Origin of the sequence: Pseudomonas sp. Pseu.R1, assembly GCF_045764065.1 — a bacterium.
GTDB lineage: Bacteria > Pseudomonadota > Gammaproteobacteria > Pseudomonadales > Pseudomonadaceae > Aquipseudomonas.
In genome coordinates this window covers 5,481,948-5,597,290 of record NZ_JBJGEE020000001.1, presented here as the reverse complement: position 1 = coordinate 5,597,290, position 115,343 = coordinate 5,481,948, and the positions used below count along the sequence as shown (strand labels likewise).

Below are 115,343 nucleotides of genomic sequence, written 5' to 3'. Positions count from 1 at the left end.
GTTTGGCGATCGACGAATGAATACCCGAATATCATTTCTGGTCATTATTGCAACGCTGGCTAGTTGCCAGACTTTATTTGCTGCTAGATTCAGAACCATTCCAATAAACAAGAACGACCATGCCCGCCCAACTCAAACGCCGCCTGTTCATCTTTCTTTTGGTGGTCCTGCTGATCGCCCTCGCCTTCTTCGCCCAGTGGTACCTGAAAGGACGCTTTTACGAAACCACCGACAATGCCTACGTTCAGGGTGAAATTACCCGGGTGTCCAGCCAGCTCGGCGCGCGGATCAGTGAGGTGCTGGTGCAGGACAACCAGCACGTCGAGAAAGGCCAATTGCTGGTAAAGCTGGAACCCGATGACTTCCGCCTGGCCATCGATCGCGCCCAGGCCACGCTGGCAACGCGGGAGGCCGAGCGGACGCAGGCACAAAGCAAGCTGACGCAACAGTCGAGCCTGATCGCCGCCAGCGATGCACAGGTGCAGGCCAATCAGGCCACCCTCGGTCGTACGCAACTGGACCTGGCGCGCCTGCAAAAACTGCGCAAACCGGGCTTCGTCTCAGAAGAACAGGTCACCACCATGACCGCCGACAGCCATGTGGCACGTTCTCAAGTGGCCAAGGCACAGGCTGATGCGCAAGGCCAGCGCCAGCAAGTGAATGCCCTGACCGCCGACATCAAGCGTCTCGACGCACAGATCGCCACTGCCCGCGCCGATCTGGCCCAGGCCGAGTTGAATATGCAGCGCACCGAAATCCACGCGCCGATCAGCGGACTGATCGGCCAGCGCGCCGCGCGCAATGGCCAGTTCGTGCAGGCCGGAGCGTACCTGCTGTCAGTGGTACCCGACGAAGACATCTGGGTGCAAGCCAACTTCAAGGAAACCCAGATAGAGCACATGGAGATCGGCCAATCCGCCGAGCTGACGTTCGACAGCTTCCCCAGCACGCCGATTCAAGGCCGCGTCAACAGCCTGTTCGCCGCGTCCGGCGCGCAGTTCAGCTTGCTGCCTCCGGACAATGCCACGGGTAACTTCACCAAAGTCGTACAGCGTATTCCGGTGAAACTGACGTTCGCGCCGGACAACCCCTTGCAGGGCAAGATTCGTCCAGGGATGTCGGTCACCGTGTCAGTCAACGTCAAACCTGCGAACGACGCCGCAAGTGGCCGGTGATGAACTGATCCGCCCGGTCGGCGAGCCGACCCGGCGTGACTGGATTGCGGTGATGAGTGTGATGCTCGGCGCCTTCATGGCAGTGCTCGACATTCAGATCACCAACTCCTCGCTCAAGGACATTCAGGGCGCGTTGTCAGCCACGCTGGAGGAAGGCTCGTGGATTTCCACGTCCTACCTGGTGGCGGAAATCATCATGATCCCGCTCACCGCCTGGCTGGTGCAATTGCTCTCGGCGCGGCGACTGGCGGTGTGGGTATCACTGGGTTTTCTGGTCTCATCTCTGCTCTGTTCCATGGCCTGGAGCCTGGAAAGCATGATCGTATTCCGCGCCATGCAGGGTTTTACCGGCGGCGCGCTGATCCCCTTGGCGTTCACCCTGACGTTGATCAAGCTGCCCGAACACCACCGCGCCAAGGGCATGGCGCTGTTTGCCATGACCGCGACCTTCGCGCCGTCCATCGGACCGACCTTGGGCGGCTGGCTGACGGAAAATTTCGGCTGGGAATACATTTTCTACATCAACGTCCCGCCGGGGCTGCTGATGATCGCCGGGCTGATGTACGGCCTGGAGAAGAAGGCGCCGCACTGGGAATTGCTGAAAAGTACTGACTATGCAGGCATCGTCACCCTCGGCGTGGGCTTGGGGTGCCTCCAGGTGTTTCTGGAAGAAGGCCACCGCAAAGACTGGCTGGAATCGAGCCTGATCGTCACGCTGGGCAGTATCGCCTTGTTCAGCCTGATCACCTTCGTGATCATTCAGTTCTCCAAACCCAAGCCGCTGATCAATCTGGGCATCCTCGGCAACCGTAACTTTGGCCTATCGAGCATCTCCAGCGTGGGCATGGGCGTGGGGCTGTATGGCTCGGTGTATTTGCTGCCGCTGTATCTGGCGCAAATTCAGGGTTACAACGCCCAGCAGATCGGCGAGGTGATCATGTGGATGGGGATTCCGCAGCTGTTCCTGATTCCGCTGGTGCCGCAACTGATGAAAATCATCTCGCCCAAAGTACTGTGCGCCCTGGGTTTTGGCTTGTTTGGACTGGCCAGCTTTTTGTCAGGGGTGCTGAATCCGGATTTCGCGGGGCCGCAGTTCAACCACATCCAGATTGTGCGGGCGCTGGGCCAGCCGTTGATCATGGTGACCATCTCGCTGATCGCCACCGCTTATATACAGCCGCAGGACGCGGGCTCGGCGTCGAGCCTCTTCAACATTCTGCGCAACCTCGGCGGCGCCATCGGCATCGCCCTGCTTGCGACCTTGCTGGATGCGCGGACCAAGACCTATTTCGACTACCTGCGCGAATCCATCTCCCCGGCCAACCCGCAAGTCGCCGAGCGCATGGCACAACTGACAGAGCGTTTGGGCAACGAGACCGCCGCGCTGGGCAAGCTCAGTGAGATCGCCCATCAACAGGCGGCGATCATGGCCTATAACGACGCGTTCCATTTCGTCGGACTGGCGTTGGGGATCAGCATGCTGGCGGTGGTGCTGACCAAGAAACTGCCGAGCGGAATCAAGGGCGGCGCGGCTCACTGACAGCTCTTTTTATCAGGCCTTTCCTTGGCATCAGTAGGAGTGTTTGCGGCATTGTCGTAGTCCTTTTCTGAAAATCCCGTCCCTCCTGCTTTTTGTGTTTCAGCGCTCAGACAGGCGCGTTTCAAGCCCTTACATTCCGCGCCTTTCTCAGCGCGGATCAGGGAATGTCTGACGCCCAAGGGGCCGCTCGCCAAGGCGATGCCCTCACTCACAACTCGCTACTGGCCGACATCTTTGGCGGCGTTCTGGAAATCGCTGTCGGCGTTGCCATTGGCGCGGCCGTGGGCGCAGCAGTGGTCGGTGCGACCAGCCTGACCGTCGCCACCGGAGGGCTGGCAGCCTGCCTCATTGGTGCTGCGGTTAACGTCGCCGTCGGCGTGGGCATGAACGCCCTGGGTGCTGACGAGGGCATCAGTACCTTCTGCGACAATCTCACCAAAGACCTCTTCCCGCCCAGCGTCTGTGCCTACATCAGCAGCGGTTCGCCGAACGTTTTCATCAACGGCAAACCTGCGGCGCGGGCGGCAGGCTGCACCTCCTACGATACCGTGGACTTGCCCGACGATCAGGCCCCTGAAGGCACCTTTCTCGATATCGCCAAGGGCTTTTTCTCCGAGCTGTGGCAACCCACCCTCGCCTCCCCCGCGCCCGGCGCATCACCACGAGCGCAGGATCAGATCACTTGCGAACGCCATCTGCCAATGCCGGTTCAGTACCTCGCCGAAGGCTCAAGCACTGTCTTCATCAACGGCCAACCGGCGGTGCGCAGCGGGGACCGCAGCACCTGCGGCGCGACGGTGTCCTCGGCGCACGTATCGCCCAACGTGCGCATCGGCGGGGGCAATCTGGTGGTGCGCAGCATTCGCAGTGGCAAGACGCCGGATGTAGGGCTGGCGGTCAATGCACTGATGATGTTGAGGGGCGGGCCGCGCAGGTTCGTCAGCAACCTGCCGTGCATGCTGCTGGGGGGCGTGAATGCCTATGCCGTGAGTCAGGTTTCAGGGGCACTCGGGCGGGCGATTTCAGGCTCGCCGCACCCTGTACATGCGGCCACTGGGGCCAAGGTGCTGGGCAGCGTCGAAGACCTGGACTTTTCCCTGCCCGGTGTCATGCCACTGGCCTGGCAGCGCTTTTACAACAGCCGGGATGAGCGACGGGACGGCCTGTTTGGCGCGGGCTGGAGTGTGACGTTCGAAGTCTGTGTTCACGTTGAAGAAGAGCGGCTGATCTACGTCGACGAACAGGCCCGTCGTATCGACATGGGTCAGATCGGCGTGGGCGAAGCGGTGTTCAGTGCCGGTGAAGGGTTGGTGGTGCGACGGCATGACGATGGCCGGGTACTGATCGAGAGCGAGGACGGGCTGTATCGGTATTTTGAACCTGCTTCCGTCAGTCATTCGATGCTGCGTCTGGTGCAGCTCGGTGATCGCAACGACAACCGCATCGATCTGGCCTATGACGCGCAGGGTCGGTTGAGTGAGCTGCGCGATTCGCTGAATGTTCAGCACTTGCGATTGGGGTACTCGGCGCAGTGGCCGCGGCGGGTTGCGTCCATCGAACGGCTCTACGACGACACGCAGTACCGACCTGAAGCGCTGGTTTATTACAGCTATGACGCGTCCGGGGATCTGATTGAAGTTCGCAATGCGTCGAACAACCTCTTGCGCCGTTTCGCCTACGACAGCGGCCAGCGAATGGTCGAGCATCAGTTACCGACCGGGCTGCGCTGTTTTTATGACTGGGATGTGATCAAGGATCGGGAATGGCGAGTGGTGCGCCATTACACCGATGACGGTGCCGAGTACCGGTTCGAGTACGACCTTGAGGCCGGTCGCACAGTAGTCACCGACGGGCTGGGGCGGCGCAGCGTTCGGCACTGGAATGTGCAGCACCAGATCACCTCGATTACCGATGCGCTGGGGCTGAGCTGGCAATTCGACTGGAACGATGAGCGTCAGTTGCTCGGGGCGACCGACCCGCAAGGCGGCCAGTGGCGCTACACCTACGATGCCGCAGGTAATCTTGCCTCCACTGAAGACCCGCTAGGCCGCCATGAACTAACCCAATGGCTGGAACACTGGGCCCTGCCTCGCGTGGAAACCGACGCGGCAGGCAACAACTGGCACTACCGCTATGACGCTCGCGGGAATTGCACTCATGTGCGCGATCCTTTGGGGCATGTGACGCAGTATCGCTACAACGCCTTGGGCCAGGTTGTCGAAATCCTCGACTCCAGCGGCAAGACCCGTAAGAACACCTGGAACGCCTTCGGCCAGTTGAGCGGGCACATCGACTGCTCGGGCCATCGGACCGAAATTTGCCACGATCCGCGTGGCCACCTGGTGAGCACCACCGATGCCCTGAGCAACGAGACCCGATACATACATGATCTGTATGGCCGTCTGGAAACGCTCAAGACGCCGGATGAGCGCTTGTTTGAGTACCGGTACGATGCCAGCGGACGGCTGATCAGCCAGACCGATCCGACCGGGGCCACCACACGGCTTGAATACGATGCCCGTGGTCAGCTTCGCCAGCGCACCGATGAACTTCGCCGCACGGTGCAATATCGCTACGACGCTTACGGGCGGCTAGACACCCTGACCAACGAGAACGGCGAACACTACCGGTTTGCCTGGGACGCCGGAGATCGGCTGATCGTGCAGCAGGATCTGGACGGCAGCCAGCGACACTTCCGTTATGACGGCCTGGGCAATCCGCTGCGGGTCGAGCAGCGTCCGGCAGCCGTGGGAAATAACGATCCAGTCGACGAGCCGATCATTCACGATCTGAAGCGTGATGCTGTGGGGAGGCTGATCGCCAAGACCACGACCGATGGTCGTACCGAATACACCTACGACCTGCTGGATCAACTGACCGGCATCGCCTTCGCTCCACTTGAAGGCGAACAGCAGCACATTGCGTTTCGTTATGACGCCTTGGGCCAGTTACTCAGCGAACAGAACGCCTACGGCCTTTTGCAACACACCTACGACGAGCTGGGCAACCGGACCCAGACCCGTCTGCCCGATGGCCGCACCCTCAACCGGCTGTACTACGGCAGTGGCCACCTGCACCAGATCAACCTTGACGGCCAGGTCATCAGTGACTTCGAGCGTGATCCCCTGCACCGCGAAGTGCTGCGGGTTCAGGGTCAGATCAGAACCTGCACCCGTTATGACGCCGCAGGCCGCTTGCATCTGCGTATCCCACGCGTCGAAGGGGTACACCCCGACGCCTGGGCCGTTTACGACAAACAGTACGACTACGACCCTGCCGACAACCTCATCTGCCGCTGGACCAGCAAGCAGTCACACGACCGGCGCACTGATTTGCACTACGACGCCACTGCGCGCCTGATCGTCAGCGACGACGACGCCCTGAAGACGCCCGAGGTCTTCGCCTACGACGCCGCTGCCAACCTGATCGACGGCCGTCAGCAAAACGCCGAACAGGTCCGACACAACCGGATCCAGCGCTATCAGGACAAACGCTATCGCTACGACGGCTTTGGTCGGCTGATCGAAAAACAGAGCATTCGACACGGCACCCAGCGTTTTGAATATGACGCCGAAAGCCGCCTGATCGCCGTGCATCAATACGGTGGCATCACTATTCGAATGGTTTACGACCCACTGGGCCGACGCATCGGCAAAACCGAACATAACGCTCACGGTCTCAAGCGCAACGAAACCCGCTTTGCCTGGGAAGGCCTGCGGCTGCTCAGCGAAGAACGCCACGGCACTCAATGCCTGTACATCTACGCCGACGACAGCCACGAACCCCACGCCCGTATCGACAGCAGAGGCGAGCACCAGGAAGTCCTCTACTTTCACAACCAGCCCAACGGCCTGCCCGAAGAACTGACCACCGCCAGCGGTCATTTCGTCTGGATGACCCACTATCGGACCTGGGGCAACACCCATCAGGAAGAACGCAGCCCCTACTACGCCGAACAGAACCTGCGCTTTCAAGGCCAATACCTTGATCGCGAAACCGGACTGCACTACAACACCTTCAGGTTCTACGACCCGGATGTCGGCAGGTTCACCACGCCTGATCCGATCGGGTTGGCGGGTGGTCTGAACCTGTATGCCTACGCGCCGAATCCGGTGGGGTGGGTGGATCCGTGGGGCTTGACGGCCTGCGGAAAAAAAGTAGATGCGCTGCGGAACGGGCCACAAAAAGTGACAGTAAGTGTTAAATCCAAAGCCGAAGCACACGAACTGGTTATGGAAGCTTTTCCAGATGCGCAGAAGGTAAGAGGTATCGGTTCTCAGGACGCAGCGGGCATCCGAAAGAAGCACAAAATGGAGCAATTCAAGAAAAGAGATGGAAAAGTGCGGTACCGCAAAGACTATCCTATAGACCAAAGAACCGGGCGAGTCTATGGTCACGACGACCCAAAAGGTACTGGCCATGGTGAGCTTCCACACATAAATATCAAACGTTCAGATGGGACGATGGTTCGTATTGATATCACCGACTAAGACCGATTATGAATAACATCAAAGTATCAATTGAGTCCGGAAAGCGCAGGGGCTATCAAGAGGTTCGCACCACTGGATCGACGTCATATCTTTTCCAATACGCAATAAAGAAAGAGAGACATCTTTATCAAACGTATACGTTAAAAATAGACGAAACAAAATTTGATGTATTTGAGGACTACGCAGAAGAAGAGGTACAAACATTTCAAACGCTTGAAAAGGCTTTCGAGCACCTGATTACCAAAGGCGCAGATATAGCGAAGCTGGCGGCAATAAAAAACACATTGCCATTTTGATCAAGCCGCCTTGCTTAATAAGCGGGTTGCAAAATCAATCCCACCCACCATTTGAAATAGCTAACCCTTATAGAAAACTTGAAAACCAAAATGCCACCTAGAAAAGAAAAGAACAAATTAAGAAAAACAAATAGAAAAATAATCATCACAGGCAAACAAGCGATCAAAGCATTGCAGGAAATAGGATTCATGTTTATCTCGTTGAGACAAATGGAAGACTATTACTTTTACAAAGAAATCGAGGCACCAGGTCAAGATCCGGGCACTCGCGCTCGAGAAATCTCTCGTTTCGTAACCCAAAACAACTTCATTAACAGGCTTGCGGTGGTACGAAAGACAATTTCAGAAAGATTCGATAATTCGTTGGGCAACGATGATATGAGCGACAGCGAGCGTGCGATGGAGCACCTTACATTCTGGGAGAAGCTTGGAGACTAATATTTCCAGGCACGTCTCTAACGGGTTATTTTTCGAGCGGAAACTCCGTTATTAACCGTTTTCAGACAGTTACTCACGATGCAGGCCATCAACCTGACCCACATCGCCTCGCCTAAACTCACCCCACCTTCGGCTCCCACCCCTCCGGCACCACCGCAATCACATCAATCTCCATCAACCACTGTGGCTGGCCCAGCCCCGAAATCACCAGTCCGGTCGAAATCGGAAATACCCCTTTCAGCCACTTGCCCACTTCCTGATACACCGGCTCGCGGTAGCGCGGGTCGATGATGTAGGTGGTGGTTTTGACGATGTGGGACAGGTCCGACCCCGCTTCTTCCAGCAGTTGTTTGACGTTTTTCATGGCTTGTTCGGCCTGGGCACGGGGGTCGCCGAGGCCGACGAGGTTGCCGTCGAAGTCGGTGCCGATCTGCCCGCGGACGTAGACGGTATTGCCCGCGCGGACGGCCTGGCAAAGGTCGTTGTCCAGCGACTGGTTCGGGTAGGTGTCCTTGGTGTTGAACATGCGGATGCGGGTGTGGGTCGGTTGTGCCATGTGGGGCGTCTCCAAAAAGGTGAAAAGGATCAGGCGCTGACGGTTCTGACCGGGCTTGGCGCGATAACGGGCGCGCGCTGTTCGGCGTCACGTTGAGCGGCATCGCGGTAGGTCAGGTATTGGCGTTGAATGGCGATGTGGTCGGCGACGTATTTGGCGTCGTGCCAGACGCCCCAGATGAACGACGACCCGCGGCGTGACTGCCACGGCAGGCCCAGGAAGTAGATCCCCGCCTCGGTCGACACACCACGTTGGTGCACCGGTTTGCCTTTGGCGTCGAACGCATCGATCTTGAGCCAACTGTAGTCAGTGGCAAATCCGGTGGCCCAGATGATGGTCGTGATGCCAGCTTTGGCCAGGTCCAGTTCCAGAATGGGCCGGGTGATGCAGTCGGAATCGGGAAAAATCCGACGCGCTTCGGGTTCCAGCGGCAAGTCCAGGCCGTTGCGCGCGATGTAGGCATCGGCGGCGTCGAGGACGGCCAGGTAGTTGTCGTCGCCGCGCTTGAGGTTGTCGATCAGGTCGGGCTGAAAACGCGCGACACCGTTGTCGAACGAACGGGTCACGCCCACCAGTTTCATGCCGCGCTGGGCCAGTTCGCGGAAATTCACGGTGCGCCCGCCATGGGCGCCGCTGACCGCAATCGTCACGTGTTCTCGACCCGGTTTCATGGCCGCCTGGTCCCACTCGCCCAAGACGCCCAGCCACCAGCAGAAATCCCGGTTGCGGTAGGCGCGTGGGGGACGGTCATGCTGGCCCACGGAGAGATACACCTCACGTCCGGCCCGTTGCAATTCATCGGCGATCTGCGTGCCAGACGAGCCAGCGCCTACCACCAGCACGGCGCCTTCGGGCAACTGTTGAGGATTACGGTACTGCGCAGAGTGAATCTGGTGGAGGCGTGCATCGTCAGGGGCGATGGCCGGAATCACCGGGCGCTGAAACGGCCCCGTGGCCACGACCACGCGACGGGCATCGATCACACCGTCAGAGGTTTCGACGGTAAAGCCCGGCCGCCCTACGTTGCGCTCGACCTTGCGCACCTCGACCCCTGTGCGGATCGGCGCTTTGAATTTACGGGCGTAGGCCTCGAAATAATCCGCAACCCGCTCTTTCGGTGCGAAGCCGTCCGGGCTCAGGTCGTCGAACTCAAGGCCCGGAAAGCGATCGTGCCAGGCGGGACCGTTGGCCACCAGCGAGTCCCAGCGCCCAGTACGCCACGCTTCGGCAATGCGGTTGCGCTCCAGCACCAGGTGAGGGATGCCCAATGCACTCAAGTGCTCGCTCATGGCCACGCCAGCCTGACCGGCGCCGACCACGAGGGTATCGATTTCTAAGTTTGCAGCTGTCATACCTGTGTCCTTCACGAAGGCGGGTGTGGGCGCATTCTGTGCAGGATCAGGGGATAGCGAAATTATGATTTTTGTCGTCGCAGAGCAGGAAAAAGCTAGGGGTTGCGTTAGGTATGAACGCCCTTCCGGGCGATGAGGTGCACTCAACCTCTTCAAAGGGCCGCCGATAGTTATACAGAAAACCGATTTTGCATAAGTTTCGGGCCATACTCTGCCGCCGTCAGCGCGCCCTTTCTTTTTCCCGGTGTTCCCATGCAGTTAATCCAAGATTCCGATGTCATGTACCGCTTAAGGACATAACGGAACGGCGCCAGAACGAAGTGCAGGTGCTGGAAGCCAAAGAGCTGGCCGAAAAACGCAGCGCCGAGCTGTCGGGCTTCCTCGATTCGGTGATCGCCAACATTCCCGCCAGCGTCGTGGTACAGGACGTGCGATCACACAAGATTCTGCTGGCGAATCAGCAGGCCGAGCGGCTATTCGCGTCGACGAAAATGGTCGGACGCTTCGCCAGTGAATGCCTGCGGCCGGAAGTGGCTGACTACCTCAATCAGCAAATGAGTCAGGGACTTGTGCAGGGTGAGGTCCGAATTTCGGAAATGCCCGTCGAAACCGCCGAAGGCCTGCGCACGTTGCGCAGCCGTACCGTGTTGAATCAGGACACCTACAACCATTCGGATTACGTGCTGTACGTGGCTGAGGACGTGACCGATGAACTGGCAGCCCAACGCCTGATTCAAGTGATTCGCCCGCCCTTTCTGATCGATGGGCACAGTTGCTCGGTGGGTGTCAGCGTCGGGATCGCGCTGTCGCCAGAGGACCACGACCGCCCCGAGCAATTGATGGGCTACGCCGACATGGCGCTCTATGAAGCCAAGCGCAATGGCCGCAACCGCTTCGAACGCTTCCGCCCGGCCCTCGATGAGACCGCTCGTCAGCGTCGCTCGATGGAGGCTGACCTGCGAACCGCCCTGCATCTGGGCCATCTGAAGCCGCATTACCAACCCATTGTCAGCCGCGACGGCAACGAGATTTCTGGCTATGAGGCGCTGATTCGCTGGATGCACCCGACCAAAGGCCTGATTGCGCCCATGGACTTCATCCCGATGGCCGAAGAAACCGGCCTGATCCACGAAGCCGGCAGTCGCGTGCTGAATCTGGCGTGTCAGGATGCAGCCACTTGGGGCACACAACAAAAAGTCTCGGTCAACCTGTCACCGGTCCAGTTCAAGAACCCCGGCCTGCTGGCCAGCGTGGAGCTGGCGCTGGCCGACTCGGGCCTGGCACCGCGGCGACTGGAGCTGGAAATCACGGAATCCGTACTGCTCGGCGACAGCGACGAAAACGTCGCGATTCTGCGGGCGCTGAAAGGGCTGGGCGTCGCCATCTCGCTGGACGATTTCGGCACCGGATATTCGTCGCTGGGTTATCTGCGTTCGTTTCCGTTCGACCGGATCAAGATCGACCGTTCGTTCGTGCGGGACATGGCGGAAAACAAAGAGGCTTTGGCGATCATCCGGGCCGTCACCGGCATGGGCAACAGCCTGATGATCGAGACGACGGCCGAAGGCGTGGAAACGGTCGAACAGATGGAGCAGTTGAGGGCCGAAGGTTGCTCACACTTCCAGGGCTTTCTCTTCGGGCGCCCGGTGCCGTCGGACGAACGCCTCACCGAGCTTGACGAGGCCCTTTCGTCAAAGGATCAAGACACGTCGCTCAACATCCCGTGACACATCAACTCTAAAACGCTGCGCATGTGCGCAGCATGAGCCTCGCGGTCTGGCACGGGTTCAGTGGCCAATCGGATAAAGGCGAGGTTCGCGTACTGATTGAACAGGGTCGCCGCCACCTCGATGTCAACGGATTCACGCACCTTACCCAACTCGCGAAAATGCAACAGCAACCCCTTGGCCGCTTCCACGACTGCCGCATTCCAGGGCTGAAACGTCTGGGACAGCTCACCCGTGAACAGGAACGGCGCCAACTCTCGCCACAATGAAGCGGGCATCGCTTGCAACTGGTAATGCGTCATCAGCCCTTCAAGCTCGCACAAGGCGTCGAGGGGATCGGAGTTTTCGTCCAGATTCGCCCTCGCCTCGCGCATGGCCTGTTCATCGGGGGCCTTCAACAGCGCCAGCAGGATTTCCTGTTTGCCGCCGAAGTAATTGACCACCGTGGGTGCGGAGACCCCCGCCTGAATGGCGATTTGTTCCAACGTTGTCGCGCCAAAACCGTTGGCCTTGAACAGAATCAACGCAGCTTCCGCGATGTCCTGTCTACGCTGTTCCTTCTGTCGCTCTCTGAGCCCTGTCATGTCGTTCTGCGCTGGCAATACGGGCTGTGGAGCGTACGAAATTTACTTGGCATTGAAAAATATTTTATTTACAAAAATATTTTTATCTGACAAAAATTGCGACACATCCACCCCGGCACGCCCTCGCCGCCTCACAAAAACGCCATGAACCCAGGCAAAGGGCGACCACACTCTGGAGAAGCGCAATGTCCCTTGAACTCGACCCTACCCGCACCACACGCGACTATCAGGCGTCCGATGCCGCCCACCACATTCACGCGTTCGTCGATCAGAAAGCGCTGAATGAAGAAGGCCCGCGGGTAATGGTCAGAGGCGATCGGCTGTCGCTGTGGGACAACGACGGCAAGCGTTATCTGGATGGCATGTCGGGGCTGTGGTGCACCAACCTCGGCTACGGGCGCAAAGACCTGGCCGCCGCCGCCAGCGCGCAACTGGAGCAACTGCCCTACTACAACATGTTCTTCCACACCACCCACCCGGCGGTGATCGAACTCTCTGAACTGCTGTTCAGCCTGCTGCCTGATCACTACAGCCACGCGATCTACACCAACTCCGGGTCCGAGGCCAACGAGGTGCTGATTCGCACCGTGCGCAAGTTCTGGCAAGTCATGGGCAAACCCGAGAAGAAGGTCATGATCGGCCGCTGGAACGGCTATCACGGGTCGACCCTGGCCGCGACCGCACTGGGTGGCATGAAATTCATGCATGAAATGGGCGGCACCATTCCCGACGTCGCGCACATCGATGAACCGTACTGGTTTGCCCATGAAGGCAAGCTGAGCCCGAAAGAGTTCGGCCTGCGTGCGGCCCGCCAATTGGAGGACAAAATTCTTGAGCTGGGCGCTGACAAAGTCGCCGCGTTTGTCGCCGAACCATTTCAAGGCGCAGGCGGGATGATCATTCCGCCAGCGACCTACTGGCCGGAAATCCAACGCATCTGCCGTCAATACGACGTGCTGCTGTGCGCCGACGAAGTGATCGGCGGCTTCGGGCGCACTGGCGAATGGTTCGCCCATCAGGCGCTCGGGTTCGAGCCTGACACCCTGTCCATCGCCAAGGGCCTGACCTCGGGCTACATCCCCATGGGCGGGCTGATCCTGTCGCGCCGCATGGCCGAAGCGCTGGTGGAAAAGGGCGGCGTATTTGCCCACGGCCTGACCTACTCCGGCCACCCGGTGGCGGCCGCCGTGGCCATCGCCAACCTCAAGGCGTTGCGCGACGAGGGCGTGGTCGCCAGAGTCAAGGCCGAAACCGGGCCGTACCTGCAAAACTGCCTGCGCGAGGTGTTCGGTAATCACCCACTGGTTGGCGAGGTTCAGGGCGTTGGGCTGGTAGCCGCGTTGCAGTTCGCTGAAGACAAAGCGACTCGCAAGCGCTTCGCCAACGAGAACGACATCGCCTGGCGCTGCCGCACCATCGGTTTCGAAGAAGGCGTGATCATTCGCTCGACCTTGGGCCGCATGATCATGGCCCCGGCGCTGGTGGCCACTCGCGCGGAACTGGACGAGTTGGTGGACAAGACCCGCATCGCCGTCGACCGCACGGCGCGGGAGTATGGACGCCTGTAACGCGCTCAGAGGCTGATAAGGTTTTACCTAACCAGCCTCCACAAAAATCCTCGTTTCGTCAGGGCCAGCGTCTCGACAGAATGCAGCCATGTCCCATCCTCGCCCAAGCCGTGCCCTACGCATGGCGCGGGCGATGGATGGCGGGTCTGGACGAATCAGGATACTCACACCATGACGTTTTCAATCGTCGGCCGCTGCGCCGAAACCGGGCAACTGGGCATCGCCATCAGTTCTTCCAGCATCGCCGTGGGCGCTCGCTGCCCTTGGCTGCGGCCAGGCGTGGGCGCTGTTTCCACGCAGAACATCACCCTCCCCGCACTGGGCCCACAGGTGCTCGACCAACTGGAAAATGGCCTGTCGCCCGCCGACGCGCTGGACAAGGCGCTAACCAGCAATGGCTACAGCCAGTTTCGTCAGGTGACGGCCATCGATCATCTGGGCCGTGCCGCGCATTTCAGCGGCAGCGAAACCCTGGGCACGCACAACGCCGTGGTGGGCGAGCAATGCGTCGGCGCAGGCAACATGCTGGCGGACCGCGCAGTGATCGAGGTGCTGGTGCAGACGTTCGAAAACAGCGGTGGGCAACTGGCTGACCGCTTGATCGCAGCGATGCAAGCCGCTGTCGCTGCCGGTGGTGAGGCCGGCCCCGTGCACTCGGCAGCCATGGTCGTGGTGAGCGAACTGACCTGGCCGATCATCGACCTGCGGGTCGACTGGGCCGATGAAGACCCCATCGGCAAACTGGCCCAACTGTGGACCGACTACCGCCCGCAGATGCAGGATTACATTACCCGTGCCCTCGACCCGACCAAGGCCCCGAGCTATGGCGTGCCGGGCGACGAATGACAGAGAGCGCCATCCATGAGTGATCGCATGAACGACAGCCGGAATCTGCTGGCCGCGCTGGTAGGGTTCGACACCACCAGCCGCGAGTCGAATCTGCAATTGATCGAGTTCGTGCGCGACTACCTCGCACAACACGATGTGCCTTGCGAGCTGATCTACAACGAGCAGCGCAGCAAGGCCAATCTGTTCGCCACCCTTGGCCCTGCGGAGTTGCCCGGCATCGTGCTGTCTGGCCATACGGACGTGGTGCCGGTGGACGGCCAGCCCTGGACAGTGCCGCCGTTCGAATTGACTGAGCGAGACGGCAAGCTGTTCGGGCGCGGCACGGCGGACATGAAAGGCTACATCGCCTGCGTGCTGGCGGCGGTGCCTGAATTGTTGGCCAAACCACTGCGCATGCCCGTGCACATTGCGCTGTCCTGCGACGAAGAAGTGGGCTGTCTGGGCGTGCGCTCCCTGCTGAGCGAACTGGAAAAGCGCCCGGTGAAACCGCTGCTGTGCATCATCGGCGAACCCACCGAACTCAAGCCCGTTCTGGGCCACAAAGGCAAACTGGCGATGCGCTGCGACGTGCACGGCGCAGCCTGCCATTCGGCCTATGCGCCACAGGGCGTGAACGCCATCGAATACGCCGCCGAGCTGATCGGTGAACTGGGTCGCATCGGCACAACGCTGCGTGCGCCCGAATTGCACGACACGCGTTTCGACCCACCCTTCACGACCGTGCAGACGGGCGTGATCAGTGGCGGCAAGGCGCTGAACATCGTACCCGCCGATTGCCGCTTCGATTTCGAGGTGCGCGCCCTGCCCGCCCACGACCCGCTCGATGTTGCGCAGCAGTTGCAACAGTATGCTCGGGAACAGGTATTGCCGCGTATGCAGGCGGTCAATCCCGGCAGCGACATTCGCTTCTGCGAGTTGTCGGCGTATCCGGGGCTGGCGACGGATGCCCGAAGTCAGGCGGCACAGTTGATCGCGCAGTTCTGTGGCTCGGAGGATTTCACGACCGTGGCGTTTGGCACCGAGGGCGGGCTGTTTGACGCCATCGGCATTCCAACGGTGGTTTGCGGCCCTGGGAGCATGGATCAAGGGCACAAGCCGGATGAGTTTGTCAGCGTTGAGCAACTGGATGCGTGCGATGCGATGTTGTGGCGGATGATTGAGACGTTGAGATAAATCTCACCTGCGAACAGCCATACCCTGTGGGAGTGAGCTTGCTCACGAAAGCATCCTGTCAGCCACCTTGGATGTGACGGTCCAAATGCATTCGTGAGCTAGCTCACTCCAACAGGTATGCACCACAGCCCGAATCCCTCTACTTTGGCGCCAGCTCTTCCCGGCAGTGATCGACAAACAACTGCGCCGGTTTGGTCAACTGCGAACGGCGTAGCCAGGCAGCAGACAAACCCGAACCGGTGACCTGTTCAGCCAGTGGCACGCACACCACTTTATGCCCGTCGTAGGTGTATTCGGAGTGAGGCCGTGTGACCAGAATCGAGAAACCAAAACCGGCCCCTACCATCCCGCGCACCATCTCGATCGACGGCGAGCTGAACTGGATGTGCGGCGTCAATCCGCGCTCTTCGAAGATACTCACGAAGTAGGTCCGGCTCGGCTGTACGTCCAGCAACACCATCGGCTCCAGAACCAGATCGTTGAGCGAGACCTTGGCCTGATGCGCGAAGCGATGCCCCTCTGGCAACAACGCATAGGGTTGCTGCGGCGCCATCAAGGGAACGGTGTCGATGGTGCTGTCCAGGTCGTGCTCGTAGAGAATCGCCAGGTCAATGCTGCCTGAGGTCAGCCCCTGCACCAGATCCTGTTGCTCGCCGTCACGCATGCGGATTTCAACCCCCGGCCAGCGCTCGCGAAATCCTGCAATCAATCGCGGCAGGTACAGCGGTGCCACGGTCTCGAAACAGCCGATGTCAATCTGCCCCGCCACCACGTCGTTGTCGGCCAGCGCGTTCTGCTCGAACTCATGGGCCACCCGCAACAACTCCTGCGCCTTGCGATAGAAGCGCGCGCCGCTCGGGGTCAGCGAAACGCCCTGCGCGTGATGCCGAATGAATAGCTGCACGGCAAAGCTTTCTTCCAGATGCTTGATCGCGGTCGACACCGAAGGCTGCGCAATGTACAGCTTGCGCGAGGCCTCGGCCACGCTGCCGCATTCCACCGTGGTGACGAAATACTTGAGTTGTCGCAGGTTGTAGGCTGCCATTGAAACCTCGAAAGGGTGAACCGGATTGCAGATCCTTGCGCGTCATTCTGCGGTGTTCGCACGCGGCAGGAAACAAGCAAAATGCTGCCCATTGACGCTAAAAAAACTGACCTCAAAACAGTGCACGCAGGCACCGGAAAGGTGCGGTTTTACAGAGTTTTTTTATCGATAACGACCACATTTTTACTAATTTCCTACCCCCGTCACATCGCCCACTATCGACACCACTGATCGTGAACATGGCCCGCAGAGGCCATCGAAGGAGTGTGCAGTGACGGACTTCAAAAGCTGGCAACAGCGTGCAAAAAAACAGCGGGTGATCGATACCGCCTTGATCGCGGGCCTGCCGCACAACGCCCTGAGTGGCGAAACCTTCCCGGTGGTCAATCCGGCCACGAATCAATTGCTCGCCCACGTCGCCGCGTGCTCGGACGCCGATGTTGACGCCGCCGTGCACGTGGCCCGCCGTAGCTTCGAAAACGGCCCCTGGGCGCGCCTGCACCCAAGGGAGCGCAAGGCTGTTCTACTGCGCCTGTCCGCATTGATCCTGGAGCATCGTGAAGAGCTGGCGCTGCTGGATTCCCTGAGCATGGGCAAGCCGGTGATGGACGCCTACACCCTTGACGTGCCGGGCGCTGCCGGTGTGTTCGCCTGGTACGCCGAAAGCCTCGACAAACGGTACGACGAAGTCGCCCCCACCGGCCTCGGCACTCTGGCGACGATCACCCGCGTACCGCTGGGCGTGGTGGCCGCCGTGGTGCCGTGGAACTTCCCGCTGGACATGGCCGCCTGGAAACTCGCCCCTGCCCTCGCCGCAGGCAACAGCGTGATCCTCAAACCAGCGGAGCAATCGCCGTTCTCGGCGCTGCGTCTGGCCGAACTGGCGCTGGAAGCGGGCGTACCGGAAGGCGTGTTCAACGTCGTGACCGGGCTGGGTGAACAGGCCGGTCGTGCGTTGGGGCTGCACCCGGACGTGGACGCACTGGCGTTCACCGGCTCGACGCAAGTCGGCAAATACTTCATGCAGTACGCCGCTCAATCGAACCTCAAGCAAGTGTGGCTGGAGTGCGGCGGCAAGAGCCCGAATCTGGTGTTCGCCGACTGTCAGGACCTGGACCTGGCTGCCGAAAAGGCCGCGTTCGGGATTTTCTTCAATCAGGGCGAGGTCTGCTCGGCCAACTCGCGGCTGCTGGTGCAGCGTTCGATTCATGACGAGTTCGTCGAGCGTCTGATCGAGAAGGCGCGTCACTGGCAACCGGGCGATCCGCTGAATCCGGCGAGCAAAATGGGCGCCATCGTCGATGCGGGTCAGGCGGCTCGGATCATGGGCTACATCCAGAGCGCTCAGAACGACGGCGCACGGCTGGTGGCGGGCGGGGATCGCGTGGTGATCAACGGTTCGAACAATTTCGTTCAGCCCACGCTGTTTACCGGGGTCACCCCGGACATGGCGCTGTCTCGCGAAGAGGTGTTTGGCCCGGTGCTGGCGATCACACCGTTCGACGACGAAGACCAGGCCGTGCAGATGGCCAACGATCACATCTATGGCTTGGCCGCTTCGGTCTGGAGCGACGACCTCAACCGCGCCCATCGCGTGGCCAGCCGCCTGAATGCCGGGACCGTATCGGTCAATACCGTGGACGCGCTGGACGTCAGCGTCCCGTTCGGTGGCGGTAAGCAATCCGGGTTTGGCCGCGATCTGTCGCTGCATTCCTTCGACAAGTACACCCAACTGAAGACCACCTGGTTTCAGTTGCGCTAAGCACTTCACCCGATCGTGAGAACACCCTTCATGCACAACAATGACTCCCGAGCCGCCACGCTCGAACTGAGTACCATCCAACCCATCGCCGCCGACCAGCGCCATGGCCGCGCGCGCGATCTGTTCACCATCTGGTTCGGCTCCAACATCATGCTGCTGACCGTGGTCACCGGCGCCTTGGCTGTCACCGTGTTCAAGCTGCCTTTCATGGCGGCGATGATCGCGCTGGTCCTCGGTAACCTGATCGGCGGGATCTTCATGGCCCTGCACTCGGCACAAGGCCCGCAACTGGGCGTGCCGCAAATGGTGCAGACCCGTGGCCAGTTCGGCTCTTACGGTTCGCTGTTGGTGGTTGCCCTGGTAGTGATCATGTACCTCGGTTTCTTCGCCTCCAACCTGGTGCTCGGCGGGCAATCGCTGCACAGCCGCTACCCGCTGTTCAGCACCATCAAGGCATCGTGCTGGTGGGGCTGATCAGCGTCGTGGCCACCGTATTCGGCTACCGCCTGATTCACGCCTACACACGCGTCATGTCGTACCTCTCGGGGGCGATTCTGCTGCTGTGTTTCGTCTGGATCGTCGCCGTTCACGGTCTGCCTGCAGACTTTCTGCAACGCAACGAAATGAGCGTCGCGGGCTTCCTCGGCACGCTGTCCGTCGCGGCGCTGTGGCAACTGGCGTACGCACCGTATGTCTCGGATTACTCGCGCTACATGCCCGCCGACACGGGCAGCAAGTCCGCGTTCTGGTCGAGCTACTGGGGCTGCTGCCTGGGGTCGATTCTGCCGATGGCGCTGGGGGTGATCGTCGGCCTGTGCGTGGAAGGCGACATCATCGCCGGGTTGATCGAAATGACCGGCAGCATCGCGACACTGGTGGTTGCGGTGTTCTCCATCGGCATCGCCGCCACCAACGCCATGAACCTGTACTGCGGCACCCTGTCGGCGATCACCGTCGGCCAGACGCTGGTGCCGAAATGGTCGGCAGGCGCGCTCTCCCGGGCGATCACCGCGCTGGTGTTGTTCTCGATTTCCCTGACGCTGGCGTTGCTGGGTCAGGACGACTTCATGGCCAACTACACCAACTTCATTCTGCTGCTGTTGTACGTGCTGGTGCCATGGACCGCGATCAACCTGGTGGACTACTACCTGGTCGCCCACGGCAGCTACGACGTGGCCTCGTTCTTCCGTCGCGACGGCGGCATCTACGGCTACTTCAACTGGACGGCGGTGGGTTGCTACGTACTGGGCATTCTGGTGCAAGTGCCGTTCATGGCCACCGAGCTGTACACCGGCGTCATCGCCAAGGCCATGGGCGGCGCGGACGTGTCGTGGATCGTCGGCCTGGCGGTGATTTCGCCGGTTTATTACCTGGCCAGTCAGCGCCGCAGCCGCAAGCAATCGATGAGCGCTCTGGGGAGAAACGCATGAAAACCGATTACGACTACATCATCGTCGGCGCGGGTTCGTCGGGCTGCGTACTGGCGAACCGGTTGAGCGCGGACCCGACCGTCAGCGTCTGCCTGATCGAAGCCGGTAGCCATGACAACAATCTGCGCATCCAGACACCTGCGGGCACCATCACGCTGTACAAGAGCAAAAAGTACAGCTGGAATTTCATATCGGCACCGCAAAAGCACCTCAACGGCCGTTCGCTGCACACCCCGCGTGGCAAGGCGCTGGGCGGCTCCAGTTCGATGAACAGCATGATCTACATTCGTGGCCACGCCAGCGATTACGACCGCTGGGCGCAGGCCGGTTGCCCCGGCTGGGACTGGAACGGTGTGCTGCCCTACTTCAAGCAATCCGAGAACAACCGGCTCGGCCAGGACCCGCGCCTGCACGGCACCGGCGGCGAGTTGAACGTTGAAGCAGCTCGCGATCCCAACCCCGTGTCTCGCCTGTTCGTCAAGGCTGCACAACGGGTGGGCATTCGTCAGAACGATGACTTCAACGGCGAGACGCTGGAGGGCTGTGGCATCTACAACCTGACGCAAAAGGACGCCAAGCGCCTGTCGAGCTATCGGGCGTTTGTCGCCCCGGTGCTGGACCGTCCCAACCTGACGGTGATCACCGATTGTTCGGTGCAATCGCTGATCCTCGAACAGCGCGTCGCCAAGGGCGTGAACGTGGTGTCGGACGGTCAGACGCTCGCACTGAATGCGCGGCGTGAAGTGATTCTGTCGGCGGGCTCGCTCGGCAGCCCGAGCCTTTTGCTGGCGTCGGGCATCGGCCCTGCGGATGAGCTGAAAAATGCGGGCATCAAGGTCGAGCATGACCTGCCTGGAGTCGGCAAGAACCTGCAAGACCACATCGACGGGCTGGTCACCGTGCGCTCGAAAAGCCCCCTTACACTGGGCTTCTCGCTGGGGGCGCTGCCGAGCATTTTGCTGTCGCCGCTGCGCTATGTGTTGCGCAAGAAGGGCTGGTTGACGACCAACTACGTCGAGGCTGGGGGCTTTGCCCGCACGCCACTGACTGACGACTTGCCGGACGTGCAATTTCACTTCGTGCCGGGTTATCGCAGCCATCGCGGGCGGCTGTTCGAATGGGGTCATGGCTATGCCGTGCACACCTGTGTGCTGCGGCCCAAGAGCATTGGCGAGATCCGTCTGGACCGCAACGCGCAGCCGGTGATCGACTTCAACTTTCTCTCGGATCCGCAAGACGCTCGCGTGCTGATCGAGGGCCTGAAACTGGCGCGCAAGGTGTTGGCTGATCAAGCCTTCGACGGGATTCGTGGCAAGGAGATGCTGCCCGGTGCCGAGGTGCAGACCGATGAGCAATTGATGGCTTACGTGCAGGAATACGCCGCGACGGTGTTTCACCCGGTGGGCACCTGCAAGATGGGTGTCGACGCGATGAGCGTGGTCAGCCCGGAATTGAAGGTCCACGGAATCGAGGGGCTGCGGGTGGTCGACGCGTCAATCATGCCGACGCTGATCAGCGGCAATACCAATGCACCGTGCATCATGATCGGCGAGAAGGCGGCGGGGATGATTTTGGGTCGTGCTCCCAAGAGCGCTGCGGCTGCGATGGCTGAACACGCTGCTTATTGACCTGCGTACACCCGCTTCTGCCCGCCGGGCGGAAGCGGCATGGGTGGCGCTCATGAATGCGCCGCTCCCCACCCCAGTTTTTTCCTCGTCAGGGACCACATATTTACTAATTTTCGTCGCCCCCGACATCGGCCAACATCGACCTCGCCCCACAGAGGCAAAAGGTCCGTCAGAGGCCATGAGCGTTGTCTGTTTTTGGCGTCTTGCCCCACTGCCCCGTGAAATAACGAACTCAAAACCACCATTGCGGGAGTGCTCCATGTTCAAGTCTTTCGTATCGCGCTGCGTGCGTCCGCTGACCCTGACTGCCGTCGCCGCCTGCATGGCCAGCGGCGCACAGGCCGGCACGCTGTCCATCGGACATACCACCTGGGTCGGCTACGGCACCCTGTATCTGGCCAAGGATCTGGGCTACTTCAAGGAGCAGGGCCTGACCGTCGAATTGCCGACCATCGAAGAAGCCTCGATGTACATGGCCGCACAAGCGTCGGGCAAGCTGTCCGGTTCGGCCTCGACCCTGGATGAAATCCTCAAGTACCGCCCACAGTTCTGCTTCAAAGCCGTGGCCGCGCTGGACGACAGCCATGGTGGCGACGGCGTGCTGGTGGGCAAGGACGTCAACAGCCTACAAGACCTCAAGGGCAAGGCCGTGGCCGTCAACGAAGGCTCGGTGTCGCAGTTCTGGCTCAACTACCTGCTGAAAAACGCCGGTATGAAAATGAGCGACCTGACCATCCAGAACATGACCGCAGACGACGCCGCCACCGCGTTCATCGCCGGTCGTGTGCCCGCCGCCGTGACGTGGGAGCCGCACCTGACCACCGTGCGCAACAAGCAGCAAGGTAAAGTGCTGGTGGACAGCAGCACCACGCCGGGCGTGATCGTCGACGTCGTGGCCCTGAGTTGCGACGTGATCGACAAGCAGGAGGCCGACGTCAAGGCGCTGGTCTCGGGGCTCTACAAAGCCGTGCAGTACACCAAGGACCACCCTAAAGAAGCCTACGCGATCATGGCCAAGGGCGTTGGCGGCTACCTCGCCGACCCGGCTGAACTGGAAGCGGCCGCCAAGGGCGTGCGTTTCTACGATCAGGCCATGAGCGAAAAACTGCTGGGCAGCAACGGCTCCACGGGTGACGCCGCCGCTGTGATCAAACTGGCCAACGAGACCGCCACCGAGCTGCAAGGCAAGCCGTACAACGTCACCTACAGCGACCTGGTCGACAACCGTTTCATCAGCCCGAAATAAGGCAGGAGCACGTCATGTCCAAGCGTAATTCGTGGCTCAACCGCTGCCTGACACCCAAGACCAGCCTGCCGGTGCAGGTGATCTGGAGCGCCAGCGGCCTGGCCTGGGCCTTGTTGATCGGCCTGTGGGCTTTCCTCTCCTACGGCGGCGTGGTGCCCGCGATGTTTCTGCCGACACCGGGCGCGGTGTTCGACGCCGCGATGCGCCTGGCCCATGACGGCACCCTTGGCCCGCATGTGTGGGCCAGTGTGGAAGTGGTGATGGTCGGCTTCATCGTCTCGTCGGTGGTCGCGGTGCCCATCGGCCTGATGATGGGCAGCTTCCGGCTGGTGCAGGCGTTCCTTGAACCGCTGGTGAATTTCATCCGCTACCTGCCCGTCACCTCGTTCGTGCCGCTGTTCATCCTGTGGATCGGCATCGGCCTGGAACAACGGGTTTCGATCATCATTTTTGGTGTGTTTTTCCAGCAACTGGTGATGATCGCTGACGTGTCCAAAGGCATCTCCAAAGACCTGATCAACGCCTCCTACACCCTGGGCTCCAGCCGCACCGACGCGGTGTTGCACGTCATCGCACCGGCTTCGCTGCCCGGCGTGCTCGACACTTTGCGCGTGACCATGGGCTGGGCCTGGACCTATCTGGTGGTGGCCGAACTGGTCGCTGCGTCCAGTGGACTGGGCTACCTGAGCCTCAAGGCCATGCGTGGTTTTCAGGTGGATGTGATTTTCTTGGCGATCGCGGTCATCGGCCTGTTGGGCCTGATCACCGATCAACTTTTCCGACTGCTTCGCTTGAAGGTGGCCGCATGGGCTCAGTAACTGCAACTTCCCCGATTCCGCTGCGCCCCACGGCCGTGACCGCTACCGCCGAGCCGCGTCTGCGAGTCGATAACGTCACCTTGCAATACAAGACGCCGTCGGGCGGTACGTTCACAGCGCTGGACAAAGTGTCGTTCGACGTACCCGATCAGCAGTTCGCAGTGCTGGTCGGTCCGTCCGGCTGTGGCAAATCGAGTTTGCTCTACCTCACCGCGGGTCTGGCCGAACCCACCTCGGGCGACATCTACGTCGGTGGCCAACAAGTGGATGGCCCCGGCGCCGACCGTGGCATGGTGTTTCAGGGCTACACCCTGTTCCCGTGGCTGACCGTGCGCAAGAACATCGAATTCGGCCTCAAGCGCCGTGGCATGCCTGCGGCTGAACGCAAGGAGATCGTCGATTTCTACCTGAACGAAGTCGGCCTGCTGCGATTCGCGGACAACTACGCCAAGCAACTGTCCGGCGGCATGATGCAACGGGTGGCGATTGCCCGGGCATTGGCGAACGATCCGCAGATCCTGCTGATGGACGAACCCTTCGGCGCGCTGGACAGCCAGACCCGTTTGCAGATGCAACAACTGCTGCTCAAGGTCTGGGAACACAGCAAGAAAACCGTGTTATTCGTGACCCACGACATCGACGAAGCGATCCTGCTGGGCGATCGCATCTTCGTCATGGGCGCCCGTCCGGGCCGGATCAAGGAAGTGCTCGACGTGCCCATAGGCCGCCCGCGCAACCTGGACATGGTCATGGACCCGGAATTCATTCGCATGAAGCGCAATATCTTCCATCAACTGCATGATGGGCCAGAGGAGCATTGATCGGGCATCCCGCGCAATACCTGTAGGAGAACGCCCGTCGTCTATACGACACACTGTCGCGCAGCAAACACGAGACCCTGTAGGAGCGAATTTATTCGCGATTGGCCAGTAAATCTGATGCATCTCTGTTGGATGTACCGACGCCTCGCGAATAAATTCGCTCCCACAGGGGTTGGTGGTGCTTGTTAAATCAGTGACTTACTTGATGTTTGATGAGCACCGCCGGAGTGGGGATCGTGGGCTGCTGCCCTTTACCCCGCCAGATCATCCCAATACGGCGGCGAGCCGATCGCCTCAATGAAGTAATTCCACACCGCGCGGGTCTTCTGTGAGCGCAGGCGATTCTCTGGCGAGAGCAGGTAAATCTGGCTCTGCACCTCCTCCACCGAACCACCCCATTCAGGCATCAGCCGCACCAGCTTGCCATTGGCAAAGTGGCTCTTGCTGAACAGCCAGGACGGGAAAAACACGATCCCTCTGCCCGCCAACGCTGCCTCCACCAACACTTGCGCGTTGTTGCTGCGCAGCGGACCGGTGACGTCAATGACCTCCTGAGCACCGGTTTCCGGGTGCCGAAAATGCCAGCGCTGCAGACCGCCCGAGCCTTTGTAGTTCAGGCAGCAATGCTGGCGCAGGTCTTCGGGTGTCTTCGGAATGCCGTACTTCTCCAGATAAGCAGGACTGGCGCAGAGCACATGGTGCTGATCACAAATCTTGCGTCCGATCAGACCGGAGTCTTCCATGTGGCCGACCCGAAAGGTGATGTCGGCCCCCTCCTGCACCGGATCGATGAACGCATCGGTGACGGTCAGCTCAACCGTCAACTCCGGGTAACGCTCATACAGCCCGTCGAGCAACTGAACGATGTGCAAATGGCCCAGCGCAACCGGTGCGTTGATCCGCACCTGGCCACGAATTTCCGCGCCTTTGCCCGTGACTTCTTCATCCGCCGCGTCCAGCAGTTCCAGCACCTCACGGATCTGTACGTAGTAACGCTCCCCTGCCTCCGTCAGTTTGACGGCACGCGTGTTGCGAAACAGCAATTGCTGGCCGACCTCCCGCTCAAGCGCCGCGATGAAGCGCGATACCGACGACGCAGGCACCTGAAAATGCCGGGCCGTCGCGGAGAAACTGCCGGTCACCGCGACCATGGCGAAGAACCGATGGGCCTTGAGATGCATGAATAACGCTCCGTTCGTATTGCGATAATCGCAATAGTCTTTTGCCAACGCGCCGCATTGTGGCTGTTTGGGCAAGCTTCTACCATCGATTCATCCTTTCACGCAGGCCGGGCTGACCGCAGTCGCCAGTGCCTCCCGTTTTCGAGACTGCATTCGATGATCAACCTGTTTGAACCCTACGACCTGAACGGCCTGACCCTGAACAACCGTTTCGTCATGGCACCGATGACCCGTTCCCGCGCGCCGGTCGACGTCGCCACCGAGCAGATCGCCCTGCATTACACCCAGCGCGGCACTGCCGGGTTGATTGTGTCCGAAGGCACACCCATTTCCCGCGAAGGTCAGGGTTACCTGTTTAACCCCGGCATTTTCACGCCCGAGCAAATCAAGGGCTGGAAGCTGGTGACCGACTCGGTGCACAGCGTCGGCGGCAAGATGTTCGCTCAGTTATGGCATGTGGGCCGCGTGTCCCATACCTCGATCCAGATTGACGGTCAGGCCCCTGTCAGTTCCACCGGCAAAGCCGCCCAGGGCGCCATCGCGTTCGGTTACGACGACAATGGCGAGCCAGGCTTCGTGCCGACCTCCACCCCACGTCCGCTGAGCACCGAGGAAGTGGGTCGTGTCGTTCAGGATTTCGCTCAAGCGGCTGCAAACGCGGTTGAAGCGGGCTTCGATGGCGTGGAAATCCACGGCGCCAACGGTTACCTGATCGAGCAGTTCCTCAATCCGCTGGTCAACGACCGCACTGATCGCTACTCGGCCCAGACGCTGGAAGGTCGCCTGCGCTTCGTCTTCGAAGTGGTCGACGCCGTGGTTGCGCGCATCGGCGCTGACAAAGTGGGCATCCGTATTTCCCCTTACGGCCAATTGTTCGACATGCCGATTTATCCAGAAATCGACGAAACCTATTCGGCGCTCTGCGCAGGCATGAACCAGCGCGGCATCGCCTATGTTCACGTCATGGATCAGACGCATTTCTTCCTCGCTGCCGAAGGCTCGGATGCGCAAGAGGCCGCCCTGCGCTCACTGCTCAAGCACTGCAAAACGGAACTGTCCGACACCACGCTGATTCTCGCAGGCGACATGACCCTGGAACGGGCGCAGGACCTGGTGGACGCAGGCCTGATCGACCTCGCCGGTTTCGGCCAGCCCTTCATCGCCAACCCCGACCTGGTCGCCCGCCTGAAAAACGGCTGGCCATTGACCACACCGGATCGCGACACCTACTACGGTGGCGATGGCAAAGGGTATGTGGATTACGCGCCGTATGAACCGGCGTAACCTCAAGGCGCCCAGCGGCTGAACACCAGGTCATGGTCCTTGACCCGTGACTGGTGGCAAGCCAGGCAGGTTTCGTGTTGTTTGACGTCCACCGGTTGACCGTTGACGAAGCGCCCGAAGCCCCAGCCACCGGAATCCTTGTACTTCACCGAATCCTTGACCATGACCTGCACCGTGGTGGCGGCGCCCGGCACTGCGGCGGATTCCAGTTCCGTGGACTGCACGTGCTTCCACGCCAGTTTGGTCAGCACAGTGCCATCGGGAAAGGGCAGCGTGCCTTCCTTGTAGGCCTTGATGGCAATGTCGTTGCCCACGACGGCGCGGATTTCGTTGAGCGGTGCGCCTTCCGTCGCAGGGGCGACCAGTTGCCACTGGCGATACCCTTCGGGCAACGTCACGCCGTAGATAGGCGAGGCCTTGCTCGCGCTGTCCGCTGAGGCCGCGCTGCTGTCTGGGGTCTTGGTGGCCTCGGCAAACACCAGCGGTGCAGCAATGGCCGAGGCGATGGCCGCCGCGAAAAGTCCGATACGTGCGCGCTTCATGGCGGCCTCCTTTCTCAGGTCCAGTGACGGGAGACGCCACCGTACCGGCCCGGTGTATCGCAAATGTATCGACGCCGCGCCCATTTGCATGGCCATGTATGCGATCAGGGTGCAGATACGTTGCGATACAAAAACGCGGGCAAAAGTCGTTATTCCCGGCTTAGAAACGCCCGGGGCGACTCCCCCATCACCCGCCGGAACATCGCGCTGAACGCGCTCGGGCTGGCGTAACCCAGTTCGCGGGCAACAGCACCCAACGCTTGCCCCTGCTCCAGCCGGTCCAGCGCGGTCGCCAGCCGCACCTGCTGCACCCAGTGGCGAAAGGTCAGCCCGGTTTCCTTGAGAAACAGACGAATCAGCGTGCGCGGACTGGCGCCTACCCTATCGGCCCAATACTCCACGGAGTGAGGCTGTTCCGGGTGATCGAGAATGCCGTTACAGACCATCAGCAGGCGTCGGTCGGTGGGCCAGGGAATCTGCAGCGGCAGGCTGCGAGCGGTTTCGATCTCATGCAGGATCAGCCCGACAATGTGGGTATTGCGCCCCTCCTGGGCGTATTCGATGGGTTGATCGGCCAGCGCCAGAATCAGCTCACGCAGCATTACCGACACTTCGACGACCTTGCAGCGCTGACCGAAACCCTGGGCCACTTCAGGTTCGATGTACAGCGAGCGCAAGTTGACCGGGCTGAGCATCAACTGGTCATGCACCATCCCTGGCGGAATCCATAGCGCGCGTCGGGGCGGAAGAAACCACAGGCCATCTTCGGTCATCGCCCGCATGGTGCCACTGGAGGCATACAGAATCTGCCCGTGACGATGGGCATGAGGCGCGTTGTACTCGCCGGTCTGCTGATCGCGCACCAGCACCGTCATGAGCCGTGGCACATTCAGATAGTCGGCATAGTCCTCGCTGCGGGAGGCGCGTGGCGGGATTGCACTGACGACACGGACGTCTCGTTTCATCGGTCAGGCTTCTGCTTGCGGGAGATGACGTCGCTCATCTCGCCCGCCTGCGCATTGACCGTCAAGCGGTTTTGTCACTTTCTCGACGAAATCTGGCATTTGCTCTTTTCTGACCGTCGATAGCATCGCTGGCATTCCACCCACTTTCATCGAGGGTTTGCCCATGATCAACGCCCGTATTGCACCCGGCAGCCAGCACAGCGTGGCAGCCATCCTTGGTCTGCTGGTGCTGTCCATCGCACTGAGACCGGCCATCGTGTCCATCGGCCCGATCCTGCTGCTGATTCAGCAACACTTCCAATTGAGCTACACCCAGGCTGCGCTGCTGACCTCAATCCCCGACCTGTGCATGAGCCTGTTTGCATTGATGGCGCCCAATCTGGCCCGCCGTTTTGGCGCCGACCGCTGCGTGATCGCGGCGCTGGCCTTGCTGGGTGTTGCCACGCTATTGCGGGCTGTTGCGCCGAGCCCTCTGTTGTTGCTCGGTGCAACGTTCTTTGCCAGCGTCGGCATTGCCATTGCCGGTGCGCTGATTGGCGGTTGGATCAAGGCGCATTTCCCGCACCGCGCGGCGCTGTTCATGGGTGTGTACGCTGCCGGACTCAGCCTTGGCGCGACAGTGGCTGCGGTGTTCACCGCACCGCTCACCGAGCTGGCGCAGAACTGGCGATTCGGAGCGGGCATCTGGAGCCTGTTGTGCCTGACGGCAATCATCAGTTGGGTGTGGCTGGCCAGACGCTTCGCCAGCTCCGCCCCCGCCTCGGCGATCAGGCCCGGTAACGCGCAGACCGTGCGCCTGCCATGGGCCAACCCGCAGGCCTGGCTGGTGGCAATCAATTTCGGCGCCAGTCAGTTCGTGGTGTACGGGCTGTTCGCCTGGCTCGCGCCTTCGGCGGCCGAAACAGGGGTTACGACCTTGGCACCCGGCGTCGTGCTCGGCCTGTTCACGGCGGTGTTTGCCATCGCCAGCGTCGGTGCGGGAATGCTCCCCGGCAAAGCCCACGACCGGCGGGTGATGATCGGTGCGTCCACAGCCTTGGCAACACTGGGCATCGCCGGGATCGCGTTCGCACCGAACTGGGCGCCAGTGCTGTACGTGGTCCTCGCTGCCGTCGGTTTGGGCATGGGATTCACCGTCGGCATGACCCTGCCACTGGACAACGCCACCACCCCTGCACAGGCTGGGGCCTGGACTGTGTTCATGCTGTTCATCGGCTACCTGATCGCGGCGGCAGGCCCGTTGTGCTTCGGTGCTTTGCGTGACGTCACCGGCAGTTACGCCGCAGCCTACGACATGCTCTTTGCGGTGTTGCTGTTCACGCTGTGCGTGACCCCGCTGCTCAAACCTGCGCGCGAGGATCTTCCGCAAGGCGCCATCGCCTGACCGGGTAACTCAGACCTGCTGACGCGCCTGAACCCATCGGCGGTACTGCCTGGCGCGCAGTACCGTCGACATCTGTTGCGCGATCAACGCCCTGATCGGCGAAACAGCAGGCTTGGGCGTTTGTCCCTTGCTCAGCCTGCGCAATTGAAACTTGACCACCGCCATATTGGCCACCGAGGCCAGCGCCTTGTTTTTCCAGGTGATGGGCGGCAATTCGGGGATGACGTTTCGCGCCTGCTGCCATTGCCGAGGCAGGTCCGGTTCGATGGCCAATGCCGTGCCGATACCCACCATGTCCACGCCATGGGCGACGACCGTTTCGGCGACTTCAAGACGCCGGATGCCCCCGGTGACCATCACCGGCATCCTCGCCACAGCGCGAATGTCGCGGGCGAATTCGAGGAAGTACGCTTCCCGCGCCAGCGTCCGCCCATCCCGCGCCACACCCTGCATGGCCGGAGCTTCATAGCTGCCGCCGGACATTTCCACCAGGTCCACCGGCAATGTATTGAGCATTTCGACCACCTGCCGGGCATCGTCGGCCGAGAACCCGCCGCGCTGAAAATCCGCCGAATTGAGCTTGACTGCCACCACGAACCGGGGCGAGACCTCCGCTCGCACAGCCTTGATCACTTCCAGCAGAAGACGGGCGCGATTCTCCAGCGAACCACCCCATTGATCGTCACGCTGGTTGGTCAGCGGCGAGAGAAACTGACTGATGAGGTAGCCATGGGCCGCGTGAATCTGCACACCGGTAAACCCCGCTTGCTCGGCCAGTTGCGCGGCGCGGGCAAAACGCTGGATCACCTCTTCAATACGCGACTCGGTCATTGCCAGCGGCGGATTGAAGTGCCGAGACATCTTGCCCAGATCCATCGCCACCGCCGAGGGCGCCCAGGTCGATTGCCCAAGACTGGCGGGCATCTGGCGACCGGGATGATTGAGTTGCAGCCAGAATTGCGCGTGCTTCGCGCGCCCCACCTGTGCCCAGCGTTTGAAGCGGTCCAGATGCCGGTCGTCTTCCAGCACGACGCCCCCCGGCCCCGTCATGGCGCGGCCGTCGATCATCACGTTGCCGGAAATCAGCAACCCCGCCTCGCCCTCGGCCCACGCCTGATACAGACGGATCAGCGCCTCGGACGGCGCCTGATCAACGTCCGCCATGTTCTCTTCCATCGCCGCCTTGGCGATGCGGTTCTTGATCACCGAACCGCCCGGAAGCTGCAACCTGTCGAAAATTCCCATCTCGTCACCTCGATTGACCGAGGCTCAACCCTAAGATTAAAGTCAGCTTTAAGGTCAACCCCCTCCCTCCGAAATAATCGATCAGGTGCTGCGATGAGAATTGGTGAACTGGCCAAACGTACGGGCCTTGCGGCCTCGCGTATTCGCTTTTACGAATCTGCCGGGCTGATCAACGCCGTCAAACGCACGGCCAATGGTTATCGCGAGTACGCGCCGGACGCCGAGTTGTTGCTGACGATCATTGTCCGCGCGCAGAAGGCCGGTTTCTCGCTGGAAGAAATTCAACACCTGCTGCCTGCCAATCTGGACGACTGGGCGTACGATCATTTGCTCGACGCGCTCAAGCGCAAGGTCAGTGAGATCGAAGCCCTGCAACAGCGTCTGGAGCAGAACAAGGTGCAACTGCTGGCGACCATCGCCGGGATCGAGGGCAAACCGGAAGGCGTGGGGTGTGCGGACAACGCGCGGCGGATGCTCAATGGCATGACAGTTTCGTAGGAACAGATTCTCCGGCGCCTACAGGACCGCGTTCTGCCTGGCCATGTGCAGCCGGTGCAAAGTGATTTTGCGCACTTCGTTTTTACTGATTTCGATGTGGTTTTTCAGCAAGTGCTGCGCGTGTTCGGTACGACGCTGGAGAATGGCGTCGAGGATCTGGCCGTGCTCGGCGTAGGTGGCCTCGATGCGCGGCGCCTGGGTGAAGTCCAGGCGCCGGATGATGCGGATTTTTTCGGTGATCTCGTAATGCATGCGCGCCATTTCGGCATTGCCTGCTGCCTCCAACAACGCGCAATGAAAACGCTCATCCAGCGCCGAGACCCTCGCCGCATCCTGCTCACGCGCGACCTCAGGCACCTGCCAGGTGTTTCGCAGCTCGACGATGGCCGGGTTGGCGGTCAGATCCAGTGATGCCAGCCGTGCCACCGCAGCGTTTTCCAGCACGATGCGCACATCGTAGAGTTCTTCGAAGTAATTGAAATCAAAAGCCCTCACCTGCCAGCCGCTGCGAAAATACACTTCCAGATACCCTTCCCGCTCCAGGCGGTAAAGGGCCTGACGTACCGGGGTGCGACTGGCCTCGACACGCTCGGCCACTTCGTTCTCGCTGAAGCGGTCACCCGGCAGCAAGCGGAATTCGAAGATATCGCCCTTGAGCTGCTGATAGATGCGCTCGACCATGTTGTCCGGGCGATCCTTAGTCTTTTTCGGCTGAGCGATTTGCATGATTGATCTCACGTGTTGGATACGGTGGCGCCTGTTCAAACGCCACCGCCGGCAAGCCGTGCTGCTACAGAATCGGCGCGTATCGAACGCCTCCAGATAAACGCAATTCTTGTGGGAGATTTTATGTTGTCTGCCGACCTCATTCGCCACCAAGGCGGCTTCTACAAAATCACGTCGCGCGGTTGACACTGAAACTGTGGGAGCCGGCTTGCTGGCGAAAGCGATGGCGCCGTTAAAGAGGCATTGGCCGACAAGCCGCATTCGCCAGCAAGCCCGCTTCCACAGAAAAGCCCCATCAGCCCTTTTTCAGGCTGGCGATGTAGGCGCGCCAACCACCGAAGGCCGTGATGTCCAGCGCACCGGCCAGCGCCCACGGTTCGCAGATGAAACCTTTGACGCTGCGTCCGTCGATCAGTTTGAGGTTGCCGATGCCCAGCGGCGTCGGGATCTCGGCAACGAACTCACCGAAGCGCGCCACGGGAATGTCCCACAACTCGACGATGATCGACTGGCCACCTTCGGCCTTGGCCAGACCCGGTTTGGGCGGCACTGTACCGGGTAGTGCGTAGAGGCGGTAGCCGCCTTCGGTCAGGGTCTGCTCGACGAACACTGCATCGCGGGTGGTCAGTTGGAAATTCAGCGGCATGCCGGTCAGGTGCGCGCCCACCACGGCCACTCGCACACAGCCCTTGGCAGGTGTCGCCACCGGCTTGGCCTCTGGCAACGGGCGCCCGGTGGCACCCAACGTCAGGCCCAGATGCGCCTGCCACTGTTTGCCGAAACGCGCCAGCGCCGTGTCATGCCAGGCCGGAGCGATCAGGGTGATGCCCGCAGGCAGGCCATCGGCGCGCCAGCCGGCGGGCAATGCCAACGCCGACAGGTCAGCAAGGTTGGTGAAGTTGGTGTAGTAACCGAACTGCGAGTTATAGAGCACTGGCTCTTCCGCCATCTCGGCAAGGGAGCGAATCGTTGCGGAGGTCGGCACCACCAACGCATCGAATCCGACCAACGCGTCGTTGATCTTGCGGCTCAGCGTTGCGCGCAAATACTCGGCCTTGTAGGCATCGCAGGCGCTGTAGCCCAAGCCGTTTTCGACGATGCCGCGCACCACCGGATTGATTGCGTCCGGGTTCAACTCGAACATCGATTCCATCGCCACCGTGCGTTCGGCGACCCACGAGCCGTAATACAGTTGATCCGCCAGCGCCTTGAACGGCGAAAAGTCGATGCGCGTGATCTCGGCGCCCAACTTGCTCAGGGTCAACAGCGCCTGTTCGTAGACCGCCTGATTCTGCGCATCGCCGAAGAACTCCAGTGTGTCGGGCACCGCGAGTTTGACTGCCTGAGCGAAACCGACCGGTGCGGTCTGCGGGTTGGCACGTGAGTAAGCATCGCTGGCATCAAAGCCTTCAGCGATACCGGCCACCTGTTCAGCGTCTTCAACGGTCAGGGCGAAAATCGAGATGCAATCCACCGTGCGACAGGCTGGAACCAGCCCGGTGTTCGACAGACGGCCCTTGGTCGGTTTCAGCCCGACGATGTTGTTGAAACCCGCAGGCACACGACCAGATCCTGCCGTGTCGGTGCCCAGCGAGAACGCCACCAGCCCACGGGCGACCACGGAAGCGGAACCGGAACTCGATCCGCCACTAACGTAATCAGGATTGATGCTGTTCGGCACCGCGCCGTAAGGCGAGCGTGTACCGACCAGACCGGTGGCGAACTGATCGAGGTTGGTCTTGCCCATCAGGATCGCCCCAGCGGCGCGCAATCGGGCCAGTACCGACGCATCGGCGCTGGCGGTGTAGCCGAACTCTGGACAGGCGGCCGTGGTCTGCCAGCCCGCTGCGTCAATGTTGTCCTTGATCGCGAATGGCACGCCGTACAGCGGCAACTGGCTGATGTCCCCTTTCACTGCGTCGAGGCGCTGGCTCAGGTCGGCCAATTGGGTATCGAGCTGGCTGTGGCTGACAAGTGTGATCCAGGCCGTGTCCTGCTCAGGGTAGGCGTCGCGCAATTGCAGCAGTGCGGCCGGGGTCAGTTCACCGGTTTGATAGGCGGCGATCCATTGATTGACGGTCCAGCCGAACAGCGGGTTTGGGAGGCTTTGCATGGTAGGTATTCCATCTTGTATCCAAGTTTGAATACTGGGAAAGCAAAAGCTGGGCCATGGGATCAGAAGGCCTGTTTTCGGGGCTCTGTGCAGCGACTCAAGTCTTTGCAGCCCTGAAAAATGCGCACTATTGAGGCAGCGTTGAGTGATTTTGGTGCCAGGGAGCGCGCACTGCCTCTGCCGAAGGCGTCGGAGCGTGTCTTGCCCAGAATCAAAAACTACTTCAAGAGTCCCTCCACCACCTCCGGCGTCACATAATGCGGCCCATCGAACAGGTACAGCGAATACCCCCGATACGCCGCCAGTTGCGGCCTCAACTCGTCGACGGTGGCTGGACGAAACCCGCCGCCCACCTGTGGCCGAAACGCCTCGACGATGATCTTCACCCGCTGCGCACCGAGCCTTTCGCGCAAGGCATCGGCATAGGTACGGGCCACAGGCGCAGTGCGGGCATAAACACCCACGCCATCCTGAAAAAACACGCCGATGTCGTCCGGCAGCCAGCTTTTCAGCCAGTCTGCCGTGGCCTCGGGGCCAATGTTGGCGCCGTCGTAGACGCTGATCCACAGCGGCCTGGGCAAGCGCGCCAACAATGTGGGCAGTTCTTTGGCGCGGGTCCAACTGGGGTCGACTTCCGCCGGAAAATACCAGCCGGTCACATTCAACGGCGTCTTCACCTGTGCCATGCGCTCGGACAGCGTGGCCAGTTCTTCGATGTTGTCCCGCGAGCGATTTTCACTGAAGAAACCCGCCAGCCCGACGATCGTATCCTGCGCCCACGGCTCCTTGGCGATGCGCGCCCAATCCGGTAGCACCGGCACTTCCGGCAGCCCGGATCCGGCGACGAACGACTGCCCGTCCACCGCCGTCCATTGCACTAACAGCTCCCGAACACCAAGCTTCTGCCACTCGCCCTGAATACCCACCGTGGCATTGTCCGGCTGCCAGACCACGCCGACGATGTCCGGACGCAGCCCCTGCCCCAGTTCGTACAGCGCATCGACCGCCACCCCCACCGCGCCGATCAACAGCGCCGCCAGCGACGTTCTCAGCAGTCGTGACATCTCACTCGCCTCACCAGGAATACGTCATGCGCGCGAACACGCCCTGCGCGCTGTCATCACCAAAAATCTTCTCGCGGTATTGCACCGAGAAGTCGATGTATGACTGTGGCGCCTTGTGCTTCGTTTCACGAAACCAGTAACGCACGCCAATCCCCACACCCGCCCCGCCCGCGTTATCGGATGAGGTGCGCGTGCGACCGTTGGTATCGACTTCACTGTGCATCTTCGAGTCGTAATCCGCCGCCAGCACGGCGTGCGGGAAGATGACCAGACGCGGGCTGATGCGGTCCAGACGGATGCTGCGGCCCAGTTGCCATTCGCTGTTGAAGTAGTTGCGCTTGTCGCGCAGGTAGCGCCCGCCTTCGGCGTAGAACTGTGACGTCCACCAGCTCGGCACGTCGACACGCAGGTCGGTGCCAACGCTCGATCCATAGCCCAGACGCACCAGCCAGTCGCCGCTGACATTGCTGCCTGCCAGCGGGAACGTGCGCTCGAACGCGGCCATCACGTTGTACTCAGTGAACGGCTTGACGCGAATACCCACCGCTCCTTGCAAGGCATCCAGCCCTTTGTCGTTGCCGCTTTCCTTGTTCCACAGCGTGTCGGTGACGCGCCCGTAGAGTTCGACGAATCGGGCATCGCGATAGCCTTCAGGGCGCCAGAAGATTTCCGTGCTGTTTTGCAGGCTGTCGTTGCTGCTGCTCGGCGCACCACTCAAACCGTTATTGGTGCTCGCGCCGCGATACGTCGTGGTGTTGGTCACACCCCAGACCCGTGACAGGTCGGATACCGCACGTCGGGTGTCGAACACCTGTTGATCGGGCATCTGCAAATCGCCGGTTTTTTGGTAGTCCAGCACACGCTTGAAATAAGCAATGGCCTGCCCGTCGTTCGGAGCACGCATGGCCGTGTAGGCCGCATCTTGAGTCTCTTTGGGGGTCAACCCCTTGGAACGATCGACGCGCTGGAATTCGTCCAGCGCGCCCCGATCATCCCCTGCCTGCATCAAAAAGTAGGCGATCTGCACTTCATCACCGGGCTTCAACTGGCCCTTGGCGCGAGCCTGCTGCATGCACGCCAGCGCCTCTTTGGGTTGCCCCAACGCAGCGTAAAGCGAAGCCTGATCACGCAGCGGCAAGGTGCCAACCGCCAATGCCTGGCTGAAATCCTGTTGCGCGCCGTTCTTGTCGCCCAGGCGCATGCGCATCTGCCCACGTTGGGCCAACAGCGGCGCATCGTTGCCGTTCAAGGCCAGCGCTTCGGTGGCCGCCGACCGGGCCGCGGCGTATTGCTCTTGAGCGATCAACGCGCTGACCAACAAACGGCGATAAGCGATCTGATTCGGAAAGCGACGCACCACATCACGGGCATAACTGACCGCCGCGTCGCTGTCGCCACGGGCAAGCGACGCATAGCCTGCTGCGGCGATGTTAACCGCTCGTTGTTCGTTGATCGCCTCGCGGCGTCGCGTCAGTTGCGGCGACTCACCGAGCACCGCCACCGCTTCGTTGATTGCTGCCTCGGCCTCATCCAGACGCTGCTGACGTTGCAGCGCCTCGATCAGCATCATCCGGTAATCAGGATTCTTTGGAGACTCGACGATGGCGCGACGGGCATAGTCGACGGCGTGGTCGTAATCGCCATTGGCGTAGGCACGCAGCGAACGGTCACCGTTCTGAAAGCCCTTCTTGTTGCCAGGATAGCGCTCGGGATGATCGCGGCGGTCCTTGTCGCGCTCGGCCAACTGGATCAACTTGCGCAGGCGATCGACGTCACTGCGTTGGCGCAAGGCTTCCTGAGCCTTGGCAATCGCCAGGTCGTAGTTCTTGTCGTTGTAGGCGGCGTACGCCTCGTTGGCGATTTCGAACGCCGGGCCGGTCAGTGCCAGCGGCAGGATTTGCGGCGCTGCGGTCGAGGTGGTATCGGCGTAACACAGCGCAGGCAGGACGCTCAGGCCCAGAAAAATCGGAAGTCTCATGAGGGCTGCTCCGAGGATGCGTCCGGTGAGGAATGGCGGTAATCACGATGCTGACGAGCCACGGCCTGCTCGATGGCCTCGCGTGACAGCACGCCAAGGTCCACCAGGTAGTCGCCGATACGGCCGTGCATGTGCGGGCGATAGCCAAGCATCGCCTTTTCGAAAGTGACGCGGTCGAGCAAGCCCTGATCGATCAGCAACTCGCCCAGCAGCGGCGTAGCGGCTGGCAGGGGCTGACCGGCGACGACATCCAGACGCCGCAGTTGCTCGATGATCTCGCTCTCTCGGGCGATCAACTGCACAGGTTCCACGCCCATCTGCTCGGTGAGTTGCTGCAAACCCTCTTCGGACAGCGGGCTGGCCACAGCAATTTCCGGGCGCCCTTCGATGTCCAGCGCCAGCGGCACCACACGCCAGCGCAGGCAGAATTCATCGGCCAACGAGGATTGCGGCTGCACTTTGGCGGCGATGTCGAAGACCCGCGGCAGGTCATTCTGAAACGCGATGGCTTCGGCCAGGGTCTCGTCATCGAGCCAGCCGCGGCTGAGCAAAATGCGCCCCAACGGCATCTGCCGGGTCTGCTGTTCATCCAGCGCGCTTTGCAGTTTTTCGTCGTTGATCGCCTGCCACGACAGCAGCACGCCGCCCAGTTTGCGCGGCGCCCGGGCGACCAGATCGGTGGACGGGAAGTCGTGCATGGTCTTGTCCCAGACCAGCTTGCGGTTGAGCAGCTTGCCCACCAGAAACAGGCGCCAGGCCCGGGCGGCGGCCATGAAGTTGACGAAGTTGCCCACCACCATGCGCGGCATCGACAACAGGCCGTGCTGCCAGCCGTAAATGATCGTGGTGAAGTAACAACGATGAGCCATGCGCCACAGCAGCGCGACGCCGTTGGCCGCCAGCAGAAAACCCACCCAGCCGTTGGTGTCGAATGGGGTCGGGAAACTGGTGTTCCACAGGCCGCTGGCCCGCAGCACGATCAGCGCCAGCAACTGGGCGAGGATCACGTAGGCGATGATGCTGACGAACGAGGTGACCACGCCCTTGCGGTCGCGAAACAGCAAGTAACGGTTGGCGAGCGACCCACTCCAGCCCATCTGCTCCCAGCCTTGCAGGCCGATGCCGAGGGTCCAGCGCGCCTTTTGCCGAAACGCCGTACGGAAGGTGTCGGGAAAGAACTCACGCACGCACAACGGCATTTCCAGCGTCGACTCGTACGGCTCGCGGAACCACGACTTGCGCAGCACACGGTACTGCACAGGGAAGCGCACAAAGATCGCACTCATGCCATAACGGGCCAGGCGTGCGCCGACATCGTAGTCTTCGGTCAGGCTGTCGGTGTTGAACGGCTGGTTGTGGGTTTCGTCGGCCAGCACCTGCAACGCGCGGCGCGAGAAGCAGGTGCCGACACCCGCCGACGGCACGCTGTCGCTCAGACTCTCGCGTACCACCAGGTCCTTGCCGTGCCATTCGGCGAACTCGTCCATGTAAGTCCCGGCAACCCACTCGTACCAGTTGCGCTCCAGCGACACTACCGGCAACTGGATCATGTCCTTGCGCGGCAGCAGGTAGTTGAACAAGCGCATTTCCAGCGGGTGGAGCACGTCTTCACTGTCGTGCAGCACCACCCCGGCGAAGGTCACGCCGTGGGTTTTCTCGTAGAGAAAAATCGCCTGAATCACCCAGTTCAGGCAGTCAGCCTTGCAGGTCGGCCCGGCGTGGGGCACTTCGACGCGATGCAACTGTTTGTAGCGCCGACGCATGCGCTCCACTTCGTCGATGGTGCGCTGATCATTGACGTAGGTGCCGACGAACACCACGTAGTTCTGGTAGTCCAGCGTCGACACCATGTTCTCGATCATCGGCGCGATGACGTCGTATTCCAGCCACGCCGGCACCATGATCGCCAGCGGCTGTTCGTCACGGGCCATCAACTGCTCGGCAGTCAGCGGGCGATAGCGTCGCTCGGCGGTGAACTTGCGATAAATGCGCCGCGCCCAGTACCACAGGTCGATGAACAGATCATCCAGGCTGGAGACCAGGATGATGGTCGCGACCACAATGGTCGCGACCTCCAGCGCGCTGTAGTAATGGGCCAGCCAGTACGGCCAATAAAGCGAGGTCATCGCGGCTCCCGTTACTGGCGCTTGCGACGGGCACGACGGCCAGCCAGCAGCAGGACGATGAAACCGATCACGGCGGCCGGAATCAGCCACAGCGCCGACGGTTTGCGCCACGCGTCGAAGCCTTTCGGTTCGTCATCGTCGATCATCTGGCTGCCGGTCGGGTCCTTGGCATCGAAGGTGGTCAGCGGGCCGTTGTCGCCCAGCACCGTGACGTTGCCGCGTTCCAGCAACACCGGCCGCTCGAAGTTAGGCCCCTGCCCGCCCAAGATGCGATAGACCATGCCGTGCTGGCTGCCAGACTCGACCACTTGCAGCGCCGCCAGATGATTCAGCGATTTTAGGTCCAGCAGGGTTTGCTCTTTGTGGTGAATCAGCAGATGGCCCTGGGCGTCCACTTGCAGGGATTCGTCGCTGCCCTTGACTGGCACTTCAAACGCGAGGAACGCCTTGTCTGGCGAAATGGCGGACTGCGCGTCAGTGGTTACGTTGAGGTCAGCACGCAACGGCGACACACCGCTGGCGCTGGCGATGCGGATGACGTGCGGCAGGCTGCTCGCCGGACGATCAAGATAGCCCTGCGGCACCACCACTTGCGTGCCCGCTGCATAACGCGCGGCCATGCCGGAGAAGTCGCCGTCCAGACCGATCTTGTCCAGCGTCACGTGGCTGCTGGGCAGAATCGAGACCGGGAACGCTTGCGGGGTTTCACGGCACAGATCGCTCACCGGCTGACGCTGGAACGACACACGCACGGTGTTCTGCGCCGCCAGCGCGTAGCGTGGAATACGCGCTTCGATGCGCTGTTTCTGGCCGTCGGCGGTCAGTTGCGCAGCGCCGATCAGGTAGTCGTTGAGGAACAGGCTGGCCACCGGCGGCGTGCCCGAGGCACCCGGGGCTGCCGAGACATCCACCGCCGCACTCACCGGCACGCGCCCGTCATAGGCGACAGTGCCCAGCGGAAAGCTTGCGCTCCAGTCGGCTTTGGCCAGCACATCGACACTGCCCGGTTTGCCGCCCAGGCGCGTCAACGCCACGCGGCCATCGTCGCTCAACGGCATGTTGGCTTCTTCACCGACGGTCAACTGGCGGGTGCGGGCCAGCTTGTTCCACGCCGTGCTGAACAGGCCAATCGCCTTGGTGGCTGCGCCCTGATTGATCATCAGTAGCGGGTGCGCACCCAGCATCGCCAAGCGTACGTTGTCGCTGCCCGAAGCGTTCAGCGCGCCATTGACATGACGTTCGCGCCATTGATTGAACGCGCCGTTTGCGCCCGCATCCAGGCTTTGAATCTGTCGTTGCAGTGCGTCCAGTGACTCGTTGACCGCCTTGAGCAGCGCCGGATCACTGACCGCCAGATCGGCGTTGAACGCCGGGGTCTGCCCCAGCATCAGCAGCGCACCGATCTGCGCCGGATCATCCAGGGTGTGCAGGCCCTTGCCATCGAGGGCAGCGAAGGCCGGAATCTGTTTCAGCTCGGCGGGGATGCTCACACCGCTCAAGTCAATGCTGTCCTTGACCGACGGAAACGGCACGATACGCGCCTGTTTGCCGATGCGTTCAAGGGCCACGCCCAGACGCCACGCGGCGTCATAGCTGGCGCTGGACAGTGAACCGGGTGCCACCAGAATCCCCGGTTTGCCCGGCAGCGCATTCCATGCTGCGCCGAGGTCATGCAACTGACTGGCGTCGAAGCTGTAACTCAGCCGGGTGTCCGGTGCGATACGCAGGACGTTGCCGATGGCGCGTTCGTCTTCGCACTGAATCCGCGAAATGATCGACGACCAGGCAATGCCCAGTCGTACCGAACCGGTTTCACGGGCCGACTTGTCGACTCCCAACGTCACACTGGCATCGCCCTCCCCTGCATTCAGACCCATCGCCCGCACCGGGTAACCGTCCAGCGACAGCAGCAGCGTATTGCGACCCTCTTCGCCGTTGAGGTAGCTCGCGTCGAACTGCAGCGTGGCGTCAGTCAGCGGCACGTCGGCGGGCACCGGCAGGTACAACTCGCGGCGGGCATCGGAGGCATTGAGGATGATCGGGCGGTCAATACCCAAATCCTTCAGCTCGACGACCCGTTGTTGCCGGGTGTCCGCGCTGAGGCGGCTGATGGCCTGACTCAGTGGACTCAGCCCGGTCGGCACCGCCGCTGTCGAGGTGGCAGCGAACGCAGGTGCAAAGGCTAACAGGCTCATGCCGCAGACAAGGGCATGCAGCGCCCCCGTAGACACAGTGACGGAAGATTTCATTCAGGCAGATCTCGGTCAAGGCAAACAAGGCGTGGGAGACCGGCGAACGGAAGCTTCGGCTGGCATGACCAACCGGCTCATTCGCGGATGAATCCGCTCCCACGTGGATTTTTCAGCGGGCGCTGCCGCCAGGACGGCAGGCCGGGGTAAGATGTCGTCGCTAATGCAGACTGGACACCGAACGCATAGACGGCGCCGGGCGTTGCGCCTCGGTCGGTTCCGGTCGCAGCACGGGCGTTTCCACCACGAACTCGTCCACAGGCCGCCCCATCAGGGCGTCGACAATGCGCGCGCACGCCTTGCCATCGCCATAGGGGTTGGCCGAGCGCGAGGCCATGCGCCACAACTGTTCGTCGTCGAACAGCGCGCAGACGCCGCGCACGATGGTGTCAGGATCGGTGCCTACCAAACGCACGGTGCCAGCGGCCACGGCTTCAGGGCGCTCAGTCACGTCACGCATGACCAGCACCGGCTTGCCCAGGGACGGCGCTTCTTCCTGCACGCCGCCGGAGTCGGTCAGCACCACGTGGGCCAACTGCATCAGACGCACGAACGACAGGTAGTCCAGCGGCTTGATCAGGTGGACGTTGGGCAGCCCGCCCAAACGCTCGGTCACCGGCCCCAATACGTTGGGGTTCAGGTGCACCGGGTAGACGATCTGAATGTCATCGCGGCTGGACAGCGTGCGCAGCGCCAGGCAGATGTCCAGAAAACCCTCGCCGAAGTTTTCCCGACGATGGCCGGTGACCAGTAACAGCTTGCGTTGCGGGTCGAGAAAGCTGAACTGACGGTCCAGTGCCACGCGCAACTGACGATTCTTGTCGATGCGCTCGGCGGTCATTTTCAACGCATCGATCACCGTGTTGCCGGTCACGAACGAAGTGCCTTGCAGGCGTTCGCCCAGCACATTTCGACGGGACTCGGCGGTCGGCGTGAACAGGTGATCGGCAATGAGATCGATGCTGCGGCGGTTCATCTCTTCCGGCCACGGCTGGTGAATGTCTCCGGTGCGCAGACCCGCTTCAACGTGCGCCACCGGAATGCGCCGATGAAACGCTGACATGGCCGCGACCATCGCCGAGGTGGTGTCGCCGTGTACCAGCACTTTGTCGGGTTGCACCTCGTCGAGCACCGGATCGATCGCGGCGTAGAGGGCCGCCGTCAGGGTGTTCAGCGTTTGGCCGGGGGTCATCACGTCGAGTGTGTAATCGGCTTTGAGCTCGAACATGTCCAGCACCTGCTGCAGCATGCTTTGGTGCTGACCGGTAATGCAGATCTTTGAATCGATGCCCTGTTCGGCTTCCAGCGCCTTGACCAGGGGGGCCATCTTGATGGCTTCAGGGCGTGTGCCGAAGATCGACAGTACCTTGAGTTGGGGATGAGCTCGAGCCATTCATATTCCTCCCGCGCATCTGCATGCGCCGCACGGCAGCGTACTTCGACCGCAGGGGCGGAAGTCGCTCGAAAGTTGTAGTAATGAACGGACGGAGACGATCGGAGAAACGATTCGATGTTCACTTCACTGTGAAAACGCAGCAATCCTTAGTGCCCGAAACAGGGAAGATTATTAGCAGATAAAAAACGCTTTGCAAAAGATTTTATAACGATTTTAACAACTTGAAATTTTCCTAAACTTTCACAAAGCTGGCGAGTCAATGAAGGGTTTCACCTTGACACAACGGCCCTGCGCCGGTGCTTTCAGGAACACTCAAAGTGTGCGTTCACCCCCACCCTCATGTAAAACATTGAACTTTCCAGCCGCTTTTACTGTCAGGCCACGCGTCACGCAATGGACATGTCGGTTAAACATAACAGTAGCAGCCTTTAGGACAAGACGGATCCAAAGTTGGATGACCGGCGGAAATACTTCACTTTTCTGGCGTCACTTTTGTGACCCTCTTATTGTATACATGCCAGACGAATGTACGGTGCCAAACGCACTGGCATGTCGACAACACACCGCATAATCAAACGAGGTATTTATTGAACCAGGCGATCGTGCGGTCCCACGCCAGCTTCGCCGCGGCTTCGTCATAGCGCGGCGTCGAGTCATTATGAAACCCGTGGTTGGCCCCCTTGTAGATGTGCGCTTCGTAGGTTTTGCCTGCCGCTTTCAGCGCGGCCTCGTAGGCGGGCCAACCGTCAGTGATGGGTTTGTCGAGTTCGGCGTAATGCAACAGCAACGGTGCCTTGATGCGTGCTACGTCCTCGGCTTTTGGCTGCCTGCCGTAGAAAGGAACGGCAGCCGCCAGTTCCGGATAGGCGACCGCAGCAGCGTTGGCCACGCCCCCGCCATAGCAGAACCCGGTGATGCCGACCTTGCCCGTCGATGCGTGATGCGCCATCAACCATTCGATTGCGGCGAAGAAATCGTTCATCAGCTTCTCCGGATCGACCTTCTGCTGTAATTCACGCCCCTTGTCGTCATTGCCCGGATAACCGCCCAACGAAGACAGGCCATCCGGCGCCAGCGCGACGAACCCGGCTTTGGCCACGCGCCGCGCCACGTCTTCGATGTAGGGGTTCAAACCACGGTTCTCGTGCACCACCAATACCGCGGGCACCTTGGCCGAGGCTTTGGCGGGACGCACCAGATACCCCCGAACCTGACCGTTGCCTTTGGGCGAGGGGTAGGTGATGTATTCGGCGACGATATCGGGGTCGGTGAACTCGACCTGCTCGGCCAGCGCGTAATTGGGGCTCAGGGACGCCAGGATCGCGGTGGCGGTCAACCCGCCCAGGGCGAACACGGCAGCACGGTCGAGGAATTCCCGACGGTTGATTTTGCCGTGCACGTAGAAGTCGTACAGTTCGAGCAATTCCGGGGCGAAATCCTTTGCGGTGAGACGGGTCATCAGGGCACTTCCTCATTGATGGTCGGCTGGCCACCGCCCGCACGGGACGGCGAGAACCAATCATTAAAGCAGTGTTTTGTGTCTCTGACTGCGCTGGACAATTAATGACAAGACCACTCGGTCATAATTCTGCCGGTATTTTTCTCAACTAACGCAAGGTGCTGACAATAGCTCGCTCCGTGTGCCTGCACACAACCGCTACATCGTTACTTCAGCGCCGCCTCAATAAAACCGCTTAAACAAACGCACTGTTTTCTTCACACTCCGTGACGGGCGACGAATGCTCAGCCTTCTATCTACATTCCATAGATTTCGTATCAGCAATTAATCTGCCAAACTCAAACACCATGAACTCACGACAAAAAACACTCTTTTAAAAACAGCTGGTTAAGGCTTAACCGCGGCCATTTCATACTGCAACGCGTCCCCCAAATGCGGGGAAAATCTCACCCAATACATCGTGCTTCGCGCACACTTTCCCCACTTTTAAACCGTTAATCACTTTACGAAAAAATAATTCAAAATGTATCTTCCATTTTTTAATGGCCGCGCTACATTCACCTCCAGCGGCACTTCGTCCGTAAAGACAACGGTGCACGACTGACACATTTATTTCTGTTCCGTCTGCGTTTAATTCACGCAGAACGCTGTTCTTTTGCGCCTGAGTTTTACCCATAACAACAACCGCTCATTGATAGAGTGTCGATATCATGAATGACCTGATCAGCTTTCGGTCCCTGCGTCTGACAACGGCCCTGACGGGCAGTCTGATCGGCGCACTCATGAGCCTCGCCCACGCCGCCACCCCTGTGGAAGTGGTCGATCCCGCACCGGATATCCCGACCCTGCAATCCATGCGCGGACTGACTCCACCCGATCCGTCCGGCACCGAAGGCGGGCGCAAGGTGGACCTGATGGGCGACTTCGTCCTCAATCGCGACGCCGCCATTCGCCTCGGCAAAGCGATGTTCTGGGATCAGGACTTCGGCAGCGACGGCTTCACCGCCTGCGCGTCGTGCCACTATCACGCGGGGGTCGATCACCGCAGCGTCAACCAGCTCAATCCGGGCCAGGCGCACATCAACCTCAACGTGGCATCGCTGTTCAACAAGCCGTTCATTGCGCCGAACATTCCAGGCGACGTGCCCTCCTACGGCACCCTGTCCGGCGGCAAGGGCGGCCCCAACTACGCGCTGAAAAAAACCGACTTCCCCACCCACGTTTTGGCCGATCCGCTGGACCGCAACTCGGCGATCCTCTATTCGACCGACGATGTGGTGGGTTCTCAGGGCGTGTTCGAAGCCAACTACGTACGCCCGCGTCAGCCCCGGTTCGACCGCTGCACCCAGCAGACTGACGCGCTGTTCGCGGTCAATAAAGTCAGCGTCCGACGCAGCACCGGGCGCAACGCACCGACGGTGATCAACGCGGCGTTCAACGTGCGCAATTTCTGGGATGGCCGGGCCAATAACGTGTTCAACGGCTTCTCGCCCTTTGGCAACCGCGATCCGGACGCGGCGATTTTCGTCACCACCGAGCGCAGCGCCGGTGTGGCGAGCAAGGTTCGCCTGGCGCTCAATGACGCCTCCGCTGCGTCGCAGGCCGTCGGCCCTCCTGGCAGCCCGGTGGAAATGTCGTGCGGCGGACGTACTTTCGCCGACATCGGTCGTCGCATGCTGGACTCGCTGGTCCTCAGTCATCAGCGCATCGCGACCAACGATTCGGTGCTGTCGTCGATTGCCGTGCGGCGTCCGTCCTATCGCGACATGATCAAGGCTGCATTCCATCCCCGGCTGTGGAACGCCACACAGCCGGTGTCACTGGGCGGGGTGGACTACGCCCAGATCGAGGCCAACTTTCCGCTGTTCTTCGGCCTGGCGATTCAGCTCTACGAATCGACGCTGGTGTCCGATCAGACGCCGCTGGACGCCTACCTGCAAGGCAACACCCAGGCGATGGACGCTCAGGCCGTGGAAGGCATGAACCTGTTCACCGGCAAAGGCAAATGCGTGGCCTGCCATGCCGGACCTGAACTGACCAACGCGGCGACACGCCTGCGTCTGGAGCCTCGGGAACGTATCGAACGCATGGTCATGGCGGATGGCCTGATCACCCTGTACGACAACGGTTTCTACAACACGGGCGTGCGCCCCACCGAAGAAGACCTGGCGTTGGGTGGCAGCGACGCCTGGGGCAATCCGCTGTCGTTCACCCGTCAGTACAACACGCTGTTGCAGGGCTTGAGCGTGCCCGATCCGTTCGAGGTCGATGTGTGTAAATTCGAGGCGCCGTTGAGTCCTGCCGTGCCATGCGATGCCACGCTCAAACCCAACGTCGGGTTTCGCGACTCGGTGGACGGCGCCTTCAAAACACCGACGCTGCGCAACATTGCGCTCACTGGCCCGTATTTCCACAACGGCAGTCGCTCGACGCTCAAACAGGTGGTGGAATTCTACAATCGTGGGGGTGATCGTCGGGGTCAGGACGCCAGCAACACCAGCGGCTTCGATCATCCGAGTGTCAATCAGCACAACGCGTCGAATCTGGACCCGGACATGACGGCGCTGAACCTCACGCCGGGTGAAATCGATGCGTTGGTGCGTTTCATGGAAGTGGGCCTGACCGACCCTCGCGTGGCGTGGGAACAGGCACCGTTCGATCATCCGTCGTTGACCATTGCTCAAGGCGAGGTGGGTGACGGCAATTCGGTGGTGGTGCGGCCGGTCGATGCCAACTCCAGCACGCCACGGGCCAAGGATCAGGAGGTGATGCTCAACGCTGTCGGCGCCACTGGCCGCCGCCCCAGCGACGGGCCGTTGATGCCGTTTGTGAATGACTTGCAGTGACCGGCAGAGCGGTGCCGTTGATCTTTTTACGCCACAGCCCAGACACCGCGTTTGAAGATCAAGATCAACGGCAACGGCCTGGCGGCGCAGATGAGGGTGGCCCCGGCTTCGTGAATGCATTCGCGTCCACTCGATGCAAAAAGGGCCAGGATTTCTCCTGGCCCTTTTAGTCAGCCACAGCGCTGCTCTGACGATCAGATCTGAGCCTGACCACCGTCGACGAACAATTCGATGCCGTTGACGAAACTGGCATCTTCAGAGGCCAGGAACACTGCCGCATTGGCGATTTCCACCGGCTCACCGACACGACCCATCGGGATTTGCGAGGCCAGGTAATCGAGCAGACCTTGTTGCTGAGCCGCATCAGGGCCGGCCAGGTCCACCAGGCCCGGGGTTTTGGTCGCGCCAGGGCTGAGGGTGTTGATGCGCACGTTGCGGTCTTTCAGGTCCAGAATCCAGCTGCGAGCGAAGGCCCGGACGGCGGCCTTCGAGGCCGAGTACACGCTGAACGCCGGGGTGCCGGAGCTGGCGGCAGTAGAACCGGTCAGGATCACCGAAGCATTCCTGGCCAGCAGTGGCAGCGCCTTTTGAACGGTGAACAGCACGCCTTTCACATTGCGATCGAAAGTGTCGTCGTAGTGGGATTCGGTGATGTCGCCCAGCGGCAGCATCGAACCGCCCCCGGCGTTGGCGAAGAGCACGTCAAGACGGCCTTTTTCGCTGCCGATTTTCTCGTACAGCGCATCCAGTTGTTCCAGTTGGGTCGAGTCGACCTGAACACCCGTGGCGTTGCCGACGGCGGCGACGGCGGCGTCGAGTTCTGCCTGACGGCGGCCGGTGATGTAAACGTGAGCGCCTTCTTCAGCGAAACGTTTGGCGGTGGCCAGGCCGATGCCAGTGGTGCCGCCAGTGACCAGTGCGATTTTGCCTGCCAGTTTGCCTTCGTTTGTGCGAGTCATGATGTATCTCCTGAACCTTGATTGGGTAAGTTGTTGCGGTGTGGGAGAACTGTATCGAGGACTCGAAAATTTCAAAATAGAATCATCAGAAAGCTATCGTTTCAAAATTGAAATGAAGCGAGTCGCGATCAGCGCGACAGGATTTTTTTCTCACGTTGCAACTTGCCCCCAAAACCACAGTCCTATCCGCGCCCTGAATCGGGCGCTTTCATTTCGTTCGTCCTGTCGAGCTGTTCGTCCCATGCGTCCATTCGTTCGCCCGTCCCGCGTTGCCCTGCTCTGCCTCGCTTCTTCCCTGTACGCCCTCACCCCGACCGCCCATGCCGATGGCGAACGCCAGTTGGTCCAGGCGATCAACAGCTACCGCGCACATCCCCAGCGGTGTGACGGGCGTGTTTCTCCTGCCATGGCCCCCTTGTCGATGAAAGCGACGGTGGCGCTGCCGGTCGGTTATTCAGGCAGCCTGCGTGAGGGGCTGAAGGAATCCGGTTATCAAGCGGCCAGCGTGCAGAGTGTTCAACTGGTCGGCGCCAGAGATGCCAACGCTGCGTTCGTCATGCTGCAACGGGAATATTGCGACACGCTGCTCGACGACCAGGCCGCCGACATCGGCGTCAGCCGTTACGGCGGGCAATGGCAAGTGGTACTCGCCAAACCGCTGCTCGACTCACATTTGGCCGATGTCCGCTCCGCCGATAAAAGCCTGCTGGCTCAAGTCAACGCCGCGCGCGCCAAGCCCCGTATGTGCGGATATCGGCGTTTTGCTACCGCTCGCCCGCTGAGCTGGAGCAACGCTCTGGGCTCTGCCGCGCAAGGCCATAGCCGGGCGATGGCCAACGAAAATTACTTCGCTCATCAGGACCCGGACGGCGATACCCCTTACGACCGCGCCCGCGTGGCGGGTTATCGAGGTCGTCAGGTCGGCGAAAATATTGCTGCTGGCCAAGGCTCACCGAGCCAGGCCATGCAAAGCTGGCTGGCCAGCCCTGGCCATTGCGCCAACCTGATGAACCCGATGTTTACCCAGGTGGGCGCTGCGTACGCCACCAACACCCGCAGCGATCTGGGCATTTACTGGACGATGGTGTTTGGGGCGCCTTGAACGTTGTTGAACAGAGCTGAACACAGTTGAACGTGCTTTTCTGTGCAATCATATTTAATAGCAACGTGCCACTAACCGTTTCAAAATTGAGAACAGCGTCACAACTATTGGATCCATTCGTTATTGCGATGCCCGTCCAATCGCCCTATCGTCTCTGCCTCGACGCCTGCCGGAACATCAGATCCTGTCGATGCCGACTCAAAAATTTATAACGAGACGTTGATATTTCCCGTGCGCCCGCGCGGGAACTTACTTTGGGATGGAGATGGAAAATGACTACATGGAAATTGCGCGCCCTGGCCATTGCAGGGGTGAGCGTGTTGCTGTCCGCGTGTGGCTCGGCGCAGGTCAACATGACCGAAATGCAGACCACCACCGCCAAGACGCTGGGCCTGGCATCCTCTGACGAAATCACCGTCACCAACGTGCAATACGCGCAACAGAACGCGCTGGGTGGTCAGAAGCTGAGCTACGACGCCACCACCGCCCGTGGTCGCAAGTTCGCCTGCACCGCCTTCGTGATCCCGGGCCTGACCCCTCTGGACAAGGCGACCTGGAGCGACGGCGAGTGCCATCCGAAATAAGTAGCCCCCGCTGAACCGTAGCGGGGGCCAGTCCTTGGCTCCCGCCGTTACTTGATTCCCGCCGTTACAACGCCTCAAGCCCCCACAACACCTCCAGCACATGCCCGGTCGAGCGCTCGACCTCCCCGGCTCGGTGTGCAATCCCCAACTCGCGCCACAGCGAAGGCTGCACCGGACGCATCACTATCCGGCTTTCCGGTAACGGCGTGGACGCTTCGTGGGGCAACAGCGTCGCCCCGTATCCGGCCGCCACCAGACTCTTGATCGCATCGTTGTAATTGAGCTGAATGCGTGGCGTCGGCTGCGGCCCCTCGCTGGCGAACCATTCTGCGACCTGACGCGAAAGACGGGTCGTGGCGTCATTCAGAATCAGCGGCTGCCCCGCCAGCCAGGCAGGGGTGATCACGTCAGGGCTGCTCCAGCGCGCCGGGAGAAACGCCATGACCGGATCCCTTCGCCACGGCTTGATCTGCAACCCCTTGACCGGCGCTTGCGGCAGGGCAATCACGCCAATGTCCAGGCTGCCGTCGGCCAGTTTCTGCAACGTCTGTTGCGAGGTCAGCACCGCCACTTGAACGTCGATGCCGCCATGTGCCTGACTCAAGGTCTCCAGCGCCTGAGGGATCAATTGCGCGATGACGCCCGTGGATGCGCCGAGCCGCACTCGCCCCTCCAGCCCCTGCACCTGGCGTTCGACGTCTTCCAGCGCCTGTTCGGCATCAGCCAGTAACCGCCGCGCTCGTTCGACGAGGGTTTCGCCGATGGCCGTCGGTTGCACGCTGCCTCGGGTGCGCGACAACAACATGCCACCGACTCGCGCTTCCAGATCGGCAATGTGCAGGCTCACCGTGGGCGGCGCCAGATTCAACACCCTCGCGGCCTCGGCAAACGACCCTTGATCAGCGATCGCCACCAGCGTGCGAAGGCGGTCCAGACTGATTTCACGCATGGCTCATTCTCATTCAGAAAACCTGATCCTAATCGTTATTAAATTCAACTTTTACTATCTTACCCATGGTTCGATGATGGTCGCCATCGAACCTTTCAACCCGACTTTAAAAAGAGCAACGACCATGACCCTTCCAGTGGTTTTCATCGACGGCGACCAAGGCACCACCGGCCTGCAAATCCACCAACGGCTGCAAGGCCGGACCGACCTGACACTGGTGACACTGCCTGCCGAGCAACGCAAGAACGCCAAGAGCCGCGCGGCCGCGATCAACGCCTGCGATATCGCCATTCTCTGCCTGCCCGACGACGCTGCCCGCGAAGCTGCCGCCAGTATCGAAAACCCTGCGGTACGGGTGATCGACGCCAGCTCGGCCCACCGCACCGATCCAGAATGGGTATACGGCTTCGCACAGATCAGCGCGCAACAGAAACACGCCATCGCCACCGCCAAGCGGGTGACCAACCCTGGCTGCTACCCAACGGGTGCCATTGGTCTGTTGCGGCCGTTGCTGGATGCGGGTCTGGTGCCTCGGGATTATCCGATCAGCATCAACGCGATCTCGGGTTACTCAGGCAAAGGCCGTGCAGGCGTCGATGAATTCGAAGGACCGGATGCTGCGCAGGCGACGCCGTTCCAGATCTACGGTCTGGGCCTGGCGCATAAGCATGTGCCGGAAATTCAGCAATACAGCGGCCTGTCGGAGCGGCCTGTGTTCATTCCCGCCTACGGCTCGTTCCGTCAGGGCATCGTGTTGACCACCGCGTTGCAGCAGCGGCTGTTGCCTGCCGGGGTCACGGGCGCTTCGTTGCACGCCTGTCTGGAGCAGCATTACGCGGACAGCGGGTTCGTCGAAGTCCTGTCCATGGACGCCGCCAAAGCGCTGAGCGGCCTGGACCCACGGGTGATGAACGACACTGACACGCTGCGCCTGATGGTCTTCGAAAACGCCGGACACGTGATGCTGGCGGCGGTCTTCGACAACCTGGGCAAAGGCGCAGCCGGTGCGGCGGTGCAGAACCTGGATCTGATGATCGGCGCCTGATTCGCCGGTTACAGTAACTCGGCCTTCAACCACTCGACCAACAGGCGCGCCTCTTCCCGGCGCGCCTGGCCATGGCGGCGATAGACCGACAAGGCTTCTGCCAGATGCACGCTCTGGCTGAACGGCGCAACCAACGCGCCGCTGTCGAGCATGCGTTGTGAGGTGCGTCGCCAGCCCATCGCCAGGCCATGCCCTTCGACCGCCGCATGCAGCATCACGGAATAGCTGTCGAAGGCCAGCCTGCGGCGCTGCGGCGGCATCTCATGGCCAAAGGTCGCGAGCCAGGTGTCCCATTCCAGTTGGTAAACCGGCTGTGCGTCATGGTGCAACAGGGTATGACGGTGCAGGTCGCGCAGTGAAATGGGCGTTGGCTGCCCTTTCAAATAAGCCGGGCTGCACACCGGGAACACCTCATCAGCCGCAGAGAACAACAGCGGGTGCAGGCCGTGATCGCGGTTGCTGCTTTGCATCGCCACGTCGAAATACCCCTGATAGTCGGTTAACGGGTGGGCCCAGGTGACCATCTTCAGTTCGATTTCCGGGTACTGCTGATGAAAGTTCGACAGCCGGGGCATCAGCCAGTGAAACGCCTCGCAGGGCTGACACAGCAACACCACCTCATTCTTGCCCGCCACGCCGCGCAGGCGATCCGCCGTTCCGGCCACGTCTCGCAATGCATTACCCAGCGTAACGTTTAGCTCCCGTCCGGCGTCGGTCAGAAACACCGCGCGATTACGGCGTTGAAACAGCGCGATGCCCAAATCCTCTTCCAGCGCGCGAATCTGCCGACTGACGGCGGCCTGAGTGAGGTTAAGCTCCTCGGCTGCCCGGGAAAAACTCAGCAGCCGAGCCGCCGCTTCGAACGGCAGCAGACTGGCCAGTGGCGGGAGGGATTTGCCGAGCTTATTCATAATCTTCAGTAATGCATCGTGACGAAGAGATCATTTGTAGCACAGGTGGGAGGATCGGCAAGATGACGCTGTACGGGGGCTAGCCACATACCCCCTGCGGGAGCGAATTCATTCCGGGCGGCATCACGACGATAGGCCGGGACATTCGACGCCGGTGTGTGAGGTTCACCACCGCATCGCGAATGAATTAGCTCCCACAGGTAATCCGCCAACCGCCAGATCACTGCAACAGGACACCCCATGAACTCACCCCGTTCAACCCTCCTGCAAGGCGTGGGATTCGCAACGCTGGCGACCTTGAGCTGGGCCTGCAATTTCATCTCGCCCTACGTGCTCGGGGAGTACAGCATTCAGGATTTCATGCTGGTGCGTTTCATGATGGCCGGGCTGATGGGGCTTTTGCTGCTGCCGTTGTATCGCGCCCAACTGCGCGGCCTGCGCCCCCGACAATGGCTGACCGGCATGGGCCTCGGCGTGTTGGGGTATCTGGCCTACAGCGCTTGCATTGCCGGAGGCGTGATCTTCGGCGGGCCGTTGCTGATTGCTGCCTTCATCGGCGCCGTGCCAGTGTTGCAGGCCTTGTTGGGCAACGCTCAACACCGCTCGCTGCGCTGGGGGCAACTGGCCCTGCCCATCGGCGCACTGTGCCTGGGGCTGGTGATGATCAACCTGCACGTGCTGCGCGCCCCCTCCGGTGCAACGTCCCTTGGCATCGGCCTGGCCTTTTCCTTCGGCGCGGTGGTGTTGTGGCTGTCCTTCAGCGTGATCAACCAGGCCGCCATGGAACACCTGCACACCGGAGCGACCAGTGCCTGGACCTGCCTGATGATGATCGGCGCCGGACTGTGCGCCCTGCTGCTCGCCCCGCTGGCGTGGGCGGCTGACTGGCTACGGCTGCCGACGCTGGGCATCGCCAATCCCGGCGCGCTGCGTCTTTATGGCTGGGCGTTGCTGATCGCGCTGATGTCGTCCGTGATCGGCGCCTGGGCCTGGAACCTCGCCTCGCGCCGTCTACCCATGGTCCTCTCCGGACAGTTGATCGCGCTGGAAGCCTTCTTCGCCACGGTCCTGGGCCTGGCCTTTCATGGTCGCTTGCCGAGCCTGGCTGAAGCCCTCGGTTTAACCCTGATTCTGTTCGGCACCGCCTGCGCCGTAAGGGTCATTCTGGCGCCGCGTCGCTCCTGTGCCGAGGCCTGTCCCGTTACGTCACAGAAGCATTGCCGCTGAACGCCAGATCCGGTCGGACGCGAAACCTGCGTCGTGATTTAACTGCCAATCAGGAAATTCCCTGGCCGGGCTTCTTCCCCCGCCTCCAGCACCGGAACGTGGGCCTCATCCTTCAGGTTCACCCCGGATAACTGCCGACGACACGCCTCGCGCATGAGATACAGCAACTTGTGCGAAGCCATGGCATAACTCATGCCTTCAAGGCGCACGTTGGAAATGCAGTTGCGCGCCGCATCGTTCAACCCCACGCGCGGCGCGTAGGTGAAGTACAGCCCCAGGCTGTCAGGCGAGCTGAGGCCGGGTCGCTCACCAATGAGGATCACCACCATCCGCGCCTTGAGCAGTTCAGCCACTTCATCGGCCACCGCCACGCGGCCCTGCTGCACCAGCACCACGGGCGACACACTCCATCCCTCAGCGGCAGCCAATTGGTCAATCCGTTCCAGCATCGCCGGGCTGTGGCGCGTCACGGCCAACGACGACAAGCCGTCCGCGACCACCACGGCCAGGTCGAAACCCTCGGAATGGGTCGCAGAATAGTCGCGCAGTTGCTCGACGGATTCCGCCGACAACCGCCGCCCCAGATCAGGCCGTTGCAGGTAGATGTTGCGATCCGGCGCCGAGCTGTGAACGGTCAGGCTTTCCCGCTGGCGCGCCTGCAATTGCTCACTCAACGCAGCGTGATCGAACGGCAAATGCACGGCATCACGGGCCTGAGCGTGGGCGAACTGGAAGTCCAGTTGCGCGGCGGTCGGCAGGCTGGTGCCCGCGTGGCCCAACGCGATGCGCGCCGAGGTCAGCGAGCGCAGTTGACGCCAGGCATCGGCCTGGGCCGGTGAGTTGTTGTGGTCATCACTCATGGCCAGTCTCTTCTTCTCTACAGCTAGTTCAATTGCGCCAAGGCTTTGCGGAACAGCGGGGGCACGCCCTGCCCCAGCCGCACGCCGCCGTCGTCCTGACGCAGGATGTCCATGCGCGTCAGCCACGCCTCGAACTCCGGCGCGGGGCGCAAACCGATGGTTTTGCGCGCATACAAGGCATCGTGGAACGAGGTGGTCTGGTAGTTGAGCATCACGTCGTCGGAGCCGGGAATGCCCATGATGAAATTGATGCCCGCGACCCCGAGCAGGGTCAGCAGCATGTCCATGTCGTCCTGATCGGCTTCGGCGTGGTTGGTGTAGCAGATATCGCAGCCCATGGGCACGCCCAGCAGCTTGCCGCAGAAGTGATCTTCCAACCCGGCGCGGATGATCTGCTTGCCGTTGTACAGGTATTCCGGGCCGATGAAACCGACCACGGTGTTGACCAGAAACGGATTGAAATGCCGCGCCACGGCGTAGGCGCGGACTTCGCAGGTCTGCTGGTCGACGCCATGGTTGGCGTTGGCCGACAGCGCACTGCCTTGCCCGGTCTCGAAGTACATCAGGTTATTGCCGAGGGTCCCGCGCTTGAGGCTCAAGCCCGCTTCGTAACCCTCGCGCAGAATCTCCAGGCTGATGCCGAAGCTGCTGTTGGCCGCTTCGGTGCCTGCGATGGATTGAAACACCAGGTCCAGCGGTACGCCCTTCTCGATGGCCGCCACCGACGAAGTGACGTGGGTCAGCACGCAGGACTGGGTGGGAATCTCGTAGTGACGGATCACGCCGTCGAGCATTTTCAGCAGTTCGCTGATGGCGCTGATGCTGTCGGTGGCCGGGTTGATGCCGATCATGGCATCGCCGTTGCCGTACAGCAGGCCATCGAGGACGCTGGCGGCAATGCCCGCCGGATCGTCGGTCGGATGGTTGGGCTGCAAGCGGGTCGACATCCGCCCGCGCAGGCCCACGGTATTGCGAAAGCGCGTGACCACGCGAATCTTCTGCGACACCAGCACCAGATCCTGCACGCGCATGATCTTCGACACCGCTGCCGCCATTTCCGGGGTCAGCCCCGGCGCCAGCGCCTTGAGGCTGGCCTCGGTGGCGTCGTCGCCCAACAGCCAGTCGCGAAACCCGCCGACGGTCAGGTGACTGACCGGGGCAAAGGCCGCCTGGTCGTGGCTGTCCACGATCAAGCGGGTGACTTCGTCCTGCTCGTAAGGAATCAGCGCTTCATTGAGAAAACGCTTGAGCGGCACCTCGGCCAAGGCCATCTGCGCTGCCGCACGTTCGGCGTCGCTGGTGGCTGCGACTTCGGCGAGGAAGTCGCCGGAGCGCGCAGGACTGGCCTTGGCCATGAGTTCCCGCAGGCTGTCGAAGCGCCAGACCATGCCACCGATGCTGTGGGAAAAACTCATCGCCCTCTCCTCTCTCTGAATCCAGATACTTAACCTGCGACTGCAACAACCGGACCGCGACTGCGAACCACTTTACAGAACAGCGCACCCAGCGCCATCAGGCAAATGAAGATGCCGCAGATGACCAGGTTGAACCAGACCATCGCCACCAGACAGACCACCGCCAGCACCAGCGCGATGCCCGGCACGATCGGGTAACCCGGTGCACGAAAGCTGCGGTCCAGGTTCGGCTCGCTGCGACGCAGTTTGAACAGGCTCAGCATGCTGATGATGTACATGACGATAGCGCCAAACACCGACATGGTGATCATTGCGGCGGTCAGGGTCATGCCTTGCAGGTTGACTACGCCGTCGCTGAGGATCGCGATGATGCCGATCACGCCACCGGCGATGATCGCGCGGTGCGGGGTCTGGAAGCGCGACAGTTTGGCCAGGCTTGGCGGCAGGAAGCCGGCGCGGGCCAGGGCGAAGAACTGACGGGAGTAGCCCAGGATGATGCCGTGGAAACTGGCCACCAGACCGAACAGGCCGATCCACACCAGCATGTGCATCCAGTTGGAATTGTTGCCGACCACCGCTTTCATCGCCTGTGGCAGCGGGTCGTTGATGTTCGACAGCGCGCGCCAGTCGCCCACACCACCGGCAAAGATCATCACGCCAATGGCCAGCGCAACGAGGGTCAGAATGCCTGCCACGTAAGCACGCGGGATGGTGCGTTTTGGGTCTTTGGCCTCTTCTGCCGCCATGGCGGCGCCTTCGATGGCGAGGAAGAACCAGATGGCAAACGGAATCGCCGCGAAGATGCCGCTGATCGCAGGCAGGCTGAAGGTGTCGGAACCGGCCCAGCCGCCCAGCACGAAATTGCTGAAGCTGAAGCCTGGCGCCACGACGCCCATGAACACCAGCAGTTCAGCCACGGCCAGTACGGTCACGACCAGTTCGAAGGTGGCGGCGATGCTGACCCCCAGAATATTCAGGGTCATGAACACGAAGTAGGCACCGATGGCCGCGACTTTCGGGTCCAGCGACGGGTATTGCACGTTCAGGTACGCGCCGATGGCCATGGCGATGGCCGGTGGCGCGAAGACGAATTCGATCAGCGTGGCCAGGCCCGCGATCATCCCGCCAGCAGGGCCGAAGGCACGCAGGCTGTAAGCGAACGGGCCACCCGCGTTAGGGATGGCAGTGGTCAGCTCGGTGAAGCTGAAAATGAAGCAGGTGTACATCACAGCGACCATCAGCGTGGTCACCAGAAAGCCCAAAGTCCCTGCGGTGCCCCAGCCGTAACTCCAGCCGAAGTATTCGCCGGAAATCACCAGCCCCACGGCCAGCCCCCACAAATGCAGGGTTCCCAATGTTGGTTTCAGTGTTGAAGCAGTCATGAGTGTGCACCCCGGTAGCCAAGCGACGGTATTTGCCTGACAGCGAGAATAGCCACAGCGTTGCGGCCAAGGCTTGACCGTAAAAAGCGCGGGTTGTCGTGTGCGGTCAAGTTTTCCGGGTATTTTTCCGGGGTGCGCCATGGCGGCGCATGACAAGGGTGCGGTGCTTTATTGCGGGTCATATTTGACACCTGACTACACAGCGAGGTGAGTTGACGGGTAGCAATTCAAGGCGCCGCACAAAACCTGTAGGAGCGTGGCTTGCCCGCGATCGGCTGCGAAGCAGTCGTAAACTCGGTACATGCGTTCCTTCAGACCCACCGCGCCAGTCGGGTTTACGACGACTGCGTCGCCGATCGCGGGACAAGCCACGCTCCTACAATGAACCCCGTTCGGCCTGAAAATCCGTAACAAGGTATGACATTTGCTTGAAAAAAATTCATACGCACGCTGAAGACCGTTCAATCCAATGTTCCAGACCCTCATCCCCACCGCCGCGCCCAACACCCCCGCCGCCAGCAATCGCGGCGTGTTGTCGGCTGCTGCCAACGGTCTGGACGGGTTCATCGTGCAACACGGTGGCGACCTGGATCGGGTCTTCGGCCGCTCGGGCATCGATCCTGAACAACTGCTCCACCCCACCCTCAGCCTGCCGCTGACCAACTACTGCAAGGTATTGGAAGAAGCCGCGCGGCAAACCGGCTGCGACAATTTCGGCCTGCGCTATGGCCAGCAATTCCAGCCAAAAGCGTTGGGCCTGTTGGGCTACATCGGCCTGTGTTCGCCTACGCTGGAAGACGCGCTGATCAACTTTTCCGAAGCCTTTCCCTTCCACCAGCACAGCACGCTGATCGAGCTGGTGGATCAAGGTGAGTGTTACCGCTTCGATTATCAGGTGCGTCATGGCGCGATCAACGAACGTCGACAGGACGCCGAACTGACCATGGGCATGGCGATGAACCTGGTGCGTCACGTGCTGGGGGCAGACTGGGCGCCTCGGCAAGTCGCGTTCGAACACGCCAGACCGCTGGACTGGCACGAACACCGCGATGCGTTTCAGGCCGACGTGCAATTCGCTCAAGGCTGCAATTCGCTGTTGATCCCCAAGCGCGAGGTGGTCGGCAAGGTCATGCCCGGCAGCGACCCGATTCTGCTGATGCTGATCAAGGACGCCATTCGCCAGCTCGGCGACAACAGCGGCCTTGAAACCAGCCTGCTGGACCGCGCCCGCCAGACCATCCTTGCGACCTTGCACTTGGGCGAACCTGCCCTCGACGAGATTGCCCACAACCTGGGCCTTTCCGAATGGGCGTTGCAACGCAAACTGCGTGATCAGGGCCTGAGCTTTACGCAGTTGGTGGATCAGATCCGCCAGGAAACCGCCCTCGCTCATCTCAAGCAACAGAACCTCAGTGTTACCCAGCTCGCCTCCATGCTCGGGTATTCCGAAACCAGCGCCTTCTCCCGTGCGTTCAAGCGCTGGTTTGGTATCAGCCCGAAGCAGTGGCGCAGCGCGGCGATCACGTCGTAGCGAATACATTTGTCTCGACGCCTTACTGTGTGGGAGCCGCCCGCAGCAAGCCGGCTCCCACAGAAAATGCGCTCGTCAGGCGACCTTACGCTGCAACTCCAAACGTTTGAGGCTGCCCATGCTCAAAAACGCCAACGCCCCCACTAACGCATGCGCTGCCACCACATACATCGCCCCGGAGAACGAGCCGGTGGACTGCACGATGTAGCCGATCACGATCGGGGTGAAGATGCCCGACAGGTTGCCGAACATGTTGAACAGCCCGCCCGCCATGCCGGTGATTTCCTTGGGCGAGGTGTCCGACACCAGTGTCCAGTCCACCGCCACCACACCTTTGCCGAAGATCGCCAGCGACATCAGAATCGTCACGATCCACATCGACTCGGTGAAGTTGCAGAACACCAGTGTGGCGCCCATGGTCATGCCGCACACCAGCGGAATCTTGCGCGCCACCGACAGCGAGAAGCCCTTGCGAATCAGGTAATCGCACACCGCGCCGCCACACAGCGCGCCGAGCAAGCCGCAGATACCGGGAATCGCAGCGATGGCCCCCGCTTCCATGATGTTCAAACCACGGCCTTTGACCAGGTACACCGGAAACCACGTCAGGAAGAAATACTGCAATGAGGTGTCGCAGTATTTGCCCAGATAAATCGACCACATCATCGGGCTTTTCAGCAGCACCTTCAGGTCCGAGAAACGTGGCACGAATCCGCCCTTTTCCTTGGGCTTGTCCATGTCCACCTGAGCGCCGCCTTCACGCAGATGCTCAAGCTCGGCACGGTTGACCAGCGGGTGTTCGGTCGGCGTTTTCACGTACTTGAACCAGACCAGACTGACCACAATCCCCAGCCCACCCATGAACCAGTACACGTGTTCCCAGCCGTAGCGATGGGCGATGAAGCCCATGGCAGGCGCCAACAGCACCACCGACATGTACATCGACGAGTTGAAAATGACCGTCGCCAGCCCCCGCTCCTGCAACGGAAACCATGCGGCGACGATGCGGCTGTTGGCCGGGTACACCGGCGCCTCGATCAGCCCCAACAAAAAGCGCAGCACGAACAAGGTGCCAATGGCCACCGGCACCGAGAAGAAACCGATCATGCCCTGCGCCACGGTGATCGTGGACCAGAGAAACAGCGACAGGCCATAAACGCGCACAGAGCCGAACTTGTCCAGCAGCCAGCCACCGGGCAACTGACCCAGCACGTACGCCCAGGCGAACGCGGAAAACATATAGCCCAGCGTGACGGAGTTGATGCCCAGCACTTCGGTCAGTGCAGAGCCTGTGATGGACAACGTGGCACGGTCGCCGACGTTGATCGCGGTGACGATGAACAGCATCGCCAGAATGCCGTAACGCACTTTGCTGCGCACGGCGGTTGCAGCAGCGGCAGCCGGATCGGCGGCACTGGCGGTGTTGGAATGTTCCACATGAAAGCCCTCATTTTGTTTTTATAGATCGGCCAGCAAGAGCGCTTCACACGAAGCGCTCCCGGTCATGTACAGACGTTGTTTGACGGGTAAATCAGGGGCGTGAACCGACCTCGACGGTCTGCGCGGTCCAGGCGCGGGTCTGCTCACTCAGGGACAAACCGAGGCCTGGACGGGTCGGCACCAGCATGCGGCCGTCGCGGGTTTCCAGACGCTCGTTGAACAGCGGCTCCATCCACTCGAAATGCTCGACCCACGGCTCGGTCGGGAACGCCGCCGCCAAGTGAACGTGCAGCTCCATGGCGAAGTGCGGTGCGAGCATCAAACCAGCCTGCTCGGCCATGCCCGCCACTTTCAGGTACGGGGTAATGCCGCCCACGCGAGGGGCGTCCGGCATCAGGAAATCCGCACCACGCAGTTTGATGAACTCCGCGTGCTCGGCCACGCTGGTGAGCATTTCCCCGGTGGCAATGGGCGTGTCGAATTGCTGCGCCAGTGCCGCATGGCCTTCAGCGTCGTAGCAGTCCAGCGGCTCTTCGATCCAGATCAGGTTGAACTCCTCGAAGCGGCGGCACATGCGCTGGGCGGTCGGGCGGTCCCATTGCTGGTTGGCGTCGACCATCAGCGGGAAGTCGTCGCCCAAGTGCTTGCGCACCGTGGCCACGCGGTGCAGGTCGATGGCGCAATCCGGCTGGCCGACCTTGAGTTTGATCCCGCCAATTCCCTTTTCCCGCGACATGTCAGTGTTGTGCAGCAGTTGCTCCAGCGGCGTGTGCAAGAAGCCACCCGAGGTGTTGTAGCAACGCACCGAATCACGATGCGCGCCCAACAGGCGAGCCAGTGACAGGTTGGCGCGCTTGGCTTTGAGGTCCCACAGCGCGACGTCGAAGGCGCCGATGGCCTGGGTCGACAAACCGCTGCGTCCCACAGACGCCCCGGCCCAGCAAAGCTTGGTCCACAGCTTGGCGATGTCGCTGGGGTTCTCACCGATCAGCGCCGGGGCGATTTCCTTGGCGTGGGCGAACTGACCGGGGCCACCGGCGCGTTTCGAGTAGCTGAAACCGAGGCCACGATGGCCCTCGGTGGTTTCGATCTCAGCCACCAAAATGGCGATTTCGGTCATGGGTTTCTGGCGACCGGTCAGCACCTTGGCGTCGCTGATCGGGTTGGCCAGCGGCAGAAACACCGAGGACACCTTGACCCAGGCAATACGGTCATCGTCGGCGGATTTAACGTGGGCTTGAACAGACATGGGACTCTCCTTTCGAATTTTTGTAGGGCGAATGCTTATAGGGGGTTGAACAATCAGGCGCGTTGCCCGGACAGATCGCTATTGGCCTTGCTGGATGCCGTATCGGGCGCAGGGCTGTCTTCCAGGTCATCGATTTCAAGGCGGTTCAGGGGACCGACGATCACCAGATAGGCGAAGGCGCCGAGCAGGCCCATGGCGGCCACGTACATCAGTGCGGAGTCGAACGATCCGAGTTGATTGACCAGTACACCGATGGCAATCGGCGTCACGATGCTGGCGATGTTGCCGCAGAAGTTGAACATCGCCCCGCTGATGCCCATCGCGCGTTTGGGCGACACATCACCGACGATGCACCAACCCAGGTTGCCGATGCCTTTGGCGAAGAACGCCAGGGACATCACGCCGATCACCACGGGGATCGACTGGGTGTAGTTGGCGATGACGATGGTGCTGGAGAGCAGCAGGCCGCAGATGATCGGGGTCTTGCGCGACGCGGTGAGGCTGTAGCCTTTCTTCAGCATCCAGTCGGACCACACACCACCGATCATCCCGCCCAGGCAGCCGGCAATCGGTGGAATGGCCGCCACCAGGCCGACCTTGAGCATGGTCATGCCCTTGGCTTCGATCAGGTAGGTCGGGAACCAGGTCAGGAAAAACCAGGTGATGGAGGTCAGGCAGAACTGCCCCAGATAAACGCCCAGCATCATGCGATTGCCGCCAATGGCTTTGACGCGCGTCCAACTGAACGGGGTCTTCACATCCCCCATGTTCGGCAGACCGCCGCCCGCTTCGATGTAGTCGATTTCGGCCTGATTGGCGCGTTTGTCTTTGCGCGGTTCATGAACCAGCTTGAACCACAGCAGGCCGATCAGAATGCCTGCCCCGCCGGTCCAGAAGAACACGTGTTGCCAACCAAAGCTGTTGAGCAACAGCACCATCAACGGGGTGAAGGCGGCCAACGCGAAGTACTGCGCCGACTGGAAAATCGCCGTGGCCAACCCGCGTTCATGACGGGGAAACCACATCACGGTCAGGCGGTTGTTGGCCGGAAAGGCTGGTGATTCGGCTACGCCCATCAGGAAGCGCAATACGAACAGCACGACGAACGCCGAGCTGAACAGGTCGACATAGCCCTGCAGGTAGGTCAATGCCGACCAGATGATCAGGCTCATGCCCAGCACCAGCCGCGAACCGAAGCGGTCGAGCACGATGCCACCCGGAATCTGCATGCTGGTGTAGGCCCAGCCAAAGGCAGAAAAGGCGATGCCCGTGGTGATCGCATCGAAGCCCAGGTCATGACGCATCGCCGGTGCGGCAATCGACAGCGTGGCGCGGTCGACGTAGTTGAACACGGTCACGATGAAGATCATCGCGAGGATGAGATAGCGAACGTGGGTCTTCGCCGGGACCTGTGGTGTGGGGATCACTGTTATTTTCCTTGTTGTGATGTAGCACGGACGGCTGTGTTGTCTTGGCCCTGATTTGAGCACTGGAATTGCAATGATTGCGCAATCATTGAAACTCAATAAAAAAGGCACTGCGCTGGTTGAACGTCTGCCTTTGGCGAAAATACTACACTGATTGCGCAATCATTCAATACCGCGTTTGTCGGTTTGTGCGGCAAACGCCTCTCCTCTGTGGGAGCGGCGCTAGGTTGGGAGGGAGGGGCCACATAGAGCGGTCGCAGAGGGTCAGGTACTGGCGCGGTCGATCAGGGTGAAGCCGGTGTCGAGGCGTACGGGTTGGGCGCTGGAGCTGTGTTCCTGAAAGCGATCCAGCAAAGCCTGAGCGACCTGCAAACCAATGCGATTACCGTCCACGCGCACCGTGGACAGCGCCGGATGCACCTGCGCGGCACTGCTCAGATCACCAAAGCCCATGACCGCCAGATCTTCCGGCACCCGCAGGCCACGACTCGCCGCTTCGGCCAGCACGCCTTGGGCCACGGTGTCCGAACTGCAGACCACCACATCGGTGGCAACACCGCGGTCCAGCAAACCCGCCAGCCCTTCCCGCCCGACCTGCAGGGTGGCGGGCGGCGCGAGGACTTCCATCGGCACGTCGTCGATGCCGTGCCGCTTCAATTCAGCGATCAGGCTGTGGCAACGACGCAAGCCCCGAGGGTCGCTGATGGTCACTACGGAAAAACGCTTATAGCCTTTGTTCAACAGATGCCGCGCGGTTTCTTCTCCGACCTTTTCGTGGGAGAACCCCACCAGCATGTCGATGGGGTCTTCACTCAAGTCCCACGCTTCGACCACTGGAATCCCGGCCTGAGCCAGACGTGTGCGGCTGGATTCAGTGTGCAACGTACCGGTCAAGACGATGCCGTCAGGACGACGTCCCAGCACGGCCTCCAGCAGCTTTTCTTCCTGCTCGGCGTCGTAACCGGTCAAGCCCAGCAACGTCTGATAACCCGCCTGGGTCAGGCGGTCCATCAGCGCCTGCACCGTGTCGGCGAAGATCGAGTTGGCGATCGTTGGCAGAAAGATCGCCACCAATCGGCTCTTGTTGCTCGCCAGACTGCCCGCCAGCATGTTCGGCACATAGCCGGTCTTGCGCACCGCTTCACGGACTTTTTCGCGGGTGTTCTCGCTCACCAAATCCGGGCGACTCAAGGCCCGCGACACCGTCATCGGCGACACACCGGCGACTTTGGCGACATCGATCAGGGTCAGACTGGCAGCTTTTTTCGGCTCGGACGACGACACAGGGTCAGCCGACCGGCCCGGTTTTTTGGGCATGGAGAGTTCCGAGGTCAACGCAGGGGGTCGGGCACGTCCCAAGAGCAGGATGGGCCGGGAGGGAATTTAACAAAGCTGGGGCGTGGGCGCACGGGGTTGGGACGTTCAGGGCTTGCGGGAGGCTCCATGGTGGCTGGCTCCCACGGTGATTGCGCCGAATCCAGATTTTTCGTTCCACGCCGAATCTGTGGGAGCCGCCTTGGTGGCGAAAAAGACTGTTCAACCACCACTATCCCAACGTCGCCGAGCCAATATCCAGCTTGTCCGCATCGGCAAATTCATCCAGCCCCAGATCCGCCAGGTCCAGCTCTCCCGGATCGGTCTCTTCGTCAGCGTCGGAGTCATTGAGCGGCGACTGATCACCGCCGAAATGCCGGTCTTGCTCATCTTCAATCAAAAACAGCGGTGCAAAAAAATGTTGAGTCACTGCGTGTGGCACTACCTGCATGGCTTCAATCTCCCAACGATTTAATTCCACTTCAAGGCTACTCCAGAATCCGTGGCTGTCACACCCAACTGAAAAACGCGCCGCCATTGTCGCGCAGCATTTGCGCCATGGCGTGGGCGGCGGGTGAGAGGTATCCCTCGCGACGGAGGATGACGCAAAGGGTTCGCGTCATGGTGGTATTGTCCAGCGGCACTTCCCGCAGATATTGCATGTTCTTGCCATATTCCAGCGTTTCCCGGGCGATGAAGCTGAGCAGGCTGGTCTGGGCGATCAACCTGGGCAGCAGGGAAATGGAGTTGGCCTCGATCTGCACCACCGGCAGCGGCAAATTGTGGCGGGCGAAGGCTTCGTCGACCCAGATGCGCGACGACACCCCTGGCGGCGGCAACACCCAGCGATAGTTGCACAGGTCGCTCATCTGAAATGGCGCGTTGAAAATCGGGTGATTGCGGCTGGCGATCACCACCGCTTCGTCGGTGAGGATCGGGTGCGCGTTGAATTCGTCTTCAACGCCCCGCTGCGCACAGATGATCATGTCCAAGTGCCCGGAACGCAGTTGTTCACGAAGCATGTCGTCCTGGCCAATCACCAGTTTCAAGGTGATGTCGGGCGCCCGTTTGAGCAGCGCATTGGTCAGTTCCGGCAGCAGGTACTCGGCCATGGTCGAAGCGCATCCCAGACGAATTTCCCCCACTGCACCGCTGGCAAAATCCCTGACCTCACGCTGAGTCTGGGCGATGCTCTGCTGCAGCATCCTGCCCCGCGCCTGCAACAACTCTCCCACCGGGGTGAGCTTGATCCGGCGCCCGTCGCGCTGAAACAGTTTGGTGCCGAACGACTCTTCCAGGCGCTGAATGCTCTTGGTCAGCGCAGGCTGGCTGCGATTGAGCTTTTCAGCGGCACGGCCCAGATGACCCAGTTCGGCGATGGTGTCGAAATAGGTCAGGTCACGCAGGTCCATATATCAACCAAAGTTATCAATTCATGATTATTAGAAAATAGACTTGATCGATTCAGCTGTCGATAATTTCCGCCATTGGACCGCACTCCATCAGGAAACCGCCCATGCTCTGGAGATCCTCCTTGTCTCGCAACACCTCGGCACACCCCGCTTCGTTTTCCCTCGACAGCCTTCACCCGCTGCTGCAATGGTGTCTGTTAATCCTGCTGGCCGGTAGCGCCGGTCAGCTGTTCAAATTCTTTCACGTCCCCGCTGCGCTGTTTCTCGGGCCGATGCTGGTGGCGATCGCCTTTGGCGTGTCCGGTGCCTCGATCCGTCTCAACAAGCATGTGTTTCGCCTGGGTCAAGGCGCGGTTGGTGTGCTGGTGGCCCACTCGATGACGATGGGTGTGCTGCTCACGGCGATGCAGTCCTGGCATGTGATGGTGTTCGCGACCTTACTGACCGTCGTGCTGAGTGCGGTGGTCGGGATCGGCCTGGCGCGCTGGGGCGGGATTCAAAGCAGCACGGCTGCCTGGGGCACCTCACCCGGCGCAGCATCGGCGATGGTGGCCATGTCCGAGGATTACGGTGCGGATTCCCGCGTGGTGGCGACCATGCAGTACGTGCGCGTGGTGTGCGTGGTGATGGTCGGAGCACTGGTCAGCCGCCTGATCGGCGCTGACGCCGGAGGCACCGACGCTCACAGCACCGATGCGCTGCTGCAAGGCGTGAACCTGCTGCATCTGGGGCTGAGCCTGCTGGTGATCGTGGTCGGTGTGACCCTTGGTAATAAAGTGCCTGCGGGTGCATTGCTGGTACCACTGATTCTGGGCGGCGCATTGCAGCTCAGTGGCGTGTTGCAGATCGTCATGCCGACCTGGTTGCTGGCGATTGCCTATGGCGCCATCGGCAGCTACATCGGCCTGCGCTTCGACCGGGCAACGATCAACTACGTGTGGCGGCGCCTGCCCGCGATGATTTGCAGCGCGCTGATCCTGATCGTGCTCTGCGCCCTCTCTGCCTGGGTCATCGCCGAAATGATGGGCAAGGATTTCCTCTCGGTGTACCTGGCCACCAGCCCCGGTGGTCTGGACGCCATGGCGATCATCGCCATCGACACCCACTCCGATGTCGGCTTCGTCCTGGCCATGCAGACCCTGCGTCTGTTCGGCGTGATCGTGACCGGCGCGTACATTGCGCGGCAGGTGATTCGGGTGACGCGGCGGTTGGCGTGATGCTTCAGATGCGGCGATACGCATCCCCTGCGAGAGATTCTGGTTGACTGGTCAACTGCATTCGCCACCCAGGCGGCTCCCACAGAAATAGGGCCGGATCCGGATCTTGTGTTCGACGCTGAACCCTGTGGGAGCCGGCTCGCTGGCGAAGGCGGTGGATCAGTCAATTTTGGTGTGTCTGACACGACGCATCGCCACCCAGGCGGCTCCCACAATGGGATCAGCGCACGATTACAACCGCGCCAACGCCGTCGCCAGGCTCTGCGCCAGCGGCAGCACCGGCAACAACGTCGCCTGATAGGCGTGATACAGATCCGCCTTGCCCGCCCAGATATCGGCACTCGGTTGATTCTGCGGGTTCAGCTCATGGCGCCAACTGCCGTGCTCTCGGTCGATGAACAAGGTCTCGTTGAATTCCCAGAACGTGCGATACCAGGTTTCGTACGACTGCTCCCCGGTCCGTTGCAACAAGGCCGCTGCCGCTGCCGCCGCTTCCGCGTGGGTCCAGTGCAGGCGATGGCGCACCACCGGGCGGTTTTCCCAGTCGAGGGTGTAGACGATACCCGGCAGGCCATCGACGTTCCAGCCGTAACGACAGGCGTTTTCGAACAGCCCCCGCGCGTCCTCCAGCAACCACGCAGGCGTCGATAATCCGGCTTTCTGCCGGGCCGCTTCCAGATGCAACACCAGGCGTGCCCATTCGAAAGCGTGACCGGGCGTGGTGCCATAAGGGCGGAAACCGTCGTCCGGCTTGTCAGCGTTGTATTCCAGGACCGGCTGCCATTGCAGGGTGAAGTGCTCGATCACCTGATGATCGTTGGCCGCCGCATGTTGATGAATCACCCGCTCGACGATGCGCAACGCGCGATCCAGCCAGCGTGCATCACCGGTGACATCGGCCAGTGCGAGAAAGGCCTCGGTACTGTGCATGTTGCTGTTGGCGCCGCGATAGGCTTCTTCATCACTCCAGTCGCGAGCGAAGGACTCGCGCATGGCACCTTCTTCTTCGCTCCAGAAATGTTGGGTGATGACATGGATCGCCTGCTCCAGCAGTTCCTTGGCACCTGGTCGTTGGGCGACGACGGCAGAAGATGCCGCGAGGGCGACGAAGGCGTGAAGGTAAGCCGCTTTGCCGGTATCGCCACCCTTGTCTGCCGGTTTGGCAAACCAGCCGCCATGCTCGGCATCACGCAAGGGGCCCGCCAACGCGGCAACGCCATGATCCACCAGCTCGGCGCAACCGGGAATGCCGTTGATATGGGCCATGGCGAAACTGTGGGTCATGCGTGCGGTGTTCATGGTTTCAGCGACTGCGTCGGCAGGCAGCCGACCCACGTCATCCAGATTGCCGAAGCCTTGGTGCATCTTCGCTGCCTTGGCGAAGCCCAACAGCCGGTTACCCTCCTGCGCCAGCCAGGCCTTGTGCCCTGGGGAGCGCAACCAACTGCTGAAACCGCGATTCACATCGTCCATTGCTCGTCACCTTTTCTGCTCGGCAGGTTCGGCCCGCCAGGAATTATTAGACGGGTCGAATCATGCAAGCCACAGACGGGTGCAGGCAAGTGAATGAGGTGAATCCTTTAAGCTAAAGATTCTGTAGGCGTGAGCTTGCTCGCGCCTACAACGAGGCGAACGCTACACCCGGAAACGCGCAACCACCTGATTCAACTCCCCGGCCAGTCGCGACAGTTCGTTGCTCGACGCGCTGATCTGGTTGGCGCCGGACGACGATTGCAGCGACAGGTCACGAATGTTGACGATGTTGCGGTCCACTTCCCGCGCCACCTGCGCCTGCTCTTCAGCGGCACTGGCGATGACCAGGTTGCGCTCGGAAATCTGGTTGATCGACGAAGTGATGCGGTTCAACGATTCACCCGCCCCTTGCGCCAGCTCCAGGGTTTCAGTGGCTCGGGAACGGCTGACCAGCATCGATTCCAGCGCTTCACTGGAACCGCTGCGCATGGTGGAGACCATCTTGTCGATTTCCAGCGTCGATTGCTGGGTGCGGTGGGCCAATGCGCGAACCTCGTCGGCGACCACGGCAAAACCGCGCCCCGACTCGCCAGCGCGAGCCGCCTCGATGGCAGCGTTCAGCGCGAGCAGGTTGGTTTGTTCGGCAATCGAGCGAATCACGTCCAGCACTTTGCCGATGTCTTGCGATTGGTCGGCCAAGGTCTGCACCAGCACCGAGGTGTGCTGCACGTTATTGGAGAGGTTCTGGATCGAGCTGACGGTCTCGATCACCCGAGCCTGACCGTCCTGAGCCGCTTCGTTGGACTCGCTCGACGCCTGGGACGTGGACACCGCGTTACGCGCCACTTCTTCCACCGCCGAGGTCATTTCATTGACGGCCGTGGCGGCCTGTTCGATCTCGGCGTTCTGCTGATGCAGGCCGCGATGGCTGTCTTCGGTGACCGAATTCAGTTCGGTGGCCGCCGACGCCAACTGGCTCGCTGAACTGCCGATCAGGCTCAAGGTACTGCGCAAGTTGTTCTGCATTTGTTGCAGCGCACTGAGCAAGCGCGTCACTTCGTCCTTGCCTTCGACGCGGATGTCGTGGGTCAGGTCGCCCTTGGCCACGAACTCGGCGGCGCTGACGGCGTCCTCCAGCGGCAGGATGATGCTGCGAGTCAGCCACAGGGCGAGGATCACTGTGGCCAGCGCCGCGATCAACACGAAGACCAGCACGATGGTGCGTGAATGGCCGTATTGCGACTCGGCCGCCGTGCCTTCCAGCTCGACCTGATGAGAGTAGAAATCCGCCAGATCCCCCAACTGCGCACCGGAGTTGTCGACGGTGGTTTTCATGTCCACCAGCAACAAGGCGTTCAAGCCTTTGAGGTCACCGCTGTCAGCGAGCACGAAGGATTGCGCCAGCCCACGCTGATAGTCGGCCAGGGTGGTGCGGAATTTGTCGTAGAGGACCTTTTCCTCGGGGGTGTCGATGAATTTATCGAGGCTGGTGAGCTTGTCAGCCAAGACCTTGGCGCGGGCGTCCATCTGCCCTTTGTAGACGCTGACATTCTTCGGATCCGGGTCCAGTGCCATGCGCAGGGAAATCGTACGAATGCGCAGCATGGCCTCGCGGATGTCATTGACCAGACGCATGCTTGGCATCCAGTTGCTTTCGACCGCCACCTCACTTTGGCGAATGGTGGACATCTGGCTGAGGGCAAACCAGCCCAATAGCGCAACAAGCAGGGAAATCAGGGTAAATCCAAGGCCCGCGCGGCGGGCGATGGTCAGGTTGCGTAGATTCATGACCGTAGGCTCGTTATTTTGGGGGCGTGTAGGTGTGACGGCGTCGCAAAGTCATCGTATGACTACCGCTTATCGACGCCGCGAGGCGCTTCTTGAGTCGCCGTCAGATGAAGAATCCGAACGCCTGTTCGACGAAACATCGAACCCCTCGTCCTTGAGCGGTCTAGACCTGAAAGACAGCGATCAACAGCACGGGAGACGAATCATGCATCTGGAAGGTTCCTGTCATTGTGGGGCGGTGGAGTTCAGCCTGACCTGCGCCCACCCCTACCCTTATCAGCGTTGCTATTGCTCGATTTGCCGCAAGACTCAGGGCGGTGGCGGTTACGCGATCAACCTGGGTGGCGAGGCGAAAAGCCTGAAGGTCAAAGGCCAAAACAGCATCGCGATCTACCACGCGAAAATGCGTGACGACGAACACAAGCACGTACACACCAGCAGCGCCGAACGGCATTTCTGCAAACACTGCGGTAGCGGTCTGTGGCTGTTCAGCCCCGAGTGGCCGGAACTGATTCACCCTTTCGCTTCGGCCATCGACACCCCTCTGCCCACGCCGCCGGAACATACGCACCTGTTGCTGGACTCCAAAGCGTCCTGGGTGGAAGTGGAAGCAGGGCCGAACGACCTGCAATTCGAACGGTACCCTGAGGAGTCGATTGCCCAATGGCATGAGCGGTTGGGGCTGGAGCGTTGACCCCTTCTCTGTAGGAGTGAGCTTGCTCGGCAAATTCTCTGAACCTCTCCACGACCCGCCGACTCCCAACAGAAAGCCTGGGAGGATAAGCACATGCCAATGCATCGAGTCGCCAGCCTGGCCGATCTTCGTCGGGATCGCGGCATTCAGGTTGAAGTGGGGAAGAAAAAGCTCGTACTGGTCTGGCATGGTGAAGAAGTTCGGGCCTATCAGGCCGAGTGCCCCCATGCTGGCGCGCCACTGGCAGAGGGCGCGGTGTGCAACGGCCATCTGATCTGCCCGTGGCACAAGGCCGAGTTCGCGGTCTCCGATGGCCATTTGTGCGAGCCGCCTGCGCTGGATGCCCTGACGCGCTATCCGACGCAAGTCATCGAAGATCAGGTACACGTCGACGACCAGCCCGTGGAACCGAGACCAGAAGCCCTCGCCGACGACGATCGTTGCTTCATCATCATCGGCGCGGGTGCCGCCGGAACCGCCGGGGCCTGCGCACTGCGAGAACAGGGATTCAACGGTCGAGTATTGCTGATCGATCGCGAACACTCACCGGGTTACGACCGCACTGCGTTGAGCAAATTCGTGCTGGCCGCCGACATGCCCCCAGATGAAACGCCCGCCTTACGGGAAGATGCGTTCTACGTTGATCAACGCATCGAGCGCATTCAGGGTGAGGTGATGAAGCTCGATGCCCTCAACAAACGGGTGACCCTCTCGGACGGTCGGCGCCTCGATTACGACTCGGCACTGATCACCACGGGCGGCGATCCCCGTACCCTGCCGCTGATTGGCGCAGACCTTGCGCACGTGTTGACCCTGCGCTGCCGCGACGATGCAGAAAAAATTCTGCACGCGGCGCAGCTCGGCCGTCACGCGCTGGTTGTGGGCGACAGTTTCATCGGACTAGAGGCGGCTTCTGCGCTACGCAAACACGGCGTCAACGTCACCGTGCTGGCCCGTCATGAAATTCCGTTTGCCGGGCAATTGGGTGAGCGCATCGGCAAAGCCCTTCGGTCGTTGCACGAGCAGAACGGCGTGTTATTTCGCACCCATGTCGATGTTAGCCGTTTCGAAAGCGATGATCATGGACAGCTGACCACTGCGGTGCTTAGCAACGGCGAACGCTTGCCAGTCGACCTGGCCCTGATCGGCATCGGTGTCACCCCTGCCACTCAATTCGTCGATGGTATCCAACGAGATCAAGACGGCTCGCTGAGTGTGGACTCAGGCATGCGCGCAGGTAAGGATTTGTGGGCCGCAGGCGACATCGTGACCTTCCCGCTCGCGGGCCAGTCCAAACGCATCGAGCACTGGCGGCTGGCGCAGCAGCAGGCGCGCATAGCGGCCAGAAATATGCTGGGTGGGCAAGACAACTACAGCGATGTCCCCTACTTCTGGACCCAGCAGGTGGAAAAACGTCTGGATTACCTCGGCCACGCCGATGCATGGGATGACATCGTTTACCTGGGAGATCCCGAAGCGTTCGACTTCCTCGCGCTGATTTGCAATCAAGGTGCGGTAAAGGCAGTGGTCGGCTGCGAACGAGAGCGGGAGGTGGCCATGTTGGCGGAACGAATGAAACAGCCATTGTTCAAGGATGAAGCCGTCATGTTGATCCGACAGATCAGTGCCTGAACACAAAACGGAGAAGCGAAGATGTCACATGAATCGAACCGTGAAGACCTCGAACACACACCCCAAAATGCCGGAAAAATCGATGAACGGCACAAGCAGGCTAATCAACAAGGGGAACAGCCTCGCCATCCTGGACACGAGAAAAACGAGCCTGTCAGCGGGGATCAGAATCGGGACAAACCCTGACCCCGCTTTTGATGTTCATCGACTGGTCGCTGGCTGACGATTACACCGACGCTTGTGCTGACACGGCGCCTGAACCTCGACCGCTTTCTCGACTTTCATCCACCACGCCTCGCCCCGACTGGGGTATTGCAGATAGAACGGCTGGCCCATCTCCGGCGTGGTGATGGAAATGCTGCGATCCCACGCCAGCGCCAGAATACGGTCGAACGGTTCATGCCAGGCGTGCATCGCCAGATCGAAGGTGCCGTTATGGATGGGCAACAACCACTTGCCGCGCACGTCAATGTGCGCTTGCAGGGTTTCTTCCGGTTGCATGTGCACATCCGGCCACTCGACGTTGTAGGCGCCGGTCTCCATGAGGGTCAGGTCGAACGGCCCGTACTGCTCGCCGATCAATTTGAAACCCGGGTGATAGCCGGTGTCACCGCTGAAAAAGATCCGTTGCTCGCCATCGATCATCACCCACGAGCACCACAACGTCTGATTGCCGTCGCGCAGGCTGCGGCCGGAAAAATGCTGAGCCGGTGTAGCGACGAAACGGATGCCGTGAATGTCGGTGGACTGCCACCAGTTCAACTGTTGGACTTTCTCGGCGGGCACGCCCCATTCAATCAGCGTATCGCCCACACCCAGTGGCGCGATGAAATGTTCGGCCTTGTCCTTGAGCACCTGAATGGTCATGTGATCAAGGTGGTCGTAATGGTTGTGGGACAGGATCACCGCCTTCAGCGGCGGCAGGTCCTCCAGGCTGATCGGAGGCTGGTGGAAGCGCTGTGGCCCGGCCCATTGCACGGGCGAGGCGCGCTCGGCGAACACCGGGTCGGTAATGAAATACTGGTCACGCAGTTTCAGCAGCACGGTCGAATGCCCCAGGCGATACACCGTGTTGTTCGGCGCGGCCAGCAGTTGCTGACGGGACAGCGGCTGAACCGGAATCTCACCCACGGGGCGCGTGTGGCGAGGCTTGTTGACCATGGCATTCCAGAAGATGCGCAGCGTCTTGACGAAGCCCGAGCGCTGCATGGGCTTGTGATTGCGGTAGCGACCCTCTTCGCGGGCAAGGACCGGCAACGAAGGAGCGTTATCGAGGTTTTTTTCGATCGAGGCCATGAGGTGCTGACTCCATGAAACGGGTGGAGGTTTCTGCAGTGGCGGACGCATTGCAGAATGTTGCATACGACAGAAAGAAGTAAGCGGGAAGTTGTAACAGGCTTTTACACTACACAGTGTAGTTTCTAGCTTGCACGAATCCCAAAGAGAAGTAAACTGCTCGGTGTAATTTTCCTGCTGGCGGCCCACAAGGTCAGCATCACCTCTCAGAAGAGACGACATGACAGCCCCGACGCGCCTGACCGACCGAAAACGTGAATCCATCGTGCAGGCGGCCATTGCCGAATTCCGCGATAACGGTTTTGAGGTCACCAGCATGGACCGCATCGCTGCCCGGGCTGAAGTCTCCAAGCGCACGGTGTACAACCATTTCCCGAGCAAGGAAGAGCTGTTCTCGGAAATGTTGCAGCGTCTGTGGGCCAGCGCCGCCGCGCAGCCGGACGCCGCTTACCGGCCCGGCGTACCGTTGCGCGACCAGTTGCGCGAACTGCTCAATGCCAAGATGAGCACCTTGGGCGACAGCAATTTCATCGACCTGGCGCGGGTGGCCATCGGCGCGACGATTCACTCCCCTGAGCGGGCGCAAGTCTGGGTCAACCGCCTCAATCAGCGGGAAGAAACCTTCACCGTTTGGGTACGCGGCGCACAACAGGACGGCCGCCTCAAAGCCGTCGAGCCGGGTTTTGCCGCCTCGCAAATCCATGCCTTGCTCAAAGCGTTCGCCTTCTGGCCGCAAGTCACCCTCAACGAGCCGCTGCTCACCCTCGAAAAACAGGTCACCGTGGTGGAATCCGCACTGGACCTGTTTCTCTGCTGGTATGAAATCCGCCCAGCGGCTTAACGCTTGGCGGCGACCACCCGCCCGACGATTTCCCGGCGCACCTGCAAGCCAGGTTCGGCACGCTCTCTGGCAATCGCCAACACCTGTTCCGGTGCGGTGTCCGGACGGCCTGCATTAAACGGTGGCGCAGGGGCGTATTCGATTTGCAACTGGATGGCCTGGGCTGTGTCGGCGTCGAAAATCTCGGCAATCAACGTCAGAGCGAAGTCGATGCCTGCCGTCACGCCACCCCCGGTCATCAGGTTGCCGTCCCGTACCACGCGGTCCTTGACAGGAATCGCCCCGAATTGTTCCAGCAGGCTGTGGGACGCCCAGTGGGTCGTCGCGCGCTTGCCATTCAGCAACCCCGCAGCGCCGAGCACCAACGCGCCCGTGCACACTGACGTGACGTATTGCGCGTTCTTCGCCTGCTGCTGGATGAACGCCAGCGTCTGCGCGTCCTCCAGCAAGGCATCGATCCCCACGCCCCCCGGCACGCAGATCACGTCCAGATCAGGACAGTCAGCAAACGTCACGGTCGGTTGCAGCCCAAGCCCGGTGCTGGATTGCAGCGGGTCGAGGTTCTTCCAGACCAGGTGCACGGTCACGCCGGGCGTGCTGGCGAAAACGTCGTAAGGACCGGTCAGGTCCAGTTGTTGAACCTTGGGAAATACCAACAGGCCGATGTGCAGCGTCATGGGGGTCGCTCCTTGGTGGATGTGAGGGAGTCATTGGACGGATTCACTGTAGCCAGATACGCTTTGGCAGATACGCCATTAACCCCACAGATTACGCCAACCCTTTTGATCGAGAACGGCCATGGCTCACAGCCCCAAACCCATTCACATTCTGGCGTTCCCCAATGTGCAGTTGCTGGATGTCACCGGGCCGCTGCAAGTGTTCGCGTCGGCCAACGTGCATGCGGCGGAGCACGGGTTGCCTGCCCCCTACTCGCCCACGGTCATCGCCCGCGAGCACGGCCACATCGTGTCATCCGCAGGTCTTGGGCTGCTGACGTATCCACTGCCGACAACCGCATCCGACACGCTAATCATCGCCGGTGGCCGAGGTGTCCATACGGCGTTGCAGGATAAGGATTTACTCATGTGGGTTCGGGCTCAGGCAGTACGCGCGCGTCGGGTGGCCTCCGTCTGCACGGGCGCCTTCCTGCTGGCTGAAACCGGCGTGCTGGACGGCCATCGCGTGGTGACCCATTGGGACAGTTGCGCGGAGCTGGCCCGACGCTACCCCGCGTTGCAGGTCGATCCCGAACCGATTTTCATCAACGAAGACGCGCTGTGGACGTCCGCCGGCGTAACGGCAGGCATCGATCTGGCGCTCGCGATGGTCGAGGCCGATCTGGGGCGGACCGTGGCGCTGGCGGTGGCGCGGGATCTGGTGGTGTTTCTCAAACGGCCGGGCGGCCAATCGCAATTCAGCACTGCATTGTCGCTGCAACACACCACCCGCAGCCAGGACAGTCGCTTTGGCGATCTGCATGCCTGGATGCTGGACAACCTGGCCAGCGACCTGTCCGTCGCCACGCTGGCGGCGCAAGTGGGCATGAGCGAACGCAGCTTCGTGCGCCACTACCGCGCCCACACCGGCAACACCCCGGCCCGGGCCATCGAGCAATTGCGCGTTGAAGCTGCACGCCGGTTGTTGGGGGACAGCGCGCTGCCGATCAAGCGGATTGCCGATCGCTGCGGGTTTGGCACTGAAGAGACCTTACGTCGGAGTTTCCTGCGCACCGTGGCCGTCACGCCGCAAGCGTATCGGGAGCGGTTCAGTGCGGGGTGATCTGCGTTGCCCGTGGTCAGTCGCCGCATGGCCAATAAGAAATTAATTTTCATAAATTGATATTTTTATCGATTTTCGTGTAATTTAATTTTCATCACGAAATCAGAGATAAAAATAATGCCTGCCTGTGATCGTCGCCTTTCGACCCTTGCTTCATGCCCTGAACCTTTCGCAACGCCCACTGCCGAGACCGTTTTCATCGCAGGTCTGCGCCCGGACTGAACGCCGTCGCCGCACTGCCTGACCTCCACTTTCTCTGCAAGGAACCGTTGCATGCCCCCTTCTACCGGCCTGTCCCTGTTGGTCTATGCCGCCATCGCGATCATTGCCCTGATCGTGCTGATCGCCCGTTTTCGCCTCAACCCATTTGTCGTCATCACCTTGGTGTCCGTTGGCCTGGCGCTGGTCGCCGGGATGCCTGCCGCCTCCGTGGTGACCTCTTATGAAGGAGGTGTCGGCAAGACCCTCGGCCACATCGCGCTGGTGGTGGCACTGGGCACGATGCTCGGCAAAATGATGGCCGAATCCGGAGGTGCCGAGCAGGTGGCGCGCACGCTGATCGACCGCTTCGGTGAGCGCAACGCGCATTGGGCAATGGTCTGCATCGCCTTTCTGGTGGGCCTGCCGCTGTTCTTCGAAGTCGGCTTCGTGCTCCTGGTGCCGATCGCCTTTACCGTCGCGCGTCGAGTTGGGGTATCGATCCTGATGGTTGGCCTGCCGATGGTGGCCGGTCTGTCAGTGGTGCACGCGCTGGTGCCGCCACACCCGGCCGCGATGCTGGCAGTGCAGGCGTATCAGGCATCCGTCGGCCAGACACTGTTTTATGCCATCCTGATCGGCATCCCGACCGCGATCATCGCGGGCCCGGTCTACGCAAAGCTCATCGTCCCGCACATTCATCTGCCCGATGAAAACCCGCTGGCCAGGCAGTTTCTCGACCGTGAACCACGCAAACAACTGCCCGGTTTCGCGACCACCATGGCGACCATTCTGCTGCCGGTTTTCCTGATGCTGCTGGGCGGCTGGGCCAACCTGATTTCGACGCCGGGCAGCGCGCTCAACAGCTTTCTGCTGTTTGTCGGCAACTCGGTGATCGCCCTGCTGCTGGCGACCTTGCTAAGCTTCTGGACCCTGGGTATCGCCCAAGGCTTCAATCGCGATGCCATCCTCAAGTTCACCCAGGAGTGCCTGGCTCCGACCGCGAGCATTACCTTGCTGGTGGGTGCCGGTGGCGGTTTGAACCGAATTCTGGTGGACAGCGGCGTGACCAACGAAATCGTCGGTCTGGCCCAGGATTTCCATCTGTCGCCACTGCTGATGGGCTGGCTGTTCGCGGCCCTGATGCGCGTTGCTACCGGTTCCGCCACGGTGGCGATGACCACCGCTTCCGGCATCGTCGCGCCGGTTGCCATGGGCTTGGGCTATCCGCATCCCGAATTGCTGGTGTTGGCGACCGGCGCAGGCTCGGTGATCTTTTCCCACGTCAACGACGGCGGGTTCTGGCTTATCAAGGAGTACTTCAACATGACCGTGGCACAGACCTTCAAGACCTGGACGGTGCTGGAAACGCTGATTTCGATCATCGCGTTCGTCCTCACCCTCGGTCTGGCGCGGGTGATCTGAGTGGACATCCTGTATCAGATCCGCGCCCGTCAGGATTCCTTCAGCGCTGGAGAGGGCCGCATCGCCAAACTGATTCTCAGCGACGTCGCATTCTCGGCCAGCGCCAGCCTCGACGAGCTGGCGGCCCGCGCCGAAGTCAGCAGCGCGACCCTGTCCCGCTTCGCCCGCACCGTGGGCTGCAAGGACCTGCGCGACCTGCGCCTGCAACTGGCGCAGGCCAGTGGCGTGGGCAGCCGTTTTCTCAAACCGGAACAGGCGCCGGAACAGTCGGCGTTTTTCAGCCAGATCGTCGGCGACATCGAATCCACTCTGCGCCAGCATCTGGCGGGCTTCGACGACGCCCGTTTCAAGGCTGCCGTCGCCCTGCTCGCCCCGGCGCGGATGATCCACAGTTTCGGCATGGGCGGCTGCTCCAGCTTGTGCAGCGACGAATTGCAAACCCGCCTCGTGCGCCTGGGCTACCCGATCGCCGCCTGCCGCGACCCGGTGATGATGCGCCTGATCGCCGCCACCCTCGGTCCTGATCACAGTCTGGTCGTCTGCTCGCTGAGCGGGCTGACCCCGGAACTGCTGGATGCCGTGACACTGGCACGCAGTTACGGCGCGAAAGTCGTAGCGATCACCCTTCCCCAGTCGCCTCTCGCGACATTGGCCGACGTACTGCTGCCGTTGCAGATCGCTGAAACCAACTTCATCTACAAACCCACGGCGGCGCGCTACGGCATGCTGCTGACCCTCGACGTGCTGGCCACCGAACTGGCGTTGATCGCTCCGGATGACAATCAGGAACGCCTGCGCCGCATCAAGCTGGCCCTCGACGATTACCGCGGCGGCGACGACGGCCTGCCGCTTGGAGACTGACCCATGCTTTATGACCTGATCATTCGCGACGCGCTAGTGATCGATGGCAGCGACACCCCAGGCTTTCGCGCCGACGTGGCGATTCGTGACGGGCGCATCCAGCGCATCGGCGATCTGAAAGGCGTTTCGGCGAACGAAGACATCAACGCCGCAGGCCGCGTGCTGGCACCAGGCTTTATCGACGTGCACACCCACGACGACACTGTGGTCATTCGCCAGCCTGACATGCTGCCAAAGGTCACCCAAGGCGTGACCACAGTCATCGTCGGCAACTGCGGCATCAGCGCGTCTCCGGTGACGCTCGCGGGTGATCCACCGGACCCGATGAACCTGCTCGGCCCCGCCAAAGCATTCGTGTACCCGCGCTTTCGCGACTACCGCAACGCCGTGGACAAGGCGCGTCCGGCGGTCAACGTCGCGGCACTGGTCGGCCACACTGCCCTGCGCAGCAACCATCTGGACGACCTGTTTCGCACCGCTCACCCTGCCGAAATCAGCGCCATGCGCGAACAACTGCGCCAAAGCCTGGAAGACGGCGCACTGGGGCTGTCCACCGGGCTGGCGTATGCCACGGCCTACGCGGCAGAGACTGACGAGGTCAAACAACTGGCCGAGGAGTTGACGGCCTTCGGCGCGGTGTACACCACTCATCTGCGCAGCGAGTTCGAGCCGGTGCTGGACGCCATGGACGAAGCCTTCGACATTGGCCGTCATGCGCGATCGCCCGTGGTGATTTCTCACTTGAAATGCGCAGGCGCAGGCAACTGGGGGCGCAGCCCGCAACTCCTGGCCTCGCTGGAAAAAGCTGCATCGAGCCACCCAGTCGGTTGCGATTGCTACCCGTATGCGGCCAGTTCGTCGACGCTGGATTTGAAGCAGGTGACGGACGCCTTCCGCATCACCATTACCTGGTCCACGCCGCACCCTGATCAAAGCGGTCGTGACCTCAAAGAGATTGCCGCCGACTGGGGCGTGTCACTGCTGGACGCCGCGCGCCAACTGCAACCGGCAGGCGCGGTGTATTACGGCATGGACGAGAACGATGTGCAGAACATCATGAAACATCCGCTGTCGATGATCGGCTCGGACGGGCTACCCGAAGACCCCTTCCCTCACCCGCGTCTGTGGGGCGCATTCCCACGTGTGCTAGGGCATTTCAGTCGCGACCTGGGATTGTTTCCGTTGCACCGGGCCATTCACAAGATGACCGGACTGACTGCGACACGCTTTGGTCTGCATGAGCGCGGCTTCGTGCGCGAAGGGTATTGGGCGGATCTGGTGTTGTTCAACCCGGACACCGTGCGTGACGTAGCCGATTTCAAGGAACCGAAACGCGCTGCCGAAGGCATCGACGGCGTGTGGGTGAACGGGCAGTTGAGTTATGCCCTAGGCAAACCACAGGGAGAGCGGCAGGGGCGATTTTTACCACGCAGCGGGTCGTTGGTCGCAGGGTTCAACTGACAAAACGCGATCCTGCGGGAGATGCCATGTTGGCTGTCCAACTGCATTCGCCACCAGCGGCGGCTCCCACAATGGTCGCGCCGGATCCAAGCCCCTTGTGCGACGCCGAACCTGTGGGAGCCGGCTTGCTGGCGAAAGCGGTGAATCAGCAACACATGAATTGCCTGATACAACGCATTCGCCACCCAGTTGGCTCCCACATGAAGGATGCCGGAGCTGAGGAACTCAGCCGACAATCACCCCACGACACTCCCCAAAACCGATACTCACCTCCCCGTCCTTGCGGCAGCGCGCCTTGAGGATCACTTCATCTCCGGATTGCAGGAAGGTGCGTGTCTCGCCGCCTGGCAGTTCGACCGGGTGTTTGCCGCCCTCGGTCATCTCCAGCAAACTGCCGAACTGCCCCGTCTGCGGCCCGGACAAGGTGCCGGTGCCGAACAGGTCCCCCGCCTGCAACTGGCAACCATTGACGCTGTGATGGGTGACCATTTGCGCCACCGTCCAGTACATGTTCAACGTGTTGCTCAACGCCAGGCGATAAGGCGCGATACCCCGCGCTTTCATCTGGGCCGTCAGCAGCAACACTTCCAGCTCGATGTTCAGCGCCCCGTCGGCCTGATCCTGTTCATCGAACAGGTACTCCAGCGGCTGAGGGTCACCTTCCGGGCGCTGGGGTTGCGCGCAACGGAACGGCGCCAGCGCTTCGGCGGTAACCACCCACGGCGACAGACTGGTGGCGAAGCTCTTGGACAGGAACGGCCCCAACGGCTGGTACTCCCACGCCTGCAGATCCCGCGCCGACCAATCGTTCAGCAGACAGAACCCGGCAATGCGCTGACCGGCTTCGCGGATATTGATCGGCTCGCCCACATCATTGCCAGGCCCCATCCACACACCCACTTCCAGTTCGTAATCCAGACGCTTGCTCGGACCGAACGACGGCACTTCAGCTCCCGGTGCCAGGGTCTGGCCATTCGGGCGTTTGACCGGTGTACCTGAGACCCGCAGCGTCGAAGCGCGCCCATGGTAGGCGATGGGCACGTACTTGTAGTTCGGCAGCAACGGGCTGTCCGGGCGAAACAGTTTGCCGACGTTGGTCGCGTGATGTATGCCCACGTAGAAGTCGGTGTAGTCGCCCACTTGCGCGGGCAAGTGCATCCGGCATTCGCTCATCGGCACCAGCAAGGCATCGCCCAATATCTCCAGTTCTTTACGCTGCGCGCTGCCTTCACTCAGCAGATCCAGCAACGCATGGCGCAGCGCCTGCCGAGACACCGCACCCAAGGCGAAAAACGCGTTGAGCTGCCCATGTCGCGCCGCTTCGGCGGCTATCCGTGCCTCTCCCTTGAACTGCCCGGTTTCGTAGGCCACCTGCAAATCGAAAACGAAATCACCAATAGCCACGCCCCCTCTTGCACTGCCGCCTTCGCGGCTGAACACGCCAAATGGCAGGTTCTGCAACGGGAAATCCGGGTGGTCGTTGGCGCAGGTCACCCAACTGCGCAGGTGTCTGGAAGTGCTCATCGTTGGCTGTCCGTCTCGAAAGGTTTGAAGGTGTTGGCGATGCCGTCCCAACAGGCATCGTAGTCGCTTTGCAGTTGCGGGCATTCCAGCGCGTGGCGGCTGGGGCGCAGGACCTTGCCGGTCTCGAACATGAAGGCCATGGTCTGTTCGATCTTGTGCGGCTTGAGGTCGGCGGCCATGGCCTTTTCCGCCGTGGCGTTGTCCGGGCCGTGAGCACTCATGCAGTTGTGCAGCGAGGCGCCGCCGGGCATGAAGCCCTCGGCCTTGGCGTCGTAGGCGCCGTCGATCAGCCCCATGAACTCATTCATCAGGTTGCGATGAAACCACGGCGGACGGAAGGTGTTTTCAGCCACCATCCAGCGCGGCGGGAAGATCACGAAATCGACGTTGGCCTGGCCGTGGATGGCGCTCGGAGATGTCAGCACGGTGAAAATCGACGGGTCCGGGTGGTCGTAACTCACGGTGCCGAGGGTGTTGAACACGCGCAGGTCGTACTTATACGGCACGTTGTTGCCATGCCAGGCGACGACGTCGAATGGCGTGTGCGCCAGTTGCGTTGCCCAGAGTTCGCCGAGGAATTTCTGCATCAGTACCGTGGGCGTTGGGTCGTTCTCGAAGTGCGCCACCGGCACCTGAAAATCACGCGGATTGGCCAGACCGTTGCTGCCAATGGGGCCCAGATCTGGCAGTCGCAGCGCGCAGCCGTGGTTTTCGCAAATGTAGCCCCGCGCCTGTCCGTCGAGCAGGTCCACGCGGAATTTCAGGCCACGGGGGATCACTGCAATTTCCTGAGGCTCGATGTCCAGTCGACCCAACTCAGTGATCAGCCGCAGGCGGCCTTGCTGGGGAACGATCAACCATTCGCCGTCGGCATTGAAAAACGCCCGCTGCATGGACTGATTCGCGGTGTAGACATACACGCTGACGCCCTCGGCCTGATCGGCTGCGGAGGTACTGGCCAAGGCGATCAGGCCGTCGATGAAGTCAGTGGGTTCGACGGGAACATCGAAGGCGTTCCAGCGCAGGCGATTCGGGGTAACGGGACCTTGTTGCTGGCCGCTGATCTGCCGCTCAAGACGCTGAAACGCCGGATGCGCGGCTGAGGGGTGGATACGGTAGAGCCAGGCCCGCCGTGCCTCGGCACGAGGAAAGGTGAACGCCGTGCCGGAGAACTGTTCGGTATACAGACCCAGGGGGTGACGTTGTGGCGAGTTCTGTCCCACGGGCAACCCCCCGGGCACCGCCTCGCTGGAGAAGTGATTGCCAAAGCCGGATTGATACCGAAGGGCTTCGGGTGCGGATGTGTTGAGCATCTCGACCTCTTGTTTTTATTGAGGGCTTGCATACCTCCGTAGCATTCCGACTCACCGACGGTTGCGCCTGAACTGTCGCTACCGCCGGCAAGCCGTGCTGCTACAAAGGAAAACATGTTATTCGTAAATTGATTACGAATAACGTAATTTGAGTTCCCGCGACGGTCAAGCTATAAAGCAGCATTTTCAGACCGACGCCTTGGCCCATGACAGACGATTCCTCAACCCCAGTAGTCCCACGCCAACAAAAGGTGCAATCCGCCGAGGTCGGCGTCGGCATTCTCAAAGCACTCGCTGAACTGGCCCCTGCCACCTCGCTGTCGAAGCTGGCCGAATACGTCGATATGCCCGCCAGCAAGGTGCACCGCTACCTTCAGGCGTTGGTGGACAGCGGCTTTGCCGAGCAGGACCCCATGACCAGCCATTACCGGCTGGGTCGTTCAGCGTTACAGGTGGGCTTGGCGGCATTGAGCCAGTTGGACGTACTGAAAGTCAGCGCACCGGAACTGATCGCCCTGCGCGACGACATCAACGAAACCTGCTTTCTCGCGGTGTGGGGCAACAAGGGTCCGACAGTGGTGTACCTCGAACAGTCGCTGGGCGCGGTGACGCTGGTCACGCAGATTGGCTCGGTATTGCCGCTGCTCGGGTCATCGACCGGACGAGTGTTCGACGCGTTCCTCTCTCCCGCAGAAACCGCCCTGCTGCGCGAGGCGGAATCAGCGCACCTGAACGCAAAGCAGCTAAAAGAGACAGACCGCCACATCAAGGAAATCCGCAGCACGGGTGTGCATCAAATTCACGGCTTGCTGATGGCAGGCGTCAATGCGGTGTCTTCCCCGGTGTTCGCCATGGGCCACAAACTGGTGGGGGTGGTGACGGTTGTAGGTTCGGCGTCGGCATTGACCGATGAACGCCAGAAGGCGGTGGCGCAGAAGCTGCTGCAAACCGCACAGACCATCAGTGCGCGGATGGGTGGGGAAATGCCGAAAGCGTATTGAGGTGCAGCGCCAAATATCGCACTTTCGACGCTGAACTGCGGGGGCCGGCTCGCTGGCGAATACATCGGGCCAGTCACCTTCTTCGGTACAGAAATACCGCTTTCGCGAGAAAGCCGGCTCCCACAGAGATCAGCGCAGACTGTCAGACCTCAATCCGCCGTCAACACCCCACGGCGCAACTGGTCACGCTCGATGGATTCGAACAGTGCCTTGAAGTTGCCCTCGCCAAAGCCGTCATCGCCCTTGCGCTGGATGAACTCGAAGAACACCGGTCCCATCAGGGTTTCCGAGAAAATCTGCAACAACAACCGCTTGTTACCACCTTCTGACGTGCCATCCAGCAAAATGCCGCGGGCCTTCAATGCCTCTTCAGGCTCGCCGTGGTTTGGCAGACGGCCTTCAAGCATTTCGTAGTAGGTGTCCGGCGGCGCGGTCATGAAGCGCATACCGAGGGCCTTCAGACGGTCCCAGGTCTTGACCAGATCCTCTGTGAAAAATGCCACGTGCTGGATGCCTTCGCCGTTGAACTGCATCAGGAACTCTTCAATCTGCCCCGCGCCCTTCGAGGATTCCTCATTGAGTGGAATGCGGATCATGCCGTCCGGCGCGGTCATGGCTTTCGACGTCAGACCGGTGTACTCACCCTTGATATCGAAGTAGCGAATTTCACGGAAGTTGAACAGCTTTTCATAGAAGTTCGCCCAATACGCCATACGCCCGCGGTACACGTTATGGGTCAGGTGATCGATGAACTGCAGGCCCGCGCCCTCCGGATGGCGGTCAACCCCCTCGATGAATACGAAGTCGATGTCATAGATCGAGGTGCCCTCACCAAAACGGTCGATCAGGTACAACGGCGCGCCGCCAATGCCCTTGATCGCAGGCAGGCGCAGCTCCATCGGCCCGGTCGCGATTTCAATCGGTTGCGCCCCCAGCTCAAGCGCACGCTTGTAGGCCTGATGCGAGTCCTTGACCCGGAACGCCATGCCGCACACAGACGGGCCGTGTTCGGCAGCAAAGTATGAGGCTTCACTGCGCGGCTCGTTGTTGAGGATGATGTTGATCGCGCCCTGGCGGTACAACGCCACGTTTTTGGAACGGTGGTGGGCGACTTTGGTGAAACCCATCATCTGGAACACCGGCTCCAGCGTGTTGGGGGTTGGCGAGGCGAATTCGATGAACTCGAAGCCCATCAGGCCCATGGGGTTGTCGTAGAGATCGGTCACGGTCTTGCTCCTGCTAAAAAGTGAAAGGCACGGCGGCGAAAGTCACTGTTCAGCGGGGAGGCGCGCAGGGAATCCCCCGCACACTACGGGCGAGAAAGTCGCCAAAGATCAGTTGCAGACCGAAGATTTTCATGTAGGAAAGATTACTCCGGCTTATCAGCTTGCGCATCTGGATGCGCTGCCTTGAAGGCCGGGTGTTGCAGGGCCAACGCTTCGACCCGACAGATGCGTGGGAAAGCACTCAGGTTCACGTTGAAACGACGGGCTGCGTAGACTTGCGGCAACAGGTAAATATCCGCAAGGCCAACGGCACCAAAACAGAAGCCATCATCGCCGATCAGTGCTTCAACAGCGGCCAAACCTTCGCCGACCCAATGGCCGATCCAGGCCGTCACATCGCCCTCGTCATGACCCAGCCCACGCAATCGGTTGAGCACGGCCACGTTGTGCAGCGGGTGAATGTCACAGCCGATGAGTGCGGCGATTTCACGATGCTTCGCGCGTTCGATCAGGTCGGTGGGAAGCAAGGGAGATTCAGGATAGCGCTCTTCCAGATATTCGATGATCGCCAGGGACTGAATGATCACCTCAGACGTGTCCACCCGCAGCGCCGGAACGCGCCCTTGCGGGTTGATGGCCCGATAATCCGGTTTGCGGTGTTCGCCACCGTCGCGGATCAGGTTGACGGGAATCGCGTTGACCTCCAGCCCTTTCAGCGCCAGTGCGATGCGCACGCGATAGCTGGAGGTTGATCGGTAGTAGGTATAGAGATCCACGGGCAGGCCCTGCTTTTTGTTATTATCGTAAACTGTTTACGCAATGCGTAACAAACTGAATGATCTATCACCCAGAGTCAAGCGTAAACACGATACCTGCGGGGGAATGCATTCGCGATAAGGCCCGACAGCCCAACGCTGCCTGATCAGATCCATCCCTCCAGACGCAACGTCGCGCGCACCAGCCGTTGCTCCTCGTTTTCAATCTCCCGCAGGCTGTCGCAAATACTCTGAATATGCGCCACAGCGGCCTTGCGCGCCTGCTCCGGTAGCCTGCCAGTCACCGCGTTATAGAGCCGCGCATGGTGCCGGTCGATCTGACGCTTCTCGGCTTCACGGTGATAGAGGTTGTTGACCGACGCAAATACGGTGTTGAGCAGCAAATCGGTCAATGAACGCAGGGTCTGCACCAGCACCGGGTTGTGGGATGCCTCGCAGATCGTCAGGTGAAAGGCATGATCGAGTCGCGCATGTTCGGAAGCGGGCAATTCGTGATCATGGGCCGCGACCAGGGCATCGTAGGCACGGGTGATCAGCACGAAATCGGCGTCGGTGCCACGTAATGCGGCCAGCCGTGCGGACTCGCCTTCCAGCAGGCTGCGTACTTCGAACAGGTCGTACAGCGTGCGCGGCTGGGAGGCGAACAGGTGCATCAGCGGCGAGGCAGCGGTGATGCCCAGCCCGCCCATCTGTGCGACGAACGAGCCCTGACCGTGGCGGGTTTCGATGATGCCTCGGGCGCGCAGCAGTTTGAGCCCTTCGCGCAACGCGGTGCGGGACACACCAAGTTTCTCGGTGAGGCGCCGTTCGGAGGGCAGCGATTGCCCGACCTTGAGCACGCCGTCGACGATCAGGCGCTCGATGCGTTCGCTGACGACGTCAGCGACTTGTTGTGGGCGTTCAGTGTTGAAGGTGTCCATGGCAGATCACTCATTGTGGGAGCCGGCCGGGCGGCGCTCCGCTTGCTGGCGAAAGCGGTGTGACAGTCAACTCATGTTTATCCGATGTATCGCATTCGCCACCAAGCGGAGCGCCGCCCGGCCGTCTCCCACAAGGTACCCCGAGCCGACAACTGGTATGACCAGATCCAGCAACAACAACAAAACGTCCCATCACATTTCATAACTATTTGATTCAAATTGTTTTTATAGAAATACATTGTGCAAACGCCAAAAAAAACTGGTTCGACCAGTGCGTTTTGCCATGGACAGTAAATCCCTTCCGGCCAATGATGCAAGTCAGCCGCAGAACGTTCCGGTCAGGGACGGGCCATCAATAAAAACAATGACAGGGTGACGAACCCACCATGAATATCCTGTACGACGAACGCGTCGATGGCGCGTTGCCTGCCATCGACAAGGCCCAGTTGCTGCAAGCCTTGCAGTCGCGATTGCCTGATCTGGACATCCTCCACCGCGAGGAAGAACTGCGCCCCTACGAATGCGACGGCCTTTCGGCCTACCGCACCACGCCGATGCTGGTGGTGCTGCCCGAACGAGTCGAGCAGGTGCAAGCGCTGCTCAAGGTCTGTCATGAACGCGGCGTGCCAGTGGTGGCCCGCGGCGCAGGCACCGGGTTATCCGGCGGCGCTCTGCCTTTGGAGAAAGGCGTGCTACTGGTGATGGCGCGCTTCAACAAGATCCTGCACATCGACCCCGCCGGGCGCTTTGCCCGCGTACAACCCGGTGTGCGCAATCTGGCGATTTCCCAGGCCGCGGCGCCCTTCGATCTGTATTACGCCCCCGATCCGTCGTCGCAGATCGCCTGTTCCATCGGCGGCAACGTCGCGGAAAACGCAGGTGGCGTGCATTGCCTCAAGTACGGCTTGACCGTGCACAACCTGCTCAAGGTCGACATCCTTACCGTTGAAGGCGAGCGCATGGTGCTCGGTTCCGACGCGCTGGACTCCCCCGGCTTCGACCTGCTGGCGCTGTTCACCGGCTCCGAAGGCATGCTCGGGATCATCACCGAAGTCACCGTGAAACTGCTGCCCAAACCCCAGGTGGCGCGGGTGCTGCTGGCCGCATTCGACTCGGTGGAAAAAGCCGGTCGCGCCGTGGGCGACATCATTGCCGAGGGCATCATTCCCGGCGGGCTGGAGATGATGGACAACCTGGCCATTCGCGCCGCTGAAGACTTCATCCATGCCGGTTATCCGGTGGACGCCGAGGCCATTCTGCTGTGCGAACTGGATGGCGTTGAGGCGGACGTTCACGACGACTGCGACCGCGTGCGCGCGGTGCTGGAAAAAGCCGGGGCCACCGAAGTGCGTCAGGCCAAAGACGAAGCCGAGCGCGTGCGTTTCTGGGCCGGTCGCAAGAACGCCTTCCCGGCGGTCGGTCGGCTGTCACCGGATTACTACTGCATGGACGGCACCATTCCGCGCCGGGAACTGCCGGGTGTGCTGAAGGGTATTTCGGCGCTGTCCGAAGAATACGGCCTGCGCGTGGCCAACGTGTTTCACGCCGGTGACGGCAACATGCACCCGCTGATCCTGTTCGATGCCAACCGGCCGGGCGAGCTGGACCGCGCCGAAGCTTTGGGCGGCAAGATTCTCGAACTGTGCGTGAAAGTCGGCGGCAGCATCACCGGCGAACACGGCGTGGGCCGCGAGAAGATCAATCAGATGTGCGCCCAGTTCAACAGCGACGAGTTGACCCTGTTCCACGCGGTGAAAGCAGCGTTCGACCCAAGCGGCATGCTCAACCCCGGCAAGAACATTCCGACCCTGCACCGCTGTGCCGAATTCGGCGCGATGCATGTGCACATGGGCAAGTTGCCCTTCCCTGAACTGGAGCGTTTCTGATGGGTGCCGAACGTCAAATCAACCTGAGCGCGCAGGACCGCGACGCCAGTGATGAACTGTTGGCGCAAGTCAACGAGGCCATCCAATCCGGTTTGCCGCTGCGCATTCAAGGCGCGAACAGCAAGGCGTTTCTCGGTCGCGAGGTAGCTGCCGAGGTGCTCGACACCCGCGCCCATCGCGGCATCATCACCTATGACCCCACCGAACTGGTGATCACCGCCCGCGCCGGGACGCCACTGAGCGAGCTGAATGCCGCGTTGGACGCTGCCGGACAGATGCTGCCGTGCGAGCCACCCACTTACAGCGACGGTGGTGTGGGCGATGCCACGGTGGGCGGCATGATTGCTGCCGGACTGTCCGGGCCGCGTCGCCCGTGGGCAGGTTCGGTGCGCGATTACGTGCTCGGCACCCGCATCATCACAGGGCTTGGCAAGCACCTGAAATTCGGCGGCGAAGTCATGAAGAACGTCGCGGGCTACGACCTGTCGCGGCTGATGGCGGGTAGCTTCGGCTGTTTGGGGTTGATCACCGAAGTTTCGTTGAAAGTGCTGCCCAAGCCGCGACTGTGCACCAGCATCGCTCTGGAAATGGACACGCCGCACGCACTCGCCCGTCTGGCTGAATGGGGCCAGCAACCGCTGCCGATCAGCGCGGCCAGTCAGGACGGGCGGGTATTGCGTCTGCGCCTGGAGGGCGGTGAAGGCTCTGTGGCCGCAGCCCATGATCGCCTCGGTGGCGAGTCTATCGATCCGGCATATTGGCAGGCGTTGAACGAACATCGACTGGATTTCTTCACCGACGGTCGCCCGCTGTGGCGCCTGTCGCTGCCGACCCCTACCGGCGTGCTGGACCTGCCGGGTGATCAGTTGATCGACTGGGGCGGTGCGCAACGCTGGCTGAAGTCCGACGCCACGGGCGAAGAGATTCGCGCCATCGTCAACGCCGTCGGCGGTCACGCCACCTGTTACAGCCACGGCCTTGAAGACAGCCCGTTCCAGCCACTGGCTGCGCCGGTCTTGCGCTATCACCACCAGCTCAAGGCGCAACTCGATCCGCACGGGATTTTCAATCCGGGCCGAATGTACGCAGAGATTTGAACCATGCAGACCACCCTGAGCGAACAGGCGAAAAGCCTGCCCCGTGGCGACGAAGCCGAAAGCATCCTGCGCAGTTGCGTGCATTGCGGTTTCTGCAACGCCACCTGCCCCACCTATCAACTGCTGGGCGACGAACTGGACGGCCCCCGCGGCCGAATCTACCTGATCAAGCAAGTGCTGGAAGGCAAGGAAGTCACCGAAAAGACCCAGTTGCATCTGGACCGCTGCCTGTCCTGCCGGAACTGCGAAACCACCTGCCCGTCCGGGGTCAATTACCACAACCTGCTGGACATCGGTCGGGCCGTGGTCGACGCCGCCGTACCGCGCCCCATGAGCCAGCGCGTACTGCGTGAAAGCCTGCGTGCGGTGGTGCCAAATGCTGGGCTATTCAAATCTCTGACCCAAGTGGGCAACGCGCTTCGCCCGCTGCTGCCCACTACGCTGAAAAGCAAACTGCCTGGCCAGATTCGCCCGGCCAAGGAACGCCCGACCCGGCAACACGCACGGCAGATGTTGATCCTCGAAGGTTGCGTGCAACCGGGCCTGTCGCCCAACACCAACGCGGCGACGGCACGGGTATTGGATCGTCTGGAAATCAGCGTCACATCCATCGCTCAAACCGGTTGCTGCGGCGCCGTGGATTATCACTTGAACGCTCAGGAGCAAGGCTTGGAACGCGCCCGTCGCAACATCGATGCCTGGTGGCCGAGCGTACAGGCCGGGGCCGAAGCCATCGTGCAGACCGCCAGCGGTTGCGGCGCGTTCGTCAAGGATTACGGACACATGCTGCGCGACGATCCGGCCTACGCTGAAAAAGCCGCGAAGATCAGCGCCCTGACCAAAGACCTCGTAGAAGTGCTGCGCGCCGAGCCGCTGGAAAAGCTCGGAAGCTGCACCAGCACGAAACTGGCGTTCCATTGCCCCTGCACGCTGCAACATGCGCAGAAACTCGGCGGCGCGGTGGAGTCGGTGTTGACCCGTCTGGGGTTCAACCTGACCGCAGTGCCCGACAGTCACCTATGCTGTGGCTCGGCTGGCACGTACTCGATCACTCAACCCGAGCTGTCGAAGCAGTTGCGCGACAACAAGATGAACGCGCTGGAAAGTGGCCATCCGGAGGTTATCGCCACCGCCAACGTCGGTTGCCAGACCCACTTGGCCAGCGCCGGTCGCACGCCAGTGAAGCACTGGATCGAACTTATCGAGGACGCCCTGCATCCGATGTGATCGCAGGCCGTCTCGCCCCTTACAACAATCATCAGGAGAAGCCCATGAAAACCAAATCTGTACTGACCCAGACCGAAGTCACTCAGATCCTCGGCGCCGCCCGCGCCGAAGCGCTCAACAATGGCTGGGCGGTGTCCATCGCCGTGACTGACGATGGCGGCCACCTGCTGGGCTTCGAGCGTCTGGACGGCTGCGCGCCGATCGGCGCCTACATTGCCATCGAAAAAGCCCGCACGTCGGCGCTGGGTCGTCGCGAGTCGAAGGGGTATGAAGAGATGGTCAATGGCGGGCGCACGGCGTTTGTGACCGCGCCGCTGCTGACGTCGCTGGAAGGCGGCGTGCCGGTGATCGTCAACGGCGAAACCATTGGGGCAGTGGGTGTGTCGGGCGTGAAGGCCGATCAGGATGCGCAAGTGGCCAAGGCGGGTGTGGCCGCTGTAAACGCCGGTTAAGCTCGATAGCCACTCATCTTGTGGGAGCCGGCTTGCTGGCGAAGGCGGTGGGTCAGTCAACCTATTTGGCACAGGCAAAACGCATTCGCCAGCAAGCCGGCTCCCACGCCCTTCGGGCAGAAGCGATACCGCGCAGATTCAATCAGACATTTTTAACGGAGAGCCCGAGATGACCGAATTCGTCAACTGCCACAACCTCAAGGTGGCGGCCAATCTGAAGCGCTTTGTCGACGAGGACGTGCTTCCCGGAACGGGTCTGAACCCTGACGTCTTCTGGGCCGACTTCGATTCGCTGGTCCACGACCTGGCGCCGATCAACCGCGAGTTGCTGGCCGAGCGCGACCGCCTGCAGACCCAGCTCGACAAGTGGCACAAATCCAACCCGGGGCCAGTCACCGACATGCCCGCCTACATCGCCTTTCTCGATTCCATCGGTTACCTGCAACCGGTGCCGGACAGCGTTCAGGCGACCACCCGCAACGTCGACAGTGAAATCAGCGAACAAGCCGGTCCGCAGTTGGTGGTCCCGGCGGCCAACGCCCGCTATGCGCTGAACGCCGCCAACGCCCGTTGGGGCTCGCTGTACGACGCGCTGTATGGCACCGACGCCATCGACAGCAGTCACGGCGCCGAGATCAAAGCCGGTTACAACCCGCTGCGCGGCGCCAAGGTCATTGCCTTCGCCCGCAACCTGCTGGACGAAGCCGCGCCACTGGCGTCCGGTTCCCACGTCGACGCCAAGGCCTACGCCATCGATAGCGGCGCGCTGGTCATCACCCTCGCCGACGGCAGCCAGTCGCCGCTGGCGCAACCCGAGAAGTACGTCGGCTATCAAGGCGATGTCGCGCAACCGAGCGCCATCCTGCTGAGGAACAACGGCCTGCACATCGAACTCCAGATCGACCCCACCAGCCCGATTGGCAGCAGCGACCCGGCAGGCATCAAAGACCTGCTGCTGGAAGCGGCGCTGTCGACCATCATCGACTGCGAAGACTCGGTAGCCGCCGTCGACGCCGATGACAAGCTGGTGATCTACCGCAACTGGCTGGGCCTGATGAAAGGCGACCTGACCGAAGAGTTGGTCAAGGGCGGCAAGACCATCACCCGCCGCCTCAACGCTGACCGCGATTACACCGCTGCCGACGGCAGTTCGCTGACCCTGCATGGCCGCTCGCTGCTGTTCATCCGCAACGTCGGCCACCTGATGACCAACCCGGCGATCACCTACGACGGCAACAAGGAAATCCCCGAGGGCATTCTCGATGGCGTGATCACCAGCCTGATCGCCCTGCACGACCTGCACAACCGCACCAACTCGCGGGCGGGCAGCGTGTACATCGTCAAACCGAAAATGCACGGCCCGGCGGAAGTGGCGTTCGCCGACCAGTTGTTCGGGCGCATCGAAGATGCCCTGAAGCTGCCGCGCAACACCCTGAAAATGGGGATCATGGACGAAGAGCGGCGCACCAGTGTCAACCTCAAGGCCTGCATCAATGCGGCCTCGGCGCGGGTGGCGTTCATCAATACCGGTTTCCTGGACCGCACGGGTGACGAGATGCACACCTCGATGCAAGCAGGTCCGATGCTGCGCAAAGGCGACATGAAAGCCACGCCGTGGATCAAGGCCTACGAGCGTAACAACGTGCTGGTCGGGTTGGCGTGCGGCCTGCGTGGCAAAGCGCAGATCGGCAAAGGTATGTGGGCGATGCCCGACCTGATGGCCGACATGCTGGAACAAAAAATCGGTCATCCGAAAGCCGGTGCGACCACCGCCTGGGTACCCTCGCCGACCGCCGCGACTCTGCATGCGTTGCACTATCACAAGGTGGATGTGAAGGCGGTGCAGCAGGAACTGGAGAAGGTGGATCTGGAGGGCGAAAGCCAGCAGATCCAGCTCGACCTGCTGACCATTCCGGTGGCCGCCGAAGCGAAGTGGACCGACGAGCAGATTCGCGAGGAAGTCGAGAACAACGCGCAAGGCCTGCTGGGTTATGTCGTACGTTGGGTCGAACAGGGTGTGGGGTGTTCGAAGGTGCCGGACATTCACAACGTTGGCCTGATGGAAGACCGCGCGACGCTGCGTATTTCCAGCCAGCACATTGCCAATTGGCTGCTTCATGGGGTGATTCATGAGCACGAAGCGCTGGACACACTCAAGCGCATGGCCAAGGTGGTGGACAAGCAGAACGCGGGGGATGCGGGTTACAAGCCGATGAGCGAGAACTTCGACAAGTCAGTGGCTTTCCAGGCCGCGTGCGCGCTGGTGTTCAAAGGGTGTGAACAGCCGAGCGGGTACACCGAGCCGCTGTTGCACCAGTTCCGGTTGGCGTACAAGAAGGAGGGGTGATTCTCGCTGTAGCAACGCAGACTGCCAGGTGGATGCGTTGGTGAGATTGCCACCTTCCCTGTAGCAGTCCGGCTTGCCGGCGGTGGCGTTTGTGAAATCGCTACCACCGGCAAGCCGTGCTGCTACAGGCGGCGTTGCTGAAATCGTTTCCGCCAGCAGCGGATTTAAAACTCCAGCTTCGCCCGCGCCACCAACTGACGCGGTTCGCCAATGGCAATCGCCGGTGAACCCAAACCGCTGGACGAGGTGTAGTACTTCTCGTCGAACATGTTTTTCAGGTTCAACTGCAGGGTCAGGTCGCGCTCGTCAAGTTTCATTTTGTAAGAGACGAAGGCGTCGGCCACCTTGGAGGACGGCAGGTAATACTCTTTGCCCGAGCCGTCGTTCACACCCCAGCGGCTGGCAAAACGCGCACCGGCACCGGCACGCAGATCACCCACGCCGACATGGCCGAAGTCCCGGGTCAGGTACACGGCACCCGTATGTTTCGACACACCGTCCAGTGGCTCGCCCTTGAGCACCGGGTCTTCCAGCACCTTGGTGTCGGTGTAGGCGTAGCTGCCGGTCACGCTCCAGAATTCGTTGAGTTGCCCGGTGATGTCCGCTTCCAGGCCGCGGGAACGCACTTCACCCGAAACGCGGGTGCAGGTTTCGCTGCCGTTCACGCCGCAGGGCTCGCTGGTCTGCACGTTCTTTTTGTCGATGTTGAACAGCGCCACGGTGGCGGTCATCGCATCGTTCTGGAACTTGGTGCCGATCTCGTAGGACTTGCCCTCCTCCGGCGGCAGGTCGCCGATGGGCGAGGCAATCGAGGTGTTCGGGCGGAACGATTCGGTGTAGCTGCCGTACACCGACCAGTCCGGCTGGATCAGGTACACCAGGCCCACACGCGGTACGACTTTGCTGTCTTTGACATCGGCACCGACCACGAACGGACGGCCCTTGCCGGTCAGTTCGTCGAAAGCGTCGTAGCGCAGACCGCCCTGAAGGATCCACTGGTCATTGAGGTGAATCGCGTCTTGCACGAAGAAGGCATGGGTGCGCAGGTGGTCGGTCTGATCGCTGTTCGCCGCACTGACCGTGCTCGGTTGCGCGGTGGCGCCGTACACCGGGTTGTTGTAGTTGAAGTCAACCTTGTTGGCGCTGCGGTACAGGTCGCCCAAATCGCGGTAGTTCTTCATGTAATCGGCGCCGAACATCACTTCATGGCGAATGTCGCCCCAGTACAGGTTGCCGAGCATGTTGACGGTGGCGGTGTGGGCGTACTGCACGGCATCGCGGGTGGCGTCGCCACGACGGGTCACGGCGCCGGTGGTGTAGTTGGCCGAGATGAAGCGCGACTGGTAATCGTTGTAGTAGTTGCGGCTGTAGGCGTAACCGGTGCGCAGGGTCCAGGTGTCGTTGAGGCGATGGTCCATGCGCAAGTCGAGGGAATCGGAACGCCCGGTGGTGACGTTGAACGGCTCGTCCAGACGACGGGTGCGCGGGATGTCCAGCACCTTGCCGGTTTGGGTGTTGATCTGCGTGCCCCGGTCGAACGGCACCGAATATTCCATGTGCTCGTACGCCACCGACACCGTGGTGTCGTCGCCGTACCAGGCCAGGGACGGCGCGACGACCGATTGGTCGATGCTGCCGAAATTGCGCCAGTAATCGTAGTTCTGCTTGTCAGCGATAAAGCGGTAGGCCAAGCCGTTGGTGCCAATCGGGCCGGTCACGTCGATCTGCTCGCCGCCGCCACCGAAGCTGGTGCCGAACACAGAAATGGAACGGGCATCCACCAATTGCGGCTTCTTGGTGACCACGTTGATCACCCCGCCCGGGTCCTGAACCCCATAGAGCATCGACGCGGGGCCTTTGAGCACTTCGATGCGCTCGGTGGTGGGCGTGAAGTTACGCGCCTGCACCGATTGCATGCCGTCGCGCATGATCGAGTTGTCGCGGTTGGTGCCAAAACCACGCTTCTGAATCGCGTCCTGGGTGCCGCCGAGGGTGTTGCCCTGCTTGACCCCGCTGACCGCGTTGATGGCTTCGTCGAGGCCGTTGGGCTGACGGTCTTCAATCACCCGATTGGTCACCACGTTCACGGTCTGCGGCACTTCCACCAGCGATACTTCGGTGCGGGTGCCAACGGAGGCCTTACGCGCCTGGTAGCTGGTACGGCTGTGCTCGGTTTCGCTGATTTCGGTTTGCGAAGTGGCGTCGATGTTGGTCGCTTCCAGTTGCATTTCTTCGGCGCTGGCCAGTGAACTCATGCCCAGAGAGCACAACATCGCCGTGACCGAGCAGAGCCCCCGCGCGACGGGACGAAGAATGGGCGAAGGGAACACACGCGAACCGGATTGAGCTGTCATGAACGGATAAACCTGAGCTGTCGAGGAGTGGTGGCGTTCGTTAGAAACGAATCTGATTCTCACTACACGGCTGCCAGCGGGGTTTACCTCACCCGTTTTTTGAAAATAATTTTGATCTTTATCCGGAGCACAGACTGTGGGAGCCGGCTTGCTGGCGAAAGCGTCAGGTCAGACACAGTGGTCTTGATTGAGACACCCCTTTCGCCAGCAAGCCGGCTCCCACAGGCTTGCGCGGTGTTGCGCGATAAGGAGGAATCATCAAAACGCCAGCAATCCGCATTTTGGAAACACCCTGTATCATTCGCCCGCCTCACCCTCTCCTTCTACGTAGCGAAATCAAGGATTGTTCATGCGTATCCGCTCTCTGACGCCTCTTGCATTGATCATCGGCGCGACCCTCTGCGGTGGAGCCCAGGCCAGCAGTGACGATTCCTGCTACCCCACCTGGTCGCTGCTGCGCGACTCACTGGACGTCTGCAACAACCTGCCCTTCCTCAGCCCTGGCAATGACAGCCGGGTGAACCTGCGTCTGCTGTTGGCGGACCGTCAGGCGCTGGCGCTCAAGCCCAACGCGCTGAGCGAAGACGAACGGTCCGAAGGCTACGGCCCGGTGCCGTTCGCCGTTACGCGTCTGGAAGAAGGGGAAATCGAGGGCGACGAGAGTGAAGAATCAGGGGCCGCAGCGCTGAGTGATGCACTGGAACGACTGGGCGTCAAACGCGACAGCACCGACAGCGCAGGGCAAGCGTTCTTACAGGGCGAAGGCAGCCGCTGCCGCAGCAACCGGGACGACAGCGCCGCAAGTTTTATCGGAGAGTTGCTCAGCACGCCCTCGCTGTCCGATGCCGAGCGGCAGTCGCTGGCACGCAGCCGCGTGCAATTGCTCGACAGTTGCACCTGGGAAGGCGAGAAACAGGCGGCCTTGCTGCCTGCCGATGTTCAGTCTGAGCAAGGCAAGGCGTTCGTCACCTACCTGCAAGCCGCCTCGGATTTCTACAGTGGCCGTTTTGCCCAGGCCGAAACCGGTTTCGCCAGCCTGAGTGACAATCCACAACCGTGGCTCAAGGAAACGGCGCGTTACATGGTCGCCCGCACCCGGCTCAACGATGCGCAGAAAGACGCCTTCGATGAATACGGCACCCTCAAGGACAACCTCGACCCGGCGCCATTGGCCAAGGTCGCCGAGGCGTTCGAGCAGTATCTGGCCGCCTACCCGAAAGGTCTGTACACCCGTTCGGCCAAGGGGCTGATGCGCCGTGTGCATTGGTTGACGAACGATTTCGACACGCTGGCCGCCGACTACGATGAGCTGCTCACTCAACGTGACGACGAACAACGCAACCTGCCGCTGGAGGCGTTGATTCAGGAGGCGGACAACAAGCTGTTGATGACCGTGGTCGAGGCCACGCCGGCGCCGCTCATGACCGCCACGCGTGACCTGATGCTGATGCGCCCGGACAGCCCGGCGAAAATGACTCGGGAAACACTCCTGGCCCAGAAAGCGGTGTTTGCCGGGCAACCGGCGATGTTCGACTACTTGCAGGCGGTGTTCGCGTTCTACATCGACAAACAGCCTGACGAGGCGCTGAAACACCTGCCCGACGCGCTGCCCGCTCAGCTCGACTACCTCGCCTTCAGCCAGCAGACCCTGCGGGGTCTGGCGCTGGAAGCCAGCGGCGACCTGCCCGGCGCGCAGAAACTGTGGCTGAGTCTGCTGCCATTGGCCAACGAACCGCTGCAACGGGAGCAACTGGAACTGGCATTGGCCTGGAACTACGAACACGGCGATCAATTGGCCAAGGTGTTTGCCAGTGATTCGCCGATCCAGTCCGCTCAGGTGCGACTGATCCTGCTGGGCAAAGTCGCCGACACGCCCCTGTTGCGTCAGCAAATCAGCCGGGGCATCAGCGACAACGAGAAAGCCACTGCGCAATTCGTGCTGCTCTACAAGGACCTCTTGCACAGCCAGTACGCCGCGTTCGCCGAGGACCTCAAATCACTGCCGGAAAAGCCCGCTGACACCAAGTTGAGCACCAGCCTGGGTTACGTCTACGGCACTGGCCAGACTCTGCAACTGTTCCGCTGGAGGGGCGATAAAGCCGAGTCCGGGTACACCTGCCCGAGCATTGGCGAGATCGCTGCCGTTCTGCAAGCCGACGGCAAAGACGCCAAAGGCCTGAACTGCCTGGGCGAGTTCATACTGCGCAATGGTCTGGACAGCATGCCGCTGGATCAACGCCCGGCTGCGCCGCAACTGGGCAGCAGCGAACCGGCGTTCAAAGGCGAGGTGTTCTCCCGTCTCGACGGCTATCAAACGGTTATCGCCGACGCCAAAGCCACAAAAGAAGACAAGGCCTACGCACTGTTCCGTGCGATCAACTGCTATGCGCCGTCGGGCTACAACAGTTGCGGCGGCAAAGAGGTCGAACCGTCGGTGCGCAAGGGTTGGTTTCGTCAGTTGAAGAGCACGTACAGCGGCACGACCTGGGGAAAATCATTGCAGTATTACTGGTGATGAGATGGCTGGGCTGTGCGCTGATCGGGCTGTTGTGCAGTGGCTTAGCGTTGGCCGACGTGGATGCCCGGGACCACGATGCATTCTGGCTGTGGAGCGGCGTCGCTTCGCAGCCCGTCCTGGATCAGGCGAAAACGCTGTACGTGTTGCAGGGCCAGGTATTTGCGCCACGTCGTGACCGACAACGGGTCGATTTCATCGCCCAAGGGATAAGTATTACGCGCTTGCCGCAACAGGCGGTGTGGATCGTTTATCGTGCCCATACCTTGCGCTGGCCGGAGCCGGTCTACCGCCGGTTACTGGGTCAGGTGCAACGCTGGCAACAGGCGGGCAATGCGGTCGTCGGCATTCAGATCGATTTCGATGCCCGCACCCGGTATTTGCAGGATTACGTGGCGTTTCTCAAGGACCTGCGCCAGCGCCTGCCCTCGCGTTACCAATTGAGCATCACCGGGCTGATGGACTGGAGCAGCAACGCCGATCCACAGGCCATCGTGCAGTTGAAAGGCGTGGTGGACGAAGTTGTGGTGCAGACCTATCAGGGGCGACAGAGCATTCCCGATTACGCCGCGTACTTGCCTCGGGTGAGCCGTTTGGAGCTGCCGTTCAAGATCGGATTGATACAGGGCGGGGAATGGGCCGAGCCGGATTTTCTGCGCGAGAGTCCGTGGTTTCGCGGGTATGTGGTGTTTTTGCAGAATGGCCCCTGACTCCGTCGCGCCCCCCTCACGTCCGACAAACGCAGCACCTGTGGGAGCCGGCTTGCTGGCGAAGGCGGTGTGTCATGCACCACCTCTGCAACTGATCAACCGCTTTCGCCCCCAAGGCGGCTCCCACAACGGGTATGCGCGATCGGCAAATCATCGCTCGATTTCGATATCCAACAACGCCGCGCCCAGCGCCTTGCCATGGGCATCCAGCGCCAGCGACCGGGTCACGCCGCCTTTCAGAATCCCCGGCAATACGAAATTCAGCGCCTGCACGTTCGGCAATTCATAGCGCCGTACCGCTCCTGCCTTGGGGTCCAGCAACTCGGCAAAATGCGCCGTTACCCGCTCGACCGTCAGTTGCTCCAGCAACCGTGGATAGTCCTCAGCCTTGAACGCAACCACCGAGATGTTCGACGTGTCGCCCTTGTCTCCAGTCCGAGAATGGGCAAGGTCCCGCAATTTGACTGCGCTCACGACGCTTCCTCCACATGAACCTCAGGTTTGACCGAATCTCGCGGCAACAACAGCGACGCCACCGCCACCACCTGACGTACCGATTTGCTGGCGCCCCCGCCGCCATACGGGCCGTTGGTGTACAGCGTTTCCACTTCGTTGCCGATGCGTACGGCGTCGGCTCTGTCTGCGCAACGCGCGGCCACCCGCAGGCGTACCTCCCACGGATCACTGTCCGTGCGAGAACCCAGTTCAGTACCGTGCAGCGAATCGACACCAATCAGCTCGGCACGCACGTCATCGCACACCACACCGATGATGTTCAGACGCTCCAGCACGATCTCCCGCGCCAGTCGCGCACGGGCCAGAGCGCCCGGTCCGCCATAGGACATCTGCCCTTCGCCGATCCAGCCGTCGAGATAGCCGACCGACACCTTCAGCGTTTCAGGTCGGGCATGGCCATTTGCGCCCTCGGCCTGCACTTCATCCGGCGCCAAGACGCTGAATGACACACCGGAAAAATCCGCAGTCACGTCCGGCGTGAGGTACGCCTCGGGATCATGAACTTCGTAAATCATCTGCTCAGTGCACGTGGCCGTGTCGATTCGCCCGCCGGAACCCGCCACCTTGCTGATCACCGCCCTGCCCTCGGCATCGATCTGCGCAAGGGGAAAGCCCAGACGCGCCAGGTTAGGCACTTCCTTCACGCCCGGGTCGGCGAAATAGCCCCCGGTGATCTGCCCCGCGCATTCCAGCAAATGGCCCGTCAAGGTGCCGCGCCCCAGCTTCGTCCAGTCATCCTGCGCCCAGCCGAACTCGAACATCTGCGGCGCGAGGAACAGTGAGGGGTCGGCGACGCGACCGGTGATCACCACATCGGCGTCAGCCTTGAGCGCTTCGACAATACCCTCGGCGCCCAGATAGGCGTTGGCCGACACCAGCCGGTCACCCAAGCCGCCGAGGGTCGAGCCGTTGTCGAGCAACTGTTCGGGACTCAACTGCGCGAGCACGTCATCCCCCGTCACGGCGGCCACTTTAAGGCCATGCAGACCCAGTTCCGCTGCGACACGACGCACAGCTTTCGCCGCCGACAGCGGGTTGGCCGCGCCCATGTTGCTGATCACCCGCAAACGCTTCTGCCCCGCCTCACGACCACGCGCCACGAACGGCAGCACACGGCGCATGCGCTCGCCCAGCAACGGGTCGAAACCGGCATCGGGATCGCTCAGACGCGCCTGTTGCGCCAACGCGATGGTGCGCTCGGCCAGACATTCGAACACCAGATAATCCAGCGCGCCCTTGTCGGCCAGTTCCACGGCAGGCTCGATGCGGTCGCCGGAATACCCGGCGCCGGAGCCGATACGTAAAGTCTTCATTCAAAACACTCCCAGCAGCAATGCGGTGAGGGTCATCAGCACCGATGCGGCAAACAGAAACGGGATGGTGAAACGCTGGTGGTCGGCCAGCTCAATCTTGCACAGCCCCACCAGCAGAAAGGTCGCAGGGGTCAACGGGCTGACCGGGAAGCCCGTGGTGTGCACACCCAACAACGAGGCTTGCGCCACTTGCAGCGGGTCGACACCCAATGCGCGGCCCACTTCGGCGATCACCGGCATCACGCCGAAATAGAAAGAATCAGGGTCGAACAGCAGGCTTAGCGGCATGGACAGGAAACCCACCACCATCGGAATCAGCTTGCCGTGGCCAGCCGGAATCTGCGCCACTGCCACTTCGGCCATGGCCTTGAGCATGCCGGTGCCTTGCATGATCCCGGTGAACACCCCGGCGGCAAGCAGGATGCTGGCCATGGTCAGCGCAGTTTTGGCGTGGGCGTCGATACGGGCGCGCTGGGCATCGACGTTCGGGTAGTTGATGCACAGCGCCAGCACCGTGCCGACCATGAACATCACCACCGGATCGACCCACCCGGCGATCATCACCGCCATGACCACGATAGTCAGCAGCAGGTTGAGCCAGAACAGCCGTGGGCGCCGCAGCACTTCTTCCTGCTCGGTGAGTACACGCTCGGGCACCACATCCACTTGGACTCCGGCCCCCAGACCCAGACGTTTTTCTTCACGACGGCCCAGCAGCCAGGCGCTGATAAAGACGAAGGCCAGACCCACGATCTGCACCGGAATCAGCGGTTGAAAAAGCTCGGCCACCGGTACATGCAGGGCTGCCGACGAGCGCAGCACCGGGCCGGTCCACGGCAGGAAATTCACCCCCGCCGCCATCGCCGCTACGCAGGCCAGGATCCGTCGATCGATGCCCAAGCGCGTGTACAACGGCAGCATCGCCGGGATCGTCACCAGAAAGGTCACCGCCCCCGAGCCGTCCAGGTGCACCAGCAGTGCCAACAACGCCGTGCCGACCACGATGCGTGTAGGCCGCGTGCCCACGGTACGCAGAATGCGATCGATGATCGGGTCGAGCATCCCGGCGTCGGTCATCACCCCGAAAAACAGAATGGCGAACACGAACATGCCGACCACAGGGGCGACGTTCTTGATACCGGTGATGATGAACCCGCTGGTTTGCAGACCGAAACCGCCGATGAGCGCGGCGATGATCGGCAAGGCGATCAGGGCAACCAGAGGCGAGGCGTTTGCTCATGACGGTGGCGAGCAAGCAGAGAATGGTGATGACACCGAGGGTGGCGAGCATGGGCTGATCCTTGTCATTCCTGACCGGCGGGCGGCGGAACAAGCTGTTGTTGTTTTCAGCGAGTATTGAAACGGGGGTAAGATTTGTAAATTGAAATGTTTGATGGGTCATGTTCGGAAAATCAGAACGATGAAAAACTCGATTCAACACATCCGCGCCTTTCTGGCCGTGGCCAACAGCGGCAGCTTCGCCAAGGCCGCTGTCGAACTGAATCTCTCGCCCTCGGCCCTGACCGTACAAATCCAGCAACTGGAAGAATGGCTCGGCGTCACGCTGCTGGAACGCAGCCCGCGTCAGGTCAGCCTGACCGCCGCGGGGCAGAACAATCGCGGGCCGATGGAAAAGCTGTTGCTGGATCTGGACAACATCGTCAGTGGCTCCCGCGACTTGGCGGCCCTGCGCCGAGGGGTGGTGACCATTGCCGCCCTGCCCTCGCTGTGTTCCGGGACGCTGCCGCCGATCCTGAAAACCTTCCGCGACCAGTTTCCCGGCGTCGAAGTGCGCCTGCGCGATGTCGTGGCGCAACGCATCGACGCCCTGGTGCGCGAGGGCGAGGTGGATTTCGGACTGGGGGTGCGGGCGCGGATGGGCCACGGGCTGGATTTTGAAGTGGTGATGGTCGACCGCCTGAGCCTGTTCGTACCGCTCGATCATCTGTTGGCGAAACGCCGCTCAGTGACACTGGCCGATATCGCCGCCGAACCGATCATCCTCACGGGGCGCGACAGCAGCGTGCGTGAGCGGGTCGAGCAGTTATTTGCCGACGCCGGTTTGAGCCTGGTGCCAGGACTGGAGGCGAACTACATGTCCACGGTCATGGCGCTGGTGCGGCAAGGTTTGGGAATGACGCTGTTGCCAGAATCGGCTGACGAAGGCCGGGGGGATCTGGCGCAAGTGCAGGTCGAGCACGCGGGGGTGAATCGGGAGATTGGATTGATTACCCGAGCGGGGTTTGGCCTGAGCCCGGCAGCGGAAAAGTTCGTGGAGATGATGAAGACGTCACTCACGCCACAAATCTAGATCCGTGGGAGATTCTATGGTGTCTGATCAATTGCTTTCGCCACCAAGGCGGCTCCCACAGTGATCGCGTCGAATCCAGATTTTTCGTTCGGCGCTGAACCTGTGGGAGCCGGCTTGCTGGCGAATGCGGAGGGTCAGCCACGAATGATCTCACTGGACCACCGCTTTCGCCAGCAAGCCTCTTGCAGCTTGTAGCTGAAAGCTTGCCGCTGCCCTTATGGCTGAACGCCACCTGAACACCTGCACAAATCCGGGATTTTGCAAAAAAACAAGTATGCTCATTCAATAATGAGTATCATTATGTTACACATTGGCAGAACGCGAATGGCTAGCGACTGCGTTCACGCCGCACACCTTATCAGATTTACTTCGGTGATAAATGCTCGTTCCTTTTTTGATCATGTTGCGCGAAGGGATTGAAGCCGCGCTTATCGTAGGCATCATTGCCAGTTACCTGAAACAGACCGGCCGCGGCGAGTGGATGCCCGCTGTCTGGATCGGGGTCTTCCTCGCAGCGGCTCTGGCGCTGTTCGTCGGTGGAGGCCTGGAAATGGTCAGCGCCGAATTCCCTCAGAAACAACAGGAACTGTTCGAAGGCGTAGTGGGCCTGGTAGCCGTGGTCATTCTCAGTTCCATGGTGGTCTGGATGCGCAAGGTGGCGCGTTCGGTCAAACACGATCTGCATCAATCGCTGGACGCCGCCCTCGCCGGTTCGAAAAACCAGACCTATGCCCTGATTGCCATGGTGTTCTTCGCCGTGGCCCGCGAAAGCCTTGAAACCGTGTTCTTCCTGTTGGCGGTGTTCCAGCAGAGCGAAGGCGCGTCTGGCCCGCTGGGTGCGCTGTTCGGTCTGATCATTGCCGTGGCGATTGGCGTGGCCATCTACAAAGGCAGCCTGCGCCTGAACCTGAGCCGCTTCTTCCGCTATACCGGCCTGTTCATCCTCGTCGTCGCGGCGGGCATTCTGGCCAACTCGGTGCGTTCGCTGCACGAAGCCGGGGTCTGGAACTACTTCCAGGACGTGGTCTTCGACATCAGCGCCATCCTGCCGATGGACGGCCCGGCCGGCTCGGTGCTGGCCGGCATGTTCGGCTACCAGGACGCGCCAAGCGTCAGCGTGCTGGTGGCGTACCTGGCCTATCTGGTTTTTGCACTGTTCCTGTTCTTCAGGCCGCAGGCGAAGGTGGTGAGTCTGCCCACCCGCCCGGTCCATGAACACGGCCATTCTTCCTCCGTTTCGAACAAGTAAGGGCAACCATGACCACCACTCCATCCGGCCTTCCGCCACAGAAAGCCAAGCCGCCTCGCGCCCTGCAATTCGCCGTCGCAGGCTCGGTCCTTCTGATGATCGCCGCTGGCGCGATGTTCTATTTCGCCTCACAGGCTGCGCAGAAAAAACGCGTGGCCAACACCGGCAATGAAACCGTGGTGACCATCCACGCCAAGAACTGCGAGCCGAACGAGATCACCGTTCCGGCGGGCAAAAACGCGTTCCGCATCGTCAACGCTTCCGAGCGTGCCGTGGAGTGGGAAATTCTTGATGGCGTGCTGGTGGTCGAGGAGCGTGAAAACATCGTTCCGGGCCTGAGCCAGATCATCAACGCCAACCTGCAACCGGGCGACTACGCCATCACCTGCGGCCTGCTGAGCAACCCGCGCGGCGTGCTGCACGTGACCCCGACTGCGGAGTCCGAAGCCGCCGCCAAGGCCCGTCCGTCGATGGTCGCGTTCATCGGCCCGCTGTCTGAATACCGCGTCTACCTGAGCACGCAGAGCAGCGCGCTGATCCGCGCCGTGACCGATCTGCAAACCGCCATCGAAGGCGGCGATCTGGCAGCCGCTCAGCAAGCCTACGCCCCGGCCCGCGCCGCGTACCAACGCATCGCTCCGGCCGCCCAGCGTCTGGCCGAGCTGGACAACGCCGTCAACGCCCGCGCCGACTACTTCGAAAAACGCGAGCAGGACCCAGGCTTCAGCGGCTTCCACCGCATCGAGTTCGGCCTGTTCCAGCAAAAGTCGCTGGACGGCCTGACCCCGGTCGTTCAGAAGCTGCAAACCGACCTCACCACCCTGAAAACCCAGCTGCTGGCGCAAAGCATCGCCCCTGAGCAACTGGCCAGCATGGTGGTGCGCAACATGCGCAGCCTGGCTGACATCCGCAGCAATGGCGAGGAAGAGCGTTACAGCCACCTCGATGCCGCCGGTTTCGCTGCCAACCTGGAAGGTACGCGCAAGGTCGTCGACCTGCTGCGTCCGCTGTTGGCCAAGAACTGGAACGATGTGCTGAAGAAGATCGACGACGCGGCCACCGCGCTGGACGATCAACTGCTGATGCTCAAGACCGACAACGGCTACACGCCGTACGACCAGGTCAGCACCGAACAACGAAAACAAATTGCGGACAAGGCCAAGGCTCTGGCCGATGCACTCGATGGAATCGACCCGGCCCTGGGCCTCACCGGCCTGTAAGCGTGCCCTGGCGGGTGCCCTAGGCTTTGTACGAAATGTTTTGAGACGAAGGTAAGGCAAGGCGAAAACAGCCGAGGAAGCGGAGTTTACGGGTTGTAAATGAGCATTCCGAGGCTGTTTTCAACGCAGTATGACCGAGTATCAAGACTTTTCGTGCACAGCCTAGCGCCCGCCCGGCCCTGAAACCCGAGCTAAGAAAGTATTCACATGAAAGACTCTGATTCATCCAACGCCCCGATTTCCGCTGAGCGCCGCCGTGTCCTGATGGGCCTGGGTGCCGCCGGTGCCGCCATTGCCGGTGCCAGCCTGGCGGGCAATGCCATGGCCGCCACTGCGCCTGCGCAAGTCACCGAAGCCCCGAAAAGCGAAAAAACCCAGGACCACAACGAGTTCCACGGCACGCACCAGAGCGGCATCGTCACCCCACGTCCGGCTGCGGGCATGATGGTGTCCTTCGACGTGCTGGCGCAGGATCGCGACGATCTGGAGCGCCTGTTCCGCACCCTCAACGAGCGCATCGCGTTCCTGATGACCGGCGGTGAAGTGCCCCAGGTCGACCCGAAACTGCCGCCGCTGGATTCCGGCATCCTCGGCCCGGTGGTCACCCCGGACAACCTGACCATCACCGTTTCGGTGGGCGATTCGCTGTTCGACGAGCGCTTCGGCCTGGAGCACGTGAAACCCAAACGTCTGCAACGCATGGTCGGTTTCCCCAACGACGCACTGGAAGCGGCCTGTTGCCACGGCGACCTGAGCATCCAGTTCTGCTCCAACGCCCCGGACAGCAACATTCACGCCCTGCGTGACATCGTGAAGAACCTGCCGGACCTGCTAATGGTGCGCTGGAAACAGGAAGGCACCGTACCGGCTCAAGCGCCGTTGAAGCCTGGCCAACAGCCTGAGAGCGCGCGCAACTTCCTCGGCTTCCGTGATGGCTCGGCCAACCCGGATTCCAACAGCCAGAAAACCATGAACGACGTGGTCTGGGTGCAAGCGGGCAGCGACGAACCGGCCTGGGCCGCCAACGGCAGCTACCAGGCGGTGCGCATCATCCGCAACCTGGTCGAGCGCTGGGACCGTACCCCGCTGCAAGAGCAGGAATCGATTTTCGGCCGCAAGAAAACCACCGGTGCGCCGATGGACGGCAAGACCGAAACCGACGTTCCGGATTACACCAAAGACCCGGAAGGCAAGGTTACCAAGCTCGATTCGCACATCCGCCTGGCCAACCCACGTACCCACGATTCGCAGAAAAACCTGATCCTGCGGCGCCCGTTCAACTACTCCAACGGCGTGATGAAAAACGGCCAGCTGGACATGGGCCTGCTGTTCATCTGCTACCAGCAGGACCTGGAAAAAGGCTTCATCACCGTGCAGACCCGCCTCAACGGCGAGCCGCTGGAGGAATACCTCAAGCCTGTCGGTGGCGGGTATTTCTTCACCCTGCCGGGCGTGAAAGACAACAACGATTTCATCGGCCGTTCGCTGTTGGCCGCGGCTACAGCTGTAAAAACAAAAACTGCCTGACAACCCTTACCTCACAGGAAGAGCTCCATGAAAAAGTCGCCTCTCGCGCTGTTGGTTACCCTTGGCTTGTTGCAGACCCCGTCCGTATTCGCGGCCACGGCACCGCTGGATCTGGTAACCCCGGTTTCCGACTACAAGATCTACGTCACTGAAAACGTCGACAAGTTGGCCGCCGACACTCAGAAGTTCACCGACGCGATCAAGAAAGGTGACCTGGCCACCGCCAAGAAACTGTACCCGACCACTCGCGTCGCCTACGAATCCATCGAGCCGATCGCCGAGCTGTTCGATGACCTGGACAAGTCGATCGACTCCCGCGAAGACGACCACGAGAAAGGCGTTGAAGCCGAAGACTTCACCGGCTTCCACCGTCTGGAGCACGCGCTGTTCGCCAAGAACACCACCAAAGGTCAGGAAGCACTGGCCGACAAGCTGATGACTGACGTCAAAGACCTGCAATCGCGTATTGCCGACCTGACCTTCCCGCCAGAGAAAGTGGTCGGCGGCGCCGCGGCCCTGCTGGAAGAAGTGGCAGCTACCAAGATCTCCGGTGAAGAAGATCGTTACAGCCACACCGACCTGTACGACTTCCAGGGCAACGTGGACGGCGCGAAGAAAATCGTCGACCTGTTCAAACCACAACTGCAGAAATCCGACGCTGCGTTCGTGGCTAAGGTGGATAAGAACTTCGCCACCGTAGACAAGATCCTGGCCAAGTACAAAACCAAGGATGGCGGTTTCGAAACTTACGACAAGGTCAAGGAAAACGACCGCAAAGCCCTGACTGGCCCGGTCAACACCCTGGCTGAAGACCTGTCGCAAATGCGTGGCAAACTCGGTCTGAACTGAGTTTGAAAACGCGTTGAAAAAACCGCCTGCCGATCGCTCGGCAGGCGGTTTTTATTGGCGGATGAAGATGAATTGATCGTGCCACGCCCGCGGCGCATGCCCACGCTCCGCGTGACGTGGAGCGTCCAGAACGGCGTTCCCACGCGGAGCGTGGGAACGATCAGGCGAATCAAAAACAGAGCTGAGCCAACAGGATCAAATCCCGCTAAACCAGTTGTACCCCTGATCCTCCCAATACCCGCCCGGATAATCGTTGGTCACGAAGATCTCGACGATGTGCTTGGGGTTCTTGAAGCCCAGTTTGGTCGGCACGCGAATGCGCAGCGGGTAGCCATAGCTCGGTGGTAACGCCACCTCGCCGAAGTCCAGCGCCAGCAGGGTTTGCGGGTGCAACGCGGTGGGCATGTCCAGGCTTGAGTAGTAGCGATCCGCGCATTTGAAGCCAACGAACTTCGCGGTCGTATCAGCGCCCACATATTCGAGAAAGGTCTTCAACGGCACCCCGCCCCACTGCCCGATGGCGCTCCAGCCTTCGACGCAAATCAGCCGCGTGATGTCGGTGCGTTGCGGCAGTTTGCGTAAACCCTCAAGGGTCCAAGATGCCTTGTCCCGCACCAGGCCCGAGACGCCCAGTTTCCAGTCCGCCACGTCCAAGTCGGGAATGTCATCCTCGCTGTAGAACGCATTGAACGGAAACGGGTTACGGATCTTGTCCTTGCTGAACGTCGGCGCCAGTTTCTGCCCGCTGAATAGCCACGCCTGGACCCGGTCATTCCAACGCGACATGGCCCACAGCACTTTGTCCACCTGATCGCCATCTTGCAGGTTGCAGCCGCTGAGCATGGCCATGGCGCCCACGGTCAGGCCCCCTTTGAGAAAGTGGCGGCGTTGCAGGTTTTCCAACCGCGTCTGCTGCGCCGGTTCCAGCTTGATGCGCTGGACCGCGCGTTTCTTCGGTTCAATCATGTTCGACCTTTCCGTTATCCATCACCCGCGTACCGCCAGTGATCATCGGCAACAGGGTTTTCGGCACCAGTAATACCAGCGCCAGATGAACCACCACGAACGCGCCAATCGCCGCCATCGCCGCAAAGTGCACGTAGCGGGCGAAGTCGTACCCACCGAACAGTGCGGTGAGTTCCTGGAGTTGAATGGGCTTCCAGATCGCCAAACCCGAGACGACGATCAACACGCCTGCTGCCAACACCAGCCAGTACATCAAACGCTGGACGGCGTTGTAGACGCCCTTTTCGTGCTTGAGGCGAAAGCGCAGCGCGTCGAGTAGATCGCGCTTCACTGCCTTGGGGGTGACCGGCAAGAAATCACGTTTGAAGTGCCGACTGAACAGGCCATACAGCACGTAGATCAGGCCGTTGATCACCAATAGCCACATCACGGCAAAGTGCCAGGCCAGCGCACCGCCGAGCCAGCCGCCGAGGGTGAAATCCCGGGGAAAGGCGAAGTGGAACAAGGGCGATGCGTTGTAAATCCCCCACCCGCTCATGAACATGCAGACCATGCCAAAGGCGTTGATCCAGTGCGTGAGGCGGATGGGCCAAGGGTGAATGCTGGTTTTTTTCATGGATTGAGGCTCCTCCTGAACGCCAACTGCGCCTGTACGTCCGTATTCGCCAGCAAGCCGGCTCCCACAAATGTAGATGACAACATCAGACAGTGTGAGGGCCGGCTTGCTGGCGAAAGGGACGACACGGTGCAACAGATGCACCGCAGCCGTCCTTACATCGGCGGCTGGAAGCCATCCTTGCCGACGGCCACACCGCGCGCAGTCTTGCTGTCTTCTGCCGGGAATACCACCACTTTGGCGCCCTTGACCAACTCACTCACCTTGCCCGCCTCCACATAAGCAATCGGCACGTCTTCCGGCACCACCAACTGTTTCTCGCCACCCTTGTAGCTCACGCTCAAGGTGCGGCCATTGGCGTTGGTCAGTTTGCCCACGGTGCCATTGGTCATGGTGCCGGTACTGCCGTCAGCGTTCTGCCAGCCGTAGTGCCCTTCGCCACTGCCCTTGAGGCTGGCTTCGAACACCGTCACTTCCAGCGCTTTCAAGGTGCCGTCAGCCTGCGGGGTGGCCGCCGAACCGATGAAACTGTCGGACTTGATAGACGCGATATCAGCCTTCGACACCAGACGCACGCCGGTCTTGTCAGTCAGGCCAATGCTCTGGTGAGCCCCCGTGCGGGTGGTGAAGTTCAAGGTGTTGTTGTCGACGCTGTCGACGGTTCCGCGCAGGGGTTTGACCACCGGCATGTCGGCGGCGCAGGCCATGACAGCAGCGCTGAGCATCAGCAGGCCAAAGGTAGAGGACAAAGCGGTCTTCATGTTCATGACGAGTTCCTTCCAGGCAGGTTCATAACGTAGGCATTGCGGGTTGAATGAGGTTCATCCTGTCCAACCAACCGGTACCGCACCATGACCGCCGGATGACATTTTTGTCATTCGCATACTCAGCGCCGCTGGGTCCTTCAATGACAAAAATGTAACCGCCCGCGCCGGACAGGTTGGTTAAACTGCCCACACGATGCAATGCGAGCCCTACGATGCACATCCTGCTGATCGAAGACGACACCAAGACCGGCGAATACCTGAAGAAAGGACTCAGCGAATCCGGCTACAAGGTCGACTGGGCGCAGCACGGCGCCGACGGCCTGCACATGGCGCTGGAGCAACATTATGACCTGCTGGTGCTGGACGTCATGCTGCCGGGCATCGACGGCTATCAGATCATCGAAATCCTGCGCGCCAAACAGGACGTGCCGGTGCTGTTCCTCACCGCCCGCGACCAGTTGCAAGACCGTATTCGCGGGCTGGAGCTGGGCGCCGATGATTACTTGGTCAAGCCGTTTTCGTTCACCGAACTGCTGCTGCGCATCCGCACGATTCTGCGCCGTGGCGTGGTGCGCGAGGCCGATCACTTTCATTTGGCCGATCTGGAGCTGGACCTGCTGCGCCGCCGCGTGACCCGCCAGCACCAGATCATCACCCTGACCAACAAGGAATTCGCCCTGCTGCACCTGTTGCTACGTCGCGAAGGTGACGTGCTGTCACGCGCGCAGATCGCTTCGGAAGTCTGGGACATGAACTTCGACAGCGACACCAATGTGGTGGACGTGGCGATCAAACGCCTGCGCAGCAAGGTCGACCTGCCCTACCCGGTCAAGCTGATTCACACCGTGCGCGGTATCGGCTATGTCTGCGAGGTACGGCCATGCGAGCCCGACGCCCACCCTCTCTGACCCTGCGTTCGACCCTGGCCTTTGCGGTGGTGGCGATGCTGGCCGTGGCCAGCGCCGGGATGTACCTCTACGAAACCATGAAAGCCTCGGTGATGACCCGCAGCGACCACGCGGTGCTGGCCCGGCTCGATCACTTTCGCAAACTGCTGCAATACGACCTGACCCTCGACACCCTGCGCGGCAGCCCTCAGTTGTTCGAGAACATGCTCGACAGCGAGGACGACATCTTCATCATCGGCGAGCCGGGCAAGACGCCCGTGATCCTGGTCAATCCACTGCATGCTCCCTTGCCCGAGACGCCAGTGGTGGCGCCGGATCAGGCATTGAACGTGAGTGATCTGCGCAGCGGCACGGCCAACCCGGATGCGCCCATGCGCGCGGCCACGGTGGCGGCGATGTCCGGCGGCAAGACCGTGCATTTGACCGCTGCGCATCTGGCGGTCAAGGAAATGGCCACCCTGGCCAACTTCCGCAACCGGATCCTGGTGGCGGTGGCACTGGCCTTTCTGGTCACCGCACTGCTGGGCTACGTGTTGTTGCGTCGCGGCCTTCGCCCATTGCGCAAGATGGCCGAACACGCCACAGCCATCACCCCGGCACGCCTCGACAGCCGCATGGACAGCGGCGATACGCCGGTGGAGCTGCAACAACTGAGTGACGCCTACAACGCCATGCTCGACCGCCTGGCCGACGGCTACGAGCGACTGAATCAGTTCTCCGCCGACCTTGCCCATGAAATCCGCACCCCGGTGGGATCGTTGATGGGGCATTGTCAGGTTGCGTTGCGCCAACCCCGTTCGGTAGATGAATACCAGACGTTATTGGCGTCGAATCTGGAAGAGCTGGAACGCATCTCGCGCATGGTCGAAAGCATCCTGTTCCTCGCCCGCGCCGATGACGCCCAAGCGGCGTTGAATCGTCAGCCGCTGCAGCTGGCGGATGAGCTGCAACGGGTGACCGGCTACTTCGAAGGCCTGGCCGAAGAACGAAAAATGACCCTACGCACTACAGGCGACGGCGTGTTGAATGCCGACCCATTGCTGCTGCGCCGGGCCTTGAGCAATCTGGTGGCTAACGCGATTCGTTATGCCGACGAACACAGCGAGATCAACATTCGCGTGGTTCGAAGCACTGAACACTGTCGCATCGAAGTGGAGAATCAGGGGCCGAACCTCAGCGAAGCGGCCCTGAGCAAGCTGTTCGACCGTTTCTACCGCGTCGACGCCTCTCGCCATCAGAGCTCGGATTCCAACGGGCTGGGGTTGGCAATTGTGGCGGCGATCATGCAGTTGCATGGGGGTGAGGTGACAGTCGACCAGCCCTCAGAAAGACAAATCCGTTTCGCTTTGATGTTTCAACCTGATTGATGCAATTGCGTTGCGTCTGGTCCGGATTGTGGGGGCCGGCTGCTGGCGAAAGCGATGTTTCATCCACTGTTGTGCTGCCTGATACGACGCCTTCGCCAGCAAGCCGGTTCCCACAACGATCGCATCCGATCAAGCCTTTTTGTCGTGGGTCACTTGCAACTTGTAAAACGTCGCCGCCCCGCCCTCGGTCGCGTACCCGGTGTTGTCCTGGGTGTACACCCCCGCCTTGAAATACAGCTGCTTGCCGTTCCAGGTCGCATCGAGCTTGCTGTCCCACTGCATCTCGTGGGCATTGACCGTAAGGTTGCCCGCCGGGGTCAGGTGGATGGTGTAGGTGAAACGCTCCTTGAGCAGCACACTGGTTGCCAGTTGAATCACTTCAGGCTCTGAGGTTGGCGTGACGCGGTACTTGATGACCAGATTGCCGGTCTGGGTTTTCTCCTTGTATTGATACTCCAGCTTGATCAACGGCTCGGTGCTGCCATAGCAGTGGATCTGACCAATGACGATCTTGCCGGACGATGGCACCTGATCCACGGTCAACGCCGCACGCAGAAAATTGTCCGCCTGGTTGTAGGTCCAGTTGTGCACCGCGCCGTTGGCGTAGGTCTCTCGCAGTTCAGTGCGCGGGTAGACCGCGTTGTCGGTTCGCGAGCCGGTCACCGGCGCCCAGAAGAACAGCGTGTCGCCGGAGCGGAAATAACCATCCTGATAACCCGCCACCAACTTGGGCGTGTCGATGGTCGCGGCAGGAATACCGACGGGGACGGAGAGGTTCCAGGTAGCAAGGTCGATCATGTTGCACTCGTGGGTGCGCATTGCGCACCAGCAAAGGGAGGTCTCTGGAACGGGGGTTCTGGCCCCGTTGCCTGTCGCCTTTGCTATCGGCTGAATCGGTTGTTCTTTAGCCGCCCTACCCCGTCAAGAAATCGCCAAAGACCACCCGCAAACACCGATGGCTATTATTTTGAGATCAAACAATTCAAACACGCGATTGCGCATTTTTTGATCAAATTGGCGGATTCCGGGCACATCGGTTCCGCCATTTTTTTGGAGCCCACTTCGACCTGCCGGTGAAAAAACAACCAGAAACCACCGAAATGCCCGACAGACGGTCATGAATTTCTTCTCGCCCCTACAGCTACGCTGCCGTTCATCCAGTTTTCGTTTGACGAAACAACTTTGTTACCGGATATTAATAGTTAGCAACCTAATAATACGGCGTCTAATCATTCACTGCCTAACCAAATCCCGTTCGATCTACGACTCTCCACACAGCGGCACTCACATGAACCTAGACTCACTGCAAATGCACATCACCGGCGGCGTCGTCGCAGCGTCCCGCCAATGGCGCCGCGTG

The 115,343-nt window shown here is 61.0% G+C and carries 93 protein-coding genes and 3 pseudogenes (1 of these 96 only partly in view); 49 read left to right on the top strand and 47 right to left on the bottom strand.

The features are described from left to right. Positions 1-119 precede the first annotated feature (119 nt). The 5 genes from ACI5GA_RS25470 to ACI5GA_RS25450 all read left to right on the top strand — a co-directional run bounded on the left by ACI5GA_RS25470 (position 120) and on the right by ACI5GA_RS25450 (position 7,939). Positions 120-1,175, top strand: coding sequence for an HlyD family secretion protein (locus ACI5GA_RS25470; RefSeq protein ID WP_404633294.1), 1,056 nt, complete (start codon positions 120-122; stop codon positions 1,173-1,175). Positions 1,176-1,224: 49 nt separating this feature from the next. Next, positions 1,225-2,715 carry an MDR family MFS transporter gene (locus ACI5GA_RS25465; RefSeq protein ID WP_421425542.1) on the top strand — a complete coding sequence of 497 codons (1,491 nt, stop codon included), beginning with the start codon at positions 1,225-1,227 and terminating at the stop codon, positions 2,713-2,715. A 164-nt stretch (positions 2,716-2,879) separates the two neighbouring features. Further along, complete coding sequence (locus tag ACI5GA_RS25460; RefSeq protein ID WP_421424768.1) at positions 2,880-7,205, top strand: RHS repeat-associated core domain-containing protein; 4,326 nt, start codon at positions 2,880-2,882, stop codon at positions 7,203-7,205. An 8-nt stretch (positions 7,206-7,213) separates the two neighbouring features. Next, entirely contained in the window at positions 7,214-7,501 is a 288-nt protein-coding gene (locus ACI5GA_RS25455; protein ID WP_404633284.1) for a hypothetical protein, read from the top strand. Positions 7,502-7,579: 78 nt separating this feature from the next. Next, a complete protein-coding gene (locus ACI5GA_RS25450; protein WP_421424767.1) occupies positions 7,580-7,939 on the top strand; it encodes a hypothetical protein in 360 nt (119 codons plus the stop codon). A gap of 118 nt (positions 7,940-8,057) precedes the next feature. On the opposite strand, the gene ACI5GA_RS25445 is transcribed toward ACI5GA_RS25450, so the two are convergent. Further along, the gene (locus tag ACI5GA_RS25445; protein WP_404633280.1) at positions 8,058-8,495 is read right to left on the bottom strand and encodes a RidA family protein; all 438 of its coding nucleotides are present in this window, start codon (positions 8,493-8,495) and stop codon (positions 8,058-8,060) included. Between the two features lie 29 nt (positions 8,496-8,524). Beyond that, positions 8,525-9,847: a flavin-containing monooxygenase gene (locus ACI5GA_RS25440; RefSeq protein WP_404633278.1), complete on the bottom strand. Its 1,323-nt coding sequence runs from the start codon at positions 9,845-9,847 to the stop codon at positions 8,525-8,527. Positions 9,848-10,137: 290 nt separating this feature from the next. Between ACI5GA_RS25440 and ACI5GA_RS25435 the strand changes: the two are divergent. Continuing rightward, positions 10,138-11,574, top strand: a pseudogene (locus tag ACI5GA_RS25435) (EAL domain-containing protein); the annotation flags it as partial. Here ACI5GA_RS25435 and ACI5GA_RS25430 read toward each other — a convergent pair. Beyond that, positions 11,547-12,158, bottom strand: a complete 612-nt coding sequence (locus ACI5GA_RS25430; protein WP_404633276.1) for a TetR/AcrR family transcriptional regulator — start codon at positions 12,156-12,158, stop codon at positions 11,547-11,549. The pseudogene ACI5GA_RS25435 and the gene ACI5GA_RS25430 sit on opposite strands and share 28 nt — an antisense overlap. 185 nt (positions 12,159-12,343) lie before the next feature. Here ACI5GA_RS25430 and ACI5GA_RS25425 point away from each other — a divergent pair, with 185 nt between their 5' ends. The 3 genes from ACI5GA_RS25425 (at position 12,344) to argE (ending at position 15,748) form a co-directional block, all read left to right on the top strand. Continuing rightward, the gene (locus ACI5GA_RS25425; RefSeq protein WP_421424764.1) at positions 12,344-13,726 is read left to right on the top strand and encodes an aspartate aminotransferase family protein; all 1,383 of its coding nucleotides are present in this window, start codon (positions 12,344-12,346) and stop codon (positions 13,724-13,726) included. Between the two features lie 171 nt (positions 13,727-13,897). Continuing rightward, a complete protein-coding gene (locus ACI5GA_RS25420; protein WP_421424762.1) occupies positions 13,898-14,572 on the top strand; it encodes a DUF1028 domain-containing protein in 675 nt (224 codons plus the stop codon). Positions 14,573-14,599: 27 nt separating this feature from the next. Continuing rightward, entirely contained in the window at positions 14,600-15,748 is a 1,149-nt protein-coding gene (gene argE, locus ACI5GA_RS25415; protein ID WP_421425541.1) for an acetylornithine deacetylase, read from the top strand. A gap of 139 nt (positions 15,749-15,887) precedes the next feature. Here the strand turns inward: argE and ACI5GA_RS25410 are convergent, their stop codons facing one another. Continuing rightward, a complete protein-coding gene (locus ACI5GA_RS25410; RefSeq protein WP_404633270.1) occupies positions 15,888-16,793 on the bottom strand; it encodes a LysR family transcriptional regulator in 906 nt (301 codons plus the stop codon). A 271-nt stretch (positions 16,794-17,064) separates the two neighbouring features. Here ACI5GA_RS25410 and ACI5GA_RS25405 point away from each other — a divergent pair, with 271 nt between their 5' ends. From ACI5GA_RS25405 to ACI5GA_RS25375, 7 genes are all read left to right on the top strand, one after another. Beyond that, on the top strand, positions 17,065-18,555 hold the full coding sequence (locus ACI5GA_RS25405) for an aldehyde dehydrogenase (protein WP_421424761.1): 1,491 nt from the start codon (positions 17,065-17,067) through the stop codon (positions 18,553-18,555). A gap of 30 nt (positions 18,556-18,585) precedes the next feature. Continuing rightward, entirely contained in the window at positions 18,586-19,029 is a 444-nt protein-coding gene (locus ACI5GA_RS25400; RefSeq protein ID WP_421424760.1) for a cytosine permease, read from the top strand. Next, complete coding sequence (locus ACI5GA_RS25395) at positions 19,020-19,985, top strand: purine-cytosine permease family protein (RefSeq protein WP_421424759.1); 966 nt, start codon at positions 19,020-19,022, stop codon at positions 19,983-19,985. The genes ACI5GA_RS25400 and ACI5GA_RS25395 overlap by 10 nt, the downstream gene beginning before the upstream one ends. Then, entirely contained in the window at positions 19,982-21,613 is a 1,632-nt protein-coding gene (locus tag ACI5GA_RS25390) for a GMC family oxidoreductase (RefSeq protein ID WP_421424758.1), read from the top strand. Before ACI5GA_RS25395 ends, ACI5GA_RS25390 begins: the two co-directional genes overlap by 4 nt. 259 nt (positions 21,614-21,872) lie before the next feature. Further along, positions 21,873-22,859 carry an ABC transporter substrate-binding protein gene (locus ACI5GA_RS25385; protein WP_404633262.1) on the top strand — a complete coding sequence of 329 codons (987 nt, stop codon included), beginning with the start codon at positions 21,873-21,875 and terminating at the stop codon, positions 22,857-22,859. A gap of 14 nt (positions 22,860-22,873) precedes the next feature. Continuing rightward, positions 22,874-23,677, top strand: coding sequence for an ABC transporter permease (locus tag ACI5GA_RS25380; RefSeq protein ID WP_404633260.1), 804 nt, complete (start codon positions 22,874-22,876; stop codon positions 23,675-23,677). Next, the gene (locus ACI5GA_RS25375) at positions 23,665-24,498 is read left to right on the top strand and encodes an ABC transporter ATP-binding protein (protein ID WP_421424756.1); all 834 of its coding nucleotides are present in this window, start codon (positions 23,665-23,667) and stop codon (positions 24,496-24,498) included. The genes ACI5GA_RS25380 and ACI5GA_RS25375 overlap by 13 nt, the downstream gene beginning before the upstream one ends. A 251-nt stretch (positions 24,499-24,749) precedes the next feature. Here ACI5GA_RS25375 and ACI5GA_RS25370 read toward each other — a convergent pair whose 3' ends face one another. Then, entirely contained in the window at positions 24,750-25,679 is a 930-nt protein-coding gene (locus ACI5GA_RS25370; protein WP_421424755.1) for a LysR family transcriptional regulator, read from the bottom strand. Positions 25,680-25,835: 156 nt separating this feature from the next. On the opposite strand from ACI5GA_RS25370, the gene ACI5GA_RS25365 reads away from it, so the two are divergent. Next, entirely contained in the window at positions 25,836-26,963 is a 1,128-nt protein-coding gene (locus ACI5GA_RS25365; protein ID WP_421424754.1) for an alkene reductase, read from the top strand. Positions 26,964-26,965: 2 nt separating this feature from the next. On the opposite strand, the gene ACI5GA_RS25360 is transcribed toward ACI5GA_RS25365, so the two are convergent. Together ACI5GA_RS25360 and ACI5GA_RS25355 are read right to left on the bottom strand one after the other, a co-directional pair. Continuing rightward, complete coding sequence (locus tag ACI5GA_RS25360; RefSeq protein WP_421424753.1) at positions 26,966-27,505, bottom strand: cytochrome P460 family protein; 540 nt, start codon at positions 27,503-27,505, stop codon at positions 26,966-26,968. A gap of 149 nt (positions 27,506-27,654) precedes the next feature. Then, positions 27,655-28,470 (bottom strand): helix-turn-helix domain-containing protein, encoded by an 816-nt coding sequence (locus tag ACI5GA_RS25355; RefSeq protein WP_421424752.1) that lies wholly within the window; start codon positions 28,468-28,470, stop codon positions 27,655-27,657. 163 nt (positions 28,471-28,633) lie between these two features. On the opposite strand from ACI5GA_RS25355, the gene ACI5GA_RS25350 reads away from it, so the two are divergent. Beyond that, positions 28,634-29,854: a CynX/NimT family MFS transporter gene (locus ACI5GA_RS25350; protein ID WP_421424751.1), complete on the top strand. Its 1,221-nt coding sequence runs from the start codon at positions 28,634-28,636 to the stop codon at positions 29,852-29,854. 9 nt (positions 29,855-29,863) lie between these two features. Here the strand turns inward: ACI5GA_RS25350 and ACI5GA_RS25345 are convergent, their stop codons facing one another. Next, complete coding sequence (locus ACI5GA_RS25345) at positions 29,864-31,099, bottom strand: NADH:flavin oxidoreductase/NADH oxidase family protein (protein ID WP_421424750.1); 1,236 nt, start codon at positions 31,097-31,099, stop codon at positions 29,864-29,866. A gap of 93 nt (positions 31,100-31,192) precedes the next feature. Here ACI5GA_RS25345 and ACI5GA_RS25340 point away from each other — a divergent pair, with 93 nt between their 5' ends. Further along, a complete protein-coding gene (locus tag ACI5GA_RS25340; RefSeq protein ID WP_404633240.1) occupies positions 31,193-31,597 on the top strand; it encodes a MerR family transcriptional regulator in 405 nt (134 codons plus the stop codon). 18 nt (positions 31,598-31,615) lie between these two features. Here the strand turns inward: ACI5GA_RS25340 and ACI5GA_RS25335 are convergent, their stop codons facing one another. From ACI5GA_RS25335 to ACI5GA_RS25295, 9 genes are all read right to left on the bottom strand, one after another. Then, a complete protein-coding gene (locus ACI5GA_RS25335; RefSeq protein ID WP_404633238.1) occupies positions 31,616-32,323 on the bottom strand; it encodes a GntR family transcriptional regulator in 708 nt (235 codons plus the stop codon). 295 nt (positions 32,324-32,618) lie between these two features. Next, positions 32,619-34,436, bottom strand: a complete 1,818-nt coding sequence (gene atzF / locus ACI5GA_RS25330; protein ID WP_421424747.1) for an allophanate hydrolase — start codon at positions 34,434-34,436, stop codon at positions 32,619-32,621. 218 nt (positions 34,437-34,654) lie between these two features. Next, positions 34,655-35,500 (bottom strand): hypothetical protein, encoded by an 846-nt coding sequence (locus tag ACI5GA_RS25325; protein WP_421424746.1) that lies wholly within the window; start codon positions 35,498-35,500, stop codon positions 34,655-34,657. Positions 35,501-35,510: 10 nt separating this feature from the next. Beyond that, positions 35,511-37,478 (bottom strand): NfrA family protein, encoded by a 1,968-nt coding sequence (locus ACI5GA_RS25320; protein WP_421424745.1) that lies wholly within the window; start codon positions 37,476-37,478, stop codon positions 35,511-35,513. Then, a complete protein-coding gene (locus ACI5GA_RS25315) occupies positions 37,475-39,604 on the bottom strand; it encodes a glycosyl transferase family protein (RefSeq protein WP_421424744.1) in 2,130 nt (709 codons plus the stop codon). The genes ACI5GA_RS25320 and ACI5GA_RS25315 overlap by 4 nt, the downstream gene beginning before the upstream one ends. An 11-nt stretch (positions 39,605-39,615) precedes the next feature. Then, on the bottom strand, positions 39,616-41,853 hold the full coding sequence (locus ACI5GA_RS25310; RefSeq protein ID WP_421424743.1) for a cellulose biosynthesis cyclic di-GMP-binding regulatory protein BcsB: 2,238 nt from the start codon (positions 41,851-41,853) through the stop codon (positions 39,616-39,618). A 160-nt stretch (positions 41,854-42,013) separates the two neighbouring features. Beyond that, positions 42,014-43,246, bottom strand: a complete 1,233-nt coding sequence (gene wecB, locus ACI5GA_RS25305) for a non-hydrolyzing UDP-N-acetylglucosamine 2-epimerase (protein ID WP_421424742.1) — start codon at positions 43,244-43,246, stop codon at positions 42,014-42,016. 574 nt (positions 43,247-43,820) lie between these two features. Continuing rightward, positions 43,821-44,708, bottom strand: a complete 888-nt coding sequence (gene yghX / locus ACI5GA_RS25300; RefSeq protein WP_404633224.1) for a YghX family hydrolase — start codon at positions 44,706-44,708, stop codon at positions 43,821-43,823. A 409-nt stretch (positions 44,709-45,117) separates the two neighbouring features. Further along, positions 45,118-45,384, bottom strand: coding sequence for a hypothetical protein (locus ACI5GA_RS25295; RefSeq protein WP_421424740.1), 267 nt, complete (start codon positions 45,382-45,384; stop codon positions 45,118-45,120). A gap of 106 nt (positions 45,385-45,490) precedes the next feature. Between ACI5GA_RS25295 and ACI5GA_RS25290 the strand changes: the two genes are divergently transcribed. Then, positions 45,491-47,554: a cytochrome-c peroxidase gene (locus ACI5GA_RS25290; RefSeq protein WP_421425540.1), complete on the top strand. Its 2,064-nt coding sequence runs from the start codon at positions 45,491-45,493 to the stop codon at positions 47,552-47,554. Between the two features lie 194 nt (positions 47,555-47,748). On the opposite strand, the gene ACI5GA_RS25285 is transcribed toward ACI5GA_RS25290, so the two are convergent. After that, entirely contained in the window at positions 47,749-48,513 is a 765-nt protein-coding gene (locus tag ACI5GA_RS25285) for an SDR family NAD(P)-dependent oxidoreductase (RefSeq protein ID WP_404633222.1), read from the bottom strand. Positions 48,514-48,754: 241 nt separating this feature from the next. On the opposite strand from ACI5GA_RS25285, the gene ACI5GA_RS25280 reads away from it, so the two are divergent. Together ACI5GA_RS25280 and ACI5GA_RS25275 are read left to right on the top strand one after the other, a co-directional pair. Then, positions 48,755-49,615, top strand: a complete 861-nt coding sequence (locus ACI5GA_RS25280; RefSeq protein WP_421424739.1) for a CAP domain-containing protein — start codon at positions 48,755-48,757, stop codon at positions 49,613-49,615. Between the two features lie 272 nt (positions 49,616-49,887). Then, positions 49,888-50,199, top strand: coding sequence for a hypothetical protein (locus ACI5GA_RS25275; protein ID WP_404633218.1), 312 nt, complete (start codon positions 49,888-49,890; stop codon positions 50,197-50,199). Positions 50,200-50,263: 64 nt separating this feature from the next. Here ACI5GA_RS25275 and ACI5GA_RS25270 read toward each other — a convergent pair whose 3' ends face one another. Next, positions 50,264-51,148, bottom strand: a complete 885-nt coding sequence (locus tag ACI5GA_RS25270; RefSeq protein WP_421424738.1) for a LysR family transcriptional regulator — start codon at positions 51,146-51,148, stop codon at positions 50,264-50,266. Positions 51,149-51,272: 124 nt separating this feature from the next. On the opposite strand from ACI5GA_RS25270, the gene argC reads away from it, so the two are divergent. Beyond that, complete coding sequence (gene argC / locus ACI5GA_RS25265; protein WP_421424737.1) at positions 51,273-52,193, top strand: N-acetyl-gamma-glutamyl-phosphate reductase; 921 nt, start codon at positions 51,273-51,275, stop codon at positions 52,191-52,193. A gap of 8 nt (positions 52,194-52,201) precedes the next feature. On the opposite strand, the gene ACI5GA_RS25260 is transcribed toward argC, so the two are convergent. Continuing rightward, positions 52,202-53,104 carry a LysR substrate-binding domain-containing protein gene (locus ACI5GA_RS25260; protein WP_404633212.1) on the bottom strand — a complete coding sequence of 301 codons (903 nt, stop codon included), beginning with the start codon at positions 53,102-53,104 and terminating at the stop codon, positions 52,202-52,204. A 240-nt stretch (positions 53,105-53,344) separates the two neighbouring features. Here ACI5GA_RS25260 and ACI5GA_RS25255 point away from each other — a divergent pair, with 240 nt between their 5' ends. Beyond that, positions 53,345-54,331 (top strand): DMT family transporter, encoded by a 987-nt coding sequence (locus ACI5GA_RS25255; protein ID WP_421424736.1) that lies wholly within the window; start codon positions 53,345-53,347, stop codon positions 54,329-54,331. 38 nt (positions 54,332-54,369) lie between these two features. On the opposite strand, the gene eutC is transcribed toward ACI5GA_RS25255, so the two are convergent. Genes eutC through eat form a run of 3 tightly spaced genes read right to left on the bottom strand, consistent with a single transcriptional unit; the run spans position 54,370 to position 57,988 of the window. Further along, positions 54,370-55,191 (bottom strand): ethanolamine ammonia-lyase subunit EutC, encoded by an 822-nt coding sequence (gene eutC, locus ACI5GA_RS25250; protein WP_421424735.1) that lies wholly within the window; start codon positions 55,189-55,191, stop codon positions 54,370-54,372. Between the two features lie 23 nt (positions 55,192-55,214). Continuing rightward, the gene (locus tag ACI5GA_RS25245) at positions 55,215-56,606 is read right to left on the bottom strand and encodes an ethanolamine ammonia-lyase subunit EutB (RefSeq protein WP_421424732.1); all 1,392 of its coding nucleotides are present in this window, start codon (positions 56,604-56,606) and stop codon (positions 55,215-55,217) included. 29 nt (positions 56,607-56,635) lie between these two features. Then, positions 56,636-57,988, bottom strand: a complete 1,353-nt coding sequence (eat, locus tag ACI5GA_RS25240) for an ethanolamine permease (RefSeq protein ID WP_404633204.1) — start codon at positions 57,986-57,988, stop codon at positions 56,636-56,638. 469 nt (positions 57,989-58,457) lie between these two features. Here eat and qhpR point away from each other — a divergent pair, with 469 nt between their 5' ends. Then, positions 58,458-59,519 carry an AraC-like transcriptional regulator QhpR gene (gene qhpR / locus ACI5GA_RS25235; protein WP_421424731.1) on the top strand — a complete coding sequence of 354 codons (1,062 nt, stop codon included), beginning with the start codon at positions 58,458-58,460 and terminating at the stop codon, positions 59,517-59,519. 75 nt (positions 59,520-59,594) lie between these two features. Here the strand turns inward: qhpR and ACI5GA_RS25230 are convergent, their stop codons facing one another. The 6 genes from ACI5GA_RS25230 to ACI5GA_RS25205 all read right to left on the bottom strand — a co-directional run bounded on the left by ACI5GA_RS25230 (position 59,595) and on the right by ACI5GA_RS25205 (position 66,361). Beyond that, a complete protein-coding gene (locus ACI5GA_RS25230; protein WP_404633572.1) occupies positions 59,595-60,866 on the bottom strand; it encodes an MFS transporter in 1,272 nt (423 codons plus the stop codon). Positions 60,867-61,050: 184 nt separating this feature from the next. Continuing rightward, positions 61,051-62,208 carry an L-talarate/galactarate dehydratase gene (locus tag ACI5GA_RS25225; protein ID WP_421424730.1) on the bottom strand — a complete coding sequence of 386 codons (1,158 nt, stop codon included), beginning with the start codon at positions 62,206-62,208 and terminating at the stop codon, positions 61,051-61,053. Positions 62,209-62,261: 53 nt separating this feature from the next. Continuing rightward, positions 62,262-63,578 carry an MFS transporter gene (locus ACI5GA_RS25220; RefSeq protein WP_421425539.1) on the bottom strand — a complete coding sequence of 439 codons (1,317 nt, stop codon included), beginning with the start codon at positions 63,576-63,578 and terminating at the stop codon, positions 62,262-62,264. A 321-nt stretch (positions 63,579-63,899) separates the two neighbouring features. Further along, entirely contained in the window at positions 63,900-64,952 is a 1,053-nt protein-coding gene (locus ACI5GA_RS25215) for a LacI family DNA-binding transcriptional regulator (RefSeq protein WP_404633198.1), read from the bottom strand. Positions 64,953-65,181: 229 nt separating this feature from the next. Then, complete coding sequence (locus ACI5GA_RS25210) at positions 65,182-65,400, bottom strand: hypothetical protein (protein ID WP_404633196.1); 219 nt, start codon at positions 65,398-65,400, stop codon at positions 65,182-65,184. Between the two features lie 58 nt (positions 65,401-65,458). Further along, complete coding sequence (locus ACI5GA_RS25205; RefSeq protein WP_404633194.1) at positions 65,459-66,361, bottom strand: LysR family transcriptional regulator; 903 nt, start codon at positions 66,359-66,361, stop codon at positions 65,459-65,461. Between the two features lie 104 nt (positions 66,362-66,465). On the opposite strand from ACI5GA_RS25205, the gene ACI5GA_RS25200 reads away from it, so the two are divergent. Beyond that, the gene (locus ACI5GA_RS25200) at positions 66,466-67,578 is read left to right on the top strand and encodes an AbrB family transcriptional regulator (RefSeq protein WP_421424729.1); all 1,113 of its coding nucleotides are present in this window, start codon (positions 66,466-66,468) and stop codon (positions 67,576-67,578) included. A 231-nt stretch (positions 67,579-67,809) separates the two neighbouring features. On the opposite strand, the gene ACI5GA_RS25195 is transcribed toward ACI5GA_RS25200, so the two are convergent. The 3 genes and pseudogenes from ACI5GA_RS25195 to ACI5GA_RS25185 all read right to left on the bottom strand — a co-directional run. Continuing rightward, positions 67,810-69,051, bottom strand: coding sequence for an AGE family epimerase/isomerase (locus ACI5GA_RS25195; protein WP_421424727.1), 1,242 nt, complete (start codon positions 69,049-69,051; stop codon positions 67,810-67,812). A gap of 162 nt (positions 69,052-69,213) precedes the next feature. Continuing rightward, positions 69,214-70,077, bottom strand: a complete 864-nt coding sequence (locus ACI5GA_RS25190; RefSeq protein ID WP_404633568.1) for a methyl-accepting chemotaxis protein — start codon at positions 70,075-70,077, stop codon at positions 69,214-69,216. Then, positions 70,072-70,839 (bottom strand): annotated as a pseudogene (locus ACI5GA_RS25185) (MCP four helix bundle domain-containing protein); the annotation flags it as partial. The pseudogene ACI5GA_RS25185 and the gene ACI5GA_RS25190, both read right to left, overlap by 6 nt. A 205-nt stretch (positions 70,840-71,044) precedes the next feature. Here ACI5GA_RS25185 and ACI5GA_RS25180 point away from each other — a divergent pair. Beyond that, a complete protein-coding gene (locus tag ACI5GA_RS25180; RefSeq protein WP_404633566.1) occupies positions 71,045-71,533 on the top strand; it encodes a GFA family protein in 489 nt (162 codons plus the stop codon). Between the two features lie 93 nt (positions 71,534-71,626). After that, the gene (locus ACI5GA_RS25175) at positions 71,627-73,165 is read left to right on the top strand and encodes an FAD-dependent oxidoreductase (RefSeq protein ID WP_421424726.1); all 1,539 of its coding nucleotides are present in this window, start codon (positions 71,627-71,629) and stop codon (positions 73,163-73,165) included. A 201-nt stretch (positions 73,166-73,366) separates the two neighbouring features. On the opposite strand, the gene ACI5GA_RS25170 is transcribed toward ACI5GA_RS25175, so the two are convergent. Then, on the bottom strand, positions 73,367-74,461 hold the full coding sequence (locus tag ACI5GA_RS25170; protein WP_404633186.1) for an MBL fold metallo-hydrolase: 1,095 nt from the start codon (positions 74,459-74,461) through the stop codon (positions 73,367-73,369). Positions 74,462-74,681: 220 nt separating this feature from the next. Here ACI5GA_RS25170 and ACI5GA_RS25165 point away from each other — a divergent pair, with 220 nt between their 5' ends. Continuing rightward, entirely contained in the window at positions 74,682-75,302 is a 621-nt protein-coding gene (locus ACI5GA_RS25165; RefSeq protein WP_421424724.1) for a TetR/AcrR family transcriptional regulator, read from the top strand. Here the strand turns inward: ACI5GA_RS25165 and ACI5GA_RS25160 are convergent. Next, complete coding sequence (locus tag ACI5GA_RS25160) at positions 75,299-75,979, bottom strand: DJ-1/PfpI family protein (RefSeq protein ID WP_404633182.1); 681 nt, start codon at positions 75,977-75,979, stop codon at positions 75,299-75,301. The genes ACI5GA_RS25165 and ACI5GA_RS25160 overlap by 4 nt on opposite strands. 121 nt (positions 75,980-76,100) lie before the next feature. Here ACI5GA_RS25160 and ACI5GA_RS25155 point away from each other — a divergent pair, with 121 nt between their 5' ends. From ACI5GA_RS25155 to ACI5GA_RS25140, 4 genes are all read left to right on the top strand, one after another. Then, a complete protein-coding gene (locus ACI5GA_RS25155; protein WP_421424723.1) occupies positions 76,101-77,081 on the top strand; it encodes a GlxA family transcriptional regulator in 981 nt (326 codons plus the stop codon). Between the two features lie 273 nt (positions 77,082-77,354). Next, the gene (locus tag ACI5GA_RS25150; RefSeq protein ID WP_421424721.1) at positions 77,355-78,704 is read left to right on the top strand and encodes a gluconate:H+ symporter; all 1,350 of its coding nucleotides are present in this window, start codon (positions 77,355-77,357) and stop codon (positions 78,702-78,704) included. Beyond that, positions 78,705-79,565, top strand: coding sequence for a MurR/RpiR family transcriptional regulator (locus ACI5GA_RS25145; protein ID WP_404633176.1), 861 nt, complete (start codon positions 78,705-78,707; stop codon positions 79,563-79,565). Positions 79,566-79,568: 3 nt separating this feature from the next. After that, positions 79,569-81,026, top strand: a complete 1,458-nt coding sequence (locus ACI5GA_RS25140) for an N-acyl-D-amino-acid deacylase family protein (RefSeq protein WP_421424719.1) — start codon at positions 79,569-79,571, stop codon at positions 81,024-81,026. 225 nt (positions 81,027-81,251) lie between these two features. Here the strand turns inward: ACI5GA_RS25140 and fahA are convergent, their stop codons facing one another. Continuing rightward, positions 81,252-82,550 (bottom strand): fumarylacetoacetase, encoded by a 1,299-nt coding sequence (gene fahA, locus ACI5GA_RS25135; protein ID WP_421424718.1) that lies wholly within the window; start codon positions 82,548-82,550, stop codon positions 81,252-81,254. After that, complete coding sequence (hmgA, locus tag ACI5GA_RS25130) at positions 82,547-83,863, bottom strand: homogentisate 1,2-dioxygenase (protein ID WP_421424716.1); 1,317 nt, start codon at positions 83,861-83,863, stop codon at positions 82,547-82,549. Before hmgA ends, fahA begins: the two co-directional genes overlap by 4 nt. Positions 83,864-84,069: 206 nt before the next feature. On the opposite strand from hmgA, the gene ACI5GA_RS25125 reads away from it, so the two are divergent. After that, the gene (locus ACI5GA_RS25125) at positions 84,070-84,864 is read left to right on the top strand and encodes an IclR family transcriptional regulator (RefSeq protein WP_421424715.1); all 795 of its coding nucleotides are present in this window, start codon (positions 84,070-84,072) and stop codon (positions 84,862-84,864) included. A gap of 149 nt (positions 84,865-85,013) precedes the next feature. On the opposite strand, the gene hppD is transcribed toward ACI5GA_RS25125, so the two are convergent. The 3 genes from hppD to glcC form a co-directional block, all read right to left on the bottom strand. Beyond that, positions 85,014-86,090 (bottom strand): 4-hydroxyphenylpyruvate dioxygenase, encoded by a 1,077-nt coding sequence (gene hppD, locus ACI5GA_RS25120; protein ID WP_404633166.1) that lies wholly within the window; start codon positions 86,088-86,090, stop codon positions 85,014-85,016. A 143-nt stretch (positions 86,091-86,233) separates the two neighbouring features. Beyond that, positions 86,234-86,866 (bottom strand): maleylacetoacetate isomerase, encoded by a 633-nt coding sequence (gene maiA, locus ACI5GA_RS25115; RefSeq protein WP_421424713.1) that lies wholly within the window; start codon positions 86,864-86,866, stop codon positions 86,234-86,236. 146 nt (positions 86,867-87,012) lie between these two features. Beyond that, positions 87,013-87,786 (bottom strand): transcriptional regulator GlcC, encoded by a 774-nt coding sequence (glcC, locus tag ACI5GA_RS25110; RefSeq protein WP_404633162.1) that lies wholly within the window; start codon positions 87,784-87,786, stop codon positions 87,013-87,015. 386 nt (positions 87,787-88,172) lie between these two features. On the opposite strand from glcC, the gene glcD reads away from it, so the two are divergent. The 5 genes from glcD (at position 88,173) to ACI5GA_RS25085 (ending at position 94,795) form a co-directional block, all read left to right on the top strand. Continuing rightward, positions 88,173-89,672, top strand: a complete 1,500-nt coding sequence (glcD, locus tag ACI5GA_RS25105) for a glycolate oxidase subunit GlcD (RefSeq protein ID WP_421424712.1) — start codon at positions 88,173-88,175, stop codon at positions 89,670-89,672. 23 nt (positions 89,673-89,695) lie between these two features. After that, positions 89,696-90,769, top strand: coding sequence for a glycolate oxidase subunit GlcE (gene glcE, locus ACI5GA_RS25100; protein ID WP_421425538.1), 1,074 nt, complete (start codon positions 89,696-89,698; stop codon positions 90,767-90,769). A gap of 3 nt (positions 90,770-90,772) precedes the next feature. After that, positions 90,773-91,996 (top strand): glycolate oxidase subunit GlcF, encoded by a 1,224-nt coding sequence (gene glcF, locus ACI5GA_RS25095; RefSeq protein ID WP_421424709.1) that lies wholly within the window; start codon positions 90,773-90,775, stop codon positions 91,994-91,996. Between the two features lie 44 nt (positions 91,997-92,040). Next, positions 92,041-92,448 (top strand): heme-binding protein, encoded by a 408-nt coding sequence (locus ACI5GA_RS25090; RefSeq protein WP_404633156.1) that lies wholly within the window; start codon positions 92,041-92,043, stop codon positions 92,446-92,448. 169 nt (positions 92,449-92,617) lie between these two features. Further along, complete coding sequence (locus ACI5GA_RS25085; RefSeq protein WP_421424707.1) at positions 92,618-94,795, top strand: malate synthase G; 2,178 nt, start codon at positions 92,618-92,620, stop codon at positions 94,793-94,795. Between the two features lie 164 nt (positions 94,796-94,959). On the opposite strand, the gene ACI5GA_RS25080 is transcribed toward ACI5GA_RS25085, so the two are convergent. Continuing rightward, positions 94,960-97,149 carry a TonB-dependent siderophore receptor gene (locus ACI5GA_RS25080; RefSeq protein ID WP_421424706.1) on the bottom strand — a complete coding sequence of 730 codons (2,190 nt, stop codon included), beginning with the start codon at positions 97,147-97,149 and terminating at the stop codon, positions 94,960-94,962. A gap of 349 nt (positions 97,150-97,498) precedes the next feature. On the opposite strand from ACI5GA_RS25080, the gene ACI5GA_RS25075 reads away from it, so the two are divergent. Beyond that, entirely contained in the window at positions 97,499-99,664 is a 2,166-nt protein-coding gene (locus tag ACI5GA_RS25075) for an outer membrane assembly lipoprotein YfiO (RefSeq protein WP_421424705.1), read from the top strand. Then, entirely contained in the window at positions 99,664-100,374 is a 711-nt protein-coding gene (locus ACI5GA_RS25070) for a DUF3142 domain-containing protein (RefSeq protein WP_421425537.1), read from the top strand. The genes ACI5GA_RS25075 and ACI5GA_RS25070 overlap by 1 nt, the downstream gene beginning before the upstream one ends. A 150-nt stretch (positions 100,375-100,524) precedes the next feature. Here the strand turns inward: ACI5GA_RS25070 and ACI5GA_RS25065 are convergent, their stop codons facing one another. The 3 genes and pseudogenes from ACI5GA_RS25065 to ACI5GA_RS25055 form a co-directional block, all read right to left on the bottom strand. Then, a complete protein-coding gene (locus tag ACI5GA_RS25065) occupies positions 100,525-100,848 on the bottom strand; it encodes an AtuA-related protein (RefSeq protein WP_404633148.1) in 324 nt (107 codons plus the stop codon). Continuing rightward, positions 100,845-102,203 carry an acyclic terpene utilization AtuA family protein gene (locus tag ACI5GA_RS25060; protein ID WP_404633146.1) on the bottom strand — a complete coding sequence of 453 codons (1,359 nt, stop codon included), beginning with the start codon at positions 102,201-102,203 and terminating at the stop codon, positions 100,845-100,847. The genes ACI5GA_RS25065 and ACI5GA_RS25060 overlap by 4 nt, the downstream gene beginning before the upstream one ends. Further along, a pseudogene (locus tag ACI5GA_RS25055) lies at positions 102,204-103,494 on the bottom strand (CitMHS family transporter). It abuts the gene before it with no gap. 129 nt (positions 103,495-103,623) lie between these two features. Here ACI5GA_RS25055 and ACI5GA_RS25050 point away from each other — a divergent pair. The 5 genes from ACI5GA_RS25050 to efeO (ACI5GA_RS25030) all read left to right on the top strand — a co-directional run bounded on the left by ACI5GA_RS25050 (position 103,624) and on the right by efeO (ACI5GA_RS25030) (position 109,359). Beyond that, the gene (locus ACI5GA_RS25050; protein ID WP_404633142.1) at positions 103,624-104,514 is read left to right on the top strand and encodes a LysR family transcriptional regulator; all 891 of its coding nucleotides are present in this window, start codon (positions 103,624-103,626) and stop codon (positions 104,512-104,514) included. A gap of 379 nt (positions 104,515-104,893) precedes the next feature. Further along, entirely contained in the window at positions 104,894-105,763 is an 870-nt protein-coding gene (gene efeU, locus ACI5GA_RS25045) for an iron uptake transporter permease EfeU (protein ID WP_404633140.1), read from the top strand. Between the two features lie 8 nt (positions 105,764-105,771). Further along, entirely contained in the window at positions 105,772-106,983 is a 1,212-nt protein-coding gene (gene efeO, locus ACI5GA_RS25040; RefSeq protein ID WP_404633138.1) for an iron uptake system protein EfeO, read from the top strand. 207 nt (positions 106,984-107,190) lie between these two features. Further along, complete coding sequence (gene efeB / locus ACI5GA_RS25035) at positions 107,191-108,510, top strand: iron uptake transporter deferrochelatase/peroxidase subunit (protein ID WP_421424704.1); 1,320 nt, start codon at positions 107,191-107,193, stop codon at positions 108,508-108,510. Positions 108,511-108,537: 27 nt separating this feature from the next. After that, positions 108,538-109,359 (top strand): iron uptake system protein EfeO, encoded by an 822-nt coding sequence (gene efeO, locus ACI5GA_RS25030; RefSeq protein WP_404633134.1) that lies wholly within the window; start codon positions 108,538-108,540, stop codon positions 109,357-109,359. A gap of 195 nt (positions 109,360-109,554) precedes the next feature. Here efeO (ACI5GA_RS25030) and ACI5GA_RS25025 read toward each other — a convergent pair whose 3' ends face one another. From ACI5GA_RS25025 to ACI5GA_RS25015, 3 genes are all read right to left on the bottom strand, one after another. Continuing rightward, positions 109,555-110,325 (bottom strand): molybdopterin-dependent oxidoreductase, encoded by a 771-nt coding sequence (locus tag ACI5GA_RS25025; protein ID WP_421424702.1) that lies wholly within the window; start codon positions 110,323-110,325, stop codon positions 109,555-109,557. Beyond that, positions 110,318-110,941: a cytochrome b/b6 domain-containing protein gene (locus tag ACI5GA_RS25020; protein ID WP_421424700.1), complete on the bottom strand. Its 624-nt coding sequence runs from the start codon at positions 110,939-110,941 to the stop codon at positions 110,318-110,320. Before ACI5GA_RS25020 ends, ACI5GA_RS25025 begins: the two co-directional genes overlap by 8 nt. 155 nt (positions 110,942-111,096) lie before the next feature. Continuing rightward, a complete protein-coding gene (locus ACI5GA_RS25015) occupies positions 111,097-111,702 on the bottom strand; it encodes a hypothetical protein (protein WP_421425536.1) in 606 nt (201 codons plus the stop codon). 218 nt (positions 111,703-111,920) lie between these two features. Here ACI5GA_RS25015 and ACI5GA_RS25010 point away from each other — a divergent pair, with 218 nt between their 5' ends. After that, entirely contained in the window at positions 111,921-112,616 is a 696-nt protein-coding gene (locus ACI5GA_RS25010) for a heavy metal response regulator transcription factor (RefSeq protein WP_421424699.1), read from the top strand. Next, positions 112,589-113,983, top strand: coding sequence for a heavy metal sensor histidine kinase (locus ACI5GA_RS25005; RefSeq protein WP_421424698.1), 1,395 nt, complete (start codon positions 112,589-112,591; stop codon positions 113,981-113,983). Before ACI5GA_RS25010 ends, ACI5GA_RS25005 begins: the two co-directional genes overlap by 28 nt. 129 nt (positions 113,984-114,112) lie before the next feature. Here the strand turns inward: ACI5GA_RS25005 and ACI5GA_RS25000 are convergent, their stop codons facing one another. Further along, complete coding sequence (locus ACI5GA_RS25000; protein ID WP_421424697.1) at positions 114,113-114,781, bottom strand: polysaccharide lyase family 7 protein; 669 nt, start codon at positions 114,779-114,781, stop codon at positions 114,113-114,115. Between the two features lie 490 nt (positions 114,782-115,271). On the opposite strand from ACI5GA_RS25000, the gene ACI5GA_RS24995 reads away from it, so the two are divergent. Then, positions 115,272-115,343, top strand: partial view of a MarR family winged helix-turn-helix transcriptional regulator gene (locus tag ACI5GA_RS24995; protein ID WP_404633122.1) — the 5' end (the start) only. 381 nt of this gene lie beyond the right edge of the window; the window shows 72 of its 453 coding nt (coding positions 1-72); the start codon lies at positions 115,272-115,274; its stop codon lies beyond the right edge, outside the window.

Coding starts and splice junctions, on each gene's coding strand:
- ACI5GA_RS25380 (WP_404633260.1), top strand. CDS start 22,874: ATGTCCAAGCGTAATTCGTGGCTCAACCGCTGCCTGACACCCAAGACC.
- yghX (WP_404633224.1), bottom strand. CDS start 44,708: ATGACCCGTCTCACCGCAAAGGATTTCGCCCCGGAATTGCTCGAACTG.
- glcF (WP_421424709.1), top strand. CDS start 90,773: ATGCAGACCACCCTGAGCGAACAGGCGAAAAGCCTGCCCCGTGGCGAC.
- ACI5GA_RS25410 (WP_404633270.1), bottom strand. CDS start 16,793: ATGGCAGCCTACAACCTGCGACAACTCAAGTATTTCGTCACCACGGTG.
- ACI5GA_RS25155 (WP_421424723.1), top strand. CDS start 76,101: ATGGCTCACAGCCCCAAACCCATTCACATTCTGGCGTTCCCCAATGTG.
- ACI5GA_RS25420 (WP_421424762.1), top strand. CDS start 13,898: ATGACGTTTTCAATCGTCGGCCGCTGCGCCGAAACCGGGCAACTGGGC.
- ACI5GA_RS25440 (WP_404633278.1), bottom strand. CDS start 9,847: ATGACAGCTGCAAACTTAGAAATCGATACCCTCGTGGTCGGCGCCGGT.
- ACI5GA_RS25460 (WP_421424768.1), top strand. CDS start 2,880: ATGTCTGACGCCCAAGGGGCCGCTCGCCAAGGCGATGCCCTCACTCAC.
- ACI5GA_RS25125 (WP_421424715.1), top strand. CDS start 84,070: ATGACAGACGATTCCTCAACCCCAGTAGTCCCACGCCAACAAAAGGTG.
- ACI5GA_RS25180 (WP_404633566.1), top strand. CDS start 71,045: ATGCATCTGGAAGGTTCCTGTCATTGTGGGGCGGTGGAGTTCAGCCTG.
- ACI5GA_RS25085 (WP_421424707.1), top strand. CDS start 92,618: ATGACCGAATTCGTCAACTGCCACAACCTCAAGGTGGCGGCCAATCTG.
- ACI5GA_RS25225 (WP_421424730.1), bottom strand. CDS start 62,208: ATGTCTGTTCAAGCCCACGTTAAATCCGCCGACGATGACCGTATTGCC.
- ACI5GA_RS25310 (WP_421424743.1), bottom strand. CDS start 41,853: ATGAAATCTTCCGTCACTGTGTCTACGGGGGCGCTGCATGCCCTTGTC.
- ACI5GA_RS25375 (WP_421424756.1), top strand. CDS start 23,665: ATGGGCTCAGTAACTGCAACTTCCCCGATTCCGCTGCGCCCCACGGCC.
- ACI5GA_RS25345 (WP_421424750.1), bottom strand. CDS start 31,099: ATGGGAATTTTCGACAGGTTGCAGCTTCCGGGCGGTTCGGTGATCAAG.
- ACI5GA_RS25140 (WP_421424719.1), top strand. CDS start 79,569: ATGCTTTATGACCTGATCATTCGCGACGCGCTAGTGATCGATGGCAGC.
- ACI5GA_RS25470 (WP_404633294.1), top strand. CDS start 120: ATGCCCGCCCAACTCAAACGCCGCCTGTTCATCTTTCTTTTGGTGGTC.
- ACI5GA_RS25320 (WP_421424745.1), bottom strand. CDS start 37,478: ATGAGACTTCCGATTTTTCTGGGCCTGAGCGTCCTGCCTGCGCTGTGT.
- ACI5GA_RS25350 (WP_421424751.1), top strand. CDS start 28,634: ATGATCAACGCCCGTATTGCACCCGGCAGCCAGCACAGCGTGGCAGCC.
- ACI5GA_RS25160 (WP_404633182.1), bottom strand. CDS start 75,979: ATGACGCTGCACATCGGCCTGTTGGTATTTCCCAAGGTTCAACAACTG.
- efeB (WP_421424704.1), top strand. CDS start 107,191: ATGAAAGACTCTGATTCATCCAACGCCCCGATTTCCGCTGAGCGCCGC.
- ACI5GA_RS25325 (WP_421424746.1), bottom strand. CDS start 35,500: ATGTCACGACTGCTGAGAACGTCGCTGGCGGCGCTGTTGATCGGCGCG.
- fahA (WP_421424718.1), bottom strand. CDS start 82,550: ATGAGCACTTCCAGACACCTGCGCAGTTGGGTGACCTGCGCCAACGAC.
- ACI5GA_RS25050 (WP_404633142.1), top strand. CDS start 103,624: ATGAAAAACTCGATTCAACACATCCGCGCCTTTCTGGCCGTGGCCAAC.
- ACI5GA_RS25175 (WP_421424726.1), top strand. CDS start 71,627: ATGCCAATGCATCGAGTCGCCAGCCTGGCCGATCTTCGTCGGGATCGC.
- ACI5GA_RS25270 (WP_421424738.1), bottom strand. CDS start 51,148: ATGCGTGAAATCAGTCTGGACCGCCTTCGCACGCTGGTGGCGATCGCT.
- ACI5GA_RS25430 (WP_404633276.1), bottom strand. CDS start 12,158: ATGACAGGGCTCAGAGAGCGACAGAAGGAACAGCGTAGACAGGACATC.
- ACI5GA_RS25060 (WP_404633146.1), bottom strand. CDS start 102,203: ATGAAGACTTTACGTATCGGCTCCGGCGCCGGGTATTCCGGCGACCGC.
- ACI5GA_RS25090 (WP_404633156.1), top strand. CDS start 92,041: ATGAAAACCAAATCTGTACTGACCCAGACCGAAGTCACTCAGATCCTC.
- ACI5GA_RS25195 (WP_421424727.1), bottom strand. CDS start 69,051: ATGGACGATGTGAATCGCGGTTTCAGCAGTTGGTTGCGCTCCCCAGGG.
- ACI5GA_RS25205 (WP_404633194.1), bottom strand. CDS start 66,361: ATGGACCTGCGTGACCTGACCTATTTCGACACCATCGCCGAACTGGGT.
- ACI5GA_RS25080 (WP_421424706.1), bottom strand. CDS start 97,149: ATGACAGCTCAATCCGGTTCGCGTGTGTTCCCTTCGCCCATTCTTCGT.
- ACI5GA_RS25245 (WP_421424732.1), bottom strand. CDS start 56,606: ATGAGTTTTTCCCACAGCATCGGTGGCATGGTCTGGCGCTTCGACAGC.
- ACI5GA_RS25075 (WP_421424705.1), top strand. CDS start 97,499: ATGCGTATCCGCTCTCTGACGCCTCTTGCATTGATCATCGGCGCGACC.
- ACI5GA_RS25390 (WP_421424758.1), top strand. CDS start 19,982: ATGAAAACCGATTACGACTACATCATCGTCGGCGCGGGTTCGTCGGGC.
- ACI5GA_RS25010 (WP_421424699.1), top strand. CDS start 111,921: ATGCACATCCTGCTGATCGAAGACGACACCAAGACCGGCGAATACCTG.
- ACI5GA_RS25290 (WP_421425540.1), top strand. CDS start 45,491: ATGAGCCTCGCCCACGCCGCCACCCCTGTGGAAGTGGTCGATCCCGCA.
- ACI5GA_RS25150 (WP_421424721.1), top strand. CDS start 77,355: ATGCCCCCTTCTACCGGCCTGTCCCTGTTGGTCTATGCCGCCATCGCG.
- ACI5GA_RS25070 (WP_421425537.1), top strand. CDS start 99,664: ATGAGATGGCTGGGCTGTGCGCTGATCGGGCTGTTGTGCAGTGGCTTA.
- ACI5GA_RS25020 (WP_421424700.1), bottom strand. CDS start 110,941: ATGAAAAAAACCAGCATTCACCCTTGGCCCATCCGCCTCACGCACTGG.
- ACI5GA_RS25425 (WP_421424764.1), top strand. CDS start 12,344: ATGTCCCTTGAACTCGACCCTACCCGCACCACACGCGACTATCAGGCG.
- ACI5GA_RS25355 (WP_421424752.1), bottom strand. CDS start 28,470: ATGAAACGAGACGTCCGTGTCGTCAGTGCAATCCCGCCACGCGCCTCC.
- atzF (WP_421424747.1), bottom strand. CDS start 34,436: ATGCAAAGCCTCCCAAACCCGCTGTTCGGCTGGACCGTCAATCAATGG.
- ACI5GA_RS25275 (WP_404633218.1), top strand. CDS start 49,888: ATGACTACATGGAAATTGCGCGCCCTGGCCATTGCAGGGGTGAGCGTG.
- ACI5GA_RS25165 (WP_421424724.1), top strand. CDS start 74,682: ATGACAGCCCCGACGCGCCTGACCGACCGAAAACGTGAATCCATCGTG.
- ACI5GA_RS25215 (WP_404633198.1), bottom strand. CDS start 64,952: ATGCCCAAAAAACCGGGCCGGTCGGCTGACCCTGTGTCGTCGTCCGAG.
- eutC (WP_421424735.1), bottom strand. CDS start 55,191: ATGAGTGATGACCACAACAACTCACCGGCCCAGGCCGATGCCTGGCGT.
- ACI5GA_RS25295 (WP_421424740.1), bottom strand. CDS start 45,384: ATGGGTAAAACTCAGGCGCAAAAGAACAGCGTTCTGCGTGAATTAAAC.
- ACI5GA_RS25025 (WP_421424702.1), bottom strand. CDS start 110,325: ATGATTGAACCGAAGAAACGCGCGGTCCAGCGCATCAAGCTGGAACCG.
- eat (WP_404633204.1), bottom strand. CDS start 57,988: ATGACTGCTTCAACACTGAAACCAACATTGGGAACCCTGCATTTGTGG.
- hmgA (WP_421424716.1), bottom strand. CDS start 83,863: ATGCTCAACACATCCGCACCCGAAGCCCTTCGGTATCAATCCGGCTTT.
- ACI5GA_RS25285 (WP_404633222.1), bottom strand. CDS start 48,513: ATGACTCGCACAAACGAAGGCAAACTGGCAGGCAAAATCGCACTGGTC.
- argC (WP_421424737.1), top strand. CDS start 51,273: ATGACCCTTCCAGTGGTTTTCATCGACGGCGACCAAGGCACCACCGGC.
- ACI5GA_RS25400 (WP_421424760.1), top strand. CDS start 18,586: ATGCACAACAATGACTCCCGAGCCGCCACGCTCGAACTGAGTACCATC.
- ACI5GA_RS25360 (WP_421424753.1), bottom strand. CDS start 27,505: ATGAAGCGCGCACGTATCGGACTTTTCGCGGCGGCCATCGCCTCGGCC.
- ACI5GA_RS25200 (WP_421424729.1), top strand. CDS start 66,466: ATGCTCTGGAGATCCTCCTTGTCTCGCAACACCTCGGCACACCCCGCT.
- glcD (WP_421424712.1), top strand. CDS start 88,173: ATGAATATCCTGTACGACGAACGCGTCGATGGCGCGTTGCCTGCCATC.
- ACI5GA_RS25280 (WP_421424739.1), top strand. CDS start 48,755: ATGCGTCCATTCGTTCGCCCGTCCCGCGTTGCCCTGCTCTGCCTCGCT.
- glcC (WP_404633162.1), bottom strand. CDS start 87,786: ATGGACACCTTCAACACTGAACGCCCACAACAAGTCGCTGACGTCGTC.
- ACI5GA_RS25000 (WP_421424697.1), bottom strand. CDS start 114,781: ATGATCGACCTTGCTACCTGGAACCTCTCCGTCCCCGTCGGTATTCCT.
- ACI5GA_RS25255 (WP_421424736.1), top strand. CDS start 53,345: ATGAACTCACCCCGTTCAACCCTCCTGCAAGGCGTGGGATTCGCAACG.
- argE (WP_421425541.1), top strand. CDS start 14,600: ATGAACGACAGCCGGAATCTGCTGGCCGCGCTGGTAGGGTTCGACACC.
- ACI5GA_RS25370 (WP_421424755.1), bottom strand. CDS start 25,679: ATGCATCTCAAGGCCCATCGGTTCTTCGCCATGGTCGCGGTGACCGGC.
- ACI5GA_RS25335 (WP_404633238.1), bottom strand. CDS start 32,323: ATGCAAATCGCTCAGCCGAAAAAGACTAAGGATCGCCCGGACAACATG.
- ACI5GA_RS25445 (WP_404633280.1), bottom strand. CDS start 8,495: ATGGCACAACCGACCCACACCCGCATCCGCATGTTCAACACCAAGGAC.
- ACI5GA_RS25210 (WP_404633196.1), bottom strand. CDS start 65,400: ATGCAGGTAGTGCCACACGCAGTGACTCAACATTTTTTTGCACCGCTG.
- ACI5GA_RS25005 (WP_421424698.1), top strand. CDS start 112,589: ATGCGAGCCCGACGCCCACCCTCTCTGACCCTGCGTTCGACCCTGGCC.
- ACI5GA_RS25365 (WP_421424754.1), top strand. CDS start 25,836: ATGATCAACCTGTTTGAACCCTACGACCTGAACGGCCTGACCCTGAAC.
- ACI5GA_RS25015 (WP_421425536.1), bottom strand. CDS start 111,702: ATGAAGACCGCTTTGTCCTCTACCTTTGGCCTGCTGATGCTCAGCGCT.
- ACI5GA_RS25190 (WP_404633568.1), bottom strand. CDS start 70,077: ATGCAGAACAACTTGCGCAGTACCTTGAGCCTGATCGGCAGTTCAGCG.
- efeO (WP_404633134.1), top strand. CDS start 108,538: ATGAAAAAGTCGCCTCTCGCGCTGTTGGTTACCCTTGGCTTGTTGCAG.
- efeU (WP_404633140.1), top strand. CDS start 104,894: ATGCTCGTTCCTTTTTTGATCATGTTGCGCGAAGGGATTGAAGCCGCG.
- ACI5GA_RS25455 (WP_404633284.1), top strand. CDS start 7,214: ATGAATAACATCAAAGTATCAATTGAGTCCGGAAAGCGCAGGGGCTAT.
- ACI5GA_RS25220 (WP_421425539.1), bottom strand. CDS start 63,578: ATGATCTTCATCGTGACCGTGTTCAACTACGTCGACCGCGCCACGCTG.
- ACI5GA_RS25315 (WP_421424744.1), bottom strand. CDS start 39,604: ATGACCTCGCTTTATTGGCCGTACTGGCTGGCCCATTACTACAGCGCG.
- efeO (WP_404633138.1), top strand. CDS start 105,772: ATGACCACCACTCCATCCGGCCTTCCGCCACAGAAAGCCAAGCCGCCT.
- ACI5GA_RS25385 (WP_404633262.1), top strand. CDS start 21,873: ATGTTCAAGTCTTTCGTATCGCGCTGCGTGCGTCCGCTGACCCTGACT.
- wecB (WP_421424742.1), bottom strand. CDS start 43,246: ATGGCTCGAGCTCATCCCCAACTCAAGGTACTGTCGATCTTCGGCACA.
- qhpR (WP_421424731.1), top strand. CDS start 58,458: ATGTTCCAGACCCTCATCCCCACCGCCGCGCCCAACACCCCCGCCGCC.
- ACI5GA_RS25260 (WP_404633212.1), bottom strand. CDS start 53,104: ATGAATAAGCTCGGCAAATCCCTCCCGCCACTGGCCAGTCTGCTGCCG.
- ACI5GA_RS25170 (WP_404633186.1), bottom strand. CDS start 74,461: ATGGCCTCGATCGAAAAAAACCTCGATAACGCTCCTTCGTTGCCGGTC.
- ACI5GA_RS25340 (WP_404633240.1), top strand. CDS start 31,193: ATGAGAATTGGTGAACTGGCCAAACGTACGGGCCTTGCGGCCTCGCGT.
- ACI5GA_RS25230 (WP_404633572.1), bottom strand. CDS start 60,866: ATGCTGTTCATCGTCACCGCGATCAACGTCGGCGACCGTGCCACGTTG.